We start from the raw sequence: 93,934 nt of genomic DNA, 5'->3' as shown, positions 1-93,934 counted from the left end.
TGAGTTCTCAAGGAACGGACGCTTCCTTCGTACTCACCCTCTCGGGCTTTCCTCCGGGCAGTTTCCCTTCGGTCTTGCGTTTCCGACTCTATCAGGGTTTTTCCGGCCCTCTGACCACTCTCTCGCAGGCATGCGAAAAGAGATCCGAGTTGGGATCTGACAAGTTGGATGCTGCTCGGGGAGCGCGCTTGATCGCCTCACTCACCCTCAGGCAGGAGTACGACTGTACACGCGGCCCCAGAGGCGCTGCAAATCGACTAGGCTAGTGGTCTAGACCACGGATCGGGATCTCTCGTGCGGAACAGGTACTTCCTATGACATACGCTGCTGCAGAGTGCGCCTTCGTGGACAGGCAGTGACGGCCCATGTACATCTCCACCCCTGGGAGGCTCCCCATGACCACCGTGATGTCTCCTCTTGCAGGACGCGCCATCGGACTGGCCGCTGTACCGGATCCGGTCTTCTCCGGGGCCATGGTCGGCCCCGGAACGGCGATCGACCCCGTGCGTGAGCCTTCCGAGGCCGTCGCCCCCGTGGACGGAGTCATCGTCTCCCTCCACCCCCACGCGTTCGTCGTCGTCGACTCCGAGGGGCACGGCGTGCTCACCCATCTCGGGATCGACACCGTGCAGCTCAACGGCGAGGGCTTCGAGGTTCTCGTGAACAAGGGCGACACCGTGACGCGGGGGCAGGGCATCGTGCGCTGGAACCCGGACGCGGTGGAGAAGGCCGGCAAGTCCCCGGTCTGCCCGGTCGTCGCGCTCGAAGCGTCCGCCGACTCGCTCCGCGAGCTCCGCGAGGACGGCGACGTGAAATCCGGCGACGTTCTCTTTTCCTGGCAGTGACACCGCCGTCCTCATGACGAAGGCGCGCAGGACAACCACCGCGGCGGCGGGGCCCGCCGCACTACACGGAGACGGGTGAGATGGAGACAACGCTGCGAGGCGTCGGCGTGAGTCACGGTGTGGCGATCGGCGAGGTTCGGCACATGGGTACGGCGGTGCTCGAACCGCCCGCGAAGCAGATACCCGCGGAGGAGGCGGCGCGCGAACAGGGGCGCGCCCGTAAGGCCGTGGAAGCCGTCGCGGCCGACCTGACGGCGCGGGGCAATCTGGCCGGAGGCGAAGCCCAGGCGGTGCTCGAGGCCCAGGCCATGATGGCTCAGGACCCCGAGCTGATGGTCGACGTGGACCGGCGCATCGCCGTCGGCAGCACCGCCGAGCGCGGTGTGTACGACGCTTTCGCCGCCTACCGCGAACTGCTCGCGGGGGCCGGGGAGTATCTGGCCGGGCGTGTGGCCGACCTGGATGACGTGCGGAACCGTATCGTCGCCCGGCTGCTGGGCGTCCCCATGCCGGGGGTGCCGGACAGCGACGAGCCGTACGTGCTGGTCGCGAGGGACCTGGCCCCCGCCGACACGGCGCTCCTGGACCCGACTCTGGTGCTCGGCTTCGTGACCGAGGAGGGCGGCCCGACGAGTCACAGCGCGATTCTCGCCCGTGCCCTGGGAGTGCCGGCTGTCGTGGCCCTGCCGGGCGCGGGTGAGCTGGCCGAGGGCACGATGATCGCGGTCGACGGCAGCACCGGCGAGATCTTCGTGAACCCGAGCCAGGAGAAGCAGGCGGAGCTGGAGTCGGCCGCCGCCGCGCGCAGGGCCGCGCTGGCCGGTTCGACCGGACCTGGCGCCACCGCCGACGGGCACAAGGTGCCGCTGCTGGCGAACATCGGCGGGCCGGCGGACGTCCCGGCTGCCGTCGAGGCCGGAGCGGAGGGCGTGGGGCTCTTCCGCACCGAGTTCCTCTTCCTCGACGACAGCAAGAACGCGCCGACGCAGGAGAAGCAGGTCGAGGCCTACCGTCAGGTGCTGGAGGCCTTTCCCGAGGGCCGCGTCGTCGTGCGGGTGCTGGACGCCGGTGCGGACAAGCCGCTCGACTTCCTGACCCCGGCCGACGAGCCCAACCCCGCGCTGGGCGTGCGCGGGCTGCGGACGCTCCTGGACCACCCGGACGTCCTGCGGACCCAGCTGACGGCGCTGGCGAAAGCCGCCGACGGGCTGCCGGTGTACCTCGAGGTGATGGCTCCGATGGTGGCGGACCGCGCGGACGCGAAGGCGTTCGCGGACGCCTGCCGCGAGGCGGGGCTCCGCGCGAAGTTCGGCGCGATGGTCGAGATCCCGTCGGCCGCACTGCGGGCTCGCTCGATTCTGCAGGAGGTGGAGTTCCTGTCGCTGGGCACGAACGACCTCGCGCAGTACACCTTCGCCGCCGACCGTCAGGTGGGCGCGGTGTCGCGTCTGCAGGACCCGTGGCAGCCGGCGCTGCTCGACCTGGTCGCGCTGTCCGCCGAGGCGGCGAGGGCCGAGGGCAAGAGCTGCGGTGTCTGTGGCGAGGCCGCCGCCGATCCGTTGCTGGCGTGTGTGCTGACGGGTCTGGGGGTCACCTCTCTCTCCATGGGGTCGGCGTCGATTCCCTATGTGCGGGCCGCCCTGGCGAAGTACACGATGGCGCAGTGCGAGCGTGCCGCAGCGGCCGCACGAGCGGCGGACAGCGCCGAGGAGGCCCGGCAGGCGGCGCAGGGTGTGCTGTCCGGCGAGTAGCGGGTGAGCGGCCGGCTCCTCTCGGGGGCTGCCGGGTGAGCAGGGGCGCTCCGCCTTCGGGAGGAGCGCCCCTGTCGGCTGGGGGCCCTTCGTCAGTGGTGGTGGCCCGGGGTCGGGCCTTCCGCGCCGAGAGCCGGTGGGAAGCAGTAGTCCACGCCGGACTCGGGTGAGATGAGTTCGCCCGACTCGACGTCGGTGCAGTAGGCGTCGAAGACCTCCCCGGCGGTCAGGGGTTCGAGCCCGTCTCCGCGCACGCGCCATCCGTAGATCTGGTCGCGGGCTCCGGGGGCGGTGGTGCGCATGACCAGACCGCCTGGGCCCCGGGTGGCGAGGCCGAGGGCGAGGACGGTGGTGAACTCGAGTGCTTCGGCCTCGTCGAACCGTGTGGCGCCGCCTGCTTCCTCGTCCGCGTGGAGGACTGCCACAAGGGTTTCCGGCACCGCCGTGACGCTGCAGACGAGGTGTCGGTCGCCGGGTGGGGCGGTGTCGAGGATGCGGGCGACGAGTGCCGAGGCCCGGGTGAATGCGGCGCGGCCGATGTCTTCGCCGCAGGTCTCGCAGGCTCCGAGGCGGGCCAGCAGGGTGGCCGCGTATTCCCAGGTCGCCCGGCGGACGGCTTCGTCGACGAGGGCCGGGACGAGGTCGGCGAGGGGCTGCCCCTCGTAGGGGACGGTGGGACCGGTGGTCGCGAGTTCTGCCGTGAAGCGGGTGCGGTGGGCGGGGATGTCGGGGTCGAGTCCCCTGTCGGCGCAGTACTCGGCGTATTCCTGCGGGTCGAAGAGGGCCACGGTGGTGTGGGCGCCCTGCAGGGCCCGTGCCTTCAGGAGGTTCTCCACCTGCTGGAGGTAGGTGACGTGATCGTCGAAGGTGAAGGTGCGGTAGTGCCGCATGGCCCGGAAGTCGTGTTCGTCGGTGAGCAGGCCGATGGTGCCGGCGATCTCACGGCGCAGGACGCGCCGCATGGCCTGGTGGTCGGTGTGTGCCATGTTCTCCCCCGGTGTGCAGGTCGATCAATGCTCACTCACAGTAATCGAGAGCACTGACAGTGACCTCCGGCCGAGGGCGGCACCGGATGCTTCTCCGGTGAAGGTGCAGGTCGTGGCGCTTTTGCCGCGACCGCCGGTCTCGTCGGGAGCCTGGCCGTGCGGGGGTGATCCCGCCGGTGCGGTGCGGCGCGTGGGCACCGCACCGGCCGGGGGGTTCAGGAGCGCTTGCGGGCGAGGTCCTCGTAGAAGTGGAGCAGGTCGAGGTTGTCGATGGAGCCGGGGTTGACGGCCTTCTCCAGGGGGGTGCCCTGCAGCAGTCGCTTGACCGGGACCTCGATGCGTTTGCCGGTGAGCGTGTGCGGCACACCCGGGACCTCGATCACCTCGTCCGGCACGTGGCGCGGCGACAGCTGCTCGCGGATGGACTGTTTGATGCGGCCGAGGAGGGCCTCGTCGAGGGCGGCTCCCGGGGCGAGGTGGACGAAGAGGGGCATCCAGTAGCCGCCGTCGGGCTGCTCGATGCCGATGACCAGGGATTCCTTGATCTCGGGAAGCCGTTCGACGACCTCGTAGATGTCGGCGGAGCCCATGCGCACGCCCTGACGGTTGAGCGTGGAGTCGGAGCGGCCGTGGATGACGACGGAGCCGCGCGAGGTGATGGTGATCCAGTCGCCGTGGCGCCATACGCCGGGATAGGTGTCGAAGTAGCTGTCGTGGTAGCGGCTGCCGTCGGGGTCGTTCCAGAAGCGGACCGGCATCGAGGGCATGGGGTTGGTGACGACGAGCTCGCCGACCTCGTCGATCACGGGGCGACCGTTCGGGTCCCAGGACTGCAGGTCGGTGCCGAGTCCCGGCGCCTGGAGTTCGCCGGTGTGGACGGGCAGCGTCGGCACGGCTCCGGCGAAGCAGGAGCACACGTCGGTGCCACCGCTGACCGAGGCGATCCAGAGGTCGTCGCGCACTTCGTCGTGCAGCCACCGGAAGCCGTCGGGCGGCAGGGGGGAGCCCGTGGTGGCGACGCACTGGATCTTGGAGAGGTCGAAGTCCCGCGCGGGGTGCACTTCCGCTTTGCGGCACGCCATGACGTAGGCGGCGGAGGTGCCGTAGAGGGTGGCGCCCGTGCGTTCGGCGATGCGCCACTGGGCGCCGGTGTCGGGATGGCCGGGGCTGCCGTCGTACAGGACGATCGTCGTGCCGGTCAGGAGGCCGGACACGAGGAAGTTCCACATCATCCAGCCGGTCGAGGTGTACCAGAAGAAGCGGTCCTCGGGGCCCAGGTCGCAGTGCAGGCCGAGCTGTTTGAGGTGCTCGACCAGAATGCCGCCCTGGGACTGGACGATGGCTTTGGGGAGGCCGGTCGTGCCGGACGAGTAGAGCACCCACAGGGGGTGGTCGAAGGGGACCTGCTCGAAGACGGGTTCCTCGTCGGCGGCGGTCAGGGCCGCCCAGTCCAGGGCCCCCTGAGGGGCGTCCGTGCCCAGCACGGGGATGTGGACCACCGCGCGCAGGGTGGGGAGTTCGGCGCGCAGTTCGGCGACGACGTCGCGGCGGTCGTGCTCCTTGCCGCCGTAGCGGTAGCCGTCGACGGTGAACAGGACCACGGGTTCGACCTGCTGGAAGCGGTCGAGGACGCTGCGGGCACCGAAGTCGGGGGCGCAGGAGGTCCAGACTCCCCCGACGGCGGCCGTGGCGAGGAGGGCCACCACGGCCTGCGGGATGTTCGGGAGGTAGCCGCTGACGCGGTCCCCGGGGCGGACGCCGAGGGCGCGGAGCTCGCCGGCCAGAGAGCCGACCTGGCGGCGCAGCTCGGACCAGCTGACGGGTGTCGGTTCGTGGGTCTCGTCGACATGCAGCAGGGCCGGTTCGGCCGGGCGGGTGGTGGCCGCGCGCAGGGCGTGCTCCGCGTAGTTCAGCGTGGCGCCGGGGAACCAGCGGGCGCCGGGCATGGAGCGGTCGCCGAGCACGCGCGCGTAGGGCGTGGAGAACCGTACGTCGAACCATTCGGTGACGGCCGTCCAGAATGTCTCCAGCTCGTCGACCGACCAGCGGTGCAGGGCCGGATATCCGCCTTGGGACGGGGCTCCGTGCCGGTCGGCCGCCCAGGTCTGGAACTGCGTGATCTGGGCCCGGGCGATGCGCCGGGGATCTGGCCGCCACAGCGGCTCGGGGTTCACGGTCGGCATGGGGCGGCTCCCGGACTCGGCGCGTCGTGTGCGTCACCCGCGCACGAGCTGGGGTGGTGCGCGTGACGCGGCTGACACGGACGATGCCATGTGATCGACTTCAGCACCAGGGTGGACTCCACACAGTCCGTGTCGTGCAGATGTGCTCCGGCCACGGATGAACGGAAGTTGAACGACCCGCGCGTGCGGCGCGGTCAGTGACAGGGTGAACAGCATGGACGGTCGTGACCTGGTGCGCTCGATGAAGGCGGTCGGCTCCTCGGGAGCTGTCCAGGGGTTGCGCACGGTCCGGGCAGCGTGGCGCAGGAGGCGTGTCGACGCCGCCGCCCTGCCGCGGCGGGGGCCCGAACGGGCGCGGGTGCCGGGTCCGGTGCTGGAGGCGGAGCCGGGGCCCGGAGGAGGGACGCTGCGGTTCGCCCGCTCGCTGCTGAGGATCCACGTCGCCGTGACCGGGGCCGTCTTCTGGGGCTGGGACGGGGCGGAGCCGGAGCCGTCGTACGCGCTGGCCGACCGCTGTCCGGAGCCGGACCCGCGGGCGGTGCTCGAGCCGGACAAGGACGGCGGCTGGCGGGTGGTCGCCGAACGGGTCACCGTCGTGGTCTCACGGCACGGCGCTGTCGAGGTGCGCACGCCGGGGGGTGTGCTGTTGCGCCGCGATCTGCCGCCCCGGTGGTGGGAGCCGCTGAACGGCGGTCCGGGGCACTGGCTGCAGCGCTCGGAGGTGGCGGCGGACGCGCGGTTCTTCGGACTCGGCGCCAGGGCGTCCGGACCCCGGCTGCGGGACGGATCGTACCGGCTGTGGAACACGGACCGCGGTCGTGCCGTCGATCGCGGGGCCGATCCGCTCCACCTCACCATGCCGGTGCACCTGGTGGTGGCCGACGCCGCCACCCATCTGGTCTTCCACGACACGTCGTGGGACGGGACGGTGACGCTGCGGGAGGGCGCGGAAGGGGCGGGGTCGGGGCACGACCGGCCAGGCGCCTGCGAGGTGCGGATGGACGGGGGTCCGCTGCGCTGCTGGGTGATCGTGGGCACCCCGGCGCGCGTGCTCCTCGCCTGGGCGGCGCTCACGGGTCCGCCGGCGGTGCCTCCCGCGTGGGCGCTCGGTCACCATCACGCGCGGTGGGGGCGGGGCGGCGAGCAGGAGCTGCGCGAGGTCGTGGCGGGCTACCGCGAGCACGGGCTGCCGCTCGACGCCGTGCATCTCGGCGTCGACCACGAGGACGAGAGGCGGGTCTTCACGGTCGACCAGGACCGCTTCCCGAAGCTTCCGGTGCTCGCCGAGGAGTTGCGTCAGGAGGGGGTGCGCCTGGTGTCGGTCGTCGGTCCCGCGGTCCGGGCCGAGGCGGGCAGCGCGGTGTACGACGCCGGGGTCGCCGAGGACGCGTTCGTGCGGGAGCCGTCGGGTCGGCTCGCCGAGGGTGTCGTGGGGCCCGGGGAGTCGGTGTTCCCGGATTTCACGCACGCGCGGGTGCGTCGCTGGTGGGGAGGTCTCTACGCCGAGCGTCTGGGGCAGGGCTTCGCCGGTTTCTGGCACGCCATGGACGAGCCGGCGTCGTCGGCCGCGTTCGGGGGGTCGGCGCTGCCCCGGTCCGCCCGGCACTTTCTGGAGGGGCGCGGCGGTGATCATCGCGAGGCTCACAACGTGTACGGGCTGTGCATGGCGCGGGCGGCCTATGAGGGGCTGCGGCACCTGGTTCCGGAGGAGCGGCCGTTCGTGCTGTCGCGGTCGGGCTGGGCGGGTCTGCAGCGGTACGGCGGCGTCTGGTCGGGGGAGGTCGCAGCGGGCTGGCCGGGTGTGCGGGCCTCGCTGTCCCTGGTGATGGGGCTCGGACTGTGCGGGGTGCCGTACTCGGGGGCGGACGTGGTCGGCGTCGACGGCGGTTCGACGCCCGAGCTGTATCTCCGGCGGCTGCAGCTGGGCGCCTATATGCCGCTGTTCCGCACGCAATCGCCTCCGGGGGTGGGGCTGCGGGAGCCCTGGGAGCTCGGTCCGGAGGTGCTGGAGCACGTGCGCGTGGCGCTCCTCGAGCGCAGGCGGTTGCTTCCGTACTTCGTGACGCTCGCGCATCAGGCCGGGCGTACCGGCGCCCCCTATGTGCGTCCGGTGTGGTGGGGGTCGCCCGGGAACCGTGCGTTGCGGGACTGCGAGGACGCCTTCCTGCTGGGCGACAGCCTCCTGGTCGCGCCCGTGCTCGCACCGGGCGTAGAGCGTCGGCCGGTGCAGCTGCCGAGGGGGCACTGGTACGACACGGCGACGGGGCGGGTCCACCGGGGGCCGGGGCGCGTGCAGCTGGAGGCCCCGCTGTCGCGCATCCCGGTGCTGGCGCGCGCGGGGGCGGTCGTGCCGGTTCGGGGGGACGGCGGTGAGCTGGAGCTGGAGGTGTGGGCGCCGGCCCGTGGGCGGACGGGCGGCGGCCTGGTGGTGCGGGATCCGGGCGACGGCTGGCGGGAGCCGGAGATCGAGCGGTACGTCGCCCGCTGGGAGGGTTCCCGGGTGGTCGTCGAGCGGGAGGGCGAGGACGGCGTGCACGCACCGTCCTGCCCGGTGCGCGTACGCGGGCTCGGCTGACGACGACCCGGACGGACCTCAGATGTAGCGGCCCTCGAAGAACGCCCGTGCGGCCAGTGTGTGCAGAGGGAACGCCAGCTCCTCCGCCCGGCGCAGGAGGTGCCAGCCCTCGGTCTCGTCCGTGGCGGCGGAGGCGGGCAGCCGGTCGGCGGGCCGCTCGGGGAGGAGCCCGAACAGCAGCAGGTGGCCGCCGGGGGAGCTCATGGCGTCGGCCAGCCGCACGTCACGGGCCGCGGCGTCGATGCCGGTCTCCTCCCTGAGCTCGCGCGCGACGGCCTGCCGCCAGTCCTCGCGGTCGTCGATGAAACCGCCGGGCAGGGCGACGCCCCCGCGCGCGGGAGCGATGGTTCGGGTGATGACGACCAGGGCGGTGCCCTTCGCGTCGTACACGGGCTGGAGCGCGACGGCCACCGGCAGCGGGTTGCGGTAGGCCACGGCGCCGCAGGCCGGGCAGGTTCGGGGCCAGCCGGTGACGCCCTCCCCGTAGGGCGCTCCGCAGCTCGAACAGTGGGAGTCGCGTGCGGAGTTCGTCGTGGAGTGCAGAGTTTCGGACACGCGGCGGAGCGTATCCGATCTTGCGGAGGCGGTGTACGGGGGCGGTGGGCCGCTCCAGGTCCAGGAGGTCGGGGCGGCCCGGGAGCCGGGGTCCCTGAAGTCCGCTTCCTGCCTTGTCCCTGCCCAATCACGGGTGAGCATGGCACAATCTGACGGTCCGTCAGGCTTCGTGTCCGGGAGGCATTCTTGTCACGTGCACGCACGCCGGTGGTCGCCGGGTGGTTCACCGGGGAGGGAGACGGCTTCAGACTGCTCGGGACGCGCTGCGCGGCGTGCCGGTCGGTCTTCTTCCCCCGCGAGGACACGTACTGCCGCAACCCGGCCTGCCCAGGCGGCGAACTGGAAGAAGTCCCGCTGTCGCGGCGCGGTCGCGTCTGGTCGTACACGGACAGCCGGTACCGGCCTCCGTCACCGTACGTGACCGATCCGGAACTTCCTTGGGAACCGTACGCGTTGATCGCTGTGGAGCTGGCGTCCGAGCGGATCGTGGTGCTGGGGCAGGCGGTTCCCGGGATCACCGTCGCCGAACTGACGGTGGGCATGGAGGTGGAGGTCGTCCCTGGGGTGCTCGACGAGGACGCGGAAACGACCTGGACGACCTGGTGGTGGCGGCCCACGGGGGTGGCGGGATGACGGCGGACGTGGCGGTGCTGGGCGCGGGGATGCATCCGTGGGGGAAGTGGGGGCGCAGCTTCGTCGAGTACGGGGTGAAAGCGGCGCGTGCGGCCCTCGCGGACGCGGAGGTCGACTGGCCGCAGATCGGCTCGATCGTGGGCGCGGACACCGTACGGGGCGGGTATCCGGGGTATGTGGCCGGGGCCACCTTCGCCAGGGCCCTCGGGTGGCAGGGGGCCAAGGTCACCAGTGTGTACGCGGCCTGCGCGTCGGGGGCCCAGGCGATCGACACCGCACGGGCGCAGATCCTCGCCGGCATGGCCGACGTGGTGCTCGTGGTGGGCGCCGACGCCGCGCCCAAGGGGTTCTTCCGGCCTGCGGGAGGTGACCGTCGAGACGACCCGGACTGGCTGCGCTTCCGCGTGCTCGGGGCCACCAACCCGGCGTACTTCGGGCTGTACGCGCGTCGGCGAATGGCGGTTCACGGGGACACCCTGGAGGACTTCGCGCAGGTCAAGGTGAAGAACGCGGCCATGGGCGCGTTGAATCCGAACGCGCGCTACCGGCAACGGGTCACGGCGGAAGAGGTGGCCGCCTCCGCCGTGGTCTGCGATCCGCTGCGGTTGTTGGACATCTGCGCGACCTCGGACGGCGGGGCCGCGCTGGTGCTGTCCAGCATGGAGTTCGCCCGGCGACGGGGGGTGGCCGACCCGGTGCGGATCAGGGCCGTGTCCACCGTGACGCCCCGGTACCCCCACACGGTGCTGGACCTGCCGGACATCGCGACCGACTCGGCGGCGGGGGTCGAACCGGGCGGTGAGCCCTTCCGGGCGTCGATCGCCCGAGCCGCCTACGAGGAGGCGGGCATCGGCCCTGAGGACCTGTCGCTGGCAGAGGTGTACGACCTCTCCACCGCACTGGAACTGCAGTGGTACGAGGATCTGGGGCTGTGCGGCGGCGGTGGGGCCGCGAAGCTGCTGCGGGAGGGCGCGACCTCCCCGGGCGGCCGCATACCGGTGAACATGAGCGGCGGGCTGGCCTCCTTCGGGGAGGCCGTGCCGGCGCAGGCGATCGCCCAGGTGTGCGAGGTGACCCGGCAGTTGCGGGGGGAGGCCGGCGATCGCCAGGTCTCGGGGGCCCGTGTCGCCCTCACCGCGAACCAGGGGCTGTTCGGTCACGGCTCGGCGGTGGTCGCGGTGCGGTGAGGGACGGCCGTACGACGTCGGCGCCGGTGACGTGCCGGAGCCGCCGCCGAGGCCCACGTGCCGTGGGGGCTTCGTCACATGGTGCGGCCGTTGGGCGAGCCGGCCGGCGATCCGGTCGGCGGGCTCTCAGGTGGTGACGGTCTGACGGCGTTCGGCGCCGAAGTCCATGGCGTGCTGGACGACGCCGACCAGCACGTCCCGGACCGACCTGCGGTCGCGGGCGTCGCACAGCACCACCGGCACACCGTCGTCGAGGTCGAGGGCCCCGCGCACGTCCTGCTCGGGGTAAAGGGCGGCGCCCTCGAAGCAGTTGACGGCGACGAGGAAGGGAATCGAGCGCCGCTCGAAGTAGTCCACGGCGGCGAAGCAGTCCCCCAGCCGACGGGTGTCGGCGAGCACGACCGCGCCGAGCGCCCCCTCGGAGAGCTCGTCCCACATGAACCAGAAGCGCTCCTGGCCGGGTGTCCCGAACAGGTAGAGCACCAGGTCCTCGCGGAGCGTGATGCGCCCGAAGTCCATGGCCACGGTGGTGGTGTGCTTGCCCTCGACGCCGGTGGTGTCGTCCACCGGGCGGCCCGCCTCGGTGAGGTACTCCTCCGTGCGCAGCGGCTTGATCTCGCTGACGGCGCCGACGAGGGTGGTCTTGCCCACGCCGAAGCCGCCCGCCACCAGGATCTTGAGCGTGACGGGCTCGACCGGCCCGCCGCGCTCAGAACGCCCGAAGATCATCGATTGCTTCTCCTGCTCGATGGCTTGACTGGGGGGTGCTCCACGCGGCCCGGCTCGAGGGGTGCGGGACTCGTCCCGGTGCGGGCGGACGCCGACCGGTCATGTCGTCGTCCGCGTTGCGCTTCGGTGCTGCTCACAACGCTCGGAGGCCGTTGATCACGTCGCGCAGAATACTCTCGTCCGGCAGCTCGGCCGGCGGCACCGGCCGGTTCACATGGACGAACTCGGCGTCCACGAGGTCACCGACGAGGACCCGCACCACGCCGATGGGCAGATTGAGTTCGGCGGCCAGTTCGGCGACCGACTGCGGCGCCTCCCTGCACAGATCCACGATGTGCACGTGCTCGGGGGACAGTGAGGCGTCCGCGTCCGGATCGTCGGCATGAGGCTCGACGACGACGAGCGCGATCAGGTCGAGGCGGTGCTGGACCGCACTGGTGGTCCGACCGCGCGTCATGGCGTACGGACGGACGACGGGTCCGGCCTCGTCGTCGAACCAGTGACTTGTTCCCTGGCCGTCTGTGCTCATGCCGTCTCACTACCCGCCCGAGGGCAGATCGGTGCGCGGCGTGGTGGCCAGATGTACGCCGACCCGCTTGACCAGCAACGTCATCTCGTACGCCACGAGGCCCACGTCCGAGTCGGCGTCCGAGAGGACGGCGAGACAGCTGCCGTCGCCGGCCGCCGTGACGAACAGGAAGGCCTCGTCGAGCTCGACGACGGTCTGGCGGACGTTGCCGGCCTCGAAGTGACGGCCGACGCCCTTGGCGAGGCTGTGGAATCCGGAGGCGACGGCGGCCAGATGCTCGCCGTCCTCCCGCGACAGGTCCTTGGACACCCCTGTCGCCAGGCCGTCGCCGGAGAGGACCACCGCCTTGCGGATGCCGGCGACCCGTTCGACGAGTTCGTCTAGGAGCCAGTTCAGCTCGCCGTTGTGGGTGGTGTGGTCGGTCGCCTTCGGTGCGGTCATCGACCGTCCCCCTTTGTCGTTCCTCGTGGTGCTGTGCCGCTGTGGGCGTCGTCGCCCGCGGCGTTCTCTACGCGGCCGCGCTGCCAGCCGCGCTGGAGCGAGGCCATGCGGCTGCGTACCTCGTCGGCGTCGCGGTCGGCGGGATCGGCCGGTTTCGGCGCCTGGGGCGCCTGGCTCTGCCTCAGCTGCGGCGCCAGGTTCGCCTGCCGCACGCGCCGGGGCAGTGCTCCGGTCCCCGGGGCGCCGGCGTCGCCCGTCGGCGCGGCGGCCGGGTCCGGGCTTGCGGCGAGGCCGTCGAAGCCGCCTTCGGACGCCGACGGCTGACGGACCCGGCGCGGCAGCCCGGGCGGCTGGGAAGACGGTGCCGGGCCTCGGCTCGGGTGCTCCGGCAGGGCGGGGCGCTCGGGTGTGCCGCCGCTGCGGGGGATCTGGGCCGTCGTGCCGCGGCGGCGTGACGGCAGGGGCGCCGGCCCCTCGTCCGCCCGGCGGCGGGAGCCGGGCCTGGCCGGGGGCTCCGCGTCGGCATCGGCGCGCAGCGGCCGCGGTTCCGTCACCGGACGGCCGTGCGAGCTGACCAGCTTGGGCGTGTGGCGGCCGGGCGGCGGCGGAACCGCTGCGGCGGGGCCGTCGGCGGGCTTCGCCGGGTCGCCGAGGCCGGCGCCCGGCGCCCGGGAGAGATCGACGGCGCGGGCCGCGGGGTCGTCGTCGCCGGTGAGCGAGCGGCGGGGGCGGAACAGCCCGCCGTGGTCGTCCTCGTCCTCCAGGACCGCGGGGAAGCCGCCGAGGGCGTTCAGGTCGACGGGCGCCTCCAGTTCGACGGGGCCGTCGAGCACCGAGACCGGCAGACCGGGGAGCTGCGCAGCGGCCGGCGAGAGCGCGGGCCTGCGGGACTCGGCCGGCTCCGAATCCTTCGGGGGCCGGGGACGGTCGAGCCGGAAGCCGATGCCGTTGGTGTCGGGGACGTCGTCGGTCAGCAGGGCGTCGGGGATGAAGACGACGGCCGTGGTCCCGCCGTACGGAGAGGGCTGCAGGGAGACGCGGACGTTCTGCCGTTGGGCGAGCCGGCTGACCACGAACAGTCCGAGGCGGTCGGTGTCGGACAGTTCGAACTCCGGCGTCTCGGCGAGCCGGAGGTTGGCCTCCAGAAGCGCTTCGGGAGCCATGCCGAGGCCACGGTCGTGGATCTCGAGGGTGAAGCCGTTGGCGACCCGGTCGCCGAACACCTGGACGGCGGTGTGCGGCGGGGAGAACACCGTGGCGTTCTCGAGGAGTTCGGCCACCAGGTGCGTGAGGTCGGCGACGGCCGGGCCGGTCGCGGCGAGGCGCGGCAGGCGGCGGACCTCGATGCGCTCGTAGTCCTCGACCTCGGCGACCGCCGCGCGCACGATGTCCATGAGCTGGACGGGCTTGCGCCACTGCCGGGAGGGGGCCGCGCCGGAGAGAATGACCAGGCCCTCGGCGTGACGGCGCATGCGGGTGGTGAGGTGGTCGAGGCGGAAGAGGTCGGCGAGTTCCTCCGTGTCCTCGGTGCGGCGCTCCATGGTGTCGAGCAGGGTGAGCTGCTTGTGCAGCAGCACCTGACTGCGGCGGGCGAGGTTGACGAACACCTCGGAGACCCCGGAGCGCAGTTCGGCCTGTTTGACGGCGGCCTCGACGGCGGCGCGCTGCAGCGTGTTGAGGGCCTGGCCGACCTCGCCCATCTCGTTCTTGTCGTACTCCAGCCGCGGCACCTCGGTCTCGACGTCGACCTGTTCGCCCGCCGACAGGCGGCGCATCACGCTGGGCAGCCGCACGCCCGACGCCTCGTGGGCGTCCAGTCGCAGCTGGCGCAGGTCGCGGATGAGGCCGCGGCCGATGCGCACGGACAGGACGAGGGAGACGAGCAGCGCGATCAGCCCGAAGACGCCGGCGACGACCGCCTTGACGATGACCTCGATCGCCACCGGCCGCACACGGTCCTGGTAGCGGTCGTTGGCCTGCTCGTCCAGCGTGCCGAGTTCGGCCAGGACGTTTCCGGCCGCGGTGTCCCAGTTGCGGGCGCTGACACCGCGGGGCAGGTCGCCGGACGTGCCGCCGATGACGGCCTGTTCGGCCGTGCGCAGCGTTGCGGTGGTGGCGTTCTTCCAGAAGGCGTCGTAGCGCTGGCTCTCCGCGGTGGGCAGTTGCGCGAGGTTGATCTCGTAGATCACCTCGCGCTGGGCCACGAGGTCGGAGACCTCGCGGATCTCCTCGCGGCGGAGCCGGCCCACGACCAGGGCGGAACCGAGCAGCGCGTCCTCCCGGGAGAGCAGTTCACGCGCGCGGGCGACGCTGACCAGGGCGCGGTACTGCTTGTCCATCTCCACGCTGTCGACCACGTCCAGCTTGGACAGCAGGGTGTAACAGGGGTCGATCAGCTGGGTGTAGAGGTTCAGCGCCTGGGTCCGTGTGACGGTGCGTTCCTCGACGCTCCGGCGCAGCGAGTCGATGCCGTCGAACCCGTCCAGCACCACGGTGAGGCCCTGGCCGTCGTCCTGGTCCAGGACATCGCGTACGTCGGGGTCCTGCGCGTTCCCGCGGATCTCGGCGAGCGCCTCGTCGGTGGAGGTCCTGGTGCGCCGCAGCGCGGTCAGGGCGTTGGAGGCCCGGGGGTCGGCGAGGTAGACGAGGGTCTGGCGGCGTTCCTGCTGGACGACGCGGACGGTGTCCTCGAGGGGGTAGCCGACCTTCTCGACGACGGCCGACACGGTGAACAGGCGACTCGCCTCGCGGCCCGTGAGTACCGTGGCGAAGCCCCAGACGGCGGTCAGGGACACCAGCGGCACGAGAAGCAGCGCCACGATCTTCCGGCGGATCGACTTCCCGCGAAAGCGCATGGCCTCCCCCAGCTCGAACCCCCACCGGTCGGGGGTACGCATGTGCGTCAACAAACGGCGAGAGCCTACTACCGACACACAGTTAACTCGAAGAGCCGTCCGGAACCTGAACTTCCGTACCGAGGGCGAGACATGGCGTGTTGTCCGAACATTACGGGAGATGGCAGCCCGGAATCCCGCGCGCCGGGCCCGGGCGGATCCGGTCGACTCCACGCACGAGTTGGCCAGAATTTTTCGCAACGAGGGAACAATCAGGGCACGTCGATCGTCCTTCTCCATGGGAGCTGGGGGCGGAATCGGCCACACGAGCCGTAGGCCGCACCTGGGCGGCGTAATTCAGCGCAAGCCGGGCAGCCACTGGGGAGCCGGGTCTTCGACTCGGAGGCGAGCGGTCTGCTGGCGGTGGGGAGTGACACGGTGATGGGCACGGCGGAGCGGCGCAAGGCGTCCGAGGACGGTGCGGCGGCGGGCGGTACGGCGCTGTGGGACCCGATGGCACCGGACGACGGCGGCACGGACGGGCCGGTGCGTACGGAGCGGAGAGCTCACACGCCGGGCGCGGGCGGGTCGGCGGACCGGGGCCTCCCGGCGTCCACCGGCGCCGGAGCCGCTGCCGACGGCGGCTCCTCCGCGCGACAAGGGCGGGTCGCCTACCGGCCGTTGTGGGTGGAGGAGCCCGCGAAGCGGCGGCGCATGCCCGACCCGGTGCGTACGGCGGCCGTGCGCGCGGTGCTCGTCATCGCCGTGACGCTGATTCAGGCGATGGTCGCCTTCCTGTGCACGCTGGCCGGGTCCTGGCTGGCCTTCCCCATGGTGATCAGCAGCGTGGTCAGCACCGTGCTGGCCACCTGGGGCGCGCTCGACGTCTGGGTGACCCGCCAGGTGTGGAACCAGCGCAACGGTGTGGTGTCGACGCCGAGCAGCACCGCGCGTGCCCTGCGACGCGAGCAGCGCAGGGCACGACGGCAGGAACGGAGCGCCGAGCGGGCACAGGAGCGGATACGCAGGCAGGGCGGCACCGGCCAGCTGTCCCATCCCTGAGGCTGCCTCAGACCGGCCTGAGGCAGCCTCAGGCCGGTCCCCGGGGAACGCCGCCTGCCCACGGAGTTCCGTCAACCGTACGGGTCGGTCAACCGGCGTTCGGTGCGGGCCTTCTGTACATCCGTGTCGCCGTGATCTCGCTGTGCGCCTGGACCCCGTCGCCGTCCGCCGCCGGGGTCTGCTGCGGCAGACCGGGCCGCAGATGCTCCTCGACACTGATGTACTTCAGGCCCGCCCGCAGGTCGGCGTCATTGCGCAGACGGATCACCAGCGGGAACTCCGCGAGGGCCGTGGTGTCGAACAGGCCGGTGGTGTAGAGGAGCTGCACGCCGAGCGCGTCGGAGACCGCCCTCTGCAGTTCCAGCAGATAGGTCGCGTTGGCCCGCCCGATGGGGTTGTCGAGGAACAGCGTGCCGGCGTGCCGGTGCTTGTCCCTGCCCCGGTCGTTGCTCCTCAGGGCCGCCATCGTGCAGTACAGGGCGATGGCGGCGGTGAGCAGCTGACCGCCGGAGAACACGTCGCCCATCTGTCCGACGGGGACGCGCTCCGCCCGAAGGACCGCGTCCGGCTTGAGGATCTCGACGGCGACGCCCCTGGGCTGCAGGGCCGCGCCCACCCCGCGCAGCAGCAACGACATGCCGTCGCGCCGCAGGTCGGAGTTCTTCTTCACCGCCGCGCGGGTCGCCTCGTCGATGACCTCGCCGAGCCGTTCGACCAGGGTCGCCTGGTCGGGCTCCTCGAAGCGGATGCGCAGGAACTCCTGTCCGGACCACTCGCCGAGCCCCTCGGGCAGCCGGGACAGCCGCTGGGCCGAGCGCAGAGTGGCGAGCGCGGACTCGACGAGCCCCCGCAGCCGGTCCACGATCGAGTCCCGGTTGCGCTCCAGCTGCGCCAGTTCGTCCGTCAGGACGCGCAGCCGGGGAGCGAAGGCGTCCGCCCACTTCTGCGCGTGCTCCGGCAGCGCGGAGGCGGGGAGTTCGCGGATCTGCTGGCGCGCGGGGGTGCGCACCTGCTCGTAGCGTGTGGAGTTGGCGTGCCGGACGAGAACGTCGCTCGCCTCGCGCACGGACGACTCCGCGGCGGAGAGGTCGGCGGCGCAGCCGCGCAGCGAGCGGCGGGCCTCGGCGGCCGACCTGCGCGCCTCCTCCAGGACGCCGGGGTAGGGCTCCGTCTCCTCCTGCTCCTCCTCCGGGGTGTGTTCGCGCAGCAGGTCGCGGAGCATCGCGGCGATCTCGTCGAAGCCGCCGGCCGCGTCCTCGGCTGCGCGATGGGCGGCCAGGAGTTCGGCGTGCGCCTCGCGTGACTGGTCCAAGGCCTCGGCGCGGGCGGCGAGTTCGGCGGTCGCGGTGCGCAGCAGCGCTTGGGCGTGCTCGGCGTCGCGGGGCTGGAGTTCCTCGGCCAGCTCGGTGTGCGCCTCGCCGTCATCGGGTGCGAGCCGTTCGTGTTCGCCGCGCAGCCGGCCGAGTTGCTCGCTGGCGGTGGACATACGGGTCTCCAGAAGCTGCACCAGCTCCTCCGCGCGTGCGGCAGCGGCCTGCCGGGAGGGCCCGTCGGAGCCGTCGGGCGACTGGAGCAGCTGTTCGGCGCGGGTGCGGACCTTGTTGCTGAGCCGGTCCAGTTCGGTGCGAGCGGCGCTCTCGTCGCTCTCCGCCCGGGCCTGTTCGGCTCGCAGGTCGGCTCCGACGCCGACCTTCTCGTACAGCAGGGACGCGGCCCGGTAGGCCTCGCGCAGCGCGGGCAAGGAGGCCGTGGGCGCGGCCGCCCCGTCCTGCGGGACGTCGTCGGGGGCGCCGGCGATCTCGGCGCGCTCGGCGCGCAGCGCACGCGCGGTGCGGCGGGCGTCGTCCGCGGCCCGCTGGGCACCGCGCCGGTCCTCGTCGGCGGCCCGGGCACGCTCCAGGCAGGACTGGGCGCGGGCCTCCGACTCGGCCGCCTCGTCGGCGAGTTCGCGTACCTTGACCTGCCAGCCGGCGCGTTCACGCAGCCGGAAGGCGAGCCCGGCGAGGGCGTCGGCGGCCCGCCTGGCGCGCTGCGCGGCGTCCTGGTGTTCGTCGCGGGCCTGGGCGGCCTCGGCGGCGCTCTCCTCGGCCTCCGCGCGCACGCTGCGCGCCTCGGCCAGTTCGGCCTCGGACTCCTCGGCGAAGGCGCCCGCCTCCGTGGCGGCCCGGGCCAGTTCGGCGAGGCGCCCCGCCGGACAGCCGGCCCGCCAGGACGCGAGGCGCGCGGACAGCTCCCGGTCCTTGGCGAGACGTCCCGCGAGACGGCGGATGTCCTCGTCGCGCTCGGTGGCCCGGGCGCGCAGCGCCTGACGCTCCTCGTCGGCGGCGTGCTCGTCGTGCATGGCCGGGTTCGGCGGGACGAGGAAGACCTCGCTCCGGAGACCGCCGTCGGAGTCGGCGGGCGGGGTCGGGGCGAGCAGGGCGGCGGCGGTGCCGACGGCCACGGCGGAACGGGGCAGCAGTGCGGCGTCGCCGAGCGCCTCACGCGCGCGTGCGTGGGAGCCGGGGTCGGTGATGATCACGCCGTCGACCAGTTCGGGCCGGGCGGCGAGCACACGGGCGTGGTCGGCGGGGTCGACGGCCTGGGCGAGGTAGCGCCAGCCGGGCAGGGCGGGGATTCCGTGCTCGCCGAGGAACTCGACCGTGGCCAGGACGTCCGGGCCGGGCGGCAGCAGTCCGCCGTCGCCCAGCGCGCCGAGGATGCGGGAGTCGTCGGCGGCGGCGGTCCGCAGTTCGAAGAGCTGCCGTTCCGCGGAGGAGACGGCGTCGTCGAGGAGGTCGCGCAGTTCGTCGGCGCAGCGGTCAAGGTCCTCGGGGGTCAGTGCGGAGCCGTCGTCCGGCTCGCCGTCCTGGCGGGGCTGGGGAATCCGGGGGCGTGTTCCGCGACCGGTCAGCCCGAGCAGTTCCGCGAGGCGTTCCTCGCCGGCCAGGGATGCGGCGAGCCGCCGCTCGGCCTCGTAGGAGCGACCCGCACTGGTGGCCGCGTCGGCGGCGCGGGCGGCGGTGAGCTCGGCGCGGGACTCGGCGGAGGCGGCCTCACGTGCGTGTTCGGCGGCGCGGGCCGAGGTCTCGCGCGCGGTGTCCCAGGCGGCGACGGCCGTCTTCTCGGCGTCGCTGGCGGCGAGGGCCGCGCGGGCCGGGTCGGCGTCGGGGGCGCTGTCGTCGAGCCAGCCCGCGCGTACGGCTTCGGCGGTCTCCTGTTCGACCTCGGAGAGCCGCTGGCGCAGGTGTCCCACCTCGCTGCGGGCGCGCTGGGCGTCGGTCGCGGCGGATGTGGCGTCGCGGTGGGCGGACTCGCCGACCTCCTGGAGCGCGGCCGAGCGCTCCTCCTCCTCGTTGGCGAGGGTCTCGGCGCCGTCGGCGGCGGCGTGCAGGGCGCGGACGAGGTCGACGGCGGCCCGGGCGCGGGCGGCGAGGGCGGGGGCGGCGTCGCGTTCGGCTTCCTGGATCGCGGCGGACACGCGTGCGACGCGGTCGGCGGCGGCCCGGTGGCGCAGTACGGCCTCGGCGGCCTGCCAGGCGGCGTGCAGGGTGCGGCCGTCGGCGAGTTCGCGCTTCTGCGCGGCCGCGGACTTCTCGGCGGCGGCGAGCGCCAGCGAGGCGTGCCGGAAGGCGAGTTCGGCGGCGATCAGGGCGCTGCGCTCGCGTGCGCCCTCGGAGTGCGTGACGGCGTACGCGGCGGCCGTGACCCGCTGGGCGAGGTCGCCGGCGCGTGTCTTCTCCCGCACTCCCCGTGCGGACAGCCGGCGGGCGAGCGCGCGGGTGCGGCGCTCGGCCGCGGTGTGGACCTCGCGCGCGCGTGAGCGCGCGCCGGCAGCCTCGACGATCCGCCCGAGCAGGTCGGCCGACCCTGCGGTGAAGTCCCGTTCGGCGATCAGCTCCGCGCGTCGGCCGAGCTTGTTGCCGAAGCCGCTGACCAGGTCGGCGAGCCCGTCGGTGTCACGTGTGTCGGTGACCGCGCGCAGCAGCAGGTCGGTGAAGTCGGAGTCCTTCTTGACCGCGAAGAGACCGGCGGCCTCGCCCTCGTCGGCGTTCATCTCCCGCTGGTAGCGGAAGAGCTCCGGGTCCAGGCCCAGTTCGCCGAGGTGCTCGATCCAGCGGTCGTGGATCTCCTCCCAGTGCACCTCCAGGTGCGGATAGGCCTTCCCGGCCTCGGTGATCGCGTCCCGGAAGCCCTTCATGGTGCGCCGGCGGCCCTGCGCCCCGGACGCCCCCTCGACGGGCGGGCGGACCGCGGTGGCCTCGGCGACGGGCAGGTTGTCCAGGCTCAGCCCGGGCCCGGGCCGGAACGAGTACCAGGCCTCGGCGAACTTGCGCGGGTCGTTGGACACCTGCCGCCCGCGCCACTCGCTCGCCTTGCCGACGACCACGCACTCGCCGGTGAGCACGTGCTGCCACTCGAGCGCCACATGTCCGCAGTCGTCGGCGAGCAGGAACTTGCGCAGCACTCCGGAGCTGGCGCCGCCGAGGGTGTTGCGGTGGCCCGGCAGCATCACGGAGAAGATCAGCTTGAGCAGCACGGACTTGCCGCCGCCGTTCTCCAGGAAGAGGACGCCCGCGGGGGCGGGCCGGCGCGGCGGGCCGACCGGCTCCTCCTCGAAGAACTCCGCCTGGGTGGGGGCGGGGTCGGGCACCACGTCGCCGACGCCCCGCAGGTCAAGCACGGTGTCGGCGTAGCGCGCACCGGCGGGACCGATCGAGTAGAGGCGGACCCGGGACAGCTCGTACATGGCGGACTCTCGTAAGTCTTCGGCAGAACGGGGGGATCGAGGGCCGGGCCCTCGCAGGAGGACGGAGCCTCAGGAGTGGAACGGCAGTCCGGCGTCGGCCACCAGCTCCAGGTCGTCGCTCTCCTCGGCGGGCAGCAGCGTCGGGACGCCGTCGGTGACCGGGACGACGCCAAGCTCCAGCAGTTCGGCCATGGCGGCGGCGCCCGCCATGTCGCGGACCTGGAGCTGGTAGCGGGCGGTGGTCCGATAGGTGCCGCCGTTGTCGTCGCCGGTCCGCTGGAGGAAGCCGGAGTCGGTGAGGAAGGCGACGGCCTTGCCGACGATGCCGGTGGTGGAACCGGCCAGTCTGCGCGCGTCCTTGGTGGCGCCGGTGGCGCTGCGTCTGGCCCAGATCCGCCAGGCGGCCTCCAGACCGGGTGCGTCGCTCGCGGGGTCGGTGTTCTCTCCCTGCTGCTCCGCCCGCTCCTCCAGCCTGCGGCAGGCCTGACGGACGAAGGCGTCGACGCCGTTGACGCTGACCCGTCCGATGTAGCCGTCGTCGGCCAGGTCCTCGGGCCGGGGATAGGCCATCGCGGCGACGGCGAGGTGCGCGAGGCCGTGCAGGAAGCGGTCGCCGCCGTCGGCGGACGTACGACGCGCGTAGTCGCCCATGCGGACGGCGAAGACGGAGTCCTCGGCGGCGGTGACGGCCATCCCCGCGCGCGGGGACACCTCCAGCACGATCAACCCGAGTCCTGCGGCGACGGCGTCGGCGAGCCGCGCGAAGGCCGGGTCCTCCCGGTGACGCCGCAGCAGCTCGGCGTACTCCTGGTCGCGCGCGGGCTGCAGTCTGGGCTGCAACCCGAAGGCGACGAGCCGCGCCGCGTCGGCGGCGTCGGCGGGGGTGACGGCGGTGTGCGCCGCCGGAGCGGGTGCCTCCGCGTCGCTCCACTCGACGTGCTCGGTCACGGCTTCGGCTCCTCGGTGTGCGTATGCGTGTGCGTGTGCCCGTACGTGGGCGCGGGGGTGGGTTCGTACAGGCGGTGGCAGGTCCTGCTCATGCCGCCTCCGTGCGGTCCGCCGCCATCCCGGCGGCGTCGAGCAGTGCCGTGCCGACGATCAGGTCGGCCCCGCCGAATTCCGGGTCGTCCAGCTCGGTGCCGTCGTCGACGGCGAAGAGCAGTCTCTCCTCGCCCTGCCGATAGGCGGTGCCGACCGCGGGGCTGGCCGCGTGCACCGCCAGCAGGGCCACCAGATAGGGCAGTTCGGGGTCGGATCGTCGTGCTTCGGCCAGCAGCCCGGACAGTCGGCGCGGGGCGTCCGCGGGCAGGTCGAGCAGCAGCTTGGCGGCGGCCAGCTGCTCCTCGCTGAACCTGCTGTCGTCCGGGGTGGCGATGAGATCCGGTTCCGGCATCTCCGCTCCGAGGTGCTCGCGCTCCACCGGCGGCGTCAGCAGCAGGTCGACGAGGTCGCCCATCCGCACGGCTCCCGGTGTGCGCAGACCGGTCCCCCGGGCGAAGAACGCGTCGGTGACACGGACGGCCTGCTCCAGCGGCAACGGCAGCACGGGGGTGACGAGGTGCCCGTAGAGGTCTATGCCCGACGAGGTCATCGGGGTGGCGAAGGCCTGCCGGTCCTGCTCGGCGCGGAACAGCGGTCCGGCCTCCAGCAGCCGGGACTGCAACTGGGTGTGGCGGCGGATGCAGTCCTTGACGATGTCGACGAGCTCGGCGGCCCGCCGCTTGTTCTCGGCGTCCTCGATCTCGTCGCGGGCCTTGCGGATGTTGGTGAGGATCGCGTTCTCGTGGCGGTAGCGGTCCGCCACGTGGTCGAGGGCTTCGGCGATCATGTCGGGCACGGCGTTGAGCCAGTCCACCGCGCGCACGTTGCGCCGGGTGGCCTCGAGGGCGCGGCGCAGCGTCTCCGAGTACTGCACGGTGCGGTAGCGGGCCTGCTCGGCGGCGAGCTGCGCGTCGGCGAGACGGCCGCGGCGGATGAGCACCTCGAGCTTGACCTCGGCGGCGATCTGCGCGCTGGTGACATCGGTGTCGAGGGCCCCGACGAGGACGTTGACGGCCTCGTCGGTCGTCCGGAGGTAGACCGCGCCGCCGTAGCCGGGGACCTCTTCGATCAGCTTGAAGTCGTAGTCGCGGCGCACATAGGTGCCGTCGGGCGCGAACGTGCCGTAGGCGGCGCGGAAGCCGCGGTCGACGCTGCCCACGTTGATCAGGTTCTCCAGGACCCAGCGGGCCACCCGCTCGTGCTCGGCGACGGGCCGCCGGGGGGCCTGGGCGGCGATGCGCGGCAGCAGTCGGGCCACTATCTGGTCGTGGTCGGCGCCGGTGTCGAAGTCCATGTTCAGCGTGACGAGGTCGATGGCGGCGAGGGCGATCTCCGCCATGCCGTAGACCGAGTACTCACCCGCGAGGTTGGCCTTGCGCGCGTCGAGGTCGTGGATCGGCGCGGTGCAGGCGAGCGCACGCAGCCGCCGCGCCAGCCCCTCGTCGGCGGCCGGGCCCGGTGCGGGGCGCGGCGCCGCGCTGAGCTGGGGCGGAACACGGTCCGTCGGAGCAGGCGAAGTCACGCTGCACAGACTAGGTCCTCGGTCTGACATCGACCCAAACGACGCAGAGCGACGGGCGTCACGGCGCCGCGGCGGGACCTCGGTCGTCGCGCGGGGCCTCCTCGCTCACCCGCCGCCGGTAGACCTCCACCACCCGTTCGAGCGAGTCGGCGAGGTACACCTCGAGGAGCCTCTCCGCCTCGGCCCTGTCGCCGGCCTCGAGGGCCTGCAGGATCTGGCGGTTGCGCTGCAGGTAGGGCTCGTGCAGCCGGCGCGGGTCCTCGACGAGGTGGAAGGCGAGGCGCAGCTCGGCGAAGACGCTGCGCATCAGTTCGTCGGTGCGCGCGCTCTGGGCCAGGGCGACCAGCTCCCGGTGAAAGTGAAAGTTGGCGGTGCCCAGTGCCTTCCAGTCGTTCTCGAGGGTCGCCACCTGTCCTTCGGTGACCGCCGCCCGCAGGGCGTCCAGCGTGTACGGGGGCTCGCCCAGCCCCCGGACGACGGCGCACTCGACCAGGGCGCGGGTGCGGTAGATGTCCTCGACGTCCTGCACGGTCAGGACCCGGACGAACACCCCCCGGTTCAGCTCGTGGACGAGCAGGCGCTCATGCGTGAGCAGCCGGAACGCCTCGCGCAGCGTGTTGCGGGAGACGCCCAGCGCCCCGCCGATGCTGTCCTCCGAAAGCCGTGTCCCCGGCGGGAAGTACCCCTCGGCGATGCGGCTCCTGAGGATGTCCGACACCCGCTCCGCCGTGCTCGTACGGCCCAGGAGGGCGCGGTCGTCGGCCAGTCCGGCCAGCTGCTCTGCCATGCCCGGAATTCAATCGCAGACAGAAGAACGAGACAACAGGGGTATTGAAGGATCGTTCAACGATCCTCTACCTTCGTCTCATGGCGCCGCCCGTCCCCACCGCGGCGACCCGCCTCCCGCACGGCACGGCTCACCCTCAGCACCCTCCGTCATCCCTCAGCGAGGTGCCCATGAGCACGACTCCTCCCCGGCCGGTCCCGACCGCCGACACCCCCCGCACCACCGCCGAACACACCCCTGGCGACGGGGCTCTCGGCTGGTTGCGGGCGCTCGGACCGCGCGGCCGGCGCGCCTTCGCCGGCGCGTTCGGCGGCTACGCCCTCGACTCCTACGACTACTTCACGCTGCCGCTGAGCATGGTGGCGCTGGCGGCGTACTTCGGTCTGGACAGCGCCCAGACGGGCCTGTTCACCACCGTCACGCTGGTCGCCTCCGCCGTCGGCGGCGCCGTCGCCGGCGTCCTGGCCGACCGGATCGGCCGGGTCAGAGCCCTGATGATCACGGTGATCACGTACGCCGTCTTCACGGTCGCCTGCGGTTTCGCGCCCACCTACGAGACGCTCCTGGTCTTCCGCTCCCTGCAGGGGCTGGGCTTCGGCGGCGAGTGGGCGGTCGGCGCGATCCTGGTCGCCGAGTACGCGAGCGCGAAGCACCGGGGCCGCACCCTCGGCGCGATCCAGAGCTCCTGGGCCGTGGGCTGGGGCCTCGCGGCGCTGGCGTACACACTCGTCTTCTCGTTCTTCGGCGACGACATGGCATGGCGCGTCATGTTCTGGACGGGCGCGCTGCCCGCCCTGCTCGTGGTGTGGATGCGGCGCCGGGTGAAGGACGCGCCCCGGGCCGAGGCCGCACGCGCGCGGAACGCCGACAGGGGCTCGTTCCCAGCGATCTTCCGGGGGCCGCTGTTGCGGACCACGCTGTTCGCGGGACTGCTCTCGACCGGCGTACAGGGCGGCTACTACACGCTGGCGACCTGGGTGCCGACCTACCTCAAGTCGGAGCGCGGGCTGTCGGTGGTCGGCACAGGCGGCTATCTGACGTTCCTGATCTCCGGAGCCTTCCTCGGCTACCTGACCGGCGGATACCTCACCGACCGCCTGGGCCGGCGCCGCAACATCTGGCTGTTCGCCCTGCTGTCGGCGGTGTGCATCCTGGCGTACGCGAACATCCCGAGCGGCGCGGACACCCTGTTGCTCGTGCTCGGCTTCCCGCTCGGGTTCTGCATGTCGGCGATCTTCAGCGGCTTCGGGTCGTATCTGAGCGAGCTGTATCCGACCGCCCTGCGCGGCACGGGTCAGGGCTTCACCTACAACACCGGCCGCGCCGTGGGCGCCGTCTTCCCCACGACGGTCGGGTTCCTGGCCGACAGCTGGGGCGTGGGCGGCGCGCTGGTCTTCGGCGCGATCGGGTACGCCATCGCCGCCCTGGCACTGCTGGGGCTTCCGGAGACGCGTGGAAAGGAACTGGAGTGAACCGACCTACCCTCACGCGGGAGCAGTGTCCGCCGAGCGCCGCGGACCGTCCCGTCACCCTCGTCGAGGAGCACGCGCACGCGTGGAGCCCCGCCGCGGCCCGGGCCCGCTTCCGGACGGGCCTGGCGGGACCCACGGCCGGGGTGGCGGCCGGGCACACCCAGGCCAACCTGATCTCGGTGCCGGCGGACTGGGCGTACGACATGCTGCTCTTCTGCCAGCGCAACCCGAAGCCCTGTCCCGTCCTCGACGTCACGGACGCCGGCTCCTGGACGACCGTCCTCGCGGAGGACGCGGACCTGCGCAGCGACTTGCCGCGCTACCGGGTCTGGGAGGACGGGGAGCTCGTCGACGAGCCGACGGACGTGCGCGCGTACTGGCGCGACGACCTGGTGTCGTTCCTGATCGGCTGCAGCTTCACCTTCGAGTGGGCCCTGTCCGGGGCGGGCGTCCCGATCCGGCACGTCGAGCAGGGCCGGAACGTTCCGATGTACGTGACGAGTCGTGAGTGCCGCCCGGCGGGCCGGCTGCACGGGCCCCTGGTGGTGTCCATGCGGCCGGTGCCTCCGCGGCACCTGGCGACGGCGATCCGGGAGAGCAGTCTGCTCCCGGCGGTGCACGGCGGTCCCGTGCACTGCGGCGACCCTTCGGTTCTGGGCGTCGTCGACCTCGGCCGCCCCGACTTCGGCGATCCGGTGGACGCCGAGCCCGACGACATCCCCGTGTTCTGGGCCTGCGGCGTCACTCCGCAGGCCGTGGTGACGGCGTCGCGCCCGCCCTTCGCCCTCACCCACGCCCCGGGACAGATGTTCCTCACCGACGCCCGCGACGAGCAGTACCGCGTGGCCTGAGAAAGAGGTACGAAGGAATCATGACCGCGATGACCGCGATCGATCTGAACGCCGATCTCGGCGAGGGCTTCGGCCGCTGGCAGCTGACCGACGACGAGCGGCTCCTGTCGGTCGTCACCAGCGCCAACGTGGCCTGCGGCTTCCACGCCGGGGACGCGGTCACCATGCGGCGGGTGTGCGCGCTGGCCGTCGAGCGGGGAGTCACGATCGGCGCCCAGGTCTCCTACCGGGACCTGGCGGGTTTCGGGCGGCGCGCGATGGACGTGCCGTCCGCCGAACTGGCCGCCGAGGTGGCGTACCAGATCGGCGCCCTCGAGGTGTTCGCCCGGGCGGCGGGCGCGCGCGTGGCGTACGTGAAGCCGCACGGCGCGCTCTACAACCGGGTCGTGCACGACGAGAAACAGGCCGGCGCGGTGGTCGAGGGAGTGCTTCTCGCCGACGCCGCGCTGCCCGTCCTCGGACTGCCCGGCTCCCGGCTGCTGGAGCTGGCCGGCGCGGCGGGGCTGCCGGCCGTCCCGGAGGCCTTCGCCGACCGCGCGTACACCGAGCGGGGCACGCTCGTGCCGCGCGGGCGAAGCGGCGCCGTGGTCACCGACCCGGACGACGTCGTCGCGCGGTCGGTGAGCCTGGCCCGCACCGGCCGGGTCGTCTCCGAGACGGGGACCGGTATCGACGTCCGCGCGCGTTCCCTGTGCCTGCACGGGGACACGCCCGGTGCGGTGGACCTGGCCCGGCGGGTGCGGCACGGGCTCGAGGAGTCGGGCGTGCGGGTGGAGGCCTTCGCATGAGCATGCGCATCCTGCCCGTCGGCGACGACGCCCTGCTGGTCGAGGTGGCGTCGGGGGCGGAGGCCGAGGCGCTGCACGCCGAGCTGGTGCGTCGGCGCGCGGCGGGCCTGCTCGGCGCCCGCGAGATCGTCCCGGCGGCCCGCACGGTCCTCCTGGACGGCCTGTCCGACCCGGACCGGGTGGCGTCCGAGCTCGCCGCCGCGGACGTCCCGCCGGCTCCCCCGCGCGAGCAGGACGTCGTGGAGATCCCGACCCGCTACGACGGCCCGGACCTGGCCGAGGTCGCCGCCCGGTGGGGCGTCCCGGAGCGGGAGGTCGCCCGTATCCACGCGGCCGTGGAGTTCCGGGTGGCGTTCTGCGGCTTCGCGCCCGGCTTCGGGTATCTGACGGGCCTGCCCGCGCGCTACGACGTCCCCCGTAGGTCGACCCCGCGGACCGCCGTGCCGGCCGGTTCGGTGGGGCTGGCGGGGCCCTACACGGGTGTGTACCCCCGGGCGTCACCGGGCGGCTGGCAGCTCATCGGCACCACGGACGCGGTGCTGTGGGACCACGCGCGCGAGCCGGCCGCGCTGCTGTCGCCGGGCACACGGGTGCGTTTCGTACCGGAGGACGAGGCATGAGCGACCGAGCGATGTCCGTCGTCCGCGCCGGGGCGCTGACCACCGTTCAGGACCGGGGCAGGCCCGGGCACGCGCATCTGGGCGTGCCGCGTTCCGGAGCGCTCGACGCGCCCGCGGCGGCCCTGGTCAACCGCCTGGTGGGCAATCCGCCCGACGCGGCCGTCCTGGAGACCACGCTGACCGGCTGCGCCCTCGCACCGCGTTCCGACGTGACGGTGGCGGTCGGCGGGGCCCCTTGCCGGGTCACCGTGGGGGGCCGGCCGGCCTCCTGGGGCGCGCCCGTGCGGGTGCCCGCCGGTGCGGTGCTGGACGTCGGGCCGGCGATCCGCGGAGTGCGCGGTTATGTGGCGGTGGCCGGCGGCATCACCGTCGAGGAGGTCCTCGGCAGCCGGTCGACGGACCTGCTCTCCGGCCTCGGCCCCGCGCCGCTCCGGGACGGCACGGTGCTGCCCCTGGGGCGCGAGGGCGCACCGCACGCGCGCGTGGACGTCGCCCCGCAGCCGGCGCCCCCGGCCGAACTGGTCCTGCGGGTGACGCTCGGCCCCCGCGACGACTGGTTCACCCCCGACGCGCTGCGGGACTTCACCGCCCGCACCTTCCAGGTGTCCTCGGCGAGCAACCGCATCGGTCTGCGCACGGAGGGGCCCGTACTGGAGCGGGCCCTGGACGGGGAGCTGGCCAGCGAGGGCATGGTCCTCGGCGCCGTACAGGTCCCGCCCGCGGGCCGGCCGGTGGTCTTCCTGGCCGACCATCCGACGACCGGCGGCTACCCGGTGATCGGGGTCGTCCGCGCGGCCGACCTGCCGGCGGCCGCCCAGGCCGCACCGGGAACCCCCGTCCGCTTCGTGGCCGTACGGCGGAGGTGACGCGGCGGAGCGCCGGGAAGCCGACGGGACGGCGGTGAGGCGGCGACGATCCGTTCGGGGCGGTCCTCCTGAACGGACGGCCCTGCGACGCCGGGGCGACCGCCTTGGCGGGGCCGGGCTCGGCGCCTGGGCGACGGCTCAGGGCGACGGCGTCGCCGACCGCCCCTTCCGCTCAGCCGCTCACGCCCCGCGGACGTGGACGCGCAGGCCCGCCAGTGTGCCTGCGGGCAGGGTGTGTGCCTGGGTGTGTCCCTTGCGGGTCGGCCTGAGAAGACCGGCAGGCAGGCGGGCCGGCGGCTCGTCGCCCCGGCCCGGCGGCCCCGATCGCGTCCCTTCCCCGGCGGCCGCCGCCGGACGCGCACCGGGCGGCGGCCTGTCCGGCGTTCACATGGCGGACGTCGCGTCCGGGCCGATCCGGCTGCGGACGGCCGTCTGGACCTCGGCCTCCTCGGCCGGGTCGGCGGCGAGCCGGCGCAGGCGCTCCACGACCCGGGTGTCACCGGTCTCGGCGTGCCGGGCGGCGATCTCGCGGGTGCCCTCCTCGCAGTCCCACAGGCATTCGACGGCGAAGCCGGTGGCGTAGGAGGGGTCGGTGGCGGCGAGTGCCCGGGCGCAGCGTCCGCGCAGATGGGACGAGGCCGTCTCGCGGTAGATGTGGCGCAGCACCGGGGCCGCGCAGGCGATGCCGAGCCGCCCTGCGCCGTCGACGAGAGTCCACAGACTCGGGGCGTCGCAGCCCTCGCCGCGCACGGCCTCGCGCAGGGCGCCGAGGACCAGTTCGCGGTCCTGGACGCCGCCCCGGCAGGCCAGCATGCGGCCGGCGGCGGCGCCGAGGGCGTCCGGTCGGTGGACCCAGCCGCGGGCCCGGTCGACGGCGGCGACGCTGCGCATCCGTTCGAAGGCGTCGACGGCGGCCTCCACCACGGCGACGGTGCCGGTGGCGACGGCCTGTTCGACGAGGACCAGGGCGTCGGGATCATTGCAGTCGGCGAGGTAGCGCAGAGCCGTACAGCGCGCCCCCTCGTCGCCGTCCTTGGCCGCCTGGACGATCTCCGGTCGGTCCTCGGGACCGGCCACGGCGGACAGACAGCGGGCGGCGGGGACATGGAGTGCGGCCCCGCGTTCGACGCCCTGCTGGGCCCACTCGAACACGGCCTGGACACTCCAGCCCGGGCGGGGCCCGCTGGGGCTCATCTGTCGTTGCCAGCGGTCGAAGCAGCCGGACTCGTGGGCGGCACGCACCCGCCTGGAGACGTACTCCCGGGGGTCCTCGGCCCACAACCGCCAGGGTCGTGGCTCGAAGGCGTCCCGCACGACCGCGGCGAGTTCGGCCTCGCCCTCGGCGTCGGTGGCGAACCGTGCCAGCACGGGCACGGCCAGGGCGCGCAGGCCGGCGTCGTCGTCCCGCAGGGCGAGTTCGTCCAGGGCCCAGGCCCAGTTGGCGCCCGAGGCGGCGTACCTGCGCAGCAGGTCGAGGGCGTCCCGCCGGCCATAGGAGGCGAGGTGGCCGAGGACGGCCAGCGCCAGGCCCGTGCGTGACTCCTCGCCGTCGAAGACGTCCTCGACGTCGAAGAGGTGGGCCTCGAGCTCGTCCAGCTCGCCGTGCAGGTCGAGGTAGAGACGGGCGTAGTAGAGGGAGCGGTTCTCCACCTGCCAGTCGTGGCGGGGATCCCGCAGGACACAGTGGTTCAGCGCCGCGAGCGCCTCGGCTCGCGGGGCGGTGAGCGCGTGCAGCGTGCCGTCGCCGCGGCCTCTCTGGAGCAGGCCGAGCAGCGTACCGCTGGGCGCTATGACCGGATCGAACATGGGAAACAGCCTCACATCAAGCGTCGACGCAACCGGGGACGTGCATTACCTGGCCGCGTGACAACACGTCGGTGCGCCCGCCGTTTCCTGCTTGCTGTAGACCATTTTCCTCTGCCTCTCGTCGGTGGCCCATGCGGACCGCGTCACGGCCCGCGCGGTGCGGCAACACCTGCCCAGCCATCGCGTCCGTGAATCACGACGTCATGATGACCCGGCTCTTCTACCTGCCGCGACCGAAATTTCCGGCGGCCTTGTACCGCCTCCCCCGTGGTCGTCGATTTACCTGGTCGGGAAATTCCCTTGACCTGCCCGGGACCGTCGGCTCACTGCGCGCCGAACAGGTCCAGCAGTTCCGTCCTGGCGAACATGCGGGCCGTGTCGACGGCCGACGGCGTGCCCTGGGAAGGGTCCGCGCCGGCCTCCAGCAGTGCCTTGATCACATCCGTCTCCCCCTTGAAGGCTGCCCCCGCGAGCGGGGTCTGGCCTCGGTCGTTGATCCGGTCGGCCTCGGCGCCGCGGGCCAGCAGGGCCCGGACCGCGTCGGCGTGCCCGTGGTACGCGGCGAGCATCACGAGGGAGTCGCCCCGGTCGTTGGTGAGGTTGGCCGGAACGCCCGCGTCGACGTACGCCACGAGTTCCTCGGTCTGACCCTGGCGGGCCAGATCGAAGATCTTGGTCGCCAGCTCCACGACCTCGGGGTCGGGGGCTTCAGTCATCGGCCGGTCCGCCTCTCGCTACAACCGTTCAGGTGAATCGTCAGCGTACTGGCTCGTCGCAGACACGGCCGGACGCATCGGCTGCGAAGCTCACGAACAGCCCCGTTCGACGCGATTCTCCTGCTCAGGCAGTCCTGCGCACCTTCCGCCAGCCGAGGGAAAAGGCCCGCTTTTCACTCAGTTGCACCTTTTGTCGTATGGATACATCCTGTGAGCCTGGAAGTACTCACGGTGACTGTCCCCCGCGAACCAGGAGAACCCAAAATGATCCTGTCCATGTCAGGCGTGGTCCTGCTCGGCATCATCGTCTTCCTCTTCTTCCGAAAGGACGGACTCAAGGCGTCGCACGCCGTGGTCTCGGCCCTCTTCGGCTTCTACATGGCCAGCACGGCCATCGCCCCGAGCATCATGGCCGGCGGCGAGAGTCTGGCCAGCCTCCTCGGCGGCATCAAGTTCTGACGCCGCACGTCCCGTCCGTACGCACCACCAGGAGACAGAAGTGGCCCGGCGACCCCTCCCCCGCATCCTGAGCACAGGCAGCGCACAGATCGCCCGGAGCAGGGAGCTGGCCAGGACGGCAGCCGACAGCGCCACCGACGTCCTCCATCCGCTGATCACGATCACGCGCGGACTGCGCCGGCTGGCCTCGGCCGGACGGCGCAGGTGGGCCGAGACGCCCAAGGACAAACGCGGGCCGCTGCTCTTCCTGGCGGCCTCGGTGATCCTGGTCGTCGTACTGGTGCCGTACGGCCCGCTGCTCGCCGTCATCACCCTGGCGGCCGCGGCGGCCTGGCAGGGCAGGGACCGCACCACAGCTCCCGAAGGCCCCGACGAGTCGCAGATCCAGCGGCTCCAAGTGCTGTACGAGGCCCTGGTCCCGTACTTCTCGACGGCCGACGACCCCGCTCCCCTGTACGCCCACGGCGGCGACTGGGAGCAGGCCTTCCCCACGCAGGAGTTCGACGACTCGGGCCGCGTGGCCCATCTCGTGATCCGCTACCCGGCGTACTTCCCGGACGGCGAACCCGGCCCGCGCGCCCGGATCGAGCAGCTGCTCGCCGCGAAGTCCGGCCGCGGCCGGGAGTACCTCTTCGTCTGGGACGAGGAGGGCAACGAACTGACCCTCAGCGTGCTGTCCCCCCTCCCCGCCGACATCTCCGCCCAGCGCTTCGTCACCGCCCCAGGTGAGACGGTCCTGGGCTTCACCGACCCCGCCGGGGTCCAGCGCACGCTGCCCCTCTCCTTCGGCGAGGACCGCCGCGACGTCCCCCCGGTGGTCTGGCGCACCGGCATCCGCTCGACCGAGCCGCACCTGCTGGCGGTGGGCCGCCCCGGCAGCGGCACGTCGACGCTGCTGCGTTCCATCGCGCTGCAGGCCCTTCAGCACGGTGACGTGCTCGTCGTCGAGGGCGGCGGCACCGGTGAATACGCCTGTCTGGCCGGCCGGGACGGCGTCCTGGGCGTCGAGGTCGGGCTGTCGGGTGCGCTGGCCGGCCTGAAGTGGGCGGCGGGCGAGACGGAACGCCGGCTCATCGCCGCCAACAGCGCCCGGCAGGCCGGCGAACCGGCGCCGGAGGACACCAGACGCCCCCTGTGGATCGTCCTCGACCGGCCCACCGTCTTCACCCATCTGGCAGAGGCGGAGGGCCAACGGGATCCGCAGTCCCTGTTGCAGCTTCCCCTCCGGCACGGTCGCGCGGCCGCCGTCACGGTCGTCGTGGCCGAACAGTTCGACGCACTGGACTCCCTGAGCGAAGCGGTACGGCAGCACACGCGCGCGCGTGTCGTGCTCGGCCCCGCGTCCAGGGAGCAGCTGGAGACGGTCCTCGGCGCGCCCCCGCACACCACCCCCGTCGACGACGTGCCCTCCGGGCGGGGCTACGCCCGGCTCGGCTCGGGGTCGGTGCACCGACTCCAGGTCCCGGCCACCCCGGACCCGTACGACGACGCGACGAGCGACGCACACCGGCAGGCCGTCCTCGATCTGCTGCCGCCGCGCTCCGCGCCCGCCGACGACGGGACGCCGCCCGCACCGGCCGAGGCCCCGGTCGCGAAGGTCGTGGTCACCAAGGCCTCGACCGCATCGACCGCAGAGCAGCAGAACTCCGTCCCGCTGAACGCCGACCCGCAGACGGCCCTCCCGGTCACCGCGTCGTCATCGACCGCGGCGCCGGAGGCCGCCGTCGCCGAAGCGGCGGCCGCGGAGTAGAGAGGCCACGCACCCGACCACGCGCCGGCCGTCCGCACGACGGCCGCGGCGAGTGGCCGTGGTGGTTGGCGGGTGGTGGCCGACGGGTGGCGCGACCCGCCCCGAGACTCACGGCAGGCCACACCCCGCGTCCTCAAGCCCGACGCCCCACGTGCCCTACGGCCTACGGCCTACGCCACGAACGTACGCGGTCCCTCGCCGCCCGCCGTCCCCCCGCTCCGCACGATCCGCGCGGCGGCGGCCAGGCGGGCGGCCGCCTCCTCCGCCACTGCGCCCCCCACGGTGAACGGCAGCCGTACATAACCCTCGAAGGCGCCGTCGACCCCGAAGCGCGGCCCCGACGGCACCCGCAGGCCCACCCGCTCCCCCGCCTCGGCGAGCCTCGACCCGGAGAGCCCCCCGGCCCGCACCCAGAGCGTCAGCCCGCCCTGGGGCACGGTGTACTCCCAGTCGGGCAGTTCGCGGCGCAGCGCGGCCACCAGGTCGTCCCGGTTGCCCCGGGCCTGGCTGCGCCGCAGCTCCACCGCCTCCTCCCAGCCTCCGGTGCTGAACAGCCAGTTCACCGCCAGTTGTTCCAGCACCGGCGTGCCCAGGTCGGCATAGGCGCGGGCGGCGACGAGACTGCGCACGACGTCGGGGGCGGCGCGCACCCAGCCGATGCGCATCCCGGCCCAGAACGCCTTGCTCGCGGACCCGACCGTGATCACCGTCGACCCCGCGGGGTCGAAGCCGCACACCGGCCGCGGCATCTCGACGTCGTCGTCGAGCCACAGTTCGCTCATGGTCTCGTCGGCGACCAGGACCGTCCCGGCGGATCGCGCGGCTTCCACCAGCCACCGCCGCTGGTCCTCGCCGGCGAGCGCCCCGGTGGGGTTGTGGAAGTCGGCGACGACGTACGCGATGCGCGGCGCGGCGTCGCGCAGCACCTGGCGCCAGCGGTCCATGTCCCAGCCGGCCAGTCCGTCCGCCATGGCGACCGGCACCAGACGGGCGCCCGCCTCGCGCATCAGCTGAAGGATGTTGGCGTAGGAGGGCGACTCGACGGCGATGCGCTCCCCGCGCCCGCCGAAGAGGTGGCAGATGGCGTCGATGGCCCCCATCGCACCCGTCGTGACCATGATCTGCTCGGGCATCGTGGGGATCCCGCGCGCGGTGTACCGCTCGGCGATCATGGTCCGCAGCGCGGGCAGACCCGCCGGGTAGTCGCCGTGTGTGTGGGCGTACGGGGGCAGTTCCTCCAGCGCGCCCTGCACGGCGCGGGTGAGCCACGGCTCGGGCGCGGGCAGGGCCGCGCAGCCCAGGTCGATGATCGAGCCCAGGGCCTCGGGCGGCAGCGGCTCCAGGCCGCGGGCCGGGACCGGGTTGCCCGCCGGGACCGCCGTCCAGCTGCCGGCGCCGCGCCGGGACTCCAGGAACCCCTCGGCGCGCAGCGCCTCGTAGGCGGCGGCGACGGTCGTCCGGCTCACGGACAGGGCGAGGGCCAGTTCCCGTTCGGCGGGCAGGCGTGCGGCGACGGGCACTCGGCCCTCCAGCACCAGCAGCCGGACCCCGTCGGCGAGCGCCCGGTAGGCGGGCGGCCGGCGCGAACCCGGACCCGCCGGGCGGTCCTGCTGGGACTTCAGCAACCGTGCGAGCTGTGCGGCCCCCACGGCCGAGGTCCACTGCGCCATGGATACCAGTCCACCTTCCTCGAATTGGCCATGGATGACATCCACTTCCCAGCCACAGAGTGTCACGAGTCAGGCCACTACCACCACAGGGGGCACCTCTTGGGGACCAACGGACTTCTCCGGCGTCCGGCGCGGCGACGTCCGGCGTCGGGACGACTGCCGCGACGGCTGATCCAGCTGTACGTCGGCCTCGCCCTCTACGGCGCCAGCTCGGCGCTGCTCGTCAAGGCGGGCCTCGGTCTGGAGCCGTGGAACGTGCTGCACCAGGGGCTGGCGGAGCTCACCGGGACGACGATCGGGGTCGTGACGACTGTCGTCGGCGCGGGGGTGCTGCTGCTGTGGATCCCGTTGCGTCAGCGTCCGGGCCTCGGCACGATCTCCAACGTCCTGGTCATCGGCGTCGCGATGGACGGCACGCTGGCCCTGGTCCCCGAGGCCCACGCCCCGGCCGTGCGCGTGTCCCTGATGGCGGCGGCCATCGTGCTCAACGGGGCGGCCACCGGCCTGTACATCGCGGCCGACTTCGGCCCAGGGCCGCGCGACGGGCTGATGACGGGACTGCACCGGCGCACCGGCCGCTCGATCCGGTTGATGCGGACGACGGTCGAGGTGGCGGTCGTCGCGACCGGGTTCGCGCTCGGCGGCACGATCGGCGTCGGCACCGTGCTGTACGCGGTCGCCATCGGTCCGCTCGCCCAGTTCTTCCTGCGCGCGTTCGCCGTTCCCACGCCGGCCGCCGGCAGCACGGTCGTCGCCGCGGGGACGCCGCAGGGAGCGATACTGCGTCCGTGACCAGCTCCACACGCCACCCGTACCTCGATCACCCGCGGCCCCTCCCGATCGCCCACCGCGGCGGGGCCGCGGACGGCCTGGAGAACACCGTGGCGCAGTTCCGGCGCGCGGTCGAGGCGGGTTACCGCTACATCGAGACCGACGTGCACGCCACCCGGGACGGCCGGCTCGTCGCCGTCCACGACGCGACGCTGGACCGGGTCACCGACGGCTCGGGGCGCATCGCCGACCTCCCGTGGTCGGACGTGGCCCACGCGCGCGTGGGAGGTGAGGAACCGGTGCCGCTCTTCGAGGAACTTCTGGAGACGTTCCCCGAGGTGCGGTGGAACATCGATCTCAAGGCGGAGCCCGCTCTTCGCCCCCTGCTCGATCTGCTCGACCGCACCGACGCGTGGGACCGCGTCTGCATCGGCTCGTTCTCCGAGGCCCGCGTCGTGCGCGCCCAGCGGCTGGCCGGCCCGCGCCTCGCGACGTCCTACGGCACTCGCGGCGTGCTCAGCCTGCGGCTGCGGTCCTGGGGCGTGCCCGCGCCGTTGCGCCGGTCGGCGGTCGCCGCGCAGGTGCCCGAGATCCGGTCGGGCGTCCAGGTGGTGGACAGCCGCTTCGTCCGCGCCGCGCACGCGCGCGGGCTGCAGGTGCACGTGTGGACGATCAACGAACCGGAGCGGATGCACCGGCTCCTCGACCTGGGTGTCGATGGCATCATGACCGATCACATCGACACGTTGCGCGAGGTCATGCAGGACCGGGGCGTCTGGGTCTGACCTCGGCCCGCCGCCCGCGCGCGGGTTCCGGAAGCGGGAAGCGAGGGCACGGGTGGGCATCGACACCGTGCGGACGGCGGAGTCCGACGAGACCGCCGGGCGGCGGCGCGAGCAGCGCGGCTGGTACTTCTACGACTGGGCGTGCTCCGTCTACTCGACGAGCGTGCTCACCGTGTTCCTGGGCCCCTATCTGACCTCGGTCGCGAAGAGGGCCGCCGACACCGACGGGTACGTGCATCCGCTCGGCGTCCCGGTCAGCGCCGGGTCCTTCTTCGCGTACTCGGTCTCCCTGTCCGTGATCGTCGCGGTGCTCGTGATGCCGCTCGTGGGCGCCGCGGCCGACCGGTCCGGGCGCAAGAAGCCGCTGCTGGGGACTGCCGCCTATGTGGGCGCCACGGCCACCGCCTGCATGTTCTTCGTGGGCGGCGACCGCTATCTGCTGGGCGGCGCGCTGCTCGTCGTGGCGAACGCGGCCCAGTCCGTGGCGATGATGCTCTACAACTCGTATCTGCCGCAGATCGCCCCGCCCGGCGAACGCGACGCGGTCTCCTCACGGGGATGGGCGTTCGGCTACGCGGCGGGCTCGCTGGTGCTGGTCGCGAACCTGGTGCTCTACCTCGCCCACGACTCCTTCGGCGTGTCCGAGTCCGCGGCCGTCCGCATCTGCCTGGCCTCGGCCGGTCTGTGGTGGGGCGGCTTCACGGTGATCCCGCTGCTGCGGCTGCGCGACCGGCCGGCGATCGCGCGGGAGGCGACGGCTCCGGGGCTGCGCCGGTTCGCCGCGACGGTCCGCGACATGCGCCGCCACCCGCTGACGCTCTCCTTCCTCCTCGCCTATCTGGTCTACAACGACGGAATCCAGACGGTGATCTCCCAGGCCTCGGTCTACGGCTCCGAGGAGCTCGGCCTCAGCCAGGCCACGCTGATCGGTGCGGTCCTGCTGGTGCAGGTGCTGGCCGTGGCGGGCGCGCTGGGCATGGGGCGGCTGGCCCGGGCGTACGGCGCGAAGCGGACGATCCTCGGATCGCTGGTGGCGTGGACCCTCACCCTGTGCGCCGGGTTTTTCCTGCCCGCAGGAGCGCCTGTGGCGTTCTTCCTGCTGGCCGGGGCCATCGGACTGGTCCTCGGCGGCAGCCAGGCCCTCTCCCGCTCCCTCTTCTCCCATCTCGTCCCGCCCGGAAAGGAGGCCGAGTACTTCTCGGCGTACGAGATGAGCGACCGCGGCATGAGCTGGCTCGGACCGCTGCTGTTCGGCCTCACCTACCAGCTGACCGGCAGTTACCGGGACGCGATCGTCTCCCTGGTGGCCTTCTTCGTCATCGGGTTCCTGCTGCTGGCGCGGGTGCCCGTGCGGCGGGCGATCGGCGACGCGGGGAATCCGGCGCCCGAGAAGATTTAGCACTCAGGGCTAAAGGGCGGTAGTGTACGCGTTTGGCCTGCCAGGCGTACCGTTACTGCGCGTCAAAGATGCCGAAACGCTGGGTGACATCTCCTTTCAGATGTGACAAACCGGGCGCCGGTGGGTACTGCACTGGTTGACAAGGCTGCGGCCACGACGGCGACCCACGACCCGGAACGGGACTCGGTACGGGAATCTTTACCGCCGACCGGACGTTGACCGGATGACGACGACAGCGACACCTGTCCTGTGGGCGACAAGCCCGGGAGGCACGATTCATGAGTGAGCGAGCTCTTCGCGGCACGCGCCTCGTGGTGACCAGCTACGAGACGGACCGCGGCATCGACCTGGCCCCGCGCCAGGCCGTGGAGTACGCATGTGAGAAGGGGCACCGCTTTGAGATGCCCTTCTCGGTCGAGGCGGAGATTCCGCCGGAGTGGGAGTGCAAGGTCTGCGGAGCCCCTGCACTCCTCGTGGACGGCGACGGCCCTGAGGAGAAGAAGGCCAAGCCCGCGCGTACGCACTGGGACATGCTGATGGAGCGGCGGACCCGTGAGGAACTCGAAGAGGTCCTCGAGGAGCGGCTGGCCGTTCTGCGGTCCGGGGCGATGAACCTTGCGGTGCATCCCCGGGACAGCCGCAAGTCGGCCTAGGCCCCGCACGGCTGAGGCCGGCTGCACACGCACGTTGATGACCGCGGGCGCCGTACGTGAACACGCGTACGGCGCCCGCGGTCTTTGCCATGCCGTCGGGCCCCGGGCCGGGCCCCGCCCGAGCTCCGTCGCGCGCCCGCGGCCCGTCCGAGCCCCATCGACGCGCTGAGGGGAGGGGCTTCACCTGCTGCGCAGCAGGTGAAGCCCCTCCCCTCAGCGCGTCAGTGCTCGTCCCGGACGACCTCGCCCTGGACCACCTTGCCGTCGGGGCGGTGGATGCGCGCCTGCTGGAAGGCGTCCCCCAGGGTGCCCGGAGTGGACGCGGCGACGCGCAGCCTGCGCTCGGCGAACGCGCCCACCGCCCTCTGGACCGGCGGGAGGAGCAGGAGCAGGCCGACCGCGTCGGAGAGCAGGCCCGGGATCATCAGGAGCAGCCCCCCGAGCATCATCAGGCCGTTGCCCCCGCTGCTGGGGGCGGCGCCCCGCTGGAGGGCTTCGTTGAGGTTGCGGAAGGCCCGGCGGCCCGCCCGCTTGATGACCACCGCACCGAGCACGAACCCGGCGACGAGCAGCAGGAACACCACGAGGCCGGAGGATGCGCCGGCGACCGTCGTCAGCAGCCAGATCTCCAGCACCAGCCAGGCGGCGAGGCCCAGCGGCAGGTACGTGCGCAGTCGGGAGCGCCGGGGCTGGGGCTGCGGACGGCCGGGCCGGTCGGCGGTCGGGTGAACGGGGGTCGGAGCTCCACTCGTCATGCGTCCAGTGTGCCCGGACCCGGCTCAGAGCGGCGTAAGGGGACGATCAGCCGTCGCTGTGCGACTTGGCGGCGGGCTCCTGCCGACGCTCGGTCCGGCTCGGCGTCCGTCCGGTGATCTTGCCGACGCGCTCGCCCACGCCCCAGGCCGTGACCCGCCACAGGGCCTCGACGAGGATGTCTCGGCTCATCTTGGAGTCGCCGTGCTCGCGCTCGACGAAGGTGATGGGGACCTCGACCACGTGGAAGCCGCCCTTGACCGCGCGGCGGGCCAGGTCGACCTGGAAGCAGTAGCCCTGCGAGGCGACCTCGTCCAGGCCCAGCCCCTCGAGGGTCTCGCGGCGGAATGCCCGGTAGCCGCCGGTGATGTCCCGCAGGGGCAGATCGAGGGCCAGGCGGGAGTAGAGGCTGCCGCCGCGCGAGATGACCTCGCGGGACCTGGGCCAGTTCACCACCCGGCCGCCGGGCACCCAGCGCGAGCCGAGGACCAGGTCCGCGCCCTTGAGCGCGGTGAGCAGCCGCGGCAGTTCCTCGGGCTGGTGGGAGCCGTCCGCGTCCATCTCGATGAGCACGCCGTAGCCGTTGTCCAGGCCCCAGCGGAAGCCCGCGAGGTAGGCGGCGCCGAGGCCTTCCTTGCCCTTGCGGTGCAGCACCCGGACCTGGTCGTCCGCGGCAGCCAGCTCGTCGGCGAGCCGCCCGGTGCCGTCGGGGCTGTTGTCGTCGGCGACGAGGACGTGGGCCTCGGGAACAGCCTCCCGCACCCGGCCGACGATGCTCTTGATGTTCTCCGCCTCGTTGTAGGTCGGGATGATCACCAAGGCCGTGCCGAGCGGACCGAACGTCCTCCCCCGGTCCTGTGCCGCGAGGGTCCCGTCGCCGTCGTTCACTGCTGCCCCTTCATGTCCGTTCGCCGGATACCACCTTAGTGGCCCCAGCCTGCGATGACGTGACCGCACGTTCGAACGGTGGTGTCGAATCCGCGGAAGCGGGGTAGCCATGCGCTTTTGGGCCCGTATGTACGCGCCCGCCCTCCCGGAGAGGCGGCCACCGCCTTGCGCACGTCCGCGGAGGCCGCTGCGGATGGGGGCCCGGCGCCCTTCGGGCCGGCCCGGGACCCGCTGGCTGCGGATCGACCGAAAGCCGTTGTCTACTGAGCACTCGGGCCCCACCCGGGTCACACCTCCCCGACCGGCCGGAACGTTCCGTCGCTGCGGCGCGGGCGCTGGGCCTGGCTGCCAGTTCGGGCGCGCCGGTTCGGCGCGCCGTCCCTGACCCAGCGGCGCCGCGGCGAGTGCGCGGATGTTCCCCGGGCGGGGCGTCCGGTGGTGGACTCCGCCGAACCTACCGGCCCGCCGCCGTCGGCTGTCAACAGCGGTTCGACCTGCGGGTCTTCTGCCAACGCGCAGGTCAGCCGGGAGGGGGCCCGCTTCGCGCGACGACGGGCGGACGGGTGATCTTTTCCGGGACGACCCGGGAGATCACTCGCCCGGGCGCACGAACACCGTCCGGCCGCCCACCACCGTGCGCAGACACACCGGGAGGTCGTTCCCGGGCGTCAGATCGGGCAGTCCCGGGGTTCCCGAACGAGGGTCGGTGGACCAGCGGGCCACCCGGTCGTCGGGGGCCTGGACCACGAGTTCGTCCGTGCGCCAGACCGCGTAGTCGGCGGGCGCGCCCGGGACCAGCACCCCCGCGTCGTCGCGGCCCACCGCCCGCCAGCCACCGCGTGTGTGCGCGGTGAACGCGGCGCGCGCGGAGACGCGGTGTTCCGGGGTCCGGTGAAAGGCGGCGGCGCGCACGGTCCCCCACGGGTCGAGGGGGGTGACCGGGCTGTCGGAGCCGAAGGCGAGCGGCACGCCGGCCCGCAGCAGTGCGGCGAACGGGTTCAGGGTCCTGGCCCGGTCCGCGCCCAGCCGCTGCGCGTACATGCCCTCCTCGCCGCCCCACAGGGCGTCGAAGGCGGGCTGGACGGAGGCGGTGAGGCCCAGTTCGGCGAAGGCGGCGACGGTTTCGGGCGTGAGCATCTCCGCGTGCTCCACACGGTGGCGGGCGGCGCGGATCCGGGCCAGGCCGACCTTCTCGGCGGACGCGCGGACGCCGTCGACGACGGCGGTGACGGCGGCGTCGCCGATGGCGTGGAAGCCGGCCTGGAGCCCGGCCTCGGTGCAGGCCGTCACATGGGCGGCGACCTCGTCGGCGTCCAGGTAGGCGGCCCCGGTGTGGCCGGCGTCGGCGTACGGGGTGTGCAGACAGGCGGTGTGCGAGCCGAGGGCTCCGTCGACGAACAGGTCCCCCGCGGCTCCGAGGGCACCGAGCTCGCGGGCCTTGTCGACGTCGCGCTCCGCCCAGTAGCCGACGACGCGCGGGCCGCGCGTCCGGGCGGCGAGCCGCAGCAGGTTCGTGAAGTCGTCCTCGGAGGAGATCTCCGGGCCGGCGCACTCGTGGACGGAGCCGATGCCGAGCGAGGCGGCGTGCGCGAGGGCGGTCCGCTGGGCCTCGGTGCGCTGGGCGGGCGTCACGGCTGCGAACGCGGCGGCGCGGACGGTGTGGTGGGCGTCGCGGGTGAGCGGCGCGTCGTCGGCGAAGCCGGCCTCGTCCCGGGCCCGGGGGGCGAGTGCCGACAGTGCGGTGGTGACCGCGGCCGAGTGGACGTCGATCCGGCTGAGGTAGAGCGGTCGGCCTCCTGCGGCCTCGTCCAGTTCCGCGCGCCGGGGCGGGCGGCCCTCCGGCCATCGGGAGGCGTCCCAGCCGTGGCCCAGCAGCACCTTGTCCTGCGGTCGGGACACCGCGAACTCGCGCACCAGGGCGAGGGCGGCTGCCAGGGAGGGGGCCGCGGACAGGTCGAGTCCGGTGAGCGCGAGGCCGGTGGACGTGGTGTGCACATGGGCGTCGGTGAACGCCGGGGTGACGAGGGCGCCGTCCAGGTCGACCACCTCGTCGACGCCGCCGGCGAAGGCGTCGGCGGCCCCTTCGGAGCCCACCCAGGCGACCTGGCCGCGTTCGACGACCATCGCGGTCGCGAACGGATCGGCGGGGCTGTGGACCTCTCCTCGGCGGAGCAGGACGGTCTTCGGCTCGGGGGCGTGCTCACTCATGGGGAACAGTCTCGCGCCTCCCCGGGGACGCCCGTCCCCCAGGGGGCTCCTCAGATCCGCGGCGGCCGGGCCTCGTAGGGGGTGGACAGGACGACCGTCGTGCGCGTCGACACTCCGGCGAGCGCCCTGAGCCGCCCGAGCAGTTCCTCCAGCTCGTGCGGGGTGGCCACGCGGACCTTGAGGATGTAGTTCTCGTCGCCGGCCACGCTGTGGCAGGCCTCGATCTCGGGCACGTCCGCCAGCCGCTCGGCGATGTCGTCGGGGGCGCTGGGATCGAACGGCTTCACCGAGATGAAGGCGGTCAGGGGCAGCCCGACGGCCTCCGAGTCGACGACGGCCGCGTATCCGCGGATGACGCCGCGCTGTTCCAGCCTGCGCACCCTCTGGTGCACGGCAGACGTGGACAGGCCCGTGGCCTTGCCCAGATCGGTGTAGCTCATCCGCCCGTCCTTGACGAGCAGCTGCACGATTTGTCGGTCCAGCTCCTCCATGACGCAAGAACTTACAGGCAGGGTGATCTCCGCGTATACCTATGCAGCGCAGGTCATACCCCGTTTGTGATGTGTCCGGAGCAGCGGCTCGCGCGACGGCCGCACGAGGACCGCGCGGTGGCCGCACGGGTGCCGGGCGTCGCCCGGAGGGCGCTCGCGCGTGGGGCATCTGCAAACGGCATGTGACGAATGCCACAGCACTCGTGAACGCTTCGTGATTCCACGGTGGTTACCGCCGGGACGGGCTGGGAAGTGCTTGCTGTGGTCGAGGCCGCACTGCCGTCACGACCCAGCCCGAGGGGGAGAATCACATGCAGAGTTTCAAGCGCCCTGGTCGCACCGCGCCCAAGCGGCTCCAGTCCGTGAGCGAGCCCGAGCCGGAGGGCGTCGAACCCTTCGACGCCGACGGCTTCGACGGTGACGCCGCCGAGCACGTCGACGCGTACGACACCCTGGAGATGTACCGGGTGATCTGCCCGGACTGCGCACAGCCCATCGCGCTCCTGGCGGACGAGGAGAGCCTGCCGGAGCACGCTTTGTGCGCCTCTCCGTGGAACCCGTTCGGGCTCACGGTCTGTGCCGGCACGGGGCGCAGGGCGACCGAGGCCCGGCCCGCGGACGACTCCGCGGAACTCCAGGGGCAGGACACCGCGCTCCTGCTGACGCTCCCCCAGGGACTGGACTGGCGTACCCAGCCCTTCTCGCACGTCGGCGGCCCGGGCTCACGCCCGATGCGCGTCACGGCGATGCGCCGCGCGGCCGCCTGAGCGGCGTTTCCCGCTCCCGCCGTCTCCGCTCGACTCCGGTACCGGGACCGCACCATGGCCGACAGGCAGGCGTGGTGCGGGATCGGCGCGCCGCCCGACGCGGACGGGGATGGCCCGCGAGTACGTCGCACGGACGCCGAAGCGGTCCGGGGGCACATCCCGAACTCACGCGCGCCCCTGCCCGGCGGTGACTCCGTCATCCGGACCCGCGTTGCCCTGGTATGACACCCACCTACTCGGCTGCTCCCGGGCGTCACCGCCAGCTCTTCGCACCGCCGCGTCCGGAGCCCGTGCGCGGAGAATCGGTTCCGCCGGCCCCACCGCCGCCTCAGGACCCGCCCATCTACCGTGACCTGCTGCGGACCTGGGCCGACCGGGGCCGCACCCTGCCGGGGCGTCACGACCCGGAGTGGGTGCGGCTGGCCGCGCCACAGGTGCGGCGGGGGCAGTTCGGCGGGCTCGGCGACCCGGTGGGCGACGGGCGATGATCCCGCCGCCGGTGCCCGCCGGGCGGCTGCCCTGCCCGCTCAGCCCTCGCGGCGGGCCGGCTTCGGCGCCGGGAAGGAGGGGTCGAGGTCCTCGATGGCGCGCAGGGCGCCGCCCAGGGTCTTCACCAGCAGCTCGACCATGACCTCCCGGGTGAGCTCGGGACGGTCGATCCACTCCAGGGTGGCCCCCTCGACGCTGCACACCCAGGCGAGCAGGGCCATACGCGGCAGCGGCGGCACGTCACCGCGGCCGTACGCCCCCTCGGCGATGGTCGCCACGATCGCCGCGCGCACGCCGTCCCGGATGCCGTGCACCTCGGTGTCGAAGCCGACGCCGCCGCTCACGATCGTGCGGTAGGCGGCCTGGTTGTGCTCGGCATAGCGCAGATAACCGTCGATGGTGCGGTGCACCCGGTCCACCTGGGGCAGTTCGATCCCGCTCGCCGCGAAGGTGACCAGATCCGCGACGGAGTCCTGGATGATGGCCAGGTAGTAGCCGCGCTTGGACTGGAAGTAGTAGTAGATCAGCCCCTTGGCGACATGCGCCTGCCGGGCGATGTCGTCCATCGAGAGCGCGTCGTAGGACGTGTCGGCGAACAACTTCCGCCCGATGGAGATGAGTTCGGCGCGACGCGCCAGTGAGCGCTCGGTGCCGCGCGCCCGGGGACGTACGACTTCGCGCTGTTCACTGATATTCAATTTCGACCCTGGTCTCGGGCAGTCGGCGGGACATCCGCAGTATGTCAGGTCAACCGTGTGTCAGGTCACACCCGTCAGAGCAGTCCGAGCTGGGTGACCAGCATCGCGAGGACCGCGACGAGGACCCAGCCCAGGGCGTGCTCGATGATCTTCGGGCCGTCGGTTTCGGGGCCGCCGGTACGGGTGCGCGTGGCAGTGGCTGTCTGAGCGGTCATGGTGTCTCGCTGAAGTCGGACGTACTGGTGGATCCCCCCACCGATCCGACCACCCTGCCACCTGCCGGGCCTTTTGTGGCAGAGATCTTGCTCACATCCGGATTCCCACCGCCGTCAGAGCCTGGCACTGACGGGCGCTCGGACGCGCGGGGAAATAGAGATAGCAGACGCCGCCACTGCCGGAGACGACCTTCCCCGTCGCGTTGTGACGCCTGGTCCTGAGCCAGACGTTCTCGAACTCCCGCCGCGCGTACACCCGCCGCACCGACGCGTCGTCCGCCGAGAACGGATCGTTGGCGACCACGTCGCCCCCGGCGGTGAAGCCGATCACGGTCATCAGATGCCCGGAGGTCCCGTACCCCGCCCCGGTGAGCTCCTCCTTGAGGAAGGACTGCGACGTCATGGCCGGGATTCCCGCGCCGATCAGCGTCTCGAGGTCGGTGAGGGAGCCGAGGCGGGTCACCACGCCCTGCAGGTCCTCGAAGGTGGCCGCGTAGGCGGCGTTGAACGGCCAGTTGCCGCAGCCTGCGTACTGGTGGTCGTAGGTGTGCCGGGCCGCGTGACACACCTGCGGGTCGGCGTAGGAGGGGTCGACCCACGCCAGCTGCTCTTCGGTGAGCCGCCCGCCCCAGTACTCGACGATCATCTGCGAGGAGGTGGGGCTGCACCAGGCCTCGCCGCCGTTGTCGTACTCGGGGTACTGGCCCTTGTGGACCTCCTGCGAGTAGCGCGGGACGCGCAGCTCCCGCGCGAGGCCGGGCACGGAGGCCGGCACGGTGAAGCGGTCCGGCACGTCGGACCCCATCGCCCCCAGCCGCCACACGGTCGGCGTGACATCGGCGCCGGGGCGGCGGTACAGGGTGAGCCGGAGGCGGTAGGCGTCGAGACGCAGACCGCTCGCGGCGTCGTCGATCGCGACCGTGTCGGTCCACACGGTGCTTCGCCCGTCGCTCTGGCCGTCGACCGAGGACCGTTTGATGTCCTGATCTCCGGAGGCCCAGCGGCCCATCACGTACCAGGGGGTGCCCGTGCCGTCGGAGTACGTGCCCGCGATCTCGACCTGGAGCCAGCTGCCGGCCGGGGTGCTCGCGTTCCAGGAGGCGATCACCTCCGTGGCGGGGACGGCGAGCCGGTGGAGGGGGGACGTCCAGGTGGCGTACTCCCAGGACGCGGTCGTCCTGCTGTGCGGGTCGGTGTGGTCGACGACGCCGAGCGGGGCGGCGATGACGACGCCCGGACGGCTCCCCGCCACGGCGCGGGCGCCCTCGGCGACGCCGGAGCGCCAGTCGGCGTACGTGGTCCAGCCGCGGTAGTCGACGGATCGGGCCAGCGCCGCTTCGGCGTCCGCGGCATCGCCGGCTGCGTCGCTCACCACGGCGGCCGAGGCGGAGGCGGAGGGCGACGGTCCCCCTGCCACCGCGGCGGCGACCGCGGCGGCGAGCACCGTTCTGCGGGACGGCTGTTCGACTCGGCTCACGGCTCGGCTCAAGGATCTGCTCATGGGGTGGGGGCTCCCGAGGGTCGGTGCGGCCTGTGGTGTCCTGCGGCTGTTCGGCCACTATGGAGGGAGCCGGACGCGGCTTCCAGCAGGTGGGCCCGTGCCACGCCCAGCACCGTCGGTCTGGCCCACCGGCCGCGGTGACGCCCCCGTAGACTCACCCCGCCGCACCGAAGCACCGCCGCACCCAAGCACCCAAGCACCCAAGCAGGTGCGCCGACGGCGCCGGCGCACCGACCGCCGATCCATCCCCATGACCCCGCGCACCCCAGGATCCGCCATGCGCCAGCTCGCCTCCCGGCTCCTCCGCCTGCCGCCGTCCTGCGGACCGGTACGCCTGATCGGCGTCGACGGGCACGCCGGTTCGGGGAAGTCCACCTTCGCGGACAGGCTGGCGGAGGCGCTGGACGGCGCTCCGCTGCTGCACCTCGACGACATCGCGTCCCACGACGAGCTGTTCTCGTGGACCGGCCGCCTGCTGCCCCAGGTCATCGAGCCCTTGGGCCGCGGCGAGGATGCGCGGTACACGCCCTACGACTGGCACGCCCACCGTTTCGGCCCGCCCCGCACCCTGCCCGCCGCCCCCGTCGTGCTGGTCGAGGGGGTCGGCGCGGGACGCCGTGCCCTGCGGCCGTACCTGGCATGCCTGCTGTGGATGGACGTGCCGCCCGAGGAGTCCTGGGCACGCGGCCGGGCACGCGACGGGGAGGAGCAACGCGCGTTCTGGGACGGTTGGGTTCCGGCCGAAGTACGTCACTTCGCCGAGGACCCGTCGCAGCCCCACGCCGCCCTGCTGGTACGGCAGTTGGAGCTGGGATACGAGGTACTTCCGGGGCCTGCCAGGGCATCCGGCCCGCACCGCGATGTCACCCACCGTGACGGACCACCCATGATGTGGTGAACTCGTGAAAGCCCTTGCGCTCGAACTTCGCCAAGTGCTCCAACTCCGCTTGACCGGCGGCCCGTACAGGACTTACGTTCTCATTGCGCGGCGATCGGAGCCGCCCTCGCACGCGAAGCCCCCGGTTGTTCCCCCGTGACCGGGGGCTTCGTTCTGTCCGGACGCCGCTCCTGGCACCCTTTTCCGGACCTGACGCGACCCGATTCGCTCACCCAGGGTCACCGCGCGGTATGCGCCCCGTCTGCTCCCACCTCGTCGAACGGCCTGTGCGGCACCCTACGGCGGGCCCCTCTCCCGCAGGTACGATGCCCTCGGTGCGACCTGGACGATGCTGCGCACCAGGCAACTCCGGTCCGCGGCACAGCGGTTCGACCAAGGCAGCCGACGGGCGACGGTCCGGCGGCACACCGACGGGGGCACGGTCTGTGGGGGACGTGATGAACTTCGGCACGCAGGGCCCCGAGGCTCCCGCCGACCTCGCCTGGCTTCGAGGCGTGGACGCCTACACCATGGGCGCCTACCCGCAGGCGGAGGAGGAGTTCCGCACCGCGGTGCGGATCGATCCCGGGATGGCCGACGGCTGGCTCGGACTGCACGCACTGCGCGTCGACACGACGACCGCGCTGCTGCGGATGTTCCGCCACCGCGAACGGTTCGGGGAGCAGCGCTCACGGCACCGCCGCACCCTCAACTCCTGGTACTGGCTGGGCTGGTGGGTGCAGCCGGTACTGGAGAGCCCCCGCGACCTGCTGCTCGCCCACGCCTCGCACTGGCTCGACGGCCGCCATGTGCCCGAGCTGGACCGGGCGCTCGCCGGGCTCCCGCCGGTCGACGCCGACCACCAGGTCCGCTTCCTGCACGCCTGCCGCGCCTACCTCGTCAAGGACTGGGAGCAGCTGGTCCGGCACACCGACTCGCTGCTCGACGACCCCCTGCTGTGCATCGAGGCCGGCCTGTTCGGCGGGATGGCCCGGGTGCGTCTGGAGATGTACGGCCAGGCCGAGCCGCTGCTCTCGGCGGCCCTGATGCGCTGCCGCAGCGAACAGCCGCAGCGCAAGGAGCTGCGGTACTGGCTGGCCAGGGCGCACGAGGGCACCGGCCGCTCGGCGGCCGCCCTCCCCCTGTACCGGGCGGTGCACCGCGTCGACGCCGCCTTCATGGACACCTCGGCGCGGCTCGCCGCGATCGCGGAGGGCGACGGCTACGACGACACGGCGGATCTGGCGGCGATCACGCTCTCGGGGCTGGGGCAGGACACGGCCGACGGGCCGGACGGCTTCGATCCGCTGTTCGGCACGGAGGGCCGCGACCTGCGGCTCGAGGCCTCGGATCCGCCGCCCGTCGTGCCCATGCCCTCGGTGACCGACCCCGCCGTGCGCGAGAAGCACGCCGTGCGCTCCTCGTCGCCGCTGCCGACCGGTCCCACCGATCCCGCGTTACTCGAGGAGGCGCTGGCCGAGCTGGAGCGCATGGTGGGGTTGGAGCCGGTGAAGCGCCAGGTCAAGGCGCTCTCGGCGCAGCTCAACATGGCGCGGCTGCGGACCGGGCAGGGTCTTCCGGTGCAGCCGCCGAAGCGGCACTTCGTGTTCTCCGGCCCCTCCGGCACCGGCAAGACCACGGTGGCCCGCATCCTGGGCCGCGTCTTCTACGCCCTCGGGCTGCTGGGCGGCGACCACCTGGTGGAGGCCCAGCGGGCCGACCTGGTCGGCGAGTACCTCGGCCAGACGGCCGTGAAGGCCAACGAACTGATCGACTCCGCCCTCGGCGGCGTGCTCTTCGTCGACGAGGCGTACTCGCTCTCGAACTCCGGCTACGGCAAGGGCGACGCGTACGGCGACGAGGCGTTGCAGGTGCTGCTGAAGCGGGCCGAGGACAACCGGGACCACCTGGTGGTGATCCTGGCCGGCTATCCGGAGGGCATGGACCGCCTCCTCGCGGCGAATCCCGGGCTGTCCTCCCGTTTCACGACCCGCGTCGACTTCCCCTCCTACCGCCCCCTCGAACTCACCTCCATCGGCGAGGTTCTGGCCGCTGAGAACGGCGACGCGTGGGACGAGGAGGCGCTGGACGAACTGCGTTCGATCGCCGGGCACGTGGTCGACCAGGGCTGGATCGACGAGCTCGGCAACGGCCGCTTTCTGCGCACCCTGTACGAGAAGAGCTGCGCCTACCGGGACCTGCGTCTGTCGGCGTATCCGGGCGCGCTGACCCGGGACGACCTCTCGACGCTGCGGCTGCCCGACCTGATGCAGGCGTACGGGGAGGTGCTGTCGGGGCGGGGACCGCAGGACCCGTCGGCGATCTGACGCGCCCACTCGCACGCACCGCTCCCGACTCCGTTCCCGCTCCGGGCCGGGGCCGCTCCGGTCTCCGGGCCCGCATCCGCGCCGGGCCCCGCACCGGCTCGGATCGCCGCGCCGATGACGTCGGCCGGGGTACGCGCACCCCCGGGCCCGGCACGGCCGCCGGGTGTGGCGCAGTTCCCCGGGAGAGCGTCCCCCGCTCGGTGGGCAGGCTCACCGGGCACGCGGACCCGCCCGACCGGACGTCCACCGGCGCCGGCACCCCTGCCGCCATGGCGCGTCCCACCCGAGCCGACCGCCGGACCGCCGGGCCACCCGAGGCGGTCGGCGGGACGAGACGCACGAGCCGAGCCGCCCGGCCGGGACGGCTCAGATACGGCGGCACGGCGGTCGAAGACCGGTCCCCGACCGCTGTCGTCTTCCCGTAGGGGGCGTGCCCGCGAGGCCGGCGGCCTCGCCCCGACCGCCGCCGCGCCCGGGCGGAGCCCGGTCTGCGCTGCACACCGGACCGCGCCCGGCGGCCCGGCCGGGCGCCGTCAGCTCGCCAGCGCCTCCTCCGGCTCGTCGCTCGCCCTCGGCTCCGTGAGCCGCACCTCGGGCACCTCGCGGTGGGCGGGGTCGGTGACCTCGCCCACCAGCAGTTCCAGTACGTCCTCCAGGGCGACCAGGCCGAGGACCTTGCCGGACGCGTCGGCGACCTGCGCCAGATGGGTGGCCGCCCGGCGCATCACGGTCAGCGCGTCGTCCAGCGGGAGCTCGGAGCGCAGCGTCGTCATGGGACGCCACAGCTGCTGCGGCACCGCCCGCTCGGAGTCCTCCTGGTCGAGCACGTCCTTCACATGCAGGTAGCCCATGAACGCACCGGTCTCCGCGGCCACCGGGAAGCGGGAGTAGCCGGTGCGGGCGGTCAGCTCGACGATCTCGCCCGGGGTGACCGCCGGACTGACCGTGACCAGCGACTCGCGCCGGAGCAGGACGTCGGTGACGGGACGGGAGCCGAGCTCGAGCGCGTCCTCCAGGCGCTCCTGTTCCTCCGGGTCGAGCAGACCGGCCTGGCCGGAGTCCTCCAGCAGGCGGTTCAGCTGCTCGCTGGTGACCACGGCTTCCACCTCGTCCCGCGGCTCGACGTGGAAGAGCCGCAGGATGGCCCGGGCGCAGGCGCCGAGCGCCACCGTGATCGGCCGGCACAACCGGGCGAAGGCGACCAGGCCGGGGCTGAGCCACAGCGCGGTCTTCTCCGGCGCCGCCATGGCGAGGTTCTTCGGAACCATCTCGCCGATCACGAGATGGAAGAACACCACGGCCGCGAGGGCTATGACGTAGCCCAGCGGATGGATCATCCCGTGCGGGAGGTGGACCCACTCGAACAACGGCTCCAGCAGCTCGGCGACGGTCGGCTCGGCGACCGCGCCCAGCGTGAGGGAGCAGACGGTGATGCCGAACTGGGCCGCCGCCATCATCTGCGGCAGCCGCTCCAGCCCGTAGAGGACCTGGCGTGCCCGCGCGGTGCCCAGCGGCTCGATCTGGCTGCGGCGGACGGAGACGAGCGCGAACTCGGCGCCGACGAAGAAGCCGTTGGCGAGCACGAGCAGCGCGGCGAAGACGAGTTGGAGGGCGCTCATCGGGCGACCTCCACGACCTGGCCGGTGCGCACCAGCCGGACCCGTTCGGCCCGGTAGTGGCCGACCCGGCGCACCGAGAGCCGCCAGCCCGGCAGCTCGGTCCGGTCGCCGACGGCGGGAATGCGTCCGAGCAGGTCGGCGACGAGTCCGGCGACCGTCTCGTACGGTCCCTCGGGGACCTCGAGGCCTATGCGCTGGAGGGTGTCGACGCGGCAGCTGCCGTCCACGTCCCAGGCGGGCCTGCCCTCCTCGGGCGGGGCGGCCGCGAGTTCCGGGGAGTCCTGGCCGTCGTGCTCGTCGCGGACCTCGCCGACGATCTCCTCGACGATGTCCTCCAGGGTGACCACGCCGGCCGTGCCGCCGTACTCGTCGACGACGACGGCGATGGGCTGCTCGCTGCGCAGCCGGGCCAGCAGGGGCTGGACCGGCAGCGTCTCCGGGACCAGCAGGGCCGGGCGGGCGATGCGGACGACGGGAGTGCGCAACCGGTCGTGGACGGGGACCGCCAGGGCGTCCTTCAGATGGACCATGCCGACGATTTCGTCGATCTTCTCGCGGTAGACCGGGAACCGTGACAGGCCGGTGGCGCGGGTCAGGTTCACCACGTCCTCCGCGGTGGCCGTGGACTGCAGGGCGCTGACCTTCACGCGCGGGGTCATGACGTGCTGCGCGGTCAGTTCGGCCAGCGAGAGGGTCCGTACGAAGAGGTCGGCCGTGTCCTGCTCGAGGGCGCCGGCCTGGGCCGAGTGGCGGGCCAGGGAGACGAGCTCGCCGGGTGTCCGCGCGGAGGCCAGCTCGTCGGCGGGCTCGACGCCGAGCGCCCGTACGAGGCGGTTGGCCACGGTGTTGAGGGCCGCGATCACCGGCCGGAAGAGGCGGGCGAAGACGTGCTGCGGGCCCGCGACGAAACGCGCGACCTGCAACGGCTTGGACACCGCCCAGTTCTTGGGCACGAGTTCGCCGATCACCATCTGCACGGCGGACGCCAGCAGCATGCCGACGACGACGGCGACCCCGGAGACGGCGCCCTCGGGGACGCCGACCGCCGAGAACGGGCTGCTGAGCAGCTCTGCGAGCGCCGGTTCGGCGAGCATGCCGACGACGAGGGAGGTGATGGTGATGCCGAGCTGGGTGCCGGAGAGCTGGAAGGACAGTTCCTTCAGCGACTCGACGACCGTGCGGGCTCGCCTGTCGCCCTCGGCGGCGGCCCGCTCCGCATCCGGACGCTCGACCGTGACAAGGCCGAACTCGGCGGCGACGAAGAAGCCGTTGGCGAGGATGAGCAGGAACGCGGCTGCCAGGAGCAGCAGGGGGGTGGTCATGATGCCGCCGCCTCCGAACCAGGTCGGGTGGGGGCGGCGCAGGTACTACAGGACGAACCGTCCATCGCCGGAGGGAGTCACTCCTCGGGTAGCAGGAACCCCTGTGAGCCCGGCAGGGGCACAGCAGGGGCGGGGGCGCAAGGGTGCGCCTCCGTCACCAGATTAATCAAGACAGGGGGTTCTGCGGCAGGGCAGCGGGCCCCGAGTCAGCCCTGATCTTGCTCGGGAGGCGTCTCGGGGTCGCGGATCGCACGGTCCTCGGCGAGCGCCCGGAGCGCCCGCGCGTCGCGGATGGCCTGCTGCTTGTCGATGCCGGGCTGGATGCCGAGCGCGGGCAGGCTGGTGCCGTCGCTGAGGTTCAGAAACACCCAGGGATCGCCCGGACGGAGGTTCACCTGAAGGATCTCCGCCCAGGCCAGACGCCTGGTGCTGGCGATGTTCACGACGGTGACGCCGGACTCGTCGGCGCTCACCCGCACCCGGGCGAGCTGGGCCAGCACCCAGAAGATGAGCGCTCCGGTGAGGATGAAACTGAGCCGCTCCCCCGGCCCGAGCTGCTCCAGCAGCATCGCGACGGCGGAGATGACGAGGAAGATCGCCACTCCGGCCGTGAGCAGCACCACACGGGTACGGCCGGGCCGGAAGACTACGGGGAGGGCAGGCAGGTCGGACATGTTCCCGGCGGAGGTCAGAGGCGGCAGGCGTGGATGGCCGTGGTCAGGATGGCGCGGGCGCCGATGTCGTAGAGGTCGTCCATGATCCGCTGCGCCTCCTTGGCGGGGACCATGGCGCGGACGGCGACCCAGCCCTCGTTGTGCAGCGGGGAGACGGTCGGCGACTCCAGGCCCGGGGTCAGCGCGACGGCGTTCTCGAGCTGCTCGACGCGGCAGTCGTAGTCCATCATCACGTACGTCCGGGCGACGAGGACGCCCTGGAGGCGGCGCAGGAACTGCTGCACCTTGGGCTCCTCGGCGTCGGCGCCGGTGCGGCGGATCACGACGGCCTCGGACTTCATGATGGGCTCGCCGAAGACCTCGAGCCCCGCGTTGCGCAGCGAGGTGCCGGTCTCGACGACGTCGGCGATGACCTCGGCGACGCCCAGTTCGATGGCGGTCTCGACGGCGCCGTCGAGGTGGACGACGGAGGCCTCGACGCCGTTGTCGGCGAGGTGGCCGGCCACGATGCCCTCGTAGGAGGTGGCGACCGTCTTGCCCTTGAGGTCCTGGACGCCGGTCGCCGCGCCGGGCTTGCCGGCGAAGCGGAAAGTGGAGCGTGCGAAGCCGAGCGGCAGGATCTCCTCGGCGTCGGCGCCGGAGTCGACCAGCAGGTCGCGGCCGGTGATGCCGATGTCGAGGCGGCCGGAGGAGACGTAGATCGCGATGTCGCGGGGGCGGAGGTAGAAGAACTCCACCTCGTTGACCGGGTCGACGATCCGCAGTTCCTTGCTCTCCCGGCGCTGCTGGTAGCCGGCCTCATGCAACATGTCCCCCGCAGGGCCTGACAGGGAACCCTTGTTGGGGACGGCGATGCGCAGCATGAGGTCGGCTTCCTTCGCGTGGAACGGGATGAAGATGGGGGCGGTGTCGGAAATGCGTTTCTACAGGTGCGCGTACACGTCGTCCAGCGAGATTCCGCGGGCGACCATCATCACCTGGACGTGGTAGAGCAGCTGCGAGATCTCCTCCGCAGCCGCCTCCTTGCCCTCGTACTCGGCGGCCATCCACACCTCGGCGGCCTCTTCGACGACCTTCTTGCCGATGGCATGGACGCCCTTCCCGACGAGTTCCGCGGTACGGGAAGTGGCGGGGTCGCCGCTGGCGGCCTTCTGCTGGAGCTCGGAGAAGAGCTCCTCGAACGTCTTCTTGGACATGGTGCTGCCCACCCTAGCCGTTCTCCCGGTCCGGCTACCGCCAGGGTTCGGATACTGAACGGAGGGTGGCCGCGGTCGCCACCGCGGCCGTCACCGCCTCGTGCCCCTTGTCCTCGTTGGAGCCCTCGATGCCCGCCCGGTCCAGGGCCTGCTCCTCGGTGTCGCAGGTGAGGACGCCCATGCCGACGGGCACGCCGGTCTCGACGGACACCTGGGTGAGGCCCTGGACGACCCCTTGGCACACGTACTCGAAGTGCGGTGTCCCGCCGCGGATGACGACGCCGAGGGCGACGATCGCGTCGTAGCCCCGCCCGGCCAGCACCTTGGCCACCACCGGCAGTTCCCAGCTGCCGGGGACCCGCAGCAGGGTCGGCTCGTCGATGCCCAGGTCGTGCAGGGCGCGCAGCGCGCCGTCGACCAGACCGTCCATCACCTTCTCGTGCCACTGGGCCGCGATGACGGCGACCCTGAGGTCACCCACATTGCGTACGGACAGTTCCGGTGCGCCCTTGCCGCTCACGTTCTCGTCTCTCCTCGGTGCCGGTCGTGCTTACTGGTTGCCGCAGGGGGACACGGGGGCCACGTCCAGCCAGGGCAGGTCGTGTCCCATCCGGTCCCGCTTGGTGCGCAGGTAGCGGATGTTGTGCTCGCCCGCCTGGACGGGCATCGGTTCGCGCTCGACGACCTCGATGCCGTGCCGGACGAGCGCCTCGCTCTTCTCGGGGTTGTTCGTCATGAGGCGGACGCCGCGCACGCCGAGGTCGGCGAGGATCTGCGCGCCGGCCCCGTAGTCACGGGCGTCGGCGGGCAGGCCCAGCTCCAGGTTGGCGTCGAGGGTGTCGTGACCCTGTTCCTGGAGTTCGTACGCCCTCAGCTTGGACAGCAGGCCGATGCCCCGGCCCTCGTGCCCGCGCAGGTAGACGAGCACGCCCCGGCCCTCGCTCTGGATGCGTTCCAGGGACGCGTCGAGCTGGGGGCCGCAGTCGCACCGCAGGGACGCGAAGACGTCGCCGGTGAGGCATTCGGAGTGGACGCGGACCAGGACGTCCTCGCCGTCGCCGATGTCGCCGTGGACCAGGGCGATGTGCTCGACGCCGTCGACGGTGGAGCGGTAGCCGTACGCGGTGAACGTGCCGTGCACGGTGGGCAGTCGGGTCTCGGCCTCGCGGCGGACCGTCGGCTCGGCGCTGCGCCGGTAGGCGATCAGGTCTTCGATGGAGATGATCGTCAGGCCGTGCTTGCGGGCGAACGGGATCAGTTCGGGCAGGCGCAGCATCCGGCCGTCCTCACCCGCGATCTCGACGATCGCGCCGGCCGGGCGCAGCCCCGCGAGCCGGGCGAGGTCCACGGCGGCCTCGGTGTGGCCGTTGCGGGTCAGCACGCCGCCGGGCTGGGCGCGCAGGGGGAAGATGTGGCCGGGGCGCACGAAGTCGGTCGGCCCGGCGTCGCCGCTCGCCAGCAGGCGGAGCGTGGCGGCGCGGTCGGCGGCGGAGATGCCGGTGGTGACGCCGTGCGCGGCCGAGGCGTCCACGGAGACCGTGAACGCGGTCGTCATCGACTCGGTGTTGTCGTCGACCATCTGCGGGAGCTTCAGGCGCTCCAGCTCGTCGCTCTCCATGGGGGCGCAGATCAGGCCGCGGCACTCGCTCATCATGAAGGCGACGATCTCGGGCGTCACCTTCTCGGCGGCGACGACGAGGTCGCCCTCGTTCTCGCGGTCCTCGTCGTCGACGACCACGATGGGACGGCCGGCCGCGATGTCGGCGATGGCCTGCTCGACGGGGTCGAGGCCGAGGTCTTCCAGGCCTTCGGTGCTGTACAGGATCGGTGCCGTGCTCATGCCGGCGCTCCTTCCAGAGCGGGTTGCGAGGCCTTGCGGGACCGCAGCCACCAGTCGCGCATGCCCCACAGGACGAGCGCGCCGTAAATGACGTAGACGAAGCCTGAGAAGGCGTAGCCGTTGGCGAAGTTGAGGGGGACGCCGACGACGTCGACGAGGAGCCAGGCGATCCAGAACTCGACCATGCCGCGCGCCTGGGCGTACATGGCGACGATGGTGCCGACGAAGATGTAGGCGTCCGGCCAGGGGTCCCAGGACAGGGACGGGTTGGCCTTGAAGAGGAGGGCGACGGCGACCGTGCCGGCGGCCGCGGCGCCGATCATGGCCGCGCGCTCGGTCCAGGTGGCGAAGCGGGGGGTGATCTGGCCGTCCGCGGACCGCCCCTTGCTGCGGTTCCACTGCCACCAGCCGTACAGGGCGACGACCATGACTACGACCTGCTTGCCTGCGCTGCCGGCGAGGTGGCCGTAGAAGGCGACGAAGAGGACGAGCCCGGAGAGGAACTGCACCGGCCAGGTGAGCAGCGAGCGGCGCCAGCCGAGGGCGAGGGTGATCAGGCCGAGGATGTTCCCGATCATGTCCGACCAGATGATGTGCTGGTCGAACGCGACGAACGCCTCGGAGTTCAGCCAGTTCACTTGCCCGCTCCCTGCTGTGTGGTGGCCAGCAGGCGCTCGACGTACTTGGCGACGATGTCCACCTCGAGGTTGACCGGGTCGCCGGGCTGCTTGAGGCCGAGCGTGGTCAGCGCGAGGGTGGTGGGGATGAGGCTGACGGTGAAGAAGTCCGGGCCGGCCTCGACGACCGTGAGGCTGATGCCGTCGACGGTGATGGAGCCCTTCTCCACGACGTACCGGGCGAGTTCGGCGGGGAGGGAGACCTTGACGATCTCCCAGTTCTCCGACGGCCTGCGCTCCAGTACCGCGCCGGTGCCGTCGACGTGCCCCTGCACGATGTGCCCGCCGAGGCGCGCTCCGACGGCGGTGGGGCGTTCGAGGTTGACCCGGGAGCCGACGGCGAGTGCGCCGAGGCTGGACCGGCTCAGGGTCTCCGCCATGACGTCGGCGGTGAACTCGTCGCCCTCGTGCTCGACGACGGTGAGACAGACCCCGTTCACGGCGATGGAGTCGCCGTGCTTCGCGCCGTCGGTGACGACGGGGCCGCGCAGCCGGAAGCGGGAGGCGTCGCCGAGATTCTCGACGGCGGTGACCTCACCCAGCTCTTCGACGATTCCGGTGAACACTTCCCGGGTCCTCCTGCCTCATAGGGCACGGACTCCGGGGCCTGTCGATGACGACAGCAGGTACGGGCAGCGGCTTCGGGACGACGCCGGACAGACTCGTCCACCGACGAGTGACTCTACGACGACGCGCACGAATGCCCGCCCGCCGCGCACTGCCTCCCATCCGGACTTTAACCGTCGGTCCAGGAATTTCACCTGGTCAACCGGCCGCTGGAAGCGGACGGGTCGCGGACTATAACCGCCGGTTCGGACTTTCACCGACCCCGGAGTGCGCTGCTTTTGGTACAGGGTCAGTGTGCCACGGCCGGTGGGCGTCCATACAGGTGATGAGTGTGGATTGGCTCACAGGGCGTCACTCCTCCACCCAACACCCTATTGGTCCATACCTATTGACGGACTGGTCTAGTCCTTTTTACGCTCGAGCCGTGCGGCCCGGCGGCGGTGACGACGGCCCTTGCCCGCCGCCGGGCCTCCGCGCTCCGGCCGACGGCCCGCTCTGCCAAGGTGTCCCCATGGAGCAGGGTGATCCCAGGACGACCGCGGGCGCCGACGAGTTCGAGGCCCACCGGTCCCGGCTGTTCGGGCTGGCCTACCGGATGCTGGGCTCGGCCCACGAGGCCGAGGACGCGGTGCAGGACGCCTACCTGCGGTTCAGCGGGGCCGACCGGGCCGGTATCGCGCACCCCGCGGCCTGGCTCGCGAAGACCGTCACCCGCCTGTGCCTGACCCGGCTCACCTCGGCCCGCGCCAGGCGCGAGACGTACACAGGGCCATGGCTGCCGGAACCGGTCCTCACCTCGGACGGCACGCTCGGCCCGCTGGAGTCCGCGGAGCAGCGCGAGGCGGTGTCGCTGGCGATGCTGGTGCTGCTGGAACGGCTCACCCCGCAGGAGCGGGCGGTGTACGTGCTGCGGGAGGCGTTCGCCTACCCGCACCGGGAGACGGCCGAGGTCCTCGACCTGACCGAGGCCCACTGCCGCCAGCTGCACCGGCGGGCGGTGCAGCGGGTGACGTCGGCACGCCCGCGCTTCGAGGCCGCGCCCGCCCGACGGGCGGAGCTGGTCGCCTCCTTCGTGAAGGCGGCGCGGGAGGGCGACCTGGGGGCCCTGGAGAAGGCGCTCGCCGCCGACGTCGAGTGGTGGAGCGACGGCGGGGGCCGGGTGAAGACGGCCCTGCGGCCGATCCTGGGCCGGGAGAAGGTGCTGCGCTTCCTGGACGCCGGGTCCCGGACGTTCGCGGCCGGCTTCGCCTACACCGCCGTCGAGCTCAACGCCACGCCGGGCGCACTCGTCCACGGCGGCGGCGTGCTCGTCGCCACGCTCGGCTTCGAGAGCTCCGATGAGGAGATCACAGCCGTGCAGGTCATGATGAACCCGGACAAACTGAACTTCGTGGGCCGTCAGCTCGGCGGGATGTAGCGCGCCGCGAGAAGCGGTTCTGCCGACGCTGTCACATTCTGCGGGGGCCGGGCGGTCTGTGCTGCCGGAGGGCGTTCCGGTCGGGAGCGTCCACTGTCCGAAGGGCTGAACAGCATGAGTGTGATCCTGGTGACCGGCGGGACCGGAACCCTCGGCAGGCTCGTCGTGGAACGGCTGCGAGCGGCCGGGCACGAGGTGCGGGTGCTCAGCCGGCACGCCGAACCGTACGCCGTCGACCTGCGCGAGGGCGGACCCGGCCTGGACGCCGCCGTGACGGGCGTGGACACCGTCGTGCACTGCGCGAGCTCGCCGCGCGGCGGCGACGAGCGGGCGGCCGCACACCTGATCGCCGCGGCGCGCCGGGCCGGCGTGGCACACCTGGTGTTCATCTCGATCGTCGGCGTGGACCGGGTGCCGTACCCCTACTACCGGGCGAAGCTCGCCGTGGAGAAGCAGGTGGCGGAGTCGGGGCTCGGCTGGACGGTGCTGCGCGCGACCCAGTTCCACGATCTGCTGGTCCAGGCGTTCCAGGTGCTCGCCAAGGTCCCGGTGATGCTGCTGCCCGCCCGGGTGAGCGACCAGCCGGTGGCGGTCGGGGAGGTCGCCGACCGGCTGGCCGAGCTGGCCGTCGGGGCGCCCGCCGAACGGGTCGACGACATGGGCGGTCCCGAGGTGCGCACGGCCGAGTCGTTGGCCCGCGCGTTCCTGAAGGCGAGCGGCCGGCGGTGCGCGGTGGTGAACGTGCCGCTGTGGGGTGCGACCTACCGGGGTTTCCGCTCCGGGGGCCACCTAGCCCCGGAACGGGCGGTGGGCAAGGGCACGTTCGAGGACTATCTGGCCACGCGCGTCCGGCGCTGAGACCCGGGGCGCCTCGGGGCCGCCGTCGCGAACAGGTCCTCCTGGGCGCTGTCACGGGCCGTGAGCAGTGCCCCGCGCAGCACCGCTCCGCCGCCCAGCACACCGGGGCGCACCTCGGTGGGCAGCGGGGCCATGCGCCGCAGCCGCCGTGCCACCCGCTCGGCCAGCACCTCCCCGCCGGCCTGGCCGACCTCGCCGCCGAGCACCACGCAGCCCGGGTCGAGGACGGCGACGACGGAGGCCGCGCCCAGGGCCAGCCGGTCGGCGAGGGCGTCGAGGAAACGTGCGGCGGCGGCCGGCCGCGCGGGGCCCCAGGCCGCCGCGAACGCCGTCGCCGGGGCCGCCGCGGGTCCGGCGTCCTCCGCCCCGGCCGCCGCGGGTCCCGCCTCCCGGGTCGGGGACTCCGGTTCACCGGCGTCCTCCCGCTCCGCGCCGCGCACCGCGGCCACCGCCTCCCGCACCAGGGCCGCGGCCACCGGCTCCTCGGTGTGCGGTCCGGGCGTCAGGCCGAAGGTCTCCGCCAGACCGGCGATCGCCGCGGAGCCGGCCAGCGAGTGGAAGCCGCCCTCGCAGTCGGTCGCCGAGGGCAGTCCGCTCGTGCCGGGGACCGGCAGGAAACCGATCTCCCCGGCGCCGCCGGAGGCGCCCCGGCGCAGGACGCCGTCCAGGACGACCGCCGCGCCGGTGCCGTGGCCCAGCCACAGCAGGACGAACGTGTCGCGGTCGTGGGCCGCGCCCTCGCGCTGTTCGGCCAGGGCGGCCAGGTTGGTCTCGTTCTCGATGTGCGCGCGGGCCCGCGGGAACCGTTCCTGGAGGGCGGCGACCAGACGGCGGTGCCATTCGGGCAGGCCGCTGGAGTCACGCAGCTCACCGCTCGCCGGGTCGATCAGACCGGGCGCGCCGATGCCCAGGGTGTGCAACCGGTCGGCGCCCGCCTCCTTCGCCACGCGCTCGACCAGCGCGACCGCCCGTTCCACGGCCGTTCCGGTGCCCGTGTCGCCGCCGATCGGCACCGACGCCTCGGCGAGCACCCGGCCCACCAGGTCGGAGACCAGCACGGCGACGCCCTCCGTCCGCACGTCCAGCGCGGCCAGCTGCGCACGGTCGGCGACGATGCCGTAGAGCTTGGCGTTCGGGCCGCGGCGCTGCTCGCCGGTCTCTCCCACGACCCGGATCAGCCCGGCGGCGGTGAGGCGCTCGACGAGGTCGGCCACCGTGGGACGGGACAGGCCGGTGAGCTCTTTCAACCGCCCCGCCGTCAAAGGGCCTTCGCGTTGCAGCAGCCGCAGGGCGAGCCGGTCGTTGATGGCCCGGGCGGTGCTCGGGGTTGCGGGCATGGCGGGAATCCTCCCACGGCCGAGGGGGACCCGGTCGGGGGACCGGCCGGAACTCCTCTATTTATCAGGCAGGGTTCCTGATAGTTTACGTCGACGATGCGCGGGCGCCGCCGAGGGAGCCGGGAGGGCGGGAGAATGAGCGGAGTGGGCGAAGTGGTCTGCACACCGGTGAAGGTGCGGCGCGCCCGGTACGCCGTGGCGGCGGTGTTCGCCGTGCACGGCGCCGTCACCGGATCCTTCGCCACCCGGGTGCCCTGGATCCAGGACCACGCCGGCGTCTCCACCGGCCAGCTCGGGTTCGCCCTGGCCTTCACCGCGTTCGGCGCGGCCTGCGCGATGCCGCTGGCCGGCTCGGTCACCCACCGGTTCGGCAGCCGCACGGCCCTGCGCGGGCTGCTCGCGCTGTGGACGCTGTCGCTCGTCCTGCCCGCCCTCGCCCCGAACCTGCCGACGCTGTGCCTGGCGATGTTCGCCTACGGCGCGGCCGCCGGCATGGCGGACGTCGCCATGAACGCCCTCGGGGTGGAGGTGGAGCGGCTGCTCGGTAAGTCGATCATGTCCGGGCTGCACGGCATGTGGAGCGCCGGCGCCCTGATCGGCTCGGCCGGCGGCACACTCGCCGCCCACCTCGGCGCGGACGCCCGCGCGCATCACGCGCTGGCCGCCGCCATCCTCACCGGGCTCGGGCTGCTGGCCTGCCGGTGGGTGCTCGACATCCGGCCGGCCGCGGATGCGGAGCCGCCTCCCCGGTTCGCGCTGCCGCCGCGTTCGGCGCTGCTGATCGGCGCGGTCGGCTTCTGCGCGGTGTTCGCGGAGGGCGCGAGCCTGGACTGGTCGGCGGTGTACCTGCGCGACCGGCTCGAGTCGTCGGCCGGGGTCGCGGCGGCCTGCACGACCGGCTTCATGCTCACGATGGCGGTGGCGCGGATCGCCGGGGACGCGGTGGTCGACCGGTTCGGCGCGGTGCGCACCGTACGGGCGGGCGGCGTGCTGGCCGCGCTCGGCGGCCTGCTGATCGTCGTCGCGGGGCATCCGGCGGTGGCGATCGGCGGGTTCGGGCTGATGGGGCTCGGCATCGCGGTCGTCGTGCCGCTGTGCTTCGCCGCTGCCGGCCACAGCGGGCCCAACCCCAGTCAGGCCATCGCGGGCGTCGCGACGATCACGTACACCTCCGGGCTGATCGCCCCGAGCCTGATCGGCGGGGTCGCCCAGGCGACGAGTCTGATGGCGTCCTTCGTCGTGGTGACCGTGCTGGCGTGCGGACTCGTGGCCTTCGCCGGTGTGCTGCGGGGCGGGGAGCGGACGGCCGCGAAGGTCAGTCGGCGGGCCGCAGCAGTGCCCGACCCCCGGCCCTGAAGGTCTCGCTCCAGGGCCGGGGGCGCATGGTCGTCGCGTCCAGCCGGACGAGGACCCGGGCTCCGCGCGCGTACGTGAGCGTCCCGTCCGTCGAGCAGAAGCGGAAGCCGTAGGTCAGGCCGGTGACGCCGAGCCGCTCCACCCACAGGTGCACGGCGTACGCGCCAGGTCTGGTGACCGGCGCCTCGTAACTGATGCGGAGTTCCTTCACGGCGTTGCAGGCGTCGCCGGCCGCCTCCCAGTCCCCCTCGAAGCGCACGCCGTTTGCCTGCCACAGCTCGGCCCAGGCGCGCTCGACCATCAGCGGGTAGCGGGCGTTGTGGAGCAGCCCGAGCGCGTCCAGGTCGTCGAAGTGGACGGTGACCGGGACGAGCCGGCCGTACGACACGGCAGGGGCGGGCGGGGCTTCGGCGGTCACGGCGGGGCTCCTGTGCAGGTGAGGGCGGTGATCCCTATCGTAAGCGCTTCCTAAGCGGTCGCTCACCCTCCCTCCGGTGACCGCCCCGGGCACCCCCTGGGCCGCTGAGGCACGGGAGAATGATCAGAACGTCCGCACCCCGTACGAAAGCGAAACCGCACCATGGATCTCGGCATCCGCTGGAAACTGCACGGCGACGGCCGGACGCCGGCGCCCGGGGCGGTGGTCCGCCCCGACGAGCGGCTGTCGTGGCCGCGCACGGCCGGACTCGGCGCCCAGCACGTGGTGGCGATGTTCGGCGCGAGTTTCGTGGCGCCGGTCCTGATGGGCCTGGATCCGAACCTGGCCATCATGATGTCCGGCGTGGCGACGGTGATCTTCCTGCTCGCCACCCGCGGCCGGGTGCCCAGTTATCTCGGCTGCTCCCTGTCCTTCGTGGGGGTGGCCGCGGTCATCCGGGCCCAGGGCGGCACCAGCGCCACGGTCACCGGCGCGGTCCTGGTCGTCGGGGCCGCCCTGTTCGTCGTCGGCCTGGCAGTGCAGCGCTTCGGGGCGCGCATCATCCACACCGCGATGCCGCCGATCGTGACGGGCGCGGTGGTGATGCTGATCGGCTTCAACCTCGCTCCGGTCACCGCGACCACGTACTGGCCGCAGGACCAGTGGACGGCTCTGCTGACGATGGCGTTCACCGGTCTGGCGGTGGTCTGCCTTCGGGGCTTCTGGTCCCGGATCGCGATCTTCCTCGGCCTGGTCTTCGGGTACGCCGTGTCGTGGGCGTTCGACCGGATCTTCGGCCGCATCCACTCGGCCGACGCCGGCGGCAAGGTCACCGACCACTGGCGGCTCGACCTGTCCGGGGTCGCCGACGCCGACTGGATCGGCCTGCCGTCCTTCCACGGACCGTCGTTCGAGTGGTCGGCCATCCTGGTGGCCCTGCCGGTCGTCATCGCGCTGGTCGCGGAGAACGCGGGGCATGTCAAGGCGGTCGGCGAGATGACCGGCGACGACCTGGACGACCGGCTCGGCACGGCGATCTCCGCCGACGGCGTCGGCTCGATGCTGTCCACGGCGGTGGGCGGGCCGCCCAACACCACCTACTCCGAGAACATCGGCGTGATGGCCGCGACCCGCGTCTACTCGACGGCCGCCTACTGGGCGGCGGCCGGCTTCGCCCTCCTGTTCGGGCTGTGCCCGAAGTTCGGCGCCGTGGTCGCCGCGATCCCCGGGGGCGTCCTCGGCGGCATCACCGTCATCCTCTACGGCATGATCGGCCTGCTCGGCGCGCAGATCTGGCTCAACGCCCGGGTCGACCTGCGCAATCCCCTGAACCTGGTGCCGGCCGCGGCGGGCATCGTCATCGGCGTCGGCAACGTCACCATGCGCTTCACCGACACCTTCTCCCTGAGCGGCATCGCGCTCGGCACGATCGTCGTCGTCGGCGGCTACCACGCCCTGCGCGCGTTCGCACCCGCCCACCTCAGGACAGGACGGCCGCTGCTGGACGGTGGCGCCAGCAGCTACGACGACGCCAGCTCATAGGCGTACTCGGGGCTGAACTCGCCCGCCGCCCCCTTGCAGCCGTCCGACTCCCCCGGCAGTTTCACCCACAGATAGGCGTCGATCCGCGCCTGCCCGGTGTCCAAGGTGGGCGCCCTGCCGATCCTGCGGCCGTCCGGGTCGCACCACTGGCCGTCCGCCGGTGCGCCGTTGCCGTTGCGGCTCGTGTCGATGACCGCGCCCAGGCCCGCCGGACCGCCCAGCGCGTCCAGCACCCGGCGCACGTAGGCGGCCTCGTCCGCGGTGGCGCGGAAGTTGGAGACATTGCTGAAGATCCCGTCGGAGGACGCGGCCGAGGCGGCGCCGGCCTGCCTCAGCAGCGCGGCCTGCTGCGCCGGCGCGTTCCAGTGGGAGTGGCCGGCGTCGTAGTAGACACGGGCCGCGGGGTCGGCCGCCTTCAGCACGCGTCCCGCGCGGGCCAGGGCGGCGAACCGGTCGGCCCGCGCGCCCGCGTCGAGACAGTCGGCCTGGGCGATCGAGTCCGGTTCCAGGACGACGATCACCTCGCCGCGGCCGAGTCCGGTGGCGAACCGGTCGATCCAGCCGTCGTAGGCGTCGATGTCGGGCGCCCCGCCCTCGGAGGCGCCGCCGCAGTCGCGGTCCGGAATCGCGTACGCCACCAGGACGGGGACCCTGCCCTGAGCGGCGGCGCCGGAGGTGACGGCGCGGACCCGTGCGGCGATCGTGCCGGGGGCGTAGTCGGCGAACCACACCGCGGCCGGCCGGTTCGCGACCCGGGACTCGATCACGGGGGTGCGCGGGTCGGCGGGGTGGGCGTGCACCCAGTCGAGGACCTGGGACTCGTCGTGCCGGTACAGGCCCGCGGACGCGGTGGCCGCCCGCGGCTTGCGCACGGCGCGGCGGCCGGCCGGGGGCGTCGGCGTCGCGGCGGGCGCCCCGGTCGGGGAGGCCACGGCGACGGACGGGGACGCGGACGGGGACGGCGGCGGGGAGGGGGCCGGCGGCATCGCGCCGGGCCGGGCGTCGGCGGCGCGGTCCCGGCCCCGCTCGCCGCCGTCGCCGAGCGCGGTCACCGTCCCGGCCGCGACGCCGAGGACGACCACGACCGAGGCGACACAGAGCATGGCGCTGCGTCGGCCGGCCCGTCGCTCACGTAGCCCTGACACCGTGCTGTTCCCCCTCCCGTGCGGCGGGCGCGTCCCCCTTTCCGGGGAAGCGTCGGGCTCGCCGGCACGCGGGCCAGCCTAGAACTGCCACCCTGCCCCCATGCCGCAAACGGAACAGTTCACCCCTCCCGTCGACGCGGGGGCCGGCTCGGCCGGCCCTGGCCTCGACGGCGTGCTCGCCCGGATGCGCGCCCTCGACGCGGCCCTGCCTGCGCGCGACGGGGTCGCGGTCTTCAACCGTGTCTACCTCGCCGTGACGGAGGAGGTCGGCCGGCGCATCGACCGGGGCCGCTTCCCCGACCCGCAGGCCGCGATCACGCTGGACGTACGGTTCGCCGAGCGTTACCTGGACGCGGTGGATCCGGAGCCCGGCGACCGGCGTCCGCCCGCCTGCTGGCGCCCGCTGCTGCAGTTCCGCCGCCATCCGGGCGTACGCCCGCTGCAGTTCGCGCTCGCGGGCATCAACGCGCACATCGGGCACGACCTCGCGCTCGCCGTGGTGGACGCCTGCCGTAGCCTCGGCTGCGAACCGGTCGAGCTGGAGGACGAGTTCGACCGCGTGGGCGATCTCCTCGTCTCGCTGGAGGAGCGGCTCCGCGAAGAGCTGATGCCGGGCCCCGACCTGTTGCAGATCGCCGATCCGCTCACCCATCTGCTCGGCGCGTGGAGCCTGGAGCGCGCCCGGGACGCCACCTGGACGGCGGCCCGGGCGCTGTGGGCGCTGCGCCGGCTCCCCGAAGTGGCCGTGGAGTTCACCGAGCGGCTCGACACGGCCGTCGGCTTCGCGGGCCGGATGATGCTCACCCCGCTGTGACGCGCGCCCGGGCGCTGCGCGCCGGCGGCGGACTCAGTCCTCCGGCAGTTCCACGGGCGCGATCTCGTCGTACACGTCGCCCGGGCCCGGGTTGGTGGCGTCGGTCGCCCCGCCGAAGTGGTGCATGACGCCCCAGACCGCGTTGAGCGCGGTCTGCACGGCGCCCTCGGCCCAGCCGGCCGTCCAGGAGATGTCGTCTCCGGCGAGGAAGACGCCCCGCTTGTCCTCGGGCAGCCGGTCCTGCATGAAGTGGGTGAACAGCCGCCGCTGGTAGCGGTAGTGGCCGGGGAGGTTGGCCTTGAACGCGCCCATGAAGTAGGGCTCGTTCTCCCAGGACACCGTCACGGGGTTGCCGATGACGTGCTTCCTGATGTCGACGTTCGGGTAGATCTCGCCGAGCGACTTCAGCATGACCTCCATCCGCTCGTTCGCGGACAGCGGCAGCCACTTGAGGCTGTCGTCGCACCAGGTGTACGAGAGACAGATGACGGCGGGCCTGTCGGGGCCGTCGTCGAGCAGGTACGTCCCGCGCGTCATGCGGTCGGTGAGCGTCATCGACATGACGTCGCGGCCGGTGGTCTCGTCCTTGTCCAGCCAGAACGGCCGGTCGACGGGCACGAACAGCTTGCTGGACTCCATGTAGTGCGTGCGCTCGATCGCGGTCCAGTGGTCGATCGGGAAGAGCGAGTCGTCGCAGGCGATCTTCGACAGCAGCATCCAGGACTGGGCGGTGAAGATCGCCGCCCGGTAGGTGCGGATGTCGCCGTTCGCGTCGGTCACGGTGATCCGGTCGCCCGCGGTGCGGTGCAGCCGCGTCACGGCCGGCCGCGGCTCGCCGCCCTCGTGCAGCGAGCTGAGCGAGGTGCCGTACGGCCAGTGGACGATCTTCTCCGGCTCCCGCTCCCACAGGCGCAGCGGCAGCTGCTGGGAGCCTCCGACGATGCCGCGGTGGTGGTCGTCGGCCTCGGTGTAGACGACGCGGAGGATCTCCAGGATGGAGTTGGGGAAGTCGGTGTCCCAGCCGCCGGTGCCGAAGCCGACCTGACCGAAGATCTCCCGGTGACGGAAGGACTTGAACGCCTCGGAGTCGCAGAGGAATCCGTAGAAGGTCTGGTTGTCCAGCTTCTCGACGAGCTCCGCCCAGATCTCGCGGATGCGCGGCACGTCCCGCTCGCGCATGGCCCGGTTCATGTCGGAGAAGTCGGCGCCCTCTTCGAGGCAAGCGTTCCAGGCCGCGGCGACGTCACGGTAGACCTGCGGAAGGTCGCCGATCGTCTCGGCGTAGTGGGACTCGCCCTTGAGGTCGACGACCGTCGAAGGGGTGGCCTCCGCGAGGGGGTTGGGGAACGGCCGGGTCTCCAGCCCCACCAGGTCGATGTAGTGCTGGAGCGCCGTCGAGGACGGCGGGAAGCGCATCGCTCCCATCTCGGCGGTGAGGGAGGGGTCGCAGCCCTCGAAACCGACGGTGCGCAGCCGTCCGCCGATCCGGTCGGCCTCGTAGACGACCGGCTTGAGTCCCATCTTCATCAGCTCGTACGCGGCGACGATGCCGGACAGTCCGCCGCCGATGACGGCGACCTCGACGCCGTGCTCGGTCGCCGGGATCTGGCCGAGGCCCGCCGGATGGGCGAGGAAGTCGTCGTAGGCGTACGGGAAGTCCGGACCGAACATGGTGATCGGCGGCTGCTGCTCGTCTGCGTGCTCGACGGCGTTGGGCACGGTGGACGTCATGGGGTGCGGACTCCTTGCGGCAATGATGAGCTGGGGGTGCGGCGTCGGGGGTGCGGCGGTCAGGCCAGGGACCCGTAGAGGCCGGGGCGGCGGTCCCGCAGGTAGGGGTTGGCCTCACGGGAGGCGGCGAGGGCGACCGGGTCGACGTCGGCGAGGACCAGTTCCTCGGCGCGGCCGGCGCGGGCCCGGGCGACGCCGTCGGGACCGGCCAGCGTGGAGAGTCCGACGAACTCGAACTCCCCTTCCCTGCCGACCCGGTTGACGTAGGCGATGTACATCTGGTTCTCGAAGGCGCGCACCGGGATCATCGACTCGGCGACGAACTGGTAGGGATGCATCTGCGCGGTCGGCACCACCAGCAGGTCGGTGCCGGCGAGCGCGTGCGCCCGCACGTTCTCCGGGAACTCGACGTCGTAGCAGATCAGGAGGCCGACGGTGAGGCCGTTCAGCTCCGCCTGCACCACGGGCCGCCCGCCCTCGGTGAAGTGGTCGCGCTCGAAGCAGCCGAACAGGTGGGTCTTGCGGTAGTTCGCGAGGCGGTCGCCGTCCGCGGAGATCAGCTGGACCGCGTTGTACACGGTCTCCCCGGAGCGCTCCGGATAGCCGTAGGCGATCGCGATCCCGTGCCGCGCGGCGGTCTCGACGACGGCGTCCGCGCAATCGCCGTCGGCGGGCTCGGCGAGGCGGGCGATGCCGTCGCCGATGGCGTACCCGGTGAGGAACATCTCCGACGTGACGAGCAGCCCGGCGCCCGCGGCGGCGGCCCGGCCCGCGGCCTCGTCGAGGACCTTGAGGTTCTCGCCGACGGAGCCGGGGCGGCCGGAGCTCTGGAGCAGGGCGGTGCGCATGCGTGATCCTCACCGGGCGGAAGGGTGGTTGTGGGGGCCACCTAGACGGTACGGGCGGGCGTGCGGGCCGGACAAGAAGGAGCCGTTGCGCGACGGTGAGCGGTTCGTTGCGTGCACGACGGGTGAGGCGGCGATTCGTTGCGCGCCTCCCCCGCGCGCCCACCCGGCGACCGGGCGCTCACTCCCCTCTCCCCCGGCCTCGCGGCCCCGCACGCGCCCGCCTTCTCCGGCGGCCCCGCGGCAGCGCGCTCGCCGCCCTCCGCCGCCGGCGGCCCACCGCCAGCGCCGTGACCAGATACGGCAGCGCGCACAGGGCGAACACGATGCCGTGCGGGAACCGCGCGCCCAGGACGCCGTACGCGCCGTACACCGCGACGGTCACCAGCTCGGTCCCCAGGCCGGCGACCGAGGTCAGGGTGGCCCGTGCGCCGCCCTCGATGCGCTGCTGTAGCCGGACGTCGGCCAGCACGGTCGCCGTCTGGAAACCGCCGAAGGCGAGGCCGACGAGGGCGATCGCGGGCTGCGCCCCCGACAGCGCGCCGGCCGCCAGGGCGAGCGCGGAGCCCGCGAGGACCGCCGCCAGCCCGGTGCGGCCGAGGCGCTCCGCCGCACCGGCCAGCAGACTGCCCGCCGTCACCCCGGTCCAGATCATCATGAGCAGGTACGGGACTGTCCCGTCCGCCGCTCCGGTCTCCCTGACCAGCAGAGGGGTGTACTCGTCGAGGGCGCCCCACACCGCCGTGACGGCGGGGACGAGCAGCAGGGCGCCGAGAAGGGGGCGGTCGCTGCGGAGTCCGCAGAGCCAGGAGAGGCCGGTGCGCAGCGCCCGGGCCCGGCCCTCGTCGGCCCGGGCCTCGTCGCGCTCGCCCCCTCCCCCGCCGACGTCGGCGTTGGCGTCGGCGGGCGCCGGAGTGCGGTGCTCGGGGAAGCGGGTCGCCGTCGCGGCGCAGAGCAGGCACGCCAGCACGCTGGCCGCGCCGACGGCCGGGTATCCGCCGACCGTGAAGACCGGCCCGGCCAGTCCCGTCGCCGCCAGCACGGCCGCCTGGCCCACGGCGTGCGCGCGTCCCATGACCGCGGCGTACCGGTCGGCGGCGCCGGCCAGGTCCAGTTCCTCGTAGACCAGTGCCTCCAGCGCGCCGGAGCCCAGCGCGCCACGGGCGCCCCACAGGACGAAGCCTGCCGCGAAGGCCCAGTACGACGGGAACAGGACCCACAGCGCGAAGCCGGCCGCGCCGAGGAGGGGGCCGGTCCACAGCAGCAGTCGTCGGGAGACGGCGTCCGCCCAGGCGCCCGAGGGCACCTCGAGCAGGACGCCCGTCAGCGACCACAGCACGAAGAGGGAGGAGATCTCCCCGACTGACAGCCCGGCGTCCGCGAACAGCAGCGCGTACACCGGGTAGAGGAGCACGAACTCGTCGAGGAACGCGTACGCGTAGAGCGCCGCGGTCAGTCGACGGACGTCGGAGCCGGTTGTGGATCAATGTCGCCAGGTCATGTCTCCGATGCTAGACGGTTCACGTCCGCTCGCCCACCGGTTTGCCGGAGACCGCCGAGGGGGTGATCGCGAAGGTGGTGATCACGGCGGCGTGGTCGGAGGGCCAGTCGTTGTCCTCGACGTCCGGCCACGGCCGGACGGCGCCGGTCACCAGGGTCCGCGAGTCGAGCACCCGAAGGCCCCGGTGGAGCACGAAGTCGATCCGGTCCTGCGGCTCCGCCCGGCCGCTGCCGTCCTCGTGCTCGGCGTGCACCGGCGACCAGGTGTGACCGGGCTCCCGCACGGGGTCCGGGTGCGCCTCGCGATAGGAGTCGGCGAAGCCCGCTTCCTCGGCGGCCCTCGTCACCGGCCACGGGACGTCCGCCCGGTCAAGGTGGGAGGGGCAGTTGAAGTCTCCGACGAGGACGACGGGACGCTCCGGGCCCTCCCCGACCCTGCGCAGGGCGTCCCCCAGCCGTGCGAGCCGGCCTTCCTCGTGCGCGGTCAGGACGTCCGCGGTGAGCCCGTCGAAGGCGGCCTCGTAGGGCCCGTAGGGCGCGCAGTCCAGGTGGACCGTCCACACGTCCACCTCGCCCCCGAGGACGCTGATCCGGGCGCCCGCCGCACCGTAGAAGCCCACGTCGGGGTCGCCGAGCCCGGCCGTGATCGGGTGGCGGCTGACGATCCCCAGGTTCTCCCCGGCCCGGTGGCAGTGCCAGCCGAGGGCTTCGGCGAGCTCCTCGGCGGCGCCGCCGTACGTCTCCTGGAGTCCGACCACGTCCACATCGGCCTCGGTGAGCACCTTGAGCTGCTTGGCCCGGTGGTCGCGGACCTTGGTTCCCCCGTACCAGAGGTTCCACGTCATGACGCGGAGCCGGTGCGGCAGCAGGGAGCGCAGCCGTTCGGGGGTGACGCCTTCCAGACCGGGCACGACGGTCCGGCCGGGGGCGGGCGGGATCGGCGCGAGCGACGGCACCGCCAGCACCGCGCACCCGGCCGCCTCGGCTGAGGCCACCCCGGTCTCGGTGTCCTCGACGGCCACACAGGCCGCGGGGTCGACGCCGAGGGCGCGGCAGGCCGCCAGGTAGGGGTCGGGAGCGGGTTTGGTGTGCTCGGTGTCGTCGGCGGTGACGGTGACGGCGAAGCGGCCCGCGCCGAGCGCATCGAGCACGAGGTCGGCGACCGCCCGGGGCGACGCCGTCACCAGCGCCGTCGGCACGCGGTCCCGGGCCAGGGCGTCGAGCAGGTCGAGCGCGCCGGGGCGCGGCACGATGCCGGCGCGCACGCGGTCCGCGAACTCGCGGTGCAGCGCCTTCGCGAGGCCCGCCGCCGGCCGGCCGGAGCCGGCGGCCAGCCAGTGGGCGGTGTGCTCGACGGGGCGGCCGAGCACCTCCGGCCGGTCCGCCTCGGTCAGTGGCCGTCCGGCGACCCGTTCCACCGCCTCCCACCACAGCCGCTCGGTGTCGACGAGCGTGCCGTCCATGTCGAACAGGGCGGCCTGGAGCGGGAGTCGGGTCACGGTTTCCTCTTTCGGCACGGGGTCAGGAAGCACGTTCGGCCACGAGCACCGGGCGGTCCGGCAGCGACACGGTCACCGCGGTTCCCGCCGCGAGCCCGGCGGCCTCGTGGGCGGGCAGGTCGGCCTTCACCTCGGCGCCGTCCGCGAGCCGGACGGTGAGCCGGACGGCCGCGCCCAGGAAGGAGGCGGCGACCACACGCGCGTCCCCGGCGTCCTCGGCCCGCACCCGCACCGCCTCCGGCCGCAGCAGGGCGTCCACCTCGGTCACGGTCGGCACCCGGCCGTCGACGGGCAGCCGCCGCCCGAGCACCTCGACGGTGTCGCCGGTCAGGCGTCCCGGGATCCGGCTCGTCGTGCCCACGAACTCGGCGACGAAGGCCGTGACCGGCCTGCCGTACAACTCGGCCGGGGCGGCGCACTGTTCGAGTCGCCCGGCGTGCATCACGGCGACCCGGTCCGCCATGGACAGGGCCTCCTCCTGGTCGTGGGTGACGAACAAGGTGGTGATGCCGAGCTCCTGCTGGAGCCGCCGGATCTCCTCGCGGAGGGTGAGCCGCACCTTGGCGTCGAGCGCGGAGAGCGGCTCGTCCAGGAGCAGCACCCGCGGGCGCAGGGCGAGCGCGCGGGCCAGCGCGATGCGCTGCTGCTGACCGCCGGAGAGCTGGTGCGGGAAACGCCCGCCCTTGTCGGCGAGGCCCACCAGGTCCAGCAACTCGGCGGCCCGTGACCGCCGTTCGGCGCTGCGCACCTTGCGCATCCGCAGTCCGAAGGCCACGTTGTCGAGCGCGTCGAGGTGCGGGAAGAGGCTGTACGACTGGAAGACCATCCCGGCGTCCCGGCGGTGGGCCGGAACCCGGGTGACGTCCTCGCCGTCGACGAGCACCGCGCCGGAGTCGGGGTGCTCGAATCCGGCGAGCACCCGCAGCGCGGTGGTCTTGCCGCAGCCGGAGGGGCCGAGCAGGGCGAGGAGTTCACCCGGCCGGACGGTGAGGTCCAGGCCGTCGAGGGCGACGGTCGGGCCGAACTCCCTTCGCAGCCCCCGGAACTCGACGGTCGCCGCCTGCTTCGCGGCCTTCGTCTCTGTCGTATCGAGCACGGTCATGGTTCAACCCCGGGAAGTAGAACGGGCGCGCCCGCCGAAACCGGCGAGGACGAGGAGGAGTGCCCAGGTCACGAGCAGGCTGAGCACGGACACGGCGACGGACAGCTGAGCCTGCGAACCGCTGACGTTCACGATCCAGACGGCGAAGGGCTGGAAGCCGAGCAGCTGCGCCACAGTGAACTCGCCGAGCACGAGGGCCAGCGTGAGGAAGGAGGCGTTGAGCAGCGCGCCGCGCAGGTTGGGCAGCACGGCCCGCACGAGCGCCTGCGGCCAGCCGGCGCCGCAGCTGCGGGCGGCCTCGACGAGGGTGCGCACATCGACGGAGCGCAGCCCGGCGTCCAGGGCGCGGTACACGAACGGCAACGCCATCACCACGTACGCCAGCACGAGGACGACGGGGAAGCCGGGGTCCTGGATCGCGACGAACGTCTGGAACAGCGGGGTGCGCGAGAGGTGTTCGGGCCCCCACTTCAGCACCGTGCCGATGCCCGCGACGAAGGCGATGGGCGGCACCACCAGGGGCAGTGAGCACACCACCTCGACGACCGGCCGCAGCCGGGGCGAGCCGAGCCGCAGCGCCACCATGGCGGGCACCATCAGGAGCAGGACGACGGCGATGGTGGCGGCGGCCAGCTCCAGGGAGAGCAGCAGGCTGGACCCGAAGCCGGCGGTGGAGAAGATCTGCGTGTAGGCGTCGAAGGTGACGCCCTGGCCGGGCACGTCGACGGTGAAGACGACCGACGCGGCCAGCGGCACCACGAAGTACAGTCCGGCGAGGCCGAGGACGCCCCACCGCCACAGGTTCAGGCGAGCCATCGCGCGCTCCGTCGTTGCAGGGGCAGGTACACGGCCATGACCAGTCCGGCGACCAGGACCATGTCGAGGCTGAGCGCGAGCGCCACGTTCTCCTGCCCGACGAGGACGTTGCCGGAGATGGCGTCCGCGATCTGGAGGGTGACCAGCGGGATGGAACTGCCCACCATGGCCGCGGCGGTGGCGTACGCGGCGAAAGCGCTGCCGAAGAGCAGCACGAGGCCTCCGAGGAGCGAGGGCAGCAGCACGGGCAGGGCGACGTGCCGCCAGTACTGCACGGACGTCGCGCCGTTGTTCTGCGCCGCCTCGCGCCACTGGGAGCGCAGTCCCTCCAGGGCGGGGGTGATGGTGAGCACCATCAGCGGGATCAGGAAGTACAGGTAGACGATCACCAGTCCCCAGAAGCTGTACAGGTCCCAGCCCCGGTCGGTGAGCCCGAACTGCCGGGTGAGCACACCGGCGTTGCCGAGGGTGGCGACGAAGGCGAACGCCAGCGGGACGCCGCCGAAGTTGGCCAGCACCCCGGACGCGGTGAGCACGGCCTCGCGCAACGCGCGGAAGCGGGAGGTCACCACGGCCTGGGCGAGCGGCAGCCCGAGCAGTGCCCCCAGCGCCGCCGACACGGCGGACAGCTTCACACTGCCGAGCAGGGCCGTCAGATACGCGCCGCGCAGCGAGGCCGTCAGGTTGTCGACCGTGTAGGACGTGGCGCCCGTGGCCGGGTCCTTGGCGGTGAACGCGCCGTCGAGCATGGCCGCGGCGGGCAGCCCGAAGGCGAGCGCGGTGAAGGCGAGCAGCGGGACGACGGCGAGCCAGCCGAGGGCACGGCGCCGCCGCTTCACCGGAGCGGCGGACGCCGTGTCGACCCGTACGGCGGTGGTGGTCATCCGGAGACGGCCTTGGCCCAGCCCTGCCCGAGGACCGTCTTGGCCTTGCTCTGCTGGGCCTCGGTCGGGAAGGAGGGCGTCCCGGACACGGCGGGCAGCTTGGCCGCCGCCGCCTTGTCGAGGGTGCCGGCCTTCTCCATGGCGGTCATCAGGGCCGGACGGGCGTACCCCTTGAGCCACAGGTTCTGGCCCTCGGCGCTGTAGAGGTACTCCTGCCACAGACGGGCCGCGGCCGGGTGCGGGGCGTCCTTGTTGATCGCCTGGGAGTAGTACTGGGAGAACTGGCCGTCGCTCGGCACGGACACCTTCCAGTCGACGCCCTTGGACTTGAACTCGTCGGCGTATCCGGCGTTGAGGTAGTCCCAGTCGATGCTGATGGGCGTCTCGCCCTTCTCGACGGTGGCCGGGGTCGACTCGACGGGCGTGTAGTTGCCGTTCTTCTTGAGCTTGGCGAAGAAGTCGAGGCCGGGCTGGATGTCGTCGAAGGAGCCGCCGCTCGCCAGGGCCGCCGCGTAGACGCCGCCGAACGCGGAGCCGGACTTGGTGGGGTTGCCGTTGAGGGCGACCTGGCCCTTGTACTGCGGCTTGAGGAGGTCCGCGAAGGTGGTCGGACAGGCCTTGACGCGCTTGGCGTCGCAGCCGATGGAGATGTAGCCGCCGTAGTCGTTGTACCAGCGGGCCTGCGCGTCCTTCTGGCCCTCGGGGATGTCCGCGAAGGAAGCCACCTTGTAGGGGGCGAGCAGTCCCTGCTGGGCGGCGCTCAGCGCGAAGGAGCTGCCGAGGTCGAGGACGTCCGGCGCGCGGTCCTGGCCCTTGCGCGAGGTGACGGCGTTGATCTCGTCCTGGCTCGCGCCGTCCGGGTTCTCGACCGCGACCTTGATGCCGTACTTCTTCTGGAAGCCGTCTATGAGGGCGCCGTAGTTGGCCCAGTCGCGGGGCAGCGCGATGGCGTTGAGCGTGCCCTCCTTCTTCGCCGCCTTCACCAGCGCGTCGAGTCCGCCGAAATCGGCGGCGGAGGCGGCGGTGGCGGCGTTCTTGCCGTCGGCGGTGGTGGAGGTGGTCTCGGGGGCGGCGCCACAGGCGCTCAGAGCGAGGGCGGCGAGGGCGGCGAGGGCACCGCCGCGGACGGCGGTTCTCGGCAGGGGCACGGTCACGGCTTCTCCAGGGGACGCGCGAGAATGCAGGAGATAAGGCGAACTTGTCTGAACAAGTTCGCCTCAGTACGCACGCCGCTGGTGTCCCCTCCGTAAACACTGGCGAAACCCTGAGCCCCGATTTCACGCACAGTTGCGACAGCCGCCGAGCAGCCCGGCAGGTCGACTAGGCTGGTCAGACTGTCTACAGCCGTCGACGCAGAGGGGAAGCATGTCCGCGCGACACGAGGAGATCGCCGACGAGCTGCGTCGGGCGATCGACCGCGGAGAGTACGCCGTCGGCTCGCGGCTGCCCGCGGAAACCGACCTCGCGGCCCACTACGGAGTCTCCCGCGGCACGGTCCGCCAGGCCGTCGCGGCACTGACCGCCGAGGGGCTCATCGGCTCGCGCCAGGGCGCCCGCCGCGTGGTCCTGGCCAGCCGCCGCAGCCAGAGCTTCGCGGAACTGCGCAGCTTCGCCCAGTGGGCGCGCGCGATGGGCCGCGAGGCGAGCGGCCGGGTGATCGCGCAGGAGTACCGCCGGGCCACCGCCGAGGACGCCGTCCATCTGCAGTTGCGCGCCGGCACGCCGGTACTGCGCGTCCTGAGGCTGCGCGGCCTGGACGGCGAGCCGGTGCTCGTGGAGCGGACCGTGTACGCGGACTGGATCTCCCCGGCCGTCGAGTCGATCGAACCGGACTGCCCCTCGGTGACCCAGCGCCTCCTCGACGACACCGGCCTGGTCTTCGCCTACGGCGAGCACGTCATCGACGCGGTGGCGGCGGGCGCCCGGGACGCCGAGCTCCTCGGCATCCGCCGCACGAGCCCGCTGTTGCGGGTCCGCCGGGTCACGACGACCCGCGAGGGCCGGCCGGTCGAATGGTCGGACGACCGCTACCGCCCGGACGCCGTGAGCTTCAGCGTGCACAACTCGATAGGGAACAACGCCATGGCCCGCAAGACGGCCGAGTAGGCCGGCACCACGCGCCCCGGCGCGGGCCGCCCACCCCCGCCCGGAGCGTGGGCCGGGGCCGCTCAGGTGGGCGAGCCCGCCGAGAAGCGGCGCAGCAGCGGGGAGAGCACCAGCACGGACTTCGTCCGCTCCACGAAGGGCTCGCCCGCGATGCGCTCCAGGACGCGCTCGAAGTGGCGCATGTCGGCGGCGAAGACCTGCGCCACCGCGTCCGCCTCGCCGGTGACGGTGGAGGCGGCGACGACTTCCTGGTAGCGCTCGAGCCCGCGCTGGATGGTCTCCGGGGAGGTGTTGCGCCGGCAGTAGATCTCGACGAACCCCTCGGTCTCCCAGCCGAGGGCCGCGGGGTCGACCCGCACGGTGAAGCCGGTGATGGCGCCGGTGGCCCGCAGCCGGTCAACGCGCCGTTTCACGGCGGGCGCGGACAGGCCGACCAGCTGCCCGATGTCCGCGAAGGAGCGGCGGGCGTCCTCGGCGAGGGCGTGCACGATGCGTTCGTCGAGATCGTTCAGCACAGTGGGTCGTTCACTTCTCAGATGGCGCGGGGGTCGCGAGTCGGGAGCGGCGGTGGCCGTAAAGGAAGTAGAACACGAGCCCGACCGCCATCCAGACACCGAACACCACCCACGTGACGGCCGACAGGCTGCCCATCATCCAGACGCAGAAGCCGAACCCCAGGGCGGGCAGGACCGGGGACAGCGGGACCCGGAAGGTCCGCGGCATCCCGGGACGGGTCCGGCGCAGCACCACGACCGCGATGTTGACGAGGCCGAACGCGAACAGCGTGCCGATGCTGGTCGCGTCCGCGAGCTGACCGAGCGGGACGGCGGCGGCCAGGACTCCGCAGAACAGCGACACGACGATCGTGTTGGCGCGGGGCGTGCCCGTCTTCGGGTGGACCCTGGAGAACAGCTTCGGCACCAGTCCGTCCCGGGACATCGCGAACAGGATGCGGGTCTGGCCGTACAGCACGGTCAGCACGACGCTGGCGATGGCGATGACGGCGCAGAAGGCGAGGAGCGTCCCCCAGAAGGACTGCCCGGTCACCTCGCGCATGATCTGGGTGAGCGCGGCCTCGGAGTCGCCGAACCGCTGCCAGGGCTTGGCGCCGACGGCCACGGCGGCGACGAGTACGTACAGCGCGGTGACGATGACCAGCGAGAGCATGATGGCCCGCGGGAGGTCACGCTGCGCGTTCTTGGCCTCCTCGCCTGCGGTGGAGGCGGCGTCGAAGCCGATGTAGGAGAAGAACAGGGTGGCTCCGGCGGCGCTGACGCCGGCCATGCCCAGCGGCATGAAGTGCGCGTAGTTGCCGGAGCGGAAGCCCTGGACGCCTATCGCGCAGAACAGCACCAGGGCGGCGATCTTCACCGCGACCATGACGGTGTTGGCCCGCGCCGACTCCCGCGCGCCGCCGAGCAGGAACGCCATGGCGAGCAGGACGACGACGAGGGCGGGCAGGTTGAAGACGCCGCCGTCGCCGGGGGGAGCGGACAGCACGTCCGGGATGGTCACGCCGATCGTCCCGTCGAGCAGCTCGTTGAGGTACTCGCCCCAGCCGACGGCGACGGCGGCGACCGAGACGCCGTACTCCAGCACCAGACACCAGCCGCAGATCCAGGCGATCAGCTCGCCCATCGTCGCGTACGCATACGAGTACGAGGAGCCGGCGACCGGGATCGTGCCGGCCAGCTCGGCGTAGGACAGCGCGGAGAAGAGGGCCGTGAGACCGGCGATCACGAAGGAGAGGGTGACGGCCGGACCGGCCTTGGGGACGGCTTCCCCGAGGACGACGAAGATGCCGGTGCCGAGGGTGGCGCCGATGCTGATCATGGTGAGCTGCCACAGTCCGAGAGTGCGCCTCAGGGCCCCTCCGTCCCCCTGACCGCCCTCGGCCACCAGGCGTTCCACGGGCTTGCGCCGCATGAGCCGCGCGACGGCCCCCGGGGGCGCCGAAGCGGTGTGACTGCTCTGCTGCGCGGGTGCGCCTTGGTCGAGCACGCGGGGACTCCTTCGTCGCTGTCTCTCGGCACGACGGGGGCCGGCGGCTCACCTGCGCGAGCAGGAACCCACCGAGCGGGGTCCCCGCCACGCCACGTACAGCGCACGACCCTATGAGCAGGGCCGTAGCACTCGTAATGCTGCAATCTTGCGCACACACGCAAGATCGTTGCGTCTGTCCCCCAGCCGTGCCTGTTCATTGCGCGACCGCCGAAAACCCCCGGGGGAACGCGCGGGGCGCCTGTTCACCGCCGGATTGCGAAGCCCCGAGGGGACGCGCGGGGCGCCTGTTCACGCCGGGCGGCACGACGCTGTCGAAGGGGCGCGGGGAACTGCGCGACCAGCCCCCACCGGCCCGCACCCGATTCCCGACCCGACCGCCCGCCAACCGCCCCACCCGCGGAGCGCCCCGCGCCCCGCGGAGCTACCAGCTGGCGTGCAGCGGCTTGCCCTCCGCGTAGCCGGCCGCGCTCTGGATCCCCACGACGGCCCGCTCCGCGAACTCCTCGAGGGAGCCGGCGCCGGCGTAGGTGCAGGAGGAGCGGACGCCCGCCACGATCGAGTCCACCAGGTCCTCGACGCCCGGGCGGGCGGGGTCGAGGAACATGCGGGAGGTGGAGATGCCCTCCTCGAACAGCGCCTTTCGGGCACGGTCGTAGGCGGACTCCTCCGAGGTGCGGTTGCGGACCGCCCGCGCGGAGGCCATGCCGAAGGACTCCTTGTAGGGACGGCCGTTCGCGTCGTGCTGGAGGTCGCCCGGGGACTCGTAGGTGCCCGCGAACCAGGACCCGACCATGACGTTGGAAGCGCCCGCGGCGAGCGCCATGGCGACGTCGCGCGGGTGGCGGACGCCGCCGTCGGCCCACACGTGCTTGCCGTGCCTGCGCGCCTCGGCCGCGCACTCCAGGACGGCCGAGAACTGCGGCCGGCCCACGCCCGTCATCATGCGGGTGGTGCACATGGCGCCGGGGCCGACGCCGACCTTGATGATGTCGGCGCCCGCCTCGATCAGATCCCTGACGCCCTCGGCCGAGACGATGTTGCCGGCGACGATCGGCACCTGCGGGTCGAGCGCGCGCACCGTGCGGACGGCGCTGATCATCGACTCCTGGTGACCGTGCGCGGTGTCGATGACGAGCGTGTCCACGCCCGCGTCGAGCAACTGCTTGGCCTTGCCCGCGACGTCGCCGTTGATCCCGACGGCCGCGGCGATGCGCAGCTTGCCCTGGGCGTCGACGGCCGGCGTGTACAGGGTGGCGCGCAGGGCGCCCTTGCGGGTCAGGATGCCGGCGAGCTTGCCCTCGCGGTCGACGGCGGGGGCGTAGCGCCGGTTGGCCGCGTCCAGGGTGTTGAAGGCCTCGCGCGGGTCGATGCCGGCGTCCAGGAGCAGCAGGTCGCGCGACATGACGACCTCGAGCTGCGTGAATCGGTCGACGCCGGTGAGGTCCGCGTCGGTGACGACGCCGACGGGACGGAAGTCGTCGTCGACGACGACGCCCGCGTTGTGCGCGCGCTTGGGCAGCAAGGCGAGGGCGTCGGCCACCGTCTGGTGCGGGGCGAGCACGATGGGGGTGTCCAGCACCAGGTGCCGGCTCTTGACCCAGCCGACGACGTCGGCGACGACGTCGATGGGGATGTCCTGCGGAATGACCACGAGCCCGCCGCGCCGGGCCATGGTCTCGGCCATGCGGCGGCCCGCGACGGCGGTCATGTTGGCGACGACCAGCGGGATCGTGGTGCCCGTGCCGTCCGGAGCGGAGAGGTCCACGCTCTGCCGCGACCCGACGGCGCTGCGGCTCGGCACCATGAAGACGTCGTCGTAGGTGAGGTCGTGGGCGGGCTGGATGTCGTTGAGGAAACGCACGTGCTGCACATCCCGGTAGATCAGAGGTGACCCCCGGACAGGTCAGCCAGGGGGATAAGCACGTACTTCATTCTCCCACGGAGGCGGCGATGTGATGCCCGGACGGAACGTCCAAGCAGCTCACCGGGGTGTTAGGAGGATCCTCCGAGAGCGAGCACGACCGACAGCGCGGGAGTCCGGTCCGCCGCCGAGGCGAACACCTCCTGCGCGATCTCCCACTCCTCGGGCCGCGTCGCGGCGTACGGCCGCCAGTTCCGCACGACCACCAGCACGGGTCCGGACTCGGGTCCGTCCGGCAGGGCGGTGAGGCTCTCGGCGAGAGCGTCCCAGTTGCGCGCGAACCGGTCGGACAGCTCCAGGTGCCGGGCGCAGCGGTCCATCAGTTCCGCCTTGTCCCGGACGCCGTCGAGGTCCAGCGTGAGCATGTGCTCCGTCATGCAGGCACCGTCCTGAGCCAGTCGTGGTGGTTGCGGGGAGAGAACGACGGAGGGGGCGGCGCCTGTGGCCGTCCCCCTCCGCCTTCCGTCAGCTCCCGTCCGGGTCGGCCCGGTTGAGTGCCGGCTTGGGCGTCGGCCCCGCCGTCATCAGATAGTCGGCCGCGGAGGTGTCCGTCACCAGGCTGGTGACGAGCCCGGACCGCAGCACGGCGTCGATCGCGGCCGCCTTGCGCTGGCCCCCCGCGATCGCGACGACCTCGGGAATCCTGCGCAACTGGTCCGTCTTGACCGTGATGCACCGCTCCCCGAGGTCGCGTCCGACCCGGCGGCCGTCGGTGTCGAAGAGGTGCGCGGACATCTCCGCTGCGACGCCGAGCGAGGCGTAGTGCGCCCGCTCCTCGTCGCTCAGCATGTCGTGCACCGTCGAGATGCCCGGCTCCCACGAGCCGATGGAGACACAGGCGACCGTGACCTTGTCGAAGTACTCGAAGGCCCGGGCGATCCCGGTCTGGTGGCGCAGCGCGGTCGCGGTGGCCACGTCCGGCAGCAGCATCGGCGCGTAGATGGGGTGCGCGTCGCCGCCGGACACCTGGGCGGCGCGGCGGACGGCCTCGACCGAGCCGCGCTCGGCGGTGCCGGCGTCGTACACGCCCGTCAGCTGCACGACCGTGCAGGGCGGCAGCCGGTCCAGCGCCGCCGCCATGTGGATGGTGGACCGGCCCCAGGCCAGCCCCAGCACGTCCCCTTCTTCGACCAGTTCGCCGAGCAGGTCGGCGGCCACCTCTCCCAGGTTCTCGGGATCCGTGGCCTCCTCGGCCTCGGCCGGGGACTCGACCACGACGGCGTGCCTGAGGCCGTAGCGGGCGCGGAGCGCGTCGGAGCGCTCGGCGTCCAGTTCGGCCGGCACGCGGATCTCGATCCGTACGAGATCCCGTTCGAGAGCGGTCTCCAGCACCCGGGCCACCTTGAAGCGGCTGACGCCGAACTCCTCCGCGATCTGGATCTTGGACTTTCCCTCTAGGTAGAAGCGGCGGGCCATGGCCGCCGCCTGCACCAGCTCAGCGGGTCCCATCCGCATGGCTGACCGGCCCGCCGACATACCCGACACGGCGATCTCCTCACTGCTGTTCACACTCTGGATACGCCGTTCATCCTCGCAGATCCGGCGCAGTTGATCAGCTCTGATGAGAGCCGTTCACATTCCTGTCGGTAACTGGTCGGTTCAGTGGCGGCACGCCCAGGAGGCTCCCTCGGTCGCCCGCTGCGCCTGAGCCCGCAGGCCACGGACGGCCTCGGCCGGGTCGTCGGCCCCGTAGACCGCGGATCCGGCCACGAAGACGTCGGCGCCCGCCTCGGCGCACCGCTCGATCGTCGAGGCCGACACCCCGCCGTCGATCTGCAGCCAGAGGTCGAGTCCGTGCTTGCTGATCAACTCGCGGGTGCGGCGGATCTTCGGCAGCATGATGTCGAGAAAGGCCTGACCCCCGAAGCCCGGTTCGACGGTCATGATCAGCAGCATGTCGAGTTCGGGCAGCAGGTCCTCGTACGGCTCGATGGGCGTCGCGGGCCTGAGCGCCATGGAGGCGCGGGCGCCCTTGGCGCGGATCTCGCGTGCGAGCCGCACCGGCGCGGCGGCCGCCTCGACATGGAAGGTGACGGACGAGGCGCCCGCCTCGACGTAACTCGGGGCCCATCGATCAGGGGCCTCGATCATCAGATGGCAGTCCAGCGGAGTGTCCGTCGCACGGGCCAGTGACTCCACGACCGGCACACCGAGCGTGAGGTTCGGGACGAAATGGTTGTCCATCACGTCGACGTGGAGCCAGTCGGCTCCTTCGACCGCCTTCGCCTCGTCCGCGAGGCGGGCGAAATCGGCGGACAGGATGCTGGGGTTGATCTGCACGGCCATGACCCAAGCCTGCCATGCCCCCGAGGGGTTGCGGGCACCGGTTCCGCGCGAGGAACGTGGTTCGTCGTCCGCGGGCCCGTCCCGGCCGATCGGGCAGGTCCCCGCGCCCGCCACCGGGCGCGGTTCCACACGGCGGCGGAGTGGATCGTGGGGTGGTCATGACCGGGAATCGCGGTGTCGCTCACCTCGTCTGCGGGCGGCGGGCGAAATGGCTGGTGCTGGCGCTGTGGGTGGTGGTGCTGTTCCTGACCGCGCCCTTCGCGCAGAAGCTCGCCGACGCGCAGGACAACGACGCGGCCTCCTGGCTGCCGGGCTCGGCGGAGTCCACCCAGGTCCTGGAGATCTCGAAGGACTTCCGGCCCGAGCAGATCCCCGCCGTCGTGGTCTACGCCCGCGAGGGCGGCCTGACCGCACAGGACCGGGCCGCGATCGAACGGAACGCGGCCGAGCTCCGAGGGCTCGGCGATCACGGCATCCGCGGCGCCGAGACCCGGGGCCCCGTCTACGACCGTGCGGCCGATCCGCGCGCGGCGCAGATCTTCGTGCCCATCACCATGGACGAGAGCGGCTGGCAGCGCATCGGCCCGGCCGTCGACTCGATACGTGACGTCGTCGGCGACGGCGGCGCCGGACTGGCCGTGCACATCACCGGCCCCGGCGGCACGTCGGCGGACTTCTCGAAGGCCTTCGAGGGCATCGACTCCACGCTGCTGGTGTCGGCGATGGCGGTGGTCGTCGTCATGCTCCTGATCACGTACCGCAGTCCCAGCCTGCTCCTCGTCCCGGTGATCGGCGTGGTCGCCGCCCTGTTCACCGCGCAGGCGCTCATCTACTTCCTCGCCCAGCACGCGGGCCTCACGGTCAACGGGCAGAGTGCCGGCATCCTGACCGTACTGGTGTTCGGCGCGGGCACCGACTACGCCCTGCTGCTGGTGGCCCGCTACCGGGAGGAGCTGCGCCGTCACGAGGACCGTCACGAGGCGATGGCCCTGGCCCTGCACCGTGCGGGCCCCGCGGTGCTGGCGTCGGGCGCGACGGTCGTGCTGAGCATGCTGGTGCTGCTGGCCGCCGAGATGAACTCCACCCGCGGCCTCGGCCCGGTCGCCGCCATCGGGGTGGCGGTGGCGCTGATCGCGATGGTGACGCTCTTCCCGGCGTTGCTCGTCATCTGCGGCCGCTGGATCTTCTGGCCGGTGATCCCGCGCTTCGGCTCGGACGAACCGACCGAGCGCGGCATCTGGGCCCGCACGGGCCGCGGTCTCGCCCGCCGCCCGCGTATGACCTGGGCCGTGACGGCTCTCGTGCTGGCGGTCTGCTCGCTCGGCCTGATCCAGCTGCGCGCGGAGGGCATCAGCAACGCCGACGCCTTCACCGGCCCGCCGGACTCGATCACCGGCCAGAAGGTGTCGGGCCGGTACTTCCCCGCCGGCAGCGGGGATCCGCTGATGATCGTCTCCGACCTGGACCGGGCCGGACAGGTGCGCCGGGCCGTGGCCACGACGGAAGGCGTCGTGCCGACCTCCCTCGGTGTGCCGCCGGGCGCGAAACCCGTCCACGAGGGCCGGGTGCTCCTCGAGGCGACCATGACCGCGCCGTCGGACAGCGAGGCCGCGAAGCAGACCGTGGAGCGGGTCAGGGACGCGGTGCACGAGGTGCCCGACGCCGACGCCCTGGTGGGCGGCGGCACGGCGGCCCTGCTGGACATGGACAAGGCGACCACGCACGACAACCTCGTGATCATTCCGCTGGTCCTGGTCGTGGTCCTGCTGATCCTCTGCGGGCTGCTGCGCGCCCTGATCGCCCCGCTGGTGCTGGTGGGGACGGTGATCCTGTCCTTCGCCGCGGCCCTCGGCATCAGCGCGCTGGCGTTCCGCCATGTCTTCGACTACGCGGGCGAGGCGACCGACTTCCCGCTGTTCGTCTTCGTGTTCCTGGTGGCCCTGGGCATCGACTACAACATCTTCCTGACCACCCGCATCCGCGAGGAGGCCGCCCGGCAGGGCACCCGCGCGGGCGTGGTGACGGGCCTGGCCGCGACCGGGGCCGTGATCACCTCGGCGGGCCTGGTGCTGGCCGGCACCTTCGCCGCCCTCGGCACACTGCCGATGGTCGCCTTCGCGGAGATCGGCTTCGCGGTGGCCCTGGGCGTGCTCCTGGACACCTTCATCGTGCGGTCGGTGCTGGTCACCTCGCTGTTCCTGGACATCGGACCGAAGGTGTGGTGGCCGCACCGGCTGTCCCGGGAGCCGGCCGGGCATCCGGAGCCGGTCCGGGGACGGTCCGGGGGCGACGAGCACTCCGAGGCGGTCCGGAACGACGAGCCCTTTGCATGACCATGCGAGTTCATGCATAATCTTCCTATGTCCAAGGTCCTCACCTCCCTTCCCGCCGGCGAGCCCGTCGGCATCGCCTTCTCCGGCGGGCTCGACACCTCCGTCGCGGTCGCGTGGATGCGCGACAAGGGCGCCGTCCCGTGCACCTACACCGCCGACATCGGCCAGTACGACGAGCCCGACATCGCGTCGGTGCCCGGCCGCGCGAAGACCTACGGCGCCGAGATCGCGCGCCTGGTCGACTGCCGCGCCGCGCTCGTCGAGGAGGGCCTGGCCGCGCTCACCTGCGGGGCGTTCCACATCCGCTCGGGCGGGCGCGCCTACTTCAACACCACGCCCCTGGGCCGTGCCGTGACCGGCACCCTCCTGGTCCGCGCGATGCTGGAGGACGACGTCCAGATCTGGGGCGACGGCTCGACCTTCAAGGGCAACGACATCGAGCGGTTCTACCGCTACGGCCTGCTCGCCAACCCGCATCTGCGCATCTACAAGCCCTGGCTGGACGCGGACTTCGTGACCGAGCTCGGCGGCCGCAAGGAGATGTCGGAGTGGCTCGTCGCCCACGACCTGCCCTACCGGGACAGCACGGAGAAGGCGTACTCCACCGACGCCAACATCTGGGGCGCCACCCATGAGGCGAAGACCCTCGAGCACCTGGACACCGGCGTCGAGACCGTCGAGCCCATCATGGGCGTCCGGTTCTGGGACCCGTCGGTGCACATCGCCGCCGAGGACGTGACGATCGGCTTCGACCAGGGCCGCCCGGTGACGGTCAACGGCAAGGAGTTCGCCTCCCCCGTCGACCTGGTGATGGAGGCCAACGCGATCGGCGGCCGGCACGGCCTCGGCATGTCCGACCAGATCGAGAACCGCATCATCGAGGCCAAGAGCCGCGGCATCTACGAGGCGCCCGGCATGGCCCTGCTGCACGCGGCCTACGAGCGCCTGGTCAACGCGATCCACAACGAGGACACCGTCGCCCAGTACCACAACGAGGGCCGGCGCCTCGGCCGCCTCATGTACGAGGGCCGCTGGCTGGACCCGCAGGCGCTGATGATCCGCGAGTCGCTCCAGCGCTGGGTCGGCGCGGCCGTCACCGGCGAGGTGACCCTGCGGCTGCGGCGCGGCGAGGACTACTCGCTCCTCGACACCACCGGCCCGGCGTTCAGCTACCACCCGGACAAGCTGTCGATGGAGCGCACCGAGGACTCCGCGTTCGGCCCGGTGGACCGGATCGGCCAGCTCACCATGCGCAACCTGGACATCGCCGACTCCCGGGCCAAGCTCGAGCAGTACGCCGGCCTCGGTCTCATCGGCACCGGCAGCCCCGCCATCGGCGCGGCCCAGGCGGCCGCGACCGGCCTCATCGGCACCATGCCGGAGATGCCGGAGGGCGGCGCCGAGGCGATCGCGTCCCGCGGCGAGGTCTCCGAGGACGACGCGCTGCTGGACCGCGCGGCCATGGAGTTCGGCACCGACTGACCCCGGCAGGGGCGCCCGCACACGCGAAGGGCCGGCCGCACACCCACGGTGTGCGGCCGGCCCTTCGCGCGACCCCCTACGGACCTCGGCCCGCCCTGCGCCCTCCGCACGGCTCGCGCGGAGCTCAGCCCGTCTTCCTGATCAAGGCCAGGTACATGGCGTCCGTGCCGTGCAGATGCGGCCACAGCTGGACGTCCGGCCCCTCGCCCAGCGCCGGCACGCCCGGCAGCAGCGGCCGCGCGTCGATCAGCTCTGCCTGCGGGTACTGCTTGAGGACGTCGGAGACCACCGCCCGGGTCTCGGCGAGATGCGGCGAGCAGGTGGCGTAGCCGACCACGCCGCCGACCCGGACGGACTCCAGCGCGGTCCGCAGCAGTCCGCGCTGCAGGGGGGCGAACCCGTCGAGGTCCTCCGGCCGACGCCGCCACCGCGCCTCGGGCCGCCTGCGCAGGGCGCCGAGACCCGTGCACGGCACGTCCATCAGCACCCGGTCGAAGGACCCCGGCCGCCACGGCGGACGCGTGCCGTCCGCGGCGATGACCTGCGAGGGCCCCGGATTGCCGGCCAGGGCCTTGGCGACCAGTCCCGCCCGGTGCGGCTGCTTCTCGGCGGCGAGCAGCACGGCTCCCCGCTGGGCGGCGAGAGCGGCGAGCAGCGCGGCCTTGCCGCCGGGCCCGGCACAGCCGTCCAGCCACTTCGTGTCCGGACCGTCGAGCGGCGCGGCGGCCAGGGCCAGCGCCACGAGCTGACTGCCCTCGTCCTGCACCCCCGCCCGCCCGTCCCGCACGGCGTCGATGGCGCCGGGCTCGCCGCCCTCGGAGAGCCGCACGGCGTACGGCGACCAGCGCCCGGCGACCGCCGCGTCCTCCCGGAGCAGCTCCTCGGTCGTGGCGCGGCCGGGCCGGGCGACGAGCGTCACCTCGGGCCGCTCGTTGTCGGCCTCCAGCAGTTCCTCGATGCCGGCCCGCCCGCCGCCGAGGGAGTCCCACAGCGCGGAGACCACCCAGCGCGGGTGCGAGTGCACGACGGCGAGGTGGTCCTCGGGGTCGTCGTCGTAGGGCGGCGCGACCTTCTCGATCCACTCGTCCAGATCGTGCTGGGCGACCTTGCGCAGCACGGCGTTGACGAACTTGGCGCGCCCGTCACCGAGCACGACCCGCGCGAGGTCCACCGAGGCGGACACGGCCGCATGGGTCGGGATGCGCGTCCCCAGCAACTGGTGCACACCGAGGCTCAGGACGTCGAGGACCGGCGGATCCACCTCGCGCAGCGGCCGGTCGACGCACGCGGAGATGACGGCGTCGTACGTCCCCTGCCGGCGCAGCGTCCCGTAGACCAACTCGGTTGCGAGGGCCGCGTCGCGCCCGTCGAACTTCTCGGGCCCCTCCTTCTCGCGTGCCTTGCGCAGCAGCGGCGGCAGCACGAGGTTGGCGTAGGCGTCCCGTTCGTCCACGGCACGCAGGGCCTCGAAGGCCAGCAGACGGACGGGGTCCTTCTGGGGCCGGCGGTAGGGCTTGCCCGGCTTACGGGGACGTTGGGGCTGCTCGCTCACGAGAAAGGTGCTCCGGGTGGCAGAAGGGAAAGGTGCGTCGAGAAAGCGCGTCGGGAAGGAGGTGGAGCGCGGCGGCTCGGTGCGGCGCGCCGCACCGGCGGGGACGTCGGCAAAGCCGCGTCCTGAGGGGGAGACGGGCGGGGGAGAACGGTGCGTCCAGCGTACGTCGGCGGCCGGGGCTACGCCCCGACGGCCTCTTCGTCCCCGATCCGGACGCCCCGCGCCCAGTCGGCGGCGCGCATCGGCTTCTTCCCCTGCGCCTGCACCCACAGCAGCTCGACGGCGTAGGAACCGGTGCCGACGTGCACGCTGTTCTTGCCGACGGCGAGCGCGCCCGGAGCGAGGTCGGTCCGCTCGGGGACGGGCCGGACCTGGATGAGCTTGAGCCGTTCGCCGCGGAAGGTGGTCCACGCCCCGGGAGCCGGGGTGCAGCCCCTCACCACGCGGTCGACGCGCAGGGCCGGCGTGGCCCAGTCGACCTGGGCGTCCTCGACGGTGATCTTCGGCGCGAGGGTGATCCCGTCGGCAGGCTGCGGCACGGCCTGGAGGGTGCCGTCCTCGATCCCGTCCATGGTCGCGGCGAGGAGCCCGCTCCCGGCGAAGGCGAGCCGCGTGAGCAGGTCGCCGCTGGTGTCGGTGGGGCGGATCTCTTCCGTGACCGTCCCGTACACCGGCCCCGAGTCGAGCCCTTCCTCGATGAGGAAGGTGGAGGCGCCGGTGATCTCGTCCCCGGCCATGACGGCGTGCTGCACCGGAGCTGCGCCGCGCCAGGCGGGCAGCAGCGAGAAGTGCAGGTTGACCCATCCACGCGCCGGGACGTCCAGCGCCACGCGGGGCAGCAACGCCCCGTAGGCCACGACGGGACAGCAGTCGGGCGCGATCTGCCGCAACCGCTCCAGGAACTCCGGCTCCCTCGGCCTCCCGGGCTTCAGCACCTCGATGCCGGCCTCCTCGGCCCTCTGGGCCACGGGCGAGGCGACCAGCCTGCGTCCCCGCCCGGACGGCGCGTCGGGTCGCGTGACGACGGCGGCCACCTCGTGCCGCCCGGAGGCGATGAGAGCGTCCAGGGCGGGAACGGCGACCTCGGGGGTACCGGCGAACACGAGCTTCATGAGTGGGCGGCGCCTCTCGAAAGGACGAACGACGGGCAACGCACAAGTTTATGCCGCCCGCGAAGCCCCGGAACCCGGCCGACCCGGCCGCCCGGCCCGGCCCGACGGGGGGCGTACGCATATGCCCATACGCCCCCACACCGTGACCAGCGGAGCACACCCGCGTTGGTCAAGAAAGAGTTGACACACCTTCTTCAACGCCGGTTCGAGAGGCTTGTTCATGGCCGACCATGCAACCCACGACGCCCAGGCCCGGGCCAGCCTGCACTTGCTGGTGCGGGACATCGAGCGCGTCCGCCGGCAGGTGGACGCACTGCGCACCCTCACCGCGCAGCTGGGCAACGTCTACCGCCCCCGCCGCTCCGGCCCCTCCACGGGCTTCGTCGTCTACGGGCGCGCCCCCGCCCCGACGGTCCGCCTCGCCCAGGAACTGCGGGACAGCGTCGAGACGCTGGTGACCGCGGCGGTGGACTTCGACCGTTCGCTGGGTTTCTCCTGGGACGCGGTGGGTTCCGCGCTCGGGGTCACCAAGCAGGCGGTGCACCGCCGTTACGGCGCCCGCCGCGCAGCCGCCGCCCAGTCGGCCACCGTCGAGGCGGAGCGCCCGGCGGAACCGGCCGGTGCGCGCACGGTCAGCGTGACCACGAGCATCCCCACCGTTCCCACGGTCCCCGCCGCCCGCTCGATGCCGACCCAGCCGACGGCCGGCAGCCCGTCCCTGCGCGACGAGGTGAGACCGACCGCCTTCCCCGGCCCCCGCAACGGCTGACGCGGCCACCGCACCTCCCCCACCCCACCTGCCCTCTCGGCCCCCTCCGAGAGGGCAGTCGCATGCCGCCGCCACGGATGCCGGCCCGCCGCCCCCCCGGTGCCGGGCGTGGCCCACCCCTCCCGCGTGCCTCTCCTGTGCCGCTCCCCCGTGCCGCGCCGCCGTCGGCCCTCGCCCTGACGGCCGTCACGCCGAACGCTCCCGCAGGGCGTGGCGGGTCGGACGCTCGCCGAGGCCCGCCCCGCCCCCGGGCCGGAACCCGAGCCCGACACCGGCCCTGCTACCGCGGCCCACCGCCGCCCGCCACCGCGCCGGCCGCACCACCTTCGAGCCGCCCACCACGGCCGCACGCACGCCCGAAGAACCCCCACCACGGCCGCACGCACCACCGAAGAACCCCCGCCCCGGGCCCTTTCCTTCACCCGATGTCGGGTGGGTCGATCCGCACCCGGACGGTCTCGTCCGCGCCCCGCCCGGAACGCCCCACGCCGCCCGTCCGGGCCATCCGTGCCGCCTGCGCCGCCTTCAAGGCGGCGGCGAGTGCGGCCCCGCTCCCCGGCGGCACCCGGATCAGCGCCCGCTCCCACTGCTCCCCGGGCGGCGGCGCCCCCGGACGGCGGGGCCGCCCTGCCGGCTCGGGCGGTACCGGGACCGGCCCCAGCACCTCCGCCTCGCCGGGCAGATCCACGGCGGCGAGGAACGCGGTCACCGCTTCCGCCGCGCCCGACACCGCCGCCATCCGCGACACCGGCGGAAAGCCCAGCTCGGCCCGCTCGGCGAGCTCCCGCACCGCGTGTCCCACGGGATCCCAGCGCACCAGCGCCTGCACGGGCCGCAACGTCGGCTCGGCGACGACGACCACTGTCCCGCCCTCGCCCTGCGGCCGCACCAGGGCGGCGGCGGCGACCCAGCGGCGCAACGCGTCCTCCCCGGCCCGCAGGTCGGGCCGGCCCAGCATGGCCCAGCCGTCCAGCAGCAGGGCCGCCGCGTACCCGCCCTCGGCGACCGGCTCGGCGCCCGGCGTGGACACCACGAGCGCGGGCGCCCCCGGCACGGTGTCCAGCACGTGCTCGCGCCCTGACGTCCGCACCGGAACGGCGGGGAACGCCCGCCCCAGCTCCTCCGCCGTCCGCCGTGCGCCCACGACCTGAGCCCGCAGGCGGAACGAGCCGCATTCGGGACAGTGCCAGGCCCTCTCCTCGCGTCCGCACCAGCCGCACCACAGAGCGCCGCCGGCGCCGCCGTCCCGCGCCTCCAGCGGTCCAAAACAGTGCCGGCACCGGGCGGCGGCCCGGCACTGCGCGCAGGCCATGCGCGGCACGTACCCGCGCCGGGGCACCTGGACCAGCACCGGACCGTTCTTCAGCCCCTCCCGGACCGCCTGCCAGGCGAGGGTCGGCAGCCGGGCGGCCCGCGCCGCCTCGTCCCGGGCGAGATCCTGGTCGCCCACGGTCCGCACCAGCGGAGCGGTGCGCCGCACCTGCTCCCGCGGGGCGACCAACGGCCGGGCCCACCCGCTCTCGACGAGCTGCGCGCCCTCCACGGTGCAGCTCCAGCCGCCCATCAGGAACCCGCACCTGTCCTGAGCCGCCCTCAGCAGCAGCACCTCCCGCGCGTGGGGCTGCGGCGCGTGCAGCTCGCTGTGGCTGTCGTCGCCGTCGTCCCAGAGGGCGAGCAGTCCGAGGTCCTGGACCGGCGCGAACATGGCGGCGCGGGTCCCGACGACCGCCCGCACCGAGCCGCGGCGCACGGCGAGCCACTCCCGGTACCGCTTCTCGGGACCGGCGTCCGCGGTGAGCAGGGCGTGCCGCCCCGCCCCGAGCACTGCCGTCAGCGCCGCGTCGACACGGGCCGCGGCCCGTCCGTCGGGGACGACGACCAGCGCTCCGCGCCCCGAGGCGAGTGTCGCGGCGACCGCCCGCGCCAGCTCCTCGCTCCACTCGGGCCCGGGGAGCGCGTTCCACACCGCGCGCGGCGCGCCGCCGGACGCCAGGGACTCGAGGAACGCGCCCCCGCGCTCGTACCGGTCCCAGGAACCGGGCGCGGGCGGGGCGGGCGGCGGCGACGGCTCGGGCGAGGGCCGCTGCTCGGCCCGGGCGTTGCGCGGGGGGACGGCGAGCTGCAGCACGTCGGCCAGGCTCCCGGCGTACCGGTCGGCGACGGCCCGCGCCAGCCCCAGCAGCTCCTGGCTCAGCACCCGTTCGGGCGACACCACCTGGGCGAGCGCCGCGAGCGGCCCGGAGTAGTCGGACGCGGCGCGCCGCTCGACGAGGAAGCCGTCGATGAGACCCCCGCCCTCGCGGCGTCCCTCCCGCACCCGCCCGCGCCCTGCTCCGAAGCGCACCCGCACCCGCACTCCCGGCTGGGCGTCGGCGTCGAGTTCGGCCGGCACGGCGTAGTCGAAGTACCTGTCCAGATGCAGCACGCCCTTGTCGACGAGCACCCGCGCGACCGGCAGCTCCTCGGCCAGCGCGGCCCCCCGCCAGGTCCGGGGCTTGGCCCGTGGCGCCTTGGCCTGCCGGACGCTCTCCCGGATCAGCGCGAGCTGCTCCGGCGGCGCGCCCTCCCCGGCCGCACCACCGCCCCCCTGCCCGTCCTCGCTGCTCACACCTGCATTCTTACCAAACCCCACTGACAACCAAGGGCGCCCCGAAGGCGCCCCCACGTCGTCCTCCCGAGATCAGGCCGGCCGCGGCAGGGGCACTGCCCGGTTTCACCGCACGCCCGAAGGCGCGCTCCACCGAAGTAGCCGCGGCCTTCGCACCGGAAGATCACCAGCCTAGGGAGACCACGCCCCCTGCCGCGAGCCGTTTTCCGCCCCGGCCGCCCCCCCGGCGGGACACGTCGAGGCCCGGCGCTCCAGGGGAGAGCCGGGCCTCGAGGAGTCGCTGAAGCGACCGGCTGCTACAGGCCGGCGGCCTTGCGCAGCGCGTCCACGCGGTCGGTGCGCTCCCACGTGAAGTCGGGCAGCTCGCGGCCGAAGTGGCCGTACGCGGCGGTC

80 protein-coding genes and 1 riboswitch are annotated in these 93,934 nt (G+C 73.0%); of the genes, 30 read left to right on the top strand and 50 right to left on the bottom strand.

Annotation, left to right across the window (positions count from 1 at the left end; all coding sequences use genetic code 11):
- Positions 1-395: 395 nt before the first annotated feature.
- The gene (locus ACH4ZA_RS33025; RefSeq protein WP_398432929.1) at positions 396-845 is read left to right on the top strand and encodes a PTS glucose transporter subunit IIA; all 450 of its coding nucleotides are present in this window, start codon (positions 396-398) and stop codon (positions 843-845) included.
- A gap of 80 nt (positions 846-925) precedes the next feature.
- Positions 926-2,596, top strand: a complete 1,671-nt coding sequence (gene ptsP, locus ACH4ZA_RS33020) for a phosphoenolpyruvate--protein phosphotransferase (protein WP_398432928.1) — start codon at positions 926-928, stop codon at positions 2,594-2,596.
- 92 nt (positions 2,597-2,688) lie between these two features.
- On the opposite strand, the gene ACH4ZA_RS33015 is transcribed toward ptsP, so the two are convergent.
- Both ACH4ZA_RS33015 and ACH4ZA_RS33010 read right to left on the bottom strand, forming a co-directional pair.
- On the bottom strand, positions 2,689-3,582 hold the full coding sequence (locus tag ACH4ZA_RS33015; protein WP_398432927.1) for a hypothetical protein: 894 nt from the start codon (positions 3,580-3,582) through the stop codon (positions 2,689-2,691).
- Positions 3,583-3,797: 215 nt separating this feature from the next.
- Positions 3,798-5,765, bottom strand: coding sequence for an acetoacetate--CoA ligase (locus ACH4ZA_RS33010; RefSeq protein WP_398432926.1), 1,968 nt, complete (start codon positions 5,763-5,765; stop codon positions 3,798-3,800).
- A gap of 214 nt (positions 5,766-5,979) precedes the next feature.
- On the opposite strand from ACH4ZA_RS33010, the gene ACH4ZA_RS33005 reads away from it, so the two are divergent.
- Entirely contained in the window at positions 5,980-8,340 is a 2,361-nt protein-coding gene (locus tag ACH4ZA_RS33005; protein WP_398432925.1) for a TIM-barrel domain-containing protein, read from the top strand.
- An 18-nt stretch (positions 8,341-8,358) separates the two neighbouring features.
- Here ACH4ZA_RS33005 and ACH4ZA_RS33000 read toward each other — a convergent pair whose 3' ends face one another.
- Complete coding sequence (locus ACH4ZA_RS33000) at positions 8,359-8,895, bottom strand: NUDIX domain-containing protein (protein WP_398432924.1); 537 nt, start codon at positions 8,893-8,895, stop codon at positions 8,359-8,361.
- A 207-nt stretch (positions 8,896-9,102) separates the two neighbouring features.
- Between ACH4ZA_RS33000 and ACH4ZA_RS32995 the strand changes: the two genes are divergently transcribed.
- Both ACH4ZA_RS32995 and ACH4ZA_RS32990 read left to right on the top strand, forming a co-directional pair.
- The gene (locus ACH4ZA_RS32995; protein ID WP_398432936.1) at positions 9,103-9,528 is read left to right on the top strand and encodes a Zn-ribbon domain-containing OB-fold protein; all 426 of its coding nucleotides are present in this window, start codon (positions 9,103-9,105) and stop codon (positions 9,526-9,528) included.
- Positions 9,525-10,715 (top strand): lipid-transfer protein, encoded by a 1,191-nt coding sequence (locus ACH4ZA_RS32990; protein ID WP_398432923.1) that lies wholly within the window; start codon positions 9,525-9,527, stop codon positions 10,713-10,715. Before ACH4ZA_RS32995 ends, ACH4ZA_RS32990 begins: the two co-directional genes overlap by 4 nt.
- A 126-nt stretch (positions 10,716-10,841) precedes the next feature.
- Here ACH4ZA_RS32990 and ACH4ZA_RS32985 read toward each other — a convergent pair whose 3' ends face one another.
- From ACH4ZA_RS32985 to ACH4ZA_RS32970, 4 genes are all read right to left on the bottom strand, one after another.
- Entirely contained in the window at positions 10,842-11,444 is a 603-nt protein-coding gene (locus tag ACH4ZA_RS32985; RefSeq protein WP_398432922.1) for a GTP-binding protein, read from the bottom strand.
- 133 nt (positions 11,445-11,577) lie between these two features.
- Positions 11,578-11,973 carry a DUF742 domain-containing protein gene (locus ACH4ZA_RS32980; protein ID WP_398432921.1) on the bottom strand — a complete coding sequence of 132 codons (396 nt, stop codon included), beginning with the start codon at positions 11,971-11,973 and terminating at the stop codon, positions 11,578-11,580.
- Positions 11,974-11,982: 9 nt separating this feature from the next.
- Positions 11,983-12,414: a roadblock/LC7 domain-containing protein gene (locus ACH4ZA_RS32975; RefSeq protein WP_398432920.1), complete on the bottom strand. Its 432-nt coding sequence runs from the start codon at positions 12,412-12,414 to the stop codon at positions 11,983-11,985.
- Positions 12,411-15,269 (bottom strand): nitrate- and nitrite sensing domain-containing protein, encoded by a 2,859-nt coding sequence (locus ACH4ZA_RS32970; RefSeq protein ID WP_398432935.1) that lies wholly within the window; start codon positions 15,267-15,269, stop codon positions 12,411-12,413. Before ACH4ZA_RS32970 ends, ACH4ZA_RS32975 begins: the two co-directional genes overlap by 4 nt.
- 420 nt (positions 15,270-15,689) lie before the next feature.
- Between ACH4ZA_RS32970 and ACH4ZA_RS32965 the strand changes: the two genes are divergently transcribed.
- The gene (locus ACH4ZA_RS32965; protein ID WP_398432918.1) at positions 15,690-16,310 is read left to right on the top strand and encodes a hypothetical protein; all 621 of its coding nucleotides are present in this window, start codon (positions 15,690-15,692) and stop codon (positions 16,308-16,310) included.
- An 88-nt stretch (positions 16,311-16,398) separates the two neighbouring features.
- On the opposite strand, the gene ACH4ZA_RS32960 is transcribed toward ACH4ZA_RS32965, so the two are convergent.
- The 4 genes from ACH4ZA_RS32960 to ACH4ZA_RS32945 form a co-directional block, all read right to left on the bottom strand.
- The gene (locus ACH4ZA_RS32960) at positions 16,399-21,039 is read right to left on the bottom strand and encodes a hypothetical protein (RefSeq protein WP_398432917.1); all 4,641 of its coding nucleotides are present in this window, start codon (positions 21,037-21,039) and stop codon (positions 16,399-16,401) included.
- 69 nt (positions 21,040-21,108) lie between these two features.
- Positions 21,109-21,987 (bottom strand): hypothetical protein, encoded by an 879-nt coding sequence (locus tag ACH4ZA_RS32955; protein ID WP_398432915.1) that lies wholly within the window; start codon positions 21,985-21,987, stop codon positions 21,109-21,111.
- Between the two features lie 88 nt (positions 21,988-22,075).
- On the bottom strand, positions 22,076-23,602 hold the full coding sequence (locus tag ACH4ZA_RS32950; protein WP_398432914.1) for a hypothetical protein: 1,527 nt from the start codon (positions 23,600-23,602) through the stop codon (positions 22,076-22,078).
- Positions 23,603-23,660: 58 nt separating this feature from the next.
- Positions 23,661-24,389, bottom strand: coding sequence for a GntR family transcriptional regulator (locus tag ACH4ZA_RS32945; RefSeq protein WP_398432913.1), 729 nt, complete (start codon positions 24,387-24,389; stop codon positions 23,661-23,663).
- A gap of 170 nt (positions 24,390-24,559) precedes the next feature.
- Here ACH4ZA_RS32945 and ACH4ZA_RS32940 point away from each other — a divergent pair, with 170 nt between their 5' ends.
- Genes ACH4ZA_RS32940 through ACH4ZA_RS32920 form a run of 5 tightly spaced genes read left to right on the top strand, consistent with a single transcriptional unit; the run spans position 24,560 to position 28,986 of the window.
- Positions 24,560-25,861 (top strand): MFS transporter, encoded by a 1,302-nt coding sequence (locus ACH4ZA_RS32940; protein ID WP_398432912.1) that lies wholly within the window; start codon positions 24,560-24,562, stop codon positions 25,859-25,861.
- Positions 25,858-26,712 (top strand): putative hydro-lyase, encoded by an 855-nt coding sequence (locus ACH4ZA_RS32935; protein WP_398432911.1) that lies wholly within the window; start codon positions 25,858-25,860, stop codon positions 26,710-26,712. Before ACH4ZA_RS32940 ends, ACH4ZA_RS32935 begins: the two co-directional genes overlap by 4 nt.
- 29 nt (positions 26,713-26,741) lie before the next feature.
- Entirely contained in the window at positions 26,742-27,500 is a 759-nt protein-coding gene (locus tag ACH4ZA_RS32930) for a LamB/YcsF family protein (RefSeq protein ID WP_398432934.1), read from the top strand.
- 2 nt (positions 27,501-27,502) lie between these two features.
- Complete coding sequence (locus ACH4ZA_RS32925; RefSeq protein WP_398432933.1) at positions 27,503-28,120, top strand: allophanate hydrolase subunit 1; 618 nt, start codon at positions 27,503-27,505, stop codon at positions 28,118-28,120.
- A complete protein-coding gene (locus ACH4ZA_RS32920; RefSeq protein WP_398432910.1) occupies positions 28,117-28,986 on the top strand; it encodes a biotin-dependent carboxyltransferase family protein in 870 nt (289 codons plus the stop codon). The genes ACH4ZA_RS32925 and ACH4ZA_RS32920 overlap by 4 nt, the downstream gene beginning before the upstream one ends.
- A gap of 384 nt (positions 28,987-29,370) precedes the next feature.
- Here ACH4ZA_RS32920 and ACH4ZA_RS32915 read toward each other — a convergent pair whose 3' ends face one another.
- Positions 29,371-30,792: a HEAT repeat domain-containing protein gene (locus tag ACH4ZA_RS32915; RefSeq protein ID WP_398432909.1), complete on the bottom strand. Its 1,422-nt coding sequence runs from the start codon at positions 30,790-30,792 to the stop codon at positions 29,371-29,373.
- A 323-nt stretch (positions 30,793-31,115) separates the two neighbouring features.
- Positions 31,116-31,508 (bottom strand): ankyrin repeat domain-containing protein, encoded by a 393-nt coding sequence (locus tag ACH4ZA_RS32910; protein ID WP_351672724.1) that lies wholly within the window; start codon positions 31,506-31,508, stop codon positions 31,116-31,118.
- Positions 31,509-31,772: 264 nt separating this feature from the next.
- Between ACH4ZA_RS32910 and ACH4ZA_RS32905 the strand changes: the two genes are divergently transcribed.
- Complete coding sequence (locus tag ACH4ZA_RS32905; RefSeq protein ID WP_057583729.1) at positions 31,773-31,967, top strand: hypothetical protein; 195 nt, start codon at positions 31,773-31,775, stop codon at positions 31,965-31,967.
- Between the two features lie 40 nt (positions 31,968-32,007).
- Complete coding sequence (locus ACH4ZA_RS32900; protein ID WP_398432908.1) at positions 32,008-33,717, top strand: hypothetical protein; 1,710 nt, start codon at positions 32,008-32,010, stop codon at positions 33,715-33,717.
- Between the two features lie 170 nt (positions 33,718-33,887).
- Here ACH4ZA_RS32900 and ACH4ZA_RS32895 read toward each other — a convergent pair whose 3' ends face one another.
- The gene (locus ACH4ZA_RS32895; protein ID WP_398432907.1) at positions 33,888-35,387 is read right to left on the bottom strand and encodes a PLP-dependent aminotransferase family protein; all 1,500 of its coding nucleotides are present in this window, start codon (positions 35,385-35,387) and stop codon (positions 33,888-33,890) included.
- Between the two features lie 99 nt (positions 35,388-35,486).
- Between ACH4ZA_RS32895 and ACH4ZA_RS32890 the strand changes: the two genes are divergently transcribed.
- From ACH4ZA_RS32890 to ACH4ZA_RS32875, 4 genes are all read left to right on the top strand, one after another.
- Entirely contained in the window at positions 35,487-36,179 is a 693-nt protein-coding gene (locus tag ACH4ZA_RS32890) for a YitT family protein (RefSeq protein WP_398432906.1), read from the top strand.
- Complete coding sequence (locus tag ACH4ZA_RS32885; RefSeq protein WP_398432905.1) at positions 36,176-36,943, top strand: glycerophosphodiester phosphodiesterase; 768 nt, start codon at positions 36,176-36,178, stop codon at positions 36,941-36,943. Before ACH4ZA_RS32890 ends, ACH4ZA_RS32885 begins: the two co-directional genes overlap by 4 nt.
- A 52-nt stretch (positions 36,944-36,995) precedes the next feature.
- Complete coding sequence (locus ACH4ZA_RS32880) at positions 36,996-38,342, top strand: MFS transporter (protein WP_398432904.1); 1,347 nt, start codon at positions 36,996-36,998, stop codon at positions 38,340-38,342.
- 278 nt (positions 38,343-38,620) lie between these two features.
- Positions 38,621-38,995, top strand: a complete 375-nt coding sequence (locus ACH4ZA_RS32875) for an RNA polymerase-binding protein RbpA (RefSeq protein WP_020128921.1) — start codon at positions 38,621-38,623, stop codon at positions 38,993-38,995.
- A gap of 221 nt (positions 38,996-39,216) precedes the next feature.
- On the opposite strand, the gene fxsA is transcribed toward ACH4ZA_RS32875, so the two are convergent.
- The 4 genes from fxsA to ACH4ZA_RS32855 all read right to left on the bottom strand — a co-directional run bounded on the left by fxsA (position 39,217) and on the right by ACH4ZA_RS32855 (position 43,335).
- Positions 39,217-39,750, bottom strand: coding sequence for an FxsA family membrane protein (gene fxsA, locus ACH4ZA_RS32870; RefSeq protein ID WP_398432903.1), 534 nt, complete (start codon positions 39,748-39,750; stop codon positions 39,217-39,219).
- Positions 39,751-39,796: 46 nt separating this feature from the next.
- Positions 39,797-40,636, bottom strand: a complete 840-nt coding sequence (locus ACH4ZA_RS32865) for a polyprenol monophosphomannose synthase (protein WP_398432902.1) — start codon at positions 40,634-40,636, stop codon at positions 39,797-39,799.
- Positions 40,637-41,227: 591 nt separating this feature from the next.
- Entirely contained in the window at positions 41,228-42,844 is a 1,617-nt protein-coding gene (locus ACH4ZA_RS32860) for an amidohydrolase (protein ID WP_398432901.1), read from the bottom strand.
- A 50-nt stretch (positions 42,845-42,894) separates the two neighbouring features.
- Positions 42,895-43,335, bottom strand: a complete 441-nt coding sequence (locus ACH4ZA_RS32855; protein WP_057583720.1) for an Lrp/AsnC family transcriptional regulator — start codon at positions 43,333-43,335, stop codon at positions 42,895-42,897.
- A 311-nt stretch (positions 43,336-43,646) separates the two neighbouring features.
- On the opposite strand from ACH4ZA_RS32855, the gene ACH4ZA_RS32850 reads away from it, so the two are divergent.
- A complete protein-coding gene (locus ACH4ZA_RS32850; RefSeq protein WP_398432900.1) occupies positions 43,647-44,102 on the top strand; it encodes a hypothetical protein in 456 nt (151 codons plus the stop codon).
- Between the two features lie 290 nt (positions 44,103-44,392).
- Positions 44,393-44,590, top strand: coding sequence for a hypothetical protein (locus tag ACH4ZA_RS32845; protein WP_398432899.1), 198 nt, complete (start codon positions 44,393-44,395; stop codon positions 44,588-44,590).
- A gap of 39 nt (positions 44,591-44,629) precedes the next feature.
- On the opposite strand, the gene ACH4ZA_RS32840 is transcribed toward ACH4ZA_RS32845, so the two are convergent.
- The 3 genes from ACH4ZA_RS32840 to ACH4ZA_RS32830 form a co-directional block, all read right to left on the bottom strand.
- Entirely contained in the window at positions 44,630-45,289 is a 660-nt protein-coding gene (locus ACH4ZA_RS32840) for a TetR/AcrR family transcriptional regulator (RefSeq protein WP_398432898.1), read from the bottom strand.
- A 74-nt stretch (positions 45,290-45,363) separates the two neighbouring features.
- Positions 45,364-45,504: an SCO1431 family membrane protein gene (locus ACH4ZA_RS32835; RefSeq protein ID WP_398432897.1), complete on the bottom strand. Its 141-nt coding sequence runs from the start codon at positions 45,502-45,504 to the stop codon at positions 45,364-45,366.
- A 91-nt stretch (positions 45,505-45,595) separates the two neighbouring features.
- A complete protein-coding gene (locus ACH4ZA_RS32830) occupies positions 45,596-46,981 on the bottom strand; it encodes a peptidase C39 family protein (protein ID WP_398432932.1) in 1,386 nt (461 codons plus the stop codon).
- 301 nt (positions 46,982-47,282) lie between these two features.
- Here ACH4ZA_RS32830 and ACH4ZA_RS32825 point away from each other — a divergent pair, with 301 nt between their 5' ends.
- Together ACH4ZA_RS32825 and ACH4ZA_RS32820 are read left to right on the top strand one after the other, a co-directional pair.
- The gene (locus ACH4ZA_RS32825) at positions 47,283-47,903 is read left to right on the top strand and encodes a uridine kinase (RefSeq protein WP_398432896.1); all 621 of its coding nucleotides are present in this window, start codon (positions 47,283-47,285) and stop codon (positions 47,901-47,903) included.
- Positions 47,904-48,340: 437 nt separating this feature from the next.
- Positions 48,341-50,209 (top strand): AAA family ATPase, encoded by a 1,869-nt coding sequence (locus ACH4ZA_RS32820; RefSeq protein WP_398432895.1) that lies wholly within the window; start codon positions 48,341-48,343, stop codon positions 50,207-50,209.
- A gap of 533 nt (positions 50,210-50,742) precedes the next feature.
- On the opposite strand, the gene ACH4ZA_RS32815 is transcribed toward ACH4ZA_RS32820, so the two are convergent.
- From ACH4ZA_RS32815 to ACH4ZA_RS32775, 9 genes are all read right to left on the bottom strand, one after another.
- The gene (locus ACH4ZA_RS32815; protein WP_398432894.1) at positions 50,743-51,828 is read right to left on the bottom strand and encodes a hemolysin family protein; all 1,086 of its coding nucleotides are present in this window, start codon (positions 51,826-51,828) and stop codon (positions 50,743-50,745) included.
- Positions 51,825-53,150: a hemolysin family protein gene (locus ACH4ZA_RS32810; protein ID WP_398432893.1), complete on the bottom strand. Its 1,326-nt coding sequence runs from the start codon at positions 53,148-53,150 to the stop codon at positions 51,825-51,827. The genes ACH4ZA_RS32815 and ACH4ZA_RS32810 overlap by 4 nt, the downstream gene beginning before the upstream one ends.
- A gap of 206 nt (positions 53,151-53,356) precedes the next feature.
- On the bottom strand, positions 53,357-53,824 hold the full coding sequence (locus ACH4ZA_RS32805) for a PH domain-containing protein (protein WP_398432892.1): 468 nt from the start codon (positions 53,822-53,824) through the stop codon (positions 53,357-53,359).
- A gap of 14 nt (positions 53,825-53,838) precedes the next feature.
- Complete coding sequence (gene hisG / locus ACH4ZA_RS32800) at positions 53,839-54,687, bottom strand: ATP phosphoribosyltransferase (RefSeq protein ID WP_398432891.1); 849 nt, start codon at positions 54,685-54,687, stop codon at positions 53,839-53,841.
- A gap of 60 nt (positions 54,688-54,747) precedes the next feature.
- A complete protein-coding gene (locus ACH4ZA_RS32795) occupies positions 54,748-55,020 on the bottom strand; it encodes a phosphoribosyl-ATP diphosphatase (protein ID WP_057583788.1) in 273 nt (90 codons plus the stop codon).
- A 34-nt stretch (positions 55,021-55,054) separates the two neighbouring features.
- A complete protein-coding gene (gene ribH, locus ACH4ZA_RS32790; RefSeq protein ID WP_057583696.1) occupies positions 55,055-55,540 on the bottom strand; it encodes a 6,7-dimethyl-8-ribityllumazine synthase in 486 nt (161 codons plus the stop codon).
- A 30-nt stretch (positions 55,541-55,570) separates the two neighbouring features.
- On the bottom strand, positions 55,571-56,860 hold the full coding sequence (locus ACH4ZA_RS32785; protein ID WP_398432890.1) for a bifunctional 3,4-dihydroxy-2-butanone-4-phosphate synthase/GTP cyclohydrolase II: 1,290 nt from the start codon (positions 56,858-56,860) through the stop codon (positions 55,571-55,573).
- Positions 56,857-57,498 (bottom strand): nicotinamide riboside transporter PnuC, encoded by a 642-nt coding sequence (gene pnuC, locus ACH4ZA_RS32780; protein WP_398432889.1) that lies wholly within the window; start codon positions 57,496-57,498, stop codon positions 56,857-56,859. The genes ACH4ZA_RS32785 and pnuC overlap by 4 nt, the downstream gene beginning before the upstream one ends.
- Positions 57,495-58,103 (bottom strand): riboflavin synthase, encoded by a 609-nt coding sequence (locus ACH4ZA_RS32775; RefSeq protein WP_398432888.1) that lies wholly within the window; start codon positions 58,101-58,103, stop codon positions 57,495-57,497. The genes pnuC and ACH4ZA_RS32775 overlap by 4 nt, the downstream gene beginning before the upstream one ends.
- Positions 58,104-58,248: 145 nt before the next feature.
- A riboswitch (FMN riboswitch) is annotated at positions 58,249-58,379 on the bottom strand.
- 236 nt (positions 58,380-58,615) lie between these two features.
- Between ACH4ZA_RS32775 and ACH4ZA_RS32770 the strand changes: the two genes are divergently transcribed.
- On the top strand, positions 58,616-59,521 hold the full coding sequence (locus ACH4ZA_RS32770; protein WP_398432887.1) for an RNA polymerase sigma-70 factor: 906 nt from the start codon (positions 58,616-58,618) through the stop codon (positions 59,519-59,521).
- A 114-nt stretch (positions 59,522-59,635) separates the two neighbouring features.
- A complete protein-coding gene (locus tag ACH4ZA_RS32765; protein WP_398432886.1) occupies positions 59,636-60,379 on the top strand; it encodes an SDR family oxidoreductase in 744 nt (247 codons plus the stop codon).
- Here ACH4ZA_RS32765 and ACH4ZA_RS32760 read toward each other — a convergent pair.
- A complete protein-coding gene (locus ACH4ZA_RS32760; RefSeq protein WP_398432885.1) occupies positions 60,352-61,716 on the bottom strand; it encodes an ROK family transcriptional regulator in 1,365 nt (454 codons plus the stop codon). The two genes, ACH4ZA_RS32765 and ACH4ZA_RS32760, sit on opposite strands and share 28 nt — an antisense overlap.
- Before the next feature lie 135 nt (positions 61,717-61,851).
- Between ACH4ZA_RS32760 and ACH4ZA_RS32755 the strand changes: the two genes are divergently transcribed.
- The gene (locus tag ACH4ZA_RS32755) at positions 61,852-63,072 is read left to right on the top strand and encodes an MFS transporter (protein WP_398432884.1); all 1,221 of its coding nucleotides are present in this window, start codon (positions 61,852-61,854) and stop codon (positions 63,070-63,072) included.
- Here the strand turns inward: ACH4ZA_RS32755 and ACH4ZA_RS32750 are convergent.
- Positions 63,032-63,490, bottom strand: coding sequence for a thioesterase family protein (locus ACH4ZA_RS32750; RefSeq protein WP_319282533.1), 459 nt, complete (start codon positions 63,488-63,490; stop codon positions 63,032-63,034). The genes ACH4ZA_RS32755 and ACH4ZA_RS32750 overlap by 41 nt on opposite strands.
- A 162-nt stretch (positions 63,491-63,652) precedes the next feature.
- Here ACH4ZA_RS32750 and ACH4ZA_RS32745 point away from each other — a divergent pair, with 162 nt between their 5' ends.
- Positions 63,653-65,032 (top strand): solute carrier family 23 protein, encoded by a 1,380-nt coding sequence (locus ACH4ZA_RS32745; RefSeq protein ID WP_319282530.1) that lies wholly within the window; start codon positions 63,653-63,655, stop codon positions 65,030-65,032.
- Here the strand turns inward: ACH4ZA_RS32745 and ACH4ZA_RS32740 are convergent.
- Positions 65,011-66,135 carry a glycoside hydrolase family 6 protein gene (locus tag ACH4ZA_RS32740; RefSeq protein WP_398432883.1) on the bottom strand — a complete coding sequence of 375 codons (1,125 nt, stop codon included), beginning with the start codon at positions 66,133-66,135 and terminating at the stop codon, positions 65,011-65,013. The two genes, ACH4ZA_RS32745 and ACH4ZA_RS32740, sit on opposite strands and share 22 nt — an antisense overlap.
- A 142-nt stretch (positions 66,136-66,277) precedes the next feature.
- Between ACH4ZA_RS32740 and ACH4ZA_RS32735 the strand changes: the two genes are divergently transcribed.
- Complete coding sequence (locus ACH4ZA_RS32735) at positions 66,278-66,991, top strand: DUF5995 family protein (RefSeq protein ID WP_398432882.1); 714 nt, start codon at positions 66,278-66,280, stop codon at positions 66,989-66,991.
- Positions 66,992-67,024: 33 nt separating this feature from the next.
- Here ACH4ZA_RS32735 and ACH4ZA_RS32730 read toward each other — a convergent pair whose 3' ends face one another.
- The 8 genes from ACH4ZA_RS32730 to ACH4ZA_RS32695 all read right to left on the bottom strand — a co-directional run bounded on the left by ACH4ZA_RS32730 (position 67,025) and on the right by ACH4ZA_RS32695 (position 76,522).
- Positions 67,025-68,722 (bottom strand): flavin monoamine oxidase family protein, encoded by a 1,698-nt coding sequence (locus ACH4ZA_RS32730; protein WP_398432881.1) that lies wholly within the window; start codon positions 68,720-68,722, stop codon positions 67,025-67,027.
- Positions 68,723-68,781: 59 nt separating this feature from the next.
- Complete coding sequence (locus ACH4ZA_RS32725; protein WP_398432880.1) at positions 68,782-69,570, bottom strand: carbon-nitrogen hydrolase family protein; 789 nt, start codon at positions 69,568-69,570, stop codon at positions 68,782-68,784.
- Between the two features lie 178 nt (positions 69,571-69,748).
- Entirely contained in the window at positions 69,749-71,023 is a 1,275-nt protein-coding gene (locus tag ACH4ZA_RS32720; RefSeq protein WP_398432931.1) for an MFS transporter, read from the bottom strand.
- 64 nt (positions 71,024-71,087) lie between these two features.
- Positions 71,088-72,566, bottom strand: a complete 1,479-nt coding sequence (locus tag ACH4ZA_RS32715; RefSeq protein WP_398432879.1) for an HAD-IA family hydrolase — start codon at positions 72,564-72,566, stop codon at positions 71,088-71,090.
- Positions 72,567-72,588: 22 nt separating this feature from the next.
- Positions 72,589-73,668 carry an ABC transporter ATP-binding protein gene (locus tag ACH4ZA_RS32710; RefSeq protein WP_398432878.1) on the bottom strand — a complete coding sequence of 360 codons (1,080 nt, stop codon included), beginning with the start codon at positions 73,666-73,668 and terminating at the stop codon, positions 72,589-72,591.
- A gap of 3 nt (positions 73,669-73,671) precedes the next feature.
- On the bottom strand, positions 73,672-74,484 hold the full coding sequence (locus ACH4ZA_RS32705) for an ABC transporter permease (RefSeq protein WP_398432877.1): 813 nt from the start codon (positions 74,482-74,484) through the stop codon (positions 73,672-73,674).
- Positions 74,472-75,368 (bottom strand): ABC transporter permease, encoded by an 897-nt coding sequence (locus ACH4ZA_RS32700; RefSeq protein WP_398432875.1) that lies wholly within the window; start codon positions 75,366-75,368, stop codon positions 74,472-74,474. The genes ACH4ZA_RS32705 and ACH4ZA_RS32700 overlap by 13 nt, the downstream gene beginning before the upstream one ends.
- Complete coding sequence (locus ACH4ZA_RS32695) at positions 75,365-76,522, bottom strand: ABC transporter substrate-binding protein (RefSeq protein ID WP_398432874.1); 1,158 nt, start codon at positions 76,520-76,522, stop codon at positions 75,365-75,367. Before ACH4ZA_RS32695 ends, ACH4ZA_RS32700 begins: the two co-directional genes overlap by 4 nt.
- Before the next feature lie 211 nt (positions 76,523-76,733).
- Here ACH4ZA_RS32695 and ACH4ZA_RS32690 point away from each other — a divergent pair, with 211 nt between their 5' ends.
- Entirely contained in the window at positions 76,734-77,474 is a 741-nt protein-coding gene (locus tag ACH4ZA_RS32690; protein ID WP_398432873.1) for a GntR family transcriptional regulator, read from the top strand.
- A 62-nt stretch (positions 77,475-77,536) separates the two neighbouring features.
- Here the strand turns inward: ACH4ZA_RS32690 and ACH4ZA_RS32685 are convergent, their stop codons facing one another.
- The 6 genes from ACH4ZA_RS32685 to rpe form a co-directional block, all read right to left on the bottom strand.
- Complete coding sequence (locus tag ACH4ZA_RS32685; RefSeq protein ID WP_020128883.1) at positions 77,537-77,989, bottom strand: Lrp/AsnC family transcriptional regulator; 453 nt, start codon at positions 77,987-77,989, stop codon at positions 77,537-77,539.
- Between the two features lie 10 nt (positions 77,990-77,999).
- Entirely contained in the window at positions 78,000-79,475 is a 1,476-nt protein-coding gene (locus ACH4ZA_RS32680; RefSeq protein ID WP_398432872.1) for an amino acid permease, read from the bottom strand.
- Between the two features lie 424 nt (positions 79,476-79,899).
- Positions 79,900-81,339, bottom strand: a complete 1,440-nt coding sequence (locus tag ACH4ZA_RS32675) for a GuaB1 family IMP dehydrogenase-related protein (RefSeq protein WP_398432930.1) — start codon at positions 81,337-81,339, stop codon at positions 79,900-79,902.
- Positions 81,340-81,470: 131 nt separating this feature from the next.
- Positions 81,471-81,776, bottom strand: coding sequence for a barstar family protein (locus ACH4ZA_RS32670; RefSeq protein WP_398432871.1), 306 nt, complete (start codon positions 81,774-81,776; stop codon positions 81,471-81,473).
- A gap of 88 nt (positions 81,777-81,864) precedes the next feature.
- Complete coding sequence (locus tag ACH4ZA_RS32665) at positions 81,865-82,908, bottom strand: sugar-binding transcriptional regulator (protein WP_398432869.1); 1,044 nt, start codon at positions 82,906-82,908, stop codon at positions 81,865-81,867.
- Between the two features lie 90 nt (positions 82,909-82,998).
- On the bottom strand, positions 82,999-83,685 hold the full coding sequence (gene rpe, locus ACH4ZA_RS32660) for a ribulose-phosphate 3-epimerase (protein ID WP_398432868.1): 687 nt from the start codon (positions 83,683-83,685) through the stop codon (positions 82,999-83,001).
- 158 nt (positions 83,686-83,843) lie between these two features.
- Between rpe and ACH4ZA_RS32655 the strand changes: the two genes are divergently transcribed.
- Together ACH4ZA_RS32655 and argG are read left to right on the top strand one after the other, a co-directional pair.
- On the top strand, positions 83,844-86,018 hold the full coding sequence (locus ACH4ZA_RS32655) for an MMPL family transporter (protein WP_398432867.1): 2,175 nt from the start codon (positions 83,844-83,846) through the stop codon (positions 86,016-86,018).
- 27 nt (positions 86,019-86,045) lie between these two features.
- Positions 86,046-87,500, top strand: coding sequence for an argininosuccinate synthase (gene argG, locus ACH4ZA_RS32650; RefSeq protein ID WP_398432866.1), 1,455 nt, complete (start codon positions 86,046-86,048; stop codon positions 87,498-87,500).
- A gap of 124 nt (positions 87,501-87,624) precedes the next feature.
- On the opposite strand, the gene ACH4ZA_RS32645 is transcribed toward argG, so the two are convergent.
- Positions 87,625-89,052, bottom strand: coding sequence for an RsmB/NOP family class I SAM-dependent RNA methyltransferase (locus tag ACH4ZA_RS32645; protein ID WP_398432864.1), 1,428 nt, complete (start codon positions 89,050-89,052; stop codon positions 87,625-87,627).
- A gap of 179 nt (positions 89,053-89,231) precedes the next feature.
- The gene (fmt, locus tag ACH4ZA_RS32640) at positions 89,232-90,164 is read right to left on the bottom strand and encodes a methionyl-tRNA formyltransferase (protein WP_398432863.1); all 933 of its coding nucleotides are present in this window, start codon (positions 90,162-90,164) and stop codon (positions 89,232-89,234) included.
- Positions 90,165-90,384: 220 nt separating this feature from the next.
- On the opposite strand from fmt, the gene ACH4ZA_RS32635 reads away from it, so the two are divergent.
- Positions 90,385-90,933 carry a hypothetical protein gene (locus ACH4ZA_RS32635; RefSeq protein WP_398432862.1) on the top strand — a complete coding sequence of 183 codons (549 nt, stop codon included), beginning with the start codon at positions 90,385-90,387 and terminating at the stop codon, positions 90,931-90,933.
- A gap of 418 nt (positions 90,934-91,351) precedes the next feature.
- Here ACH4ZA_RS32635 and ACH4ZA_RS32630 read toward each other — a convergent pair whose 3' ends face one another.
- The gene (locus tag ACH4ZA_RS32630; protein ID WP_398432861.1) at positions 91,352-93,541 is read right to left on the bottom strand and encodes a primosomal protein N'; all 2,190 of its coding nucleotides are present in this window, start codon (positions 93,539-93,541) and stop codon (positions 91,352-91,354) included.
- Between the last annotated feature and the right edge of the window lie 393 nt (positions 93,542-93,934).

Origin of the sequence: Streptomyces sp. NPDC020597 (assembly GCF_044335095.1) — a bacterium.
Classification (GTDB): Bacteria; Actinomycetota; Actinomycetes; order Streptomycetales; family Streptomycetaceae; genus Streptomyces.
Note: the sequence above shows the minus strand (reverse complement) of the source record. Positions and strands in the feature narration are given on the sequence as shown.

Excerpts from the sequence above, each read along its gene's own strand:
- ACH4ZA_RS33025 (WP_398432929.1), top strand. The coding sequence starts at position 396 with ATGACCACCGTGATGTCTCCTCTTGCAGGACGCGCCATCGGACTGGCC.
- ptsP (WP_398432928.1), top strand. The coding sequence starts at position 926 with ATGGAGACAACGCTGCGAGGCGTCGGCGTGAGTCACGGTGTGGCGATC.
- ACH4ZA_RS33015 (WP_398432927.1), bottom strand. The coding sequence starts at position 3,582 with ATGGCACACACCGACCACCAGGCCATGCGGCGCGTCCTGCGCCGTGAG.
- ACH4ZA_RS33010 (WP_398432926.1), bottom strand. The coding sequence starts at position 5,765 with ATGCCGACCGTGAACCCCGAGCCGCTGTGGCGGCCAGATCCCCGGCGC.
- ACH4ZA_RS33005 (WP_398432925.1), top strand. The coding sequence starts at position 5,980 with ATGGACGGTCGTGACCTGGTGCGCTCGATGAAGGCGGTCGGCTCCTCG.
- ACH4ZA_RS32990 (WP_398432923.1), top strand. The coding sequence starts at position 9,525 with ATGACGGCGGACGTGGCGGTGCTGGGCGCGGGGATGCATCCGTGGGGG.
- ACH4ZA_RS32985 (WP_398432922.1), bottom strand. The coding sequence starts at position 11,444 with ATGATCTTCGGGCGTTCTGAGCGCGGCGGGCCGGTCGAGCCCGTCACG.
- ACH4ZA_RS32980 (WP_398432921.1), bottom strand. The coding sequence starts at position 11,973 with ATGAGCACAGACGGCCAGGGAACAAGTCACTGGTTCGACGACGAGGCC.
- ACH4ZA_RS32975 (WP_398432920.1), bottom strand. The coding sequence starts at position 12,414 with ATGACCGCACCGAAGGCGACCGACCACACCACCCACAACGGCGAGCTG.
- ACH4ZA_RS32970 (WP_398432935.1), bottom strand. The coding sequence starts at position 15,269 with ATGCGCTTTCGCGGGAAGTCGATCCGCCGGAAGATCGTGGCGCTGCTT.
- ACH4ZA_RS32965 (WP_398432918.1), top strand. The coding sequence starts at position 15,690 with ATGGGCACGGCGGAGCGGCGCAAGGCGTCCGAGGACGGTGCGGCGGCG.
- ACH4ZA_RS32960 (WP_398432917.1), bottom strand. The coding sequence starts at position 21,039 with ATGTACGAGCTGTCCCGGGTCCGCCTCTACTCGATCGGTCCCGCCGGT.
- ACH4ZA_RS32945 (WP_398432913.1), bottom strand. The coding sequence starts at position 24,389 with ATGGCAGAGCAGCTGGCCGGACTGGCCGACGACCGCGCCCTCCTGGGC.
- ACH4ZA_RS32940 (WP_398432912.1), top strand. The coding sequence starts at position 24,560 with ATGAGCACGACTCCTCCCCGGCCGGTCCCGACCGCCGACACCCCCCGC.
- ACH4ZA_RS32930 (WP_398432934.1), top strand. The coding sequence starts at position 26,742 with ATGACCGCGATCGATCTGAACGCCGATCTCGGCGAGGGCTTCGGCCGC.
- ACH4ZA_RS32925 (WP_398432933.1), top strand. The coding sequence starts at position 27,503 with ATGCGCATCCTGCCCGTCGGCGACGACGCCCTGCTGGTCGAGGTGGCG.
- ACH4ZA_RS32920 (WP_398432910.1), top strand. The coding sequence starts at position 28,117 with ATGAGCGACCGAGCGATGTCCGTCGTCCGCGCCGGGGCGCTGACCACC.
- ACH4ZA_RS32915 (WP_398432909.1), bottom strand. The coding sequence starts at position 30,792 with ATGTTCGATCCGGTCATAGCGCCCAGCGGTACGCTGCTCGGCCTGCTC.
- ACH4ZA_RS32910 (WP_351672724.1), bottom strand. The coding sequence starts at position 31,508 with ATGACTGAAGCCCCCGACCCCGAGGTCGTGGAGCTGGCGACCAAGATC.
- ACH4ZA_RS32905 (WP_057583729.1), top strand. The coding sequence starts at position 31,773 with ATGATCCTGTCCATGTCAGGCGTGGTCCTGCTCGGCATCATCGTCTTC.
- ACH4ZA_RS32895 (WP_398432907.1), bottom strand. The coding sequence starts at position 35,387 with ATGGCGCAGTGGACCTCGGCCGTGGGGGCCGCACAGCTCGCACGGTTG.
- ACH4ZA_RS32875 (WP_020128921.1), top strand. The coding sequence starts at position 38,621 with ATGAGTGAGCGAGCTCTTCGCGGCACGCGCCTCGTGGTGACCAGCTAC.
- fxsA (WP_398432903.1), bottom strand. The coding sequence starts at position 39,750 with ATGACGAGTGGAGCTCCGACCCCCGTTCACCCGACCGCCGACCGGCCC.
- ACH4ZA_RS32860 (WP_398432901.1), bottom strand. The coding sequence starts at position 42,844 with ATGAGTGAGCACGCCCCCGAGCCGAAGACCGTCCTGCTCCGCCGAGGA.
- ACH4ZA_RS32855 (WP_057583720.1), bottom strand. The coding sequence starts at position 43,335 with ATGGAGGAGCTGGACCGACAAATCGTGCAGCTGCTCGTCAAGGACGGG.
- ACH4ZA_RS32850 (WP_398432900.1), top strand. The coding sequence starts at position 43,647 with ATGCAGAGTTTCAAGCGCCCTGGTCGCACCGCGCCCAAGCGGCTCCAG.
- ACH4ZA_RS32835 (WP_398432897.1), bottom strand. The coding sequence starts at position 45,504 with ATGACCGCTCAGACAGCCACTGCCACGCGCACCCGTACCGGCGGCCCC.
- ACH4ZA_RS32825 (WP_398432896.1), top strand. The coding sequence starts at position 47,283 with ATGCGCCAGCTCGCCTCCCGGCTCCTCCGCCTGCCGCCGTCCTGCGGA.
- ACH4ZA_RS32820 (WP_398432895.1), top strand. The coding sequence starts at position 48,341 with ATGAACTTCGGCACGCAGGGCCCCGAGGCTCCCGCCGACCTCGCCTGG.
- ACH4ZA_RS32815 (WP_398432894.1), bottom strand. The coding sequence starts at position 51,828 with ATGAGCGCCCTCCAACTCGTCTTCGCCGCGCTGCTCGTGCTCGCCAAC.
- ACH4ZA_RS32810 (WP_398432893.1), bottom strand. The coding sequence starts at position 53,150 with ATGACCACCCCCCTGCTGCTCCTGGCAGCCGCGTTCCTGCTCATCCTC.
- ACH4ZA_RS32805 (WP_398432892.1), bottom strand. The coding sequence starts at position 53,824 with ATGTCCGACCTGCCTGCCCTCCCCGTAGTCTTCCGGCCCGGCCGTACC.
- hisG (WP_398432891.1), bottom strand. The coding sequence starts at position 54,687 with ATGCTGCGCATCGCCGTCCCCAACAAGGGTTCCCTGTCAGGCCCTGCG.
- ACH4ZA_RS32795 (WP_057583788.1), bottom strand. The coding sequence starts at position 55,020 with ATGTCCAAGAAGACGTTCGAGGAGCTCTTCTCCGAGCTCCAGCAGAAG.
- ACH4ZA_RS32785 (WP_398432890.1), bottom strand. The coding sequence starts at position 56,860 with ATGAGCACGGCACCGATCCTGTACAGCACCGAAGGCCTGGAAGACCTC.
- ACH4ZA_RS32770 (WP_398432887.1), top strand. The coding sequence starts at position 58,616 with ATGGAGCAGGGTGATCCCAGGACGACCGCGGGCGCCGACGAGTTCGAG.
- ACH4ZA_RS32765 (WP_398432886.1), top strand. The coding sequence starts at position 59,636 with ATGAGTGTGATCCTGGTGACCGGCGGGACCGGAACCCTCGGCAGGCTC.
- ACH4ZA_RS32760 (WP_398432885.1), bottom strand. The coding sequence starts at position 61,716 with ATGCCCGCAACCCCGAGCACCGCCCGGGCCATCAACGACCGGCTCGCC.
- ACH4ZA_RS32755 (WP_398432884.1), top strand. The coding sequence starts at position 61,852 with ATGAGCGGAGTGGGCGAAGTGGTCTGCACACCGGTGAAGGTGCGGCGC.
- ACH4ZA_RS32745 (WP_319282530.1), top strand. The coding sequence starts at position 63,653 with ATGGATCTCGGCATCCGCTGGAAACTGCACGGCGACGGCCGGACGCCG.
- ACH4ZA_RS32740 (WP_398432883.1), bottom strand. The coding sequence starts at position 66,135 with ATGCTCTGTGTCGCCTCGGTCGTGGTCGTCCTCGGCGTCGCGGCCGGG.
- ACH4ZA_RS32735 (WP_398432882.1), top strand. The coding sequence starts at position 66,278 with ATGCCGCAAACGGAACAGTTCACCCCTCCCGTCGACGCGGGGGCCGGC.
- ACH4ZA_RS32730 (WP_398432881.1), bottom strand. The coding sequence starts at position 68,722 with ATGACGTCCACCGTGCCCAACGCCGTCGAGCACGCAGACGAGCAGCAG.
- ACH4ZA_RS32725 (WP_398432880.1), bottom strand. The coding sequence starts at position 69,570 with ATGCGCACCGCCCTGCTCCAGAGCTCCGGCCGCCCCGGCTCCGTCGGC.
- ACH4ZA_RS32710 (WP_398432878.1), bottom strand. The coding sequence starts at position 73,668 with ATGACCGTGCTCGATACGACAGAGACGAAGGCCGCGAAGCAGGCGGCG.
- ACH4ZA_RS32705 (WP_398432877.1), bottom strand. The coding sequence starts at position 74,484 with ATGGCTCGCCTGAACCTGTGGCGGTGGGGCGTCCTCGGCCTCGCCGGA.
- ACH4ZA_RS32700 (WP_398432875.1), bottom strand. The coding sequence starts at position 75,368 with ATGACCACCACCGCCGTACGGGTCGACACGGCGTCCGCCGCTCCGGTG.
- ACH4ZA_RS32690 (WP_398432873.1), top strand. The coding sequence starts at position 76,734 with ATGTCCGCGCGACACGAGGAGATCGCCGACGAGCTGCGTCGGGCGATC.
- ACH4ZA_RS32670 (WP_398432871.1), bottom strand. The coding sequence starts at position 81,776 with ATGACGGAGCACATGCTCACGCTGGACCTCGACGGCGTCCGGGACAAG.
- rpe (WP_398432868.1), bottom strand. The coding sequence starts at position 83,685 with ATGGCCGTGCAGATCAACCCCAGCATCCTGTCCGCCGATTTCGCCCGC.
- ACH4ZA_RS32655 (WP_398432867.1), top strand. The coding sequence starts at position 83,844 with ATGACCGGGAATCGCGGTGTCGCTCACCTCGTCTGCGGGCGGCGGGCG.
- argG (WP_398432866.1), top strand. The coding sequence starts at position 86,046 with ATGTCCAAGGTCCTCACCTCCCTTCCCGCCGGCGAGCCCGTCGGCATC.
- fmt (WP_398432863.1), bottom strand. The coding sequence starts at position 90,164 with ATGAAGCTCGTGTTCGCCGGTACCCCCGAGGTCGCCGTTCCCGCCCTG.
- ACH4ZA_RS32635 (WP_398432862.1), top strand. The coding sequence starts at position 90,385 with ATGGCCGACCATGCAACCCACGACGCCCAGGCCCGGGCCAGCCTGCAC.